Origin of the sequence: Oerskovia merdavium (genome assembly GCF_014836755.1) — a bacterium.
Taxonomy (GTDB): Bacteria; Actinomycetota; Actinomycetes; order Actinomycetales; family Cellulomonadaceae; genus Oerskovia; species Oerskovia merdavium.
The window spans coordinates 56,647-143,529 of the sequence record NZ_JACSQF010000007.1 but is presented as its reverse complement, the minus strand read 5'-3'; the positions used below and the strand labels follow the sequence as shown (position 1 = coordinate 143,529).

Genomic DNA, 86,883 nt, shown 5'->3' with positions numbered 1-86,883 from the left:
GCGGGGGCAGGATTTGAACCTGCGACCTCTGGGTTATGAGCCCAGCGAGCTACCGAGCTGCTCCACCCCGCGTCGGTGAACACCACTCTACGGGATCATCTGCCGGGACTCCTACTCGATTCCCTGTCGGCCACGTCACACCACGGAGGATGCCCTCCAGCCGCCGAGACGCCGGACCGGACAGCGGGACCGCGGTGAGGCGGATCCGTTCACGAGCCGGAACCCGGCCTGCCCAACGGTCCGTCGGAGCGGGCCCCTCACGGCCGAGGAAATGACGAAGGCCCGGTGCAGCATTTCTGCTGAACCGGGCCTTCCTTTGTAGCGGGGGCAGGATTTGAACCTGCGACCTCTGGGTTATGAGCCCAGCGAGCTACCGAGCTGCTCCACCCCGCGTCGGTAAACACAACCTTACGGGAGATGGGCCGAGGCGCCAAATCGGGCACCCCGGCCCCCCGTTTCAGCCCTCGCGCGGAGCGATCACACGGGCACCGAACCGGAACTCGCGCTCCTCGCCCGCAGCGAGCCGAACCTGCTGTGCACAGTCCGGTCGGTTGAAGGCGTTCGTCAGGCTCTCGACAGGCTCGAGCGCGATCGACGCCCGCGCCCGGCTGCCCAGCCCGTCGCCCGTGTAGACGTGCATGTTGCCCCGCTCCTGCCACACCTCGACCCCGGCGCCCGTCGCCGGGTCGAGGACCCGGGTGCGCGCCAGGCCGTCAGCGTCGGGCACGAGGCCGGTGAACGCGGTGTCGAGCGTGGTCCCGGCGAGCCCCAGCGGCCCGACGGCGGCACGCACCTCCCGGGCCGCCTCGCCGTCGAGCGGGATGAGGCCCGCGTCCGTCGCGACCGTCGCACGCGCCGGCACGTGCAGCTCGAGCGCGTCGATCGTGGCATGGCCCGGGACGCGGAAGTACGGGTGCCAACCCGCCGTGACCGGCGCGGCCAGCCGTCCCACGTTGCGGTAGGACCAGGTGACGTCGAGCGACTCCTCGGTCAGCTCGAAGCGGATCCTCGTCTCGAGGTCGAACGGGTAGCCCGCGACGTCGGTCGACCGGACGCACGTCGCGAGCTCCACCGAGACCGCCCCGTCGACGGAGTCCTCCGCGTCGACGCCCGGCACGAGCTCCCAGTCCTGGAGCCGGACGAAGCCGTGCAGGGTGCCGACCTCGCCCGGTGCGGGCGGGACGTGGTGCGTGACGCCGTCGAACGTGTAGGTGCCCGCAGCCACGCGGTTGGCGAACGGGAACATGAGCCCCGAGCGCGTCGCCTCCTGCGCGAGCAGCTCGGACTCGGCCACGTAGCCGTCGAGCAGGTCGCGGACCTCGCGCTCCTCGGAGCCTGCACCCCACGGCGCCCGCCAGGCCAGCACGGTCGCGCCACGCAGGGCGACGACGAGCTCGGCGCCGCTCGGATGGACGAGTGCGACCGTCGGCAGCGAGCCGAGCACCCCCTCGACGATGTAAGCGTTGCTGCAAACGGTTGCACTGGTCATGAGGCCCAATGTTTGCCTGCCGTACCAGAAATGACAAGCCGCGCCCTCTGGTACCGCGTGTCGTCACCCCGGCGGCGGTTCCGACACCCTCGGCAGGCGGTCCTGAGCCGTGGCGGGCCCAGACACGACGGAGCGCCGCTCCCGACCCTTGTGGATCTGGAGCGGCGCTCCGTCGTCGTGCCGGTCACCTCACCGGCCGACCACCGTCCGAGCACCCCGTGCCGGGGCGCCGTCTCACGGGGTCGTGGTTCCCCCCAGCTCCTGCTCGGCCGCGATGGCCGTCTCGAGGGCGGTCTGGAGGCGTTCCTGCGACTCGCCATAGGCCGCGAAGTCACCCTCGGCGAGGGCGGCCTGGCCGTCCTTGATCGCCTGGCTGGCTGCCTGGAGCGCCTGGTCCAGGCGGGCCCTGGCCTCGGGCGCCTCGGTCCCGGTGTCCGGCGTGGTGCCCGTCCCGGGATCGGTGCCCTCGGCCGGCGGGGTGGTCTCCCCGTCGGTCGGGATCTCCGGCAGGACCTCTCCCCCGGCGTCCCCGGCGTCGGCCCCCGACTCGCCGCCGAAGACCTGGTTGAGGGCCTCGTCGAGCGTGTCAGCGAACCCGACCTGGTCACCGAAGTTGACCAGCACCTTGCGCAGCAGCGGGAACTTGGTCCCCGTCGACGCCTGGACGTACACCGGCTGCACGTAGAGCAGACCGCCACCCACCGGGAGCGTCAGCAGGTTGCCGTGGATCACGGTCGAGTTGCCTCGGCTGAGGATGTTGAGCTCGTTGGAGACCGTCGGGTTCGAGTTGAACGTGTTCTGCACCTGACCGGGTCCAGGCACGGTCGCGTTGCGTGGCAGCTCGAGCAGCCTGAGCTTGCCGTAGCTGTCCGCCTTGACGCCCGCGGTGCTCCCGGCCTCCGCGTCGACCGCGAGGAAGCCCGTGAGGATCTCGCGGTCGGAGTTGCCGCCCGGGATGAACGTCGTCATGAGCGAGAACGCCGGAGCCTCCTGACCCGGCATCTGGAGCGTCAGGTAGTACGGCGGCTGGTACGGCTTGGAGTTGCCCGTGCCCTCGGCCGTGGGGTCCCGCGGCACGTTCCAGAAGTCCTGACCGGAGAAGAACTCGCGGGCGTCGTCCACGTGGTAGCTCGTGAGGAGCGAACGCTGGACCTTGAACATGTCCTCGGGGTAGCGCAGGTGGCTCATCAGGTCGCCGCTGATCTCGGAGATCGGCTTGAGCGACGTCGGGAACACGTTGTCCCACGCCTTGAGGATCGGGTCCTCGGTGTCCCACGCGTACAGGTCCACGGAACCGTCGTACGCGTCGACCGTGGCCTTGACCGAGTTGCGGATGTAGTTGACCTGCTGCGGCGCCAGCGCGGCCACCGACTGCGAGGTCGCCGTCAGCGTGTCCTGGGTCGCCTCGTCGAGGGGACGCGACGCCGAGTACGGGTAGGAGTTCGTCGTGGTGTAGCCGTCGACGATCCACTTGACGCGTCCGTCGACGACGGCCGGGTAGACCTTGCCGTCGAGCGTCAGGTACGGGGCAACCTTGGCGACGCGGTCGCGCGGCGACCGGTCGTACAGGATCTGCGACTCGTCGGTCACGCGCTCCGAGAACAGGATCTGCTCGGAGCCGAACTTGAGCGCGTAGAGCAGCTTGTTGCCGAACGAGCCCACGCTCGGGCCTGCGACGGCCCCGTCCTCGGCGCCGTAGGTGTTGGTCACCTGGCCGCCCGCGTCGTCGTCCGGGTAGTCGAACTCCCACGACTTGGTGCCCTCGGGGGCGCCGACGATCGAGTACTGGTCGGACTCCGGGCTGAAGTAGATGCGCGGCTCGTACTCGGGCAGCGAGCCCACCGAGGGGATGTCGCCCTCGTAGAAGGCCGGCTGTCCGCCCGGGCCGATCTGGTTGCCGTACGCGGCGACGACGCCGTAGCCGTGCGTGTACACGGTGTGGTCGTTGACCCAGTTGCGCTGGCTCGCGCCCAGACCGTCGAGGTCGAGCTCGCGGACCGCGATCACGGTGTCGCGGCTCTCGCCGTCGATCATGTACCGGTCGACCGAGAGGGTCTCCTGGAAGTTGTAGTACTGCTTGTTCTGCTGGAGCTGGCGGAACGTGGGGCTCACGATCTGCGGGTCGAGCAGACGGATCGACGCCGTCGTGTCGGCGTCCGCGCGCAGTGCGCCCGCCTCCGCCTCGGTCTTCGCGTCGTAGTTCGCGGCCTCGACGTCGTCGAGCCCGAACGCGGACTTGGTCGCGTCGATGTTGCGCTGGATGTACTCGGCCTCGAACTCCTGGGCGTTCGGCGCGACCTGGAAGCGCTGGACGACGGCAGGGTAGATGCCGCCGATCGCGATCGCGGAGACGACCATCAGGCCGACCCCGATCGCCGGCAGGCGCCAGTTCCCGCGGATCGCCGTGAGCACGAACAGCAGCGCCACGAGGATCGCGACACCGGTCAGGATCGCCTTCGAGGGGATCACCGCGTTGACGTCGGCGTACGAGGCGCCGTCGAACTTGTCACCCGACGAGGTCAGCAGCGAGTAGCGGTCGAGCCAGTAGTTCGCGCCGATGAGGAGCATGAGGACCGCAGCCGTCACCGAGAGCTGCACGCGCGCCGCCTTGGTGGTGCGCGGCCCGTTCCCGGCCCCCGCGCCGATGCGCAGGCCGCCGTACAGGTAGTGCGTCGCGAGCGCCCCGATGCCCGCGATGATCACCGCGGCCATGAGGAAACCGACCGCGAAGCGCAGCACGGGCAGCGTGAACACGAAGAACGAGATGTCCATCCCGTACTGCGGGTCCTTGGTGCCGAACGGCTCGGAGTTGAGCGCGAGGATCACCGTGCTCCACTGCGAGGAGGCCGCCGCGCCGGCGAAGAAGCCGATGATGGCCGGCCCCGCGACGGTCACGACCTTGCGCAGCGGCTCGACGGCCTCGCGGTACTGGTCCAGCGTCGCCTGCTCGGGCGTCGAGGGTGCGTAGATGGGGCGCGAGCGGTACGCGAGCGACAGGGACAGGAAGACGAGTCCTCCCATCACCAGGAAGCCGCCGACGAACAGCGCCGCGCGGGTCCCCCACTCGGTCCACAGGACGTCCTCGAACCCGAGCTGGGTGAACCAGAGGACCTCGGTCCAGAACTGGGCGAGCAGGAACAGCAGGAGGACGAGGGCGGCCACGACTGCGACGGCAATGCCGAGCGGGCTACGTCGTCGTTTGGAGCCGGCCTCGCGCCCTGCGGGGCGTCGTGGCGCTGCGGCGAATGACACGGTGGGCTTACCTCTTTGCGTTCGGTCGAGCGTCAGGTCGTCGGGCGTCTGCACCGGCCCCCGTCGCTCGCGCCGACCTCCTGTTCTCACAGGTGGTCCACAGCCCTGACAGGGTCCGGCCACAGGCCGTCCATTCCGTCAACGGCCCGCAGCGGTTCCAGGTTCCCACAGGACCTCGGACCGGACCCGCCGACTGCGCCGACGCCGTCGGGCCTGACATGCTGGTGCCATGCCCGACACGACCTCCCCGGCCCCCGACCAGCCCGACGACCTCACCGCGCCCGCCCCCACGGGCGTGCCCGACGACGCCCCCGCGCCGATCGTCCCCCTCGCCCAGCTCGCGCTCGCCGACGCCGTCCGCGACGTCGAGGCCCACGTCGCGGCCGACGGCTGGGACTCGCCGCCCCGTGTGTTCGCGCTCGTGCGTACCGCCGACGCGATCGCCGCCAACCCCGGCCTGGCCGACCAGCTCCCGCCCGAGGTCGTGACCGCGGCGCGCGGCATCCCCGACCACCTGGTCTCGGTCGAGCAGGAGGGTCTGCCCGACGCCGAGACGCTCGAGGAGCTGCTCGGCACGCTGTCGTGGCCGCCGACGGTCGACGGCGCCGCGATCGTCGCCGAGCGCGTCATCCTGCCGCCCTCGGCCGAGGAGGGCCTGCCGACCGATCCCGCGGCCGCGCTCGCCTACCTGTCCTCGCACCCGGACCGGCAGGACGTGCGCCTCGCGGTCGGCGTCCTGCGCGACGGCACCCCGTGGTGCGCGGTCCGCACGCGGGCCAACGACGACGGGACGGACGTGGCGTTCGGGCCGGACCTGGTCCCCGGTCTCATCGAGGCGCTGCGCGCCACGTTCGAGTAGGCGCAGAGCACGGCGGCGGGGCCGGGCGACCGTGGGCGTCCGGCCCCGTCGTCGTTCCGGCAGCCGGGTCGGCAGCCGAGTCCGTCGTCGTCTCGGTGCGGCCTCTCAGGTCCTCGCGGTCACGAGGTGCACGTCGGCAGGCTCGCGCCCTCGCCCTCGCCGATCGCCACCATCGCGTCACGCGCGTCCTCGAGCGTCGCGATCTTGACGACGTTCAGGCCCTCGGGCACGTTCCCGACGACCTCGTCGCAGTTCGACTCGGGGGCCAGGAACCAGGTCGCGCCGTCGCGCTTCGCACCGTAGAGCTTCTGCTGGATCCCACCGATGGGCCCGACGTTCCCCTCGACGCTCATGGTCCCGGTGCCCGCGATGACGTTGCCGTTGGCCTCGTCCTCGGGCGTGAGCTGGTCGATGATCCCGAGCGCGAACATGGTGCCCGCCGAGGGGCCGCCGATGTCGTCGATCTGGATCTTCACGTCGATCGGCAGCTCGAAGTCGGGGTCGATGAAGACGCCCAGGATCGCCTTGCCGTCGGCCTCCTGGGTCGTGATCGTGAGGTCCACGACCTCGCCGTCGCGGTCGACGCCCAGCACCACGTCCTCGCCCGGGGGCACGGTCGCGAGCTCGTCGATGAGGTCCTGGTAGGTCACGACCTCCTTGCCGTCGACGGACGTGATGACGTCGCCCTCCTCGACGACGCCGGCCGCGCCCGTGTCCTTCGCGGCGCCCTGGATCGTGAGCGTCGCGGGCACCTCGTAGCCGAGCTCGGTGAGCGCGGCCACGGTCGCTGTCTCCTGCGAGGACAGCATCTCGGCCTGGCTCTCCTCGGCCGTCTCCTCCTGGGTCACGTTGCGCGGGAACGTCTCCTCGACGGGGCGCACGGACCGCGACCGCTGGGCCCAGCCCTCGACCACCTGGAACAGGTTCGCGGGGTACCCGGGGCCGCCTGCGACCGACACCGTGGTCAGCAGGAGCTCGCCCGTCGAGTCGAACGTCTCAGCACCCTCGATCTGGATGAGCTCGCGGTCGTTCTGCTTGCCGAGCGTGTCCTGCGTGGGGCCGGGCGAGCGCACCACGTAGGGCGCGGGCATGACCGCGAGGCCCGCGACCAGGAGGGTCGTGGCCAGCAACGAGATCCCGAGCGTGAGCGAGCGGCGCGTCACGGGAGGAGGCGTGTAGTCGTCCTCGGGCGGAGGGCCGAACGGGTCGGCGCCGGGCGCGGGCTCGTGCGGGTCTCGGGGGGCGAGCGGTTCTGTCACGTCGCTATCATCCCCGAGAATCCTGAAGGTTCGCTGGCGGCGGGCCGTGAGGTTCCTGCCAGCCCCCGACGACGTCGCGCGCGCCGGGAGATCCCCTCACCTCACGGGGAGCACGCCCGACGAGAGGCCCGCCCTGGGCGAGGCCACCGCCCGAGGCGGCTCACCGCCGTCGGGCCTGCCGCCAGATCGCGGCCGTCCCCAGGAGCGCGACCGCCGCCCCCGCGGCCCCCAGCGCCGCGGCGTCCCGGCCACCCACACGACGGCCACCCACTGCGATCCGGCCGCGCACACCGTCCATGAGGACGTCGACGCACTCGGCGCTCGACCACGCAGGCACCCAGCCCGCCTCGTGCAGGCCGCGCGCGGAGACGGTCCACGGGTGCACGACGAACGCCATGTCGCTCGCGGGCGAGGGCAGCACGCCCACGCGGTGCAGCCGCTCGGCTGCACCGAACGCGGTCGCCGCGGGCAGGCTCACGGTCGCCAGCCCCGTGCGCTCGACCAGCTCGGCAGGAGTCACCACGTCGGGCTCGCCGAGCTCGTCGATCGCCCCGACCGTGAACGTCCCGGACAGCCCTCCGTCCGCGACGAGGCGGACCGCCGCGGCGAGGTCGTCGGTGTGCACGAGCTGCCAGGGGCGCTCGCTGCCCTTGACCACGAGCAGGCGAGGCGCCTCGAAGTGTCGCGTGAGGATCGTGTCGACCTCGGGGCCGACGACGACCGCGGGGCGAAGGACGGCGAGCCGCACGGGCTCGCCCGCCAGCCCCACCTCGTGGGCGAGCGCCTCCTCGAACGCGACGAGGTCCGCGACGAATCCTGCGGCGTCCGGAGAGACGGGGTCGGCGTCCTCGACGACGGGCCGGTCGGCGCTCGCGCCGTGCACCGTCGCGGACGTGACCGCCACGACCTGGCGCACGCCGTGCGCGGCGGCCGCACGGACGACACGGCGCGCCTGCTCGACGAGGAAGGCCCGGCGCGTCTCGCCCTTGAGCGCCCTGATCCCGAACTCCCCCGCGGGCGCGACCACGACCACGGTCCGCGCACCCGCGATCCACGGCGCGGCCAGGTCGTTGGCCTCGGTCGGCGCCCGCTCTTGGCCCCGCCCGCCGAGCGCCTCACGCACGAGCGCCGCGACGCGCCCCTCGCCCACGACCACGGTCGTGTCGTCGGCGCCAGGGCGCTCGCCCTGACCGTCCGAGGCGGCGTCCGTCGCCGCGCCGTCCCCCTGCCCGACGGCGCCGCTCGCCCGTCCGTCGTCCTCCCCGGGCGCGCTCGACGGACCGGGCGTCCCTGCCCCCGGCGCGCTGCGCCGTGAGCGAACCGAGCCCTCCGACATGCCTCGCGCCCCCTTGCTGGTCCCAGATTGTGGTTACGGTGATTCCTGACGCTATCCCGAGGAGACCCCGATGAGCAGCCAACCGCCCGACGAGTTCGCCTCCGGCGCGGGCGACCAGCCCGACGCGCAGTGGGAAGAACTCCTGCGATCCATGTTCGGCGCGGACGCCGACGAAGCGCTGCGCGAGCTGCGTGCACGCGGTCTCGACCCGGCGGCGCTCGCCGCCGGCAGCGGCCTGAGCAACGACCCGGCCGCGATGAAGCACGTGCTCGCCCAGGTCCAGAGGCTCCTCGCGAGCTCGGGCAACGGCCCGGTCAACACCGACGTCGCGCACGACATCGCGCGCCAGGTGGCTGTCGCAGAGGGAGACCCGTCGCTCACGCCCGCCCGGGTGCGGTCCGCGACGGAGGCCCTGTCGGTCGCCGAGCTGTGGCTCGACGCCGTGACCGACCTCCCGCCCGCGGGAGGCAAGCGGTACGCGTGGAGCCGGTCGGAGTGGGTCGAGAAGACGCTCCCCGCGTGGAACGCGCTCGCCGCCCCCGTCGCGTCGTCGGTCGCCGACGCGCTCTCCACGGTCCTGCGTGACCAGCTCCCCGGCGGCGGGGACGCGCTCGACGCCGGGTCGTTCGGCATCCCTGGGCTGCCTGCGGGCGCGCTCGGCGCCGACTTCGACCCCGCACAGATGATGCGCCGGCTCGGTTCCGCGGTGTTCGGCATGCAGATCGGGCAGGCGACGGGGACCATGTCGCGCGAGGTCTTCGGCGTGACGGACATCGGGCTGCCGCTGCTCCCCGAGCCCGCCACTGCGCTGCTCCCCACGAACGTCGCGGCCTTCGCCGAGGGGCTCGACGCACCGCTCGAGGAGGTCCGTCTCTTCCTCGCGCTGCGCGAGGCCGCGCACGCGCGCCTCTTCACGCACGTGAGCTGGCTCCGCGGGCACCTGCTCGGGCTGGTCGAGGCGTACGCGCGCGGCATCACGATCGACCTCGACGCGCTCGAGTCCCAGCTCTCCGACATCGACGTGACCGACACGGGCGCCCTCCAGAACGCGCTGTCGGGTGGGGTGTTCGGCCTCCAGAACACCCCCGAGCAGGAGGCCACGCTGCTCCGGCTCGAGACCGCGCTCGCGCTCGTCGAGGGCTGGGTCGACGAGGTCAGCGCACAGGCCGCGCTCCCCCACCTTCCCCACGCCGTACCGCTGCGCGAGATGCTGCGCCGCCGGCGGGCGGCCGGCGGCCCCGCCGAGCAGATCTTCTCGACCCTCGTGGGGCTCGAGCTGCGGCCGCGGCGCTCGCGCGACGCCGCGACGCTGTGGGCGCTCATCGCGGTCCAGGGCGGCGCCGACGCCCGCGACGCCGTGTGGGACCACCCGGACCTGCTACCCAGCCCGCTCGACCTCGACGACCCGTCCGGCTACCAGTCGCGGCGCGCCGAGGTCCAGGCCGAGCAGACCGACCTCGACAAGGCGCTCGCGGACATCTTCAACGAGGCCGACGGCTCGACCGACGACACCGAGGCCGACGGCTCCCCGCGCACCTAGCGCGCGGCCTGCCTCGCGGGGGTCTGCGCGCCGCGTCCGGCCGGCACGGCGTGCCGGTCGGGCGTCGCCCGTGGAGCGGGTTCCGGTGTGGCCCCGTCCTGCGCCGCCGCAGGGTGCGCCTCGACCTCGACGTGGGGCGGGGCACCCTTGTCGTCGTCCGGTGACTCGGGGGCACCGCCGTCACGGGTGAACGAGACCCCCTCGAGGAAGCCCTTGGCACGCTCCGTCCGCGGGTAGGACTCGAGCAGAGCCCAGAACCCCGGGCCGTGCCCGGCGTGCAGCAGGTGCGCGAGCTCGTGCAGCAGCACGTAGTCCAGGACCCACTCGGGCATGCCCTGGACGCGCGTCGAGATCCGGATGCTGCCGTCGATCAGGGTGCACGAGCCCCAGCGTCGGCCCTGGTTGCTGGACCAGCGCACGCTCGTGGGGTGCGCCCGTCCGTCGAGGTACTTGGTCGAGAGCTCCGTGGCGCGCGCGACGAGCTCGGCGTCGGAGGGCCTGCGCCGTCTCTCCTTGTCCGCGAGCCGGTCCAGCATCCGCTGCACCCACTCGCGTTCCTGGGCTCGCGTGAACCGCGCGGGGATCGACACGATGGTGCGCTCCCCGTCGCGGTATGCGCTGACCGTGCTCTTGCGACGACGGCTCCGGCGCACCTCGACGTACGTCTCGGCACCACCCTGGGTACCTCGCTCGGCTTCGTAGGCCACGGCACAGACCGTAGTGGTTCATCGTGACATATGCCATAGACCACGCCGACGATTCTGCGACGCGTGTGCGAGAAACCGTCGAGAAACGGTCAAGCGTTGGCCGCGCGCCGCGGGCGTGGCGGGCCTGTGCAAACGCGGCTGTGGACAACGTCCGCGAGGGGCGGGGCGCTGGCAGGCTGAACCGCGCAGGCTCCGACGGAGCATCTCCGAGAGCCCACAGCCGAGGAGACGCCCATGGTCGACACATCCCCGTTCCCCGTCCGGCTGCGCCCAGGGACCATCGTGCTGCGCCGCGGCCCCGGCGAGCTGCAGTACGGCACCGACGACCGGTGGAGCGTGCTCCTGAGCGGTCTGAGCGAGGACGAGGAGGCGTGGCTCCTCGACCACGACCGCTCGGCCCGACCTCTCCTGCTGGCCCCGGCCGAGGTCCGTGCCATCCCGCCCGAGCGGCAACGCGCGATCCTGCGCCATCTGCGCGAGGCGCTCCTCGTCGTCGGGCAGCCGGACGAGGTGCGCGAGGACGTGACCGCGCCCGCACGCGGCGCGGCCGACGCCGCGACGCTCTCGCTCCTGCGCCCCGACGCGGCGGGGCACGCGACGCTGTCCCGCCGCGCGAGCGCGGCCGTCGCGATCGACGGCCTGGGAAGGTTGGGCGTCGGGACCGCGGTCGTCCTCGCCACGGCGGGGGTCGGGACCCTCCTGCTCGACGACGCCGCGCCGGTCCAGGCGACCGACGTCGGGCTCGGCGGCTACCGGCCGCGAGACGTCGGGATGCCGCGCCGCGAGGCCGCCGCGCGGCTCCTCGCGGACCTCGCACCGCAGGTGCGGGCCCGGGTGGTCAACGCCTCGCGCTGGGTCTCGCCCCACGCGCAACGCCCGGACGTGGTCGTGGTGATCGAGCGCCGCGTGCTTCGCCCCGACAGGTACGGGCGGTTCACAGGCGACGGGACACCGCACCTACCTGTGGTGGTGCGGGAGGCTGACGTGGTGGTCGGACCGTTCGTCCGACCGGGGCGGACGCCGTGCGTCCGGTGCGTCGAGGGGCATCGTGCCGACCTCGACCCGCAGTGGCCGCAGCTCGCGGACCAGCTCCGGGATCCTCAGCGCGAGGTCCTCGACGTCGAGGAGACCACGCTGGCAGCAGTCGGCTCGGCGATCGCCGCGAGCCAGGTGCTCGTGCACCTCGACGGGCTGACGCCCCGCGCAGCCACGGCCTGCATCGAGATCGGTGTTCCCGATGCCGTGCCGAGGCTGCGCGAGGTGGTGAGCCACCCGCGGTGCGGGTGCTCGAGCCTGACGGGTGCGGCGGCCATGTCGTCAGGCCGCCGATGATGCCGAGACGGACCCGGCTGCCTCGCGGGCAGCCGCCTCCTCGGCCTGACGGGCGAGGACCTCGGCCTTGCTCGGCCGTCCACGCCCACGCTTGCGGGCGACGACGGCTCCGTCGACGAAGACCTCGCCGCCCCAGACGCCCCACGGCTCCTGGCGCTCGAGGGCGCCGGCCAGGCAGCCCGCGACGAGCGGGCACGCCTGGCACAGGGCCTTGGCCTGCTCGACCTGGGTCGACTGCTCGGCGAACCAGAGCTCGGGGTCATTCGTCCGGCACGGCAGGAGACCGGCGAGGAGCCGGTCGAACTCGGCCGCGTCGGACGAACCGAGGGGGGTGGAGAGGGGCTGATGGGGAGTCCAGGGGCCGGATCCGCCCTGGGCAGTGATGTTGTCGAGCAGCGCGGTGAGCCGCACGATGTCCTCCAGTGATGTCCTGTTTGCGTGTGAACTTCTTTGTCACAGGACCCGCAGATGGTCGTCGCGTCCGGGATGGTGGACGGCTGACCGGGAAGACGATCGCATTCGGAGAAACACGAAGGCCGCGGGTCCAGGTGGACTCCGCGGCCTGAGAAGGGTGGTGCCGGTGACTAGACCGGCGACGTCCTCAGTGCGGAGTCGGGCGCGGGGCGGATGACGAGGGATCCGCCGCGTCGTGCGCGGTTGCTCGGATCGGCCGACACATGTGTCGGGTTCGTCGTCAGGATCTGCTTCACCATGTTCACCCACCTCCAATCTCCGTCGAGCGCTCGCCTCTCGGCGCGCGCCTCTCCTACAAGGACTCCTGAACCATATGCCGCCCTCGGAAGGGGGCACAACTTATTTATCGAGATTCTTCTCGACGAGTTTTTCGGGTGGCCGCGAAGGGTCCGCCCGACCCCCAGGTCAGGCCCCGGATCGCGCCACGATGTCCAGCAGGGTCTCGCCGTACTTCTCGATCTTGGCCGGTCCGATCCCGTTGATCTTCGCGAGGTCCGGCACCGAGGAGGGACGCGTCTCGGCGATCGCCGCGAGCGTGGTGTCCACGAGGATCGTGAACGCCGGCTTGTCCGTCTCCTGCGCGACCGACAGCCGCCACTCGCGCAGCTGCTCGAACAGCGCGCGGTCGTACTCACCCGTGAGGTGCACCTTGTTCTGGTTGGCGCGACTGCGTCGAGGGGTGCGCGACTGCTCGTCGTCGGGCCACAGGCCGTCGAGGAACCGGGTGCGACGGCGCGTGGCCCGCCCACCAGGGTTGCGGGACCGGCCGAACGAGACCTGCAGGTGCTCACGGGCACGCGTGATCCCCACGTAGAGCAGGCGTCGCTCCTCGGCCACGGCCTCGTCCGTCTCCGCGAGCGAGATGGGCATGAGCCCCTCGCTCATCCCGGCGAGGAACACCGCGTCCCACTCGAGCCCCTTGGCCGCGTGCAGCGAGGCGAGCGTCACGCCCTCGACCGTGGGCGCGTGCTGGGCCGACGCACGCTCGTCGAGCTCCGCGACGAACGAGGCCACCGTGGGAGGCGCGTCCTCGGGCGCGACGCGCGCGACGTCGTCGGCCAGGGCCACCAGTGCCTGCATGGACTCCCAGCGCTCGCGGGCCGCGCCCCGCGCGGACGGCGGCTCGGAGGCCCACCCGGCCGACATGAGCACGTCGCGGACCGTCTCCGGCATGGGGACCGCCGGGTCCGCGGACCGGGCCGCGCCGCGCAGCAGCACGATCGCGTCACGCACCTCCTTGCGCTGGAAGAAACGCTCCCCGCCACGGACCAGGTAGGCGATGCCCGCGTCCGCGAGCGCCTGCTCGAACCCCTCCGACTGGGCGTTGGTGCGGTAGAGGATCGCGATCTCGCTCGCTCGCGTCCCCGCGGCCAGGAGCCGCCCGATCTGCGCGGCGACGCCCTTGGCCTCGGCCTCGTCGTCGTCGTAGGCGACGTACGCGACGGGCGGGCCCGAGGGCCGCTGGGCGATGAGCTCGAGAGCCTGGTGTGCTCCCCCGCGGCGCCCCGCACGCGCCAGGAGCTGGTTCGCGAGCGTCACGACCTGGGGCGTGGAGCGGTAGTCGCGGACGAGCTTGACGACCTGCGCGCCCGGGTACTTCGTGGGGAAGGTGAGGAGGTGGTGGGGAGTGGCTCCCGTGAAGGAGTAGATGGTCTGCGACGGGTCACCCACGACGCACAGCTCCTTGCGTCCACCGAGCCACTGGTCGAGGACGAACTGCTGGAGCGGGGAGACGTCCTGGTACTCGTCGACCACGAAGTGGCGGTACTGGCGCCGGACCTCGTCGGCCATGGCGCCCTGCGACGAGAGCATGTCGCCGAGCATGAGCAGGACGTCCTCGAAGTCGATGACCGAGCGCTCGGTCTTGACCTCCTCGTACGAGGCGATGAGACGAGCCACCGTCTGGTGGTCGTACCCCGCGGGCGCCGGGCGGTCGATCGCCGCGCACGCCTTCACGTAGTCGTCCGCCGTGACGAGCGAGACCTTGGCCCACTCGACCTCCGAGGACAGGTCACGGACCGCGATGCGGTCCACGCCGAGGCCCAGCCGCCGCGCGGACTCGCCGACCACGGCCGCCTTGTACTCGAGGATGCGCGGCGGGGCGCCGCCCACGACCTTGGGCCAGAAGTAGCTGAGCTGGCGCAGCGCCGCGGCGTGGAACGTCCGGGCCTGGACCCCGGTGGCGCCGAGCTCGCGCAGTCGCGTGCGCATCTCGCCCGCGGCGCGGGCCGTGAACGTCACGGCGAGCACGCTCGTGGGCGTGTACACGCCCGTCCGCACGCCGTAGGCGATGCGGTGCGTGATGGCTCGTGTCTTTCCCGTGCCCGCACCCGCGAGCACGCAGACGGGCCCGTGCAGCGCGAGGGCGACATCACGCTGGTCGGGGTCGAGGGCTTCGAGGATCTGGTCCGCTGACTCGTTCGGCATCACGTCGATTCTCTCAGCCGCCGCCCACACCGGACGCCACTCTCCACAGGGTGGGGTCGTCGTCGGGCGCGGTCGCCGTCGAGCGCGACCGGGAACGCGCGACCGGGACGAGGCGTGCCAGCGCTGCCACAATCGACCGATGCGCATCTTCCGCCTTCCCCAGCACACGATCGACCGGTTCGGGAGCTCGGGAGTCGACATGACGCTCCTCCCGTTGGTCGAGCACTCCGAGCGGACGCACGTGAACGTCGCCCGCGTCCGTGCGGGTGGCACGCTGGGTGAGCATCCCGCCACGGCGCCGCAGGTCTTCGCAGTCGTCTCGGGCGAGGCCGTCGTGTCCTCGGGCACAGGCCCCGAGCAGACGAGACTCGCCCTGACGAGCGGCGAGGCAGTCGTCTGGGAGCGGGGCGAGGTCCACCAGACCTGGGCGACCACCGACGTCGTCGCGGTCGTGATCGAGGCCGGGGTCACCGGAGGAGATGCCGTGGTCGGCCTGGGGACACCGTTCGAGGAGGTCACCGACCTCGCCGAACGGCGCTGACGCCGGCACGGTCGCGCACGGGAGCTCGCCGAGCCGAGCACCCCCGACGAAGACCGCCCTCGCCCGACGGGGAACAACCGCACCCCCGCGGACGTTGCCCACGACGGCAGCACCCGGGTCCCGCACCCGGCGCGGCTGCCGGCCCGTGCGCACGCCCGGGCCCCGCGAACGAAGGAGCACCGATGGCCACGGCCCCGACCACCCCCGACGCCGGATCGATCGTCATGTACTCGACGAGCTGGTGCGGATACTGCCGTCGCCTGAAGACCCAGCTCGACTCCGCGGGCATCGGGTACACCGAGGTCAACATCGAGGAGCACCCGGAGAGCGCGGCCTACGTCGAGCAGGTCAACGGTGGCAACCAGACCGTGCCGACCGTCGTCTTCCCGGACGGGACCGCGGCGACCAACCCGTCGCTCGCCCAGGTCAAGGAGCGCCTCGCGGCCTGACCTCCCCGCCTCCGGACGAGGTGCTGTCGCGCACCACGCGGCGCGTCGTCGTCGCAGACGGCCCCGGACCGGAGTCCGGGGCCTTCTGCCGTGCTCGGATCGTGCTCCGCAGCCCGCGGTCGCGCGCACGCGCAGCCCGCACGTGCCCGGCTGACCGGCTACTTCGAGGTTCCCGCCTCGAGGATCGACACGATCGAGAAGAGCGTGAAGCAGACCGCGCCGAGCCCGACCAGGACGTGCGCGCCGACGAAGAAGCCTGGCTCGGTCATGGTCGCCTCGAAGAGGAACGCCGCGAAGAACAGGGGCATCGAGGATCGGCCCGTCGAGCACTCTGGACGACCCCGTGGTACGTCACTCCCCCGCGAGCGGACCCCCGAACCACTCCTCGACGAGCGCCCGCGCGATCGAGGAACGGCTCGGCAGCTTCACCTCCCCGCTCTCCGTGGCCTCGGTGAGCTCCGCCCGGGTGAACCAGCGCGCGTCGGTGACCTCCTCGCCGTCGGGCCGGACGTCCGTCGTGAGCGCCGTCGCCGTGAAGCCCAGCATGAGCGAGGCAGGGAACGGCCACGGCTGGCTCGCACGGTAGACGACCTCGCCGATCCGGACGCCGACCTCCTCGCCGACCTCGCGCCGCACGGCCTGCTCGAGCCCCTCGCCCGGCTCGACGTAGCCGGCGAGCGTCGAGAAGCGCCCCTCGGGCCAGTGCGCGGCGTGCCCCAGCAGGAGCCGGTCGTCGCCGGTTCCCGTGCCCGGGTCGACGACCGCCATGATGACCGCCGGGTCCGTGCGCGGGTAGTGCTCGATGTCCTGCGCCACGCAGCGCCGGACCCAGCCCGCCGCGACCGGGACGGTCGGCTCGCCGCAGCGCGGGCAGCGCTCGTTGGCCGCGTGCCAGGCCGCGAGAGCGACCGTCTCGGTGGCGAGCCCCGTGTCGAGCGGACCGAGGCGCGAGGCCAGCTCGCGCAGGCCCGCCCACTCGTGCGCGCGCACCAGGACCGACAGCGGGCCGGAGGGATCCACTCCCTCGATGTCGAGATCGAGGTCGTCGGCGTCGTCGGGCAGGAGGAGGGCCAGGAAGGACGTGCCCGACGGCCCGTCCTCGCCCAGGAAGATCCAGCGCGGCGTGTTGCTGTGGTCGCCCGTGGCCGCGTGGGGCTCGGGAACGGCAGCGACGTCCTGAGGGGTGGCCAGCGCGAGGCCGTCCGGCACGGCCGCGAGACGCCCCCGGTGCAGCAGGACCACGCGGGTCGAGGGGTCCGCGCGCAGCGTCGCGAACAGGCCCTCCTCGGTGCGACGGTGCGCGGCACGGTCGAGCGCGGAGTCGGCGAGCGGCAGGTGCGCGGCGAACGCGCTGGGACGTGCAAGGGGGCCCGCCGGGGGCTGCGGGGCCTGGACGGGTGCTGCGGGCGAGGTCTGGTCGGTCACCTGTCGACCGTAGGTCACGCCGGGCGCGCGGCGCTCGCCGTGCTCATCGTGCACCCGGCGCGGCTCGCTTCGCGGACACACCTGCCACCGGGACGGCCTGCCGCCGCGCACCGACTACCGTGGACGCGTGCCACGCTCACCTCTCACCCTCGCCGCGCTCGCGACCGCAGCCGTCCCCGGCCTCGACGTCCGGTCGGTCCGACCGTCCGAGGCGACAGGGGACGACGACGTCGCGATCGTCACCGACGGCGACGGGCAGGAATGGGTCGTCCGCGCTCCTCGCACGCTCGCGGCCGGTGCCGCCCTCGAGGCCGAGACGGCCCTCCTGGACTCGCTGCGCCACTACGTGACGACGGGCGTCCTGTCCTTCACCGTGCCCGACGTGCTGGGTTACGCCCTCCTGCCCGAGGGCGGGCGCGCCGTGGTGCACCACCGGTACGGCGGCGTCCCGCTCGACCTCGACACCCTGCGCCCCGGCCCGGGGCTCGCCGCGGACCTGGGGCGCGTGCTCGCCGCGGTGCACGAGCTGCCGCAGTCCGTCGTCGAGAACGCGGGCCTGCCCGTCTACACGGCCGCCGAGTACCGCGACCGGCGCCTGGCCGAGGTCGACGAGGCCGCGAAGACCGGCAAGGTGCCCGCCCGGCTCCTGCGCCGCTGGGAGGCCGCGCTCGAGGACGTGTCGCTGTGGAAGTACCAGCCGGTCGTGGTCCACGGGGACCTCGGCGCAGGTCAGGTGCTCGTCGCGCGCGGGCGCGTCGTCGCCGTGACCGACTGGGCCGAGGCACGGGTGGCCGACCCCGCCGACGACCTCGCGTGGCTGCTCGTCGCGGCCCCGCCCGAGGCGATCGACTCGATCATGGAGGCGTACCAGCTGCGCCGCACCGAGCTCACCGACCCGCACCTGACGGACCGGGCCCTGCTCGCGGGCGAGCTGGCCCTGGCCCGCTGGCTGCTGCACGGCGTGCGGCACGGTCTCGACGACGTGGTCGCCGACGCCGTCGACATGCTCCTGGACCTGGACGAGGTGACGAGCGGGGACGACGAGCGGTAGCCGGAGGTCGGAGCGATCACGTGCCGCGCCCCGCCACGAGCGCCTCGAGCTCGGCCGCGTCGAGCAGCCGTTCCGGACGCACCGTCTCGTCCGAGCCCAGGTAGTAGAACGCCGCGTTGACCTTCTCGACCGGCAGCCCGGACCAGCGAGACCACGCGAGCCGGTAGACCGCGAGCTGGACCTCACGCGTGCGCCGGGCCTCGGCGTCGCGCGGAGCCTTGCCCGTCTTCCAGTCCACGACGACGACGGCATCCCGCGCACCGCCGGCGTGCTCGGGGCTCTCGGGGAAGACGGCGTCGATGCGCGAGCGGAACATGATGCCGCCCACGGGGGTCTCGACGTCGACCTCCACGGCGATCGGCGTGCGCCCCGCCCACTCCGAGGCGAGGAACGTCTGCTGGAGCGCGTCGAGGTCCAGGTCCGGGGAGATGTCCTCGTCGTCAGCCCCTGGCAGGTCGTCGACGTCGAGCAGCGACGACGACGTGAAGTACTGCTCGGCCCACAGGTGGAACTGCGTGCCGCGGCGCGCGTGCACCGTGGGCTGCGCGGGCACCGGACGCCGCAGGTGCAGCGCGTACTCGTCCCGGTCGGCGGCGAGCCGCACGAGCCCCGACGCCGAGATGTGCGCGGGGAACGTGATCTCGCTGCTCCGGGCGTCACGGCGGTCGCGCTCCTCGAGCAGGATGCGCGCGAGCTCGCGCAGGTCCGTGCCCGAGGGGTCGAGCAGCGGCGAACGCCCCTCCTGCAGCGCGCTCGGCCCAGCACCTGGCCCCTCGTCCGCCACGATCGACGCCCGGGCGTCGATCCGCTCCCGGACCCTGCTCGCGGCCGCCCGCACGACCGCGCGGGCACGCGGCTCGGTCGACGGAAGGACCGCCTCGGTCGAGTCTCCGGCCGCGGCGCCGGCGGCCTCGCTCCGACCGGCAGCCGGCTCCCCGCGCGGCCAGTCGGCCTCGTGGACCAGCTCGTCGCGCGGGTTGGTCTCGTCCTTCGCGGGCATGGTGGCCCAGTCGGCGTCGCTGACGATGCCGGCCTCGGCGAGCTCCACGAGGAACGGTGAGGGTGTGCGCGGCCTGGTCGCGTCACGCCACCACGACCCGGCCAGCAGCAGCTCGGCGCGAGCGCGCGTGAACGCCACGTACGCGAGACGGCGCTCCTCGTCGACCTGGTGCTCGCCGCTCGCCGCGAGGAACTCCTTGCGTCGACCGTCGAGGTCCTTGGCGTCCTCCGCGACCTCGTGGTGGAAGACGGGCAGGTCCTCGGCGTCACCGCGCAACGGGTACGGCAGGTTGCCCAGCCCCGTGAACCAGCCGCTGTCCGTCGGGCCCTTGTCCCCCACCGCGGTGTTGGGGAAGATCCCGTCGACCATTCCCGGAACCGCGACGACGTCCCACTCCAGGCCCTTCGAGGCGTGCACCGTGATGATCTGCACCGCGTCGGGGTCAGGCTCGCGCACTGGCAGGTCGAGGCCACGTTCCTGCGAGCCGGCCGTGCCGAGCCATGCGAGGAAGGCGCCGAGCGTCGGCAGGTCCGCCGACTGCGAGAACGTCGCGGCGACGTCACGGAACGCGTCGAGGTGCGCTCGCCCTCGGTCACCGACCTCCTCGCCGAACCCTCCCGCCGCGAGCGTGGCGGCGGTGGTGACCTCGATGTCGAGGCCGAGGGCTCGCTCGGCCTGCGTCACGAGCTCCGGCAAGGACAGGTACGTCTGCCCGCGCAGGTCACGCAAGACCTTGGCCAGCGCAGCCAGCCGCGCGTGCCCCTCCTCGGTGAGCTCACGACCGTCACGCGCAGCGCGTCCGGGCGCGGGCAGGTCGTCGAGCGCGTCGACGATCGACCGGTGGTCGACCACGTCGCCCTCGACCACGGTGAGCGTCCCGTCCTCGGCGACGCCGGGCAGCTCGACCGCCCCCTCACCGCCCGACGGGCCGGCCGGAGAGGAGTCCGCCGACGGGCGGCGCGCCGCGTCCCGGCGTGCCAGGTCCGCCGCCCAGCTGCTCAGCGCGTGCAGGTCCGCTGCACCCAGGTTGAGGCGCGGACCCGTGAGGATGCGCATGAGCGAGTCGCCGCGCGACGGGTCGTGCGCGACCTCCAGGAGTGCGACGAGGTCCACGACCTCCGGTGTCGAGAGCAGGCCCCCCAGGCCCACGACCTCGACCGGCAGCCCCTTGGCGCGCAGCGCGACCTCCATCGCGAGGAACTGCGAGCGTGCACGGCACAGCACGGCCGCGGTCACACGTTCCTGACGGCGCGTGCGCGGGCGCCAGCGTTCCGCGACGAAGTCCGCGACCGCCGCAGCCTCCTCCTCGAGCGTCGCCGCGTAGACCCCGGTCACGACGCCACGTCCGGCCCCGGGACGTTCGTCGAGCTGCGGCACGGGCACGCGCGTGGCCCCCTCGCGCAGCGGCGCGGCCGTGACGTTGGCCGCGGCCAGGACGGCCCGGTCGTTGCGCCACGACGTGCTGAGGTATCGCACGTCCGCAGGTGCCCCCGTACTGCCGGGCCCCGTCGTGCGGAACCGTTCGGGGAAGCGTGCGAGGCCCGACGCGCTCGCGCCACGCCAGCCGTAGATCGACTGGTTCGGGTCGCCCACGGCCGTGACCGGGTGCCCGCCGAACAACGCGCACAGGAGCTCGACCTGCGCGTACGACGTGTCCTGGTACTCGTCGAGCAGCACGACCCCGTACCGCGCCCGCTCCCCTGCCCCGACGGCAGGGACGTCCCGCGCGAGGCGGGCAGCGATCGCGACCTGGTCCCCGAAGTCGAGCGAGTCCGAGGTCCGCTTGCGCTCCTGGTAGGTCTCGACGACGTCGAGCAGCCGGTGCCGCTCCCCGAGCGAGCCGAGGAGCCTCTTGACCTCGGCGTAGTGCTCGGTGCGCTTGCCGCCGAGCGGCGTCGCGAGGATCGAGTCGACGATGCCCGCGATGCCCGCGCGGGCCTCGTCGGGGCTCAGCAGGTGCTCGCTGAGCGCCCCGGACAGCGACAGCACCGCGCCGACGACCGTGGAGAACGCGGCGTCGGTCTGGAGGTCACCCGCCCAGCTCTCGACGACCTCTGCCGCGAGCTGCCACTGGCTGGCCTCCGAGAGCAGCCGCGCGCCGGGCTCGATCCCGATGCGCAGCGCGTGGTCCCCCACGAGCGAGGCGGCGTACGAGTTGTAGGTCGAGATCGCGGGCCGGTCCAGCATCGACAGCGCCGCGCCGTCGTTGCCCAGCGCGCGGTCGAGCTGCAGGAGACGCGACTGGACCCGCTCGGCGAGCTCGCCCGCAGCCTTGCGGGTGAACGTCAGCCCGAGCACGGCCTCCTTGGCGACCCACTCGTTCGCGATGAGCCACACGACACGCGCGGCCATGGTCTCGGTCTTGCCCGACCCTGCCCCGGCCACGACCAGCAGCGGCGCGAGCGGCGCCTCGATCACGGCGACCTGTTCGTCGGTGGGCCGGGGACGACCCAGCATCTCCGCGATCCGCACGGCCGAGAAACGGGGCTCGGGCAGCTCGCGCGTGCCCTCCCCGACGGCCCCGGCCGGTTGTCCGACGGGCCCGAGGTCCAGCTCCTCGAACAGCGACTCGGCGCTCATGCGATCACCTGGCGGCCTTCCGTCATCAGGGGGCAGGACCTGCGCACGGGGCACACCGAGCACAGCTTGTTCTCGCGGGCCGTGAACACCGAGTCGGCCATGGTGTCCGCGACGTCCTCGACGAGCTCGCGTGCCCAGCTCGACCCGTCGGGCTCGGGCTCCAGCGCGGACTGTGTCCGCAGCCCGGCGTCCTTGCCGTCTCCCACGAACACGAGCTGCGCGCCGGCGCTCCGCGTGCCCTCGGGCAGGTCGAGCGCGCCGCCCTCGACCGCGAGCTGGTACGTACCGAGCTGGGGGTTGGTCACGGCTTCCGCGACGGACGGCTTGGTCTTGCCCGTCTTGAGGTCCGCGACGCGCACCGCGCCGTCCCCGGCGTCCTCGACCCGGTCGATGACCCCGCGCAGCACGGCGCGGCCGATCTCCAGCTCGAACGGCGCCTCGACCAGGAGCGGCTCGCCCGAGGCCTGGAGGTATCCCGCGAGGCGGCCGACCATGTCCTCGGCCTTGTGGCGTGTCTGGGTCGTGGGCCAGCCCGGCGTGAGCGCGAGCTCGGGCCAGCGACGGTCCAGCTCGGCGGCGAGCTCGGAGTGCGTGCCGCGCGGGGCCTCCTGCGCGATCGAGTGGACCAGGTTGCCGAGCGACTGGGCCGTCGCGTCGGGGGCCGTGCCGCCCGCGCTCTCCACGGCCCAGCGCAGCGCGCACCTGCTCACCGACTCGACCTTGGACGGCGAGATCATGACGGTGTCCTCCGGCCCCCACAGGGGCTCGGTGCTCGAGACGGGGTTGACGCCGTACCAGGACTCGGGGCGGGCCTCGCCCACCCCTGCGAGCGCCAGGTCGGCGAGCAGCTCCGCGAGCGCCTCGGGACGCTCGGGGTCGGCAGGGCCCCGCTCGTCTCGCGTGGCACCGTCCCCGCGCACGACCTCTTCCACGAGCAGGCTGCGCGCCGCGGCCACGAGACCGCGCAGGTCGAGGGGTGGCCCGACCTGGACACGGCGAGGGTCGCGCTCCTCGTCGGATCCCACCGGGTCGTCCCCGTCGCCACCGTCCTGGGGCCCGCCGTCCGCACCCTCGGGGTCGCCCGGTCCTGCCGGTGGGCACACGAGGTCGACGAAGGGCGAGGGCACCTCGTCGACGTCGCTCACGGCGGTGACGAGCAGGCGGCGCGACGCGCGGGACGTCGCGACCGCGAACGAGCGCAGCTCGTCGGTCAGGACGGCGCGCCGTGCGTCCGGGCCCAGGCCGTGCGCGTCCTGCGAGCGCCCCGCGAGGAGCTCGGCGAGCGCCTCCGAGCCGAGCAGGGAGTCGCGCAGGCGCAGGTCCGGCCACACGCCGTCCTGGACCCCGGCCACGACCACCACGTCCCACTCGCGCCCCGCGGCGCCCGCGGGCGTGAGCGCCGCGACCGAGTCCGTCCCGGCAGCCCTGGCCGCGAGCGAGTCCGCGGGGAGGTCCTGGGACTCGAGGTACTCCACGAACGCCGACGGCGGGGCTCCCGGCATGCGGTCGACGAACGTCTCGGCGGCTCGGAAGAGGGCGAGGACCGCGTCGAGGTCGCGGTCGGCGCGCGCACCGACCGCTCCCCCGCCCAGCGCGGCGTCGCGCCAGCGGTCCGAGAGCCCGGTCGCGCTCCAGATCGCCCAGAGGACGGTCTGCGCGGTCGCGTCGGGGGCCAGCGTGGACTCGCGTCCGGCCGCGATCACCCGGGCCACGGCCAAGGCTCCACGGCGCACGCTCGCGGGCAGCGTCGCGGCGCGCGACGGGTCGAGCAGGACCTCGACCAGGAGCGCGTCCGACGTGCGCCCGCCGCCCGACCCGAGCTCCTCGGCGCGCAGCGCCCGGCGCAGGCGTCGCAGCGCGACCACGTCCAGCCCGCCCACGGGAGAGGTCACGAGCGCAGCAGCCGTCACGGGGTCCAGCTCGTCGAAGGCCGCGCCGGAAACCTGCGGCTCCCGCTCGATCAGGGTCTCGGCGGGGTCTCCCACGTCACGGGTCACGGCGTCGTCGATCCCTGCTGTGCCGCGCACGCCGTCCAGGCCCCGGGAGTACCCGGCCGGGGGCAGGCCCACCGCGACGCGCATGATCGCGAGCAGCGGCGTGACCGCGGGCTCCTCGCGCAGCGGGACGTCCGAGCCGAGGATCCCGACGGGCACCGAGGCCGCGATGAGGGCGCGCCGGAGCGTCGCGAGCTGGGCCCCTGCGCGGCAGACCACGGCCATACGTCCCCACGGCGTGCCGTGCAGCAGGTGCTCGGCGCGCAGCTCACGGGCGACGTACGCGGCCTCCTCGGCGCCGCTGCCGAGCAGCGCGACCGACGCCCCGCGAGGAGCCCCGTCCTCGGAGACGGGAACGGGTGAGGCCGCAGCACCACGGTGGACCGCCCCCGCGACCGTACCGATCTGGGTCGTCACGGTCCGGGTGACGTCGCGCAGCGCGTCCTCCTGTCGCCAGGCGGTCCCGAGGACCTCGACGCGCGCGTCGAACTCGCCCGTCGCAGCACGACGGCGCACGGGTGCCGCAGCCCGACCGACCAGTCCCGGGCTCGCGCCACGGAAGGTCTGGACCGCGGTGTCCGGGTCCGCCAGGAGCACGAGGCGTGCGCCCGCGTCGTGCACGACGCGCAAGAAGCGCGCGGTGGCGATCGTCGCCTCCTGGTAGTCGTCCACGACGACCAGGTCCCACGTGGGCTTCACCGCACCCGTGACCTCGTCCTCCCAGGCGAGCAGCGCCTCGGCGGCCTCGTCCACCACGACGGCGGGGTCGTAGCGCGCGCCCAGGTCCGGGGTGCCGACGCGCAGCGCGGTCACGTCGAGGTACTCCTGGTAGACCTGCGCGGCGGTCCGCCACTCGGGCCGCTCGTGCGCCGCGCCCAGGTCGTCGAGGTCCGCGGGCGTCAGGCCACGCTCGGCCGCGCGCATCAGCAGGTCGCGCAGCTCCTGGCGCAGCCCGCGCAGGGCCAGTACCTCCTCCGGCAGCCCGTCCGGCAGGCGCAGCGGCACGCCGTCCCCGTCGAGGTGCCCCGCGAGGAGCTCGGCCAGGAGGAGGTCCTGCTCGGGGCCGGAGATGAGCGTGGGGGGCGGCTCGCCGATCGCGGCCGCGCGAGCACGCAGCACCGCGAACGCCGCCGCCGCAGCCGTGCGCACCATGGGGGCGCTGACCGTCCGGTCCGCGCGGGCCGACAACCGGTCCCGGACCTCTGCCGCCGAGCGCCGCGAGGCCGCGATCACCAGGACGCGTGCCGGGTCGACCCCCTCGTTCAACGCCTGTGCGGCGACCTCGATGGCCACGGTCGTCTTGCCCGTCCCGGGCGCCCCGACCACCAGGGTCGCCGGTTCCGAGCGCGCCGCGTCGAGCGCGGCCCGCTGGGTCGCGTCGAGCCGGACGGGCGCCGCGGAAGCGGTGTCCGGCAGGACGAGGCGGAGGTCCGGGAGGTGCAGCACGGGAAGATCTCATCACGAGCCACCCACAGCCCGGCGCACCCGGGCGACGGGCACGCCCCGGGTCTCGTCGGGTCCCGGGCGGCACAGCAGGCCGGGTTCGCGGACGACGCCCGGATCCCCTACCCGAGCGTCGGCCACCCGTTGGGCAGGCAGCCCTCGGTCGACATGGACTGCTGCACCATGACGGGGGCGAGGGTCCCCGGCGCGGGGCAGCTCACGTGCCGGTGGCCCAGCACGTGCCCCACCTCGTGGTTCACCAGGTAGTGCCGGTACAGCCCCATGTCGCCGTCGAAGTCCGAGGCCCCCTCGACCCAGCGCGAGAAGTTGAGGATCGCCGCACCGGTGACACCGCACGAGTACGTCCCCCCGGTCCTGAGCGGGGCGCACAGCCTGTCGGTCGTGGCCGGGCTCGCCAGGACCACACGGATGCTCGCGTCTCCCCCCGTCCGGGCGAACGTCACACCGTCGACCGGTCCCCAGCCCCGGGGGTCGTTGAGCGTCGCCAGGACGGCCGCGGCGAACGTCTCGCCGTCCACGGGCAGCCCCTCCTCGACCTCGACGCGCACGGTCTTGACCGTCCCGGTCCCCGGCGCCGCGACCTCCGCGGGCACGACGACGAGCGCACCCCCGAGGTCCGGCACCACCTCGGTCCCGACCAGGCCGGACCCCGCCTCGACCTCACGTTCGAGCACGAGCGGGAGCGACCCGGGCCCGTCGAGCCCCAGCTGGGGGTCCCGGACGGACCGGCTCGCGGCGTCCTCGCCCCGCGTCTCGGACGCTCCGGCGGTCGCGTCGGTCCCCGGGGTGGTCGCGTCGACCTCGGCAGGCGTCCCGTCGACAACCTGCCCGACGGCGCCGCTCACCGAGCCGTCCGGCGCACCGCCCGCCACCGCGGCGTCGGCCGCCCCAGGAGCTCCCGGCACGAGCGACCCCGCACCGAGCCCCCCGGCCCCGAGCCCGGCCAGGAGACCGACCGACGCGAGGACGAGCGCAGGACCGCGACGCATCCCGCGCCGGCGGACCCGTCCCAGGCCGGCCCTGGCGCGCGCCCTGCGCGAGGTGCGCGGCGCCGTCGGGCGGGCGGACGACGCCTGACCTGCGCGTTCGTGCCACTGCGGGGCGCCCTCCGGACGTCCCCTCGATCCGTCGTGGGGGGCTTCCGGGGGCATCACGTGTCCATGATCGCACCGCCCGTCACGGCCCGTCGCCGCGGCCCGTACTATCGCCGCATGTCGGGGGTCGCAGAGAAGCCGAGAACCACCAGGTCCATACCCGTGCGCATGCCACGGGACGAGCGGCGCGCCCAGCTGCTCGCGGTCGCCGAGCGCCTGTTCTCCGACCACGGCTACCACCACATCACCATGGACGACATCGCGGACGGCGCCGGGGTCAGCAAGCCCGTGCTGTACCGGCACTTCCCGTCGAAGCTCGACCTCTACATGGCCCTGGTCGACGAGCAGGGTGCAGCCCTGGTCCGTTCGGTGCGCGCCGTCCTCGCGCCCTTCCGCTCGGCGGCCCCCGGCACGTCGTCCGAGGACCTCGACGCCCTCGCGGTCGACGGGCTCGCCGTGATCGAGGGGATCGTACGGGCCTACGTCGACTACGCCCGGTCTGCCGGCCCGTCGGCCGGGCTCCTGTTCGAGTCCGACGTCATGCGCGACCCCGGCGTCCGGGCTCGCGTGCTCGAGCCCGACGAGATCAACTCGCGCGAGTTCGCCGAGGTGCTCGGACGGCTCACGTCGCTCACCGAGCAGGAGGCGCTCGTGGTCGCCCGGACCTGCACCGCGATCGCCCGGACGGCGGCGACCGAGGCCGTGCGCGCCGGGAGCGACGTGACGACCGCCGAGCTGACCCGCCTGCTGCCCGCGCTCGCCTGGCGCGGCGTCCACGGGATGCTCCGCCGCGACGCCTGACGGTTCGGAGCCCCTCGGTACCCCCACCAGCGCGCGCCCCCACCCCTCACCAGCGCGGGAGCACCGGAGGTCACCGGGAATCTCGTTAGTATCGGAGGAGTTGTCGACCAGTGGCCGGCGGGATCACCCGCGGGCGACGCTCGCGAAGGAGAATCACGTGGAAGTCACCATCGGTGTGCAGAACTTGGCCCGCGAGCTCGTGATCGAGACGGAGGAGACCACGGAGGCCGTCGCCGCCGCCGTCTCGGCCGCCCTGGCGGGCGGACCGGCACTCGAGCTGCTCGACTCACGCGGTCGCCGCGTCATCGTCCCGACGTCGTCGATCGGCTACGTCGAGATCGGCACCGAGGAGCAGCGTCGGGTGGGCTTCGGCTCCCTCTGAGGGCTCACGAAGAACGAGGGCGGTGCCCCGGCTCGACGGCCGGGCACCGCCCTCGTCGTGCGTCACGACGACCTGAGGCGCTCAGGCCGCGAGGCTGTACCGGACCGCTCAGGCCGCGAGGCCCAACCGCCCCATCCTGCGCGTGTGCTCCGCCGTGAGCTGCGAGAAGACCCACGCCTGACGGTCCGCGGCCGTCCCCGTCGCGTCCGCCGCGCCGGGGGTCCCGGCCTCGGTGCGGTGGCCCGCACCGTCCGCGAGGAGCCGGCTCAGTCCCTCGCGCTCGGCGAGCAGCGTCTGCACCAGCCCGAGCGCCTCGCCCACGAGCCGCCGTCCCCACAGCGCGAGGCGTGACGCAAGCACGGGGTCCGCCGCCGCGGCGTCCGCGATGACGGTCGCCGAACGCTCGGAGTCGACGCCGTCCGACAGGATCTCGAGGACCAGGTCGCGCGACTCGTCGTCGAGCCCGTCCGCGGCGAGGCGGCAGAAGTCGTCGGCGACGCCGTGGCCGACGTACCCCTTGAGCACGCCCTCCCACCAGGTGCTCGACGGCGTCCGCGCCTCGAAGTCGTCGAAGATGCCGTCGAACGCGCCCATCTCGGCCTCGGGGTCGCCCCCCAGGTCGGCGATGCGCTCGAGGACGCGCTCGTGGCGCGCGAGCATCTTGCCCGCGTGGCGCGAGAGCTGGTGGCGCTGCGCGAGGGTCGGGGCGTTCGCCGCGTCGGCCGCGAGGCGGCCGAAGGTCGCGAGCTCGGTGTACGCGATGAGGCCCAGCAGACCGATCGCGTCACGGTCCGTGGCGAGCTTCTCGGTACCGACGGACGGGTCGTGGTGCTGCGGCTCGCTCATCGGGTCAGGATAGTCGAGTCCCGCAGCACGTCCCCTGTCGGGGGACGCGACATGACGAGCCTTGACCGGCTTGACGGGTGCCGTCCGATAGTATGGAGGGGTACATCGGTTGCCCGGTCGTCCGAATCCCCGGTGCCCGGTGGGTGCTCGTGAGCCCCACCCCGTGCCGAAAGACTTGCGAACGACACTGCACGACGCCGACCTCGGTCGGTGCGCGCGGGCGGAACCGGGGTTCGCGCCTCACGGCCGACGACCCCCGACGACGTCTTCGCGGCGAATACCCACGATCGGCTGCCGGCCACTAGGCGCGAGAGACCGTACCTGCCTGGGATCTTCCCGGAGCATCGTGGACCCGCCAACCGTCGGGTCGATCACGCACGTGCGGGGCCTCGCGCCAGACATCAGAACCACGAGGCACCAGTGACCACCACCGAAACACCTGTCGAGCCCACCGAGCTCGACCTCACCCCTGCCGAGTCCCCTGTCGACGACGCACAGGGCACGCTCTCGTCGAGCGTCCAGGCCAAGGACGTCTCCTTCGCGGACTTCGGTGTCCGCCCGGAGATCGTCGAGGCGCTGGCCGACGCCGGCATCACCCACCCGTTCCCCATCCAGGCCATGACCCTGCCCGTCGCGATGTCGGGGCACGACATCATCGGCCAGGCCAAGACCGGTACCGGCAAGACGCTCGGCTTCGGCGTGCCGCTGCTGCACCGCGTCGTCGCCCCGGGCGAGGAGGGCTTCGACCAGCTCCCCGCGCCGGGCAAGCCGCAGGCTCTCGTCATCGTCCCGACCCGTGAGCTCGCCGTCCAGGTCGCCGGCGACCTCGAGGCCGCCTCGGCCAAGCGCAGCGTCCGCATCATCCAGCTCTACGGCGGTCGTGCGTACGAGCCGCAGATCGCGACGCTCAACGCGGGCGTCGAGGTCGTCGTGGGCACCCCGGGTCGCATGATCGACCTCATGAACCAGGGGCACCTCAACCTCACGCGCGCTCGCTGCGTCGTGCTCGACGAGGCCGACGAGATGCTCGACCTGGGCTTCCTGCCCGACGTCGAGAAGCTCCTCTCGCGCACGCCCGCGGCCCGCCACACCATGCTGTTCTCGGCGACCATGCCGGGCGCGGTCGTCTCGATGGCCCGCCGCTACATGACGCAGCCGACGCACATCCGGGCCAACGACCCGGACGACGGCGGCCAGACCGTCAAGAACATCAAGCAGGTCGTCTACCGCGCGCACGCGCTCGACAAGGTCGAGGTCCTCGCGCGCATCCTCCAGTCCGAGGGCCGCGGTCTGACGATCGTGTTCGCGCGCACCAAGCGCACGGCCGCCAAGGTGGCCGACGAGCTCGCGGACCGCGGCTTCGCCTCGGGCGCGATCCACGGCGACCTGGGCCAGGGCGCCCGCGAGCAGGCGCTGCGCGCCTTCCGCTCCGGGAAGATCGACGTGCTCGTCGCGACCGACGTCGCGGCCCGCGGCATCGACGTCGACGACGTCACGCACGTCGTGAACTACCAGTGCCCCGAGGACGAGAAGACCTACCTGCACCGCACGGGCCGTACGGGCCGCGCGGGCAACAAGGGCACGGCTGTCACGTTCGTCGACTGGGACGACGTGCCCCGCTGGTCGCTCATCAACAAGGCCCTGGACCTGAACATCCCGGAGCCCGTCGAGACGTACTCGACGTCCCCGCACCTGTACTCGGACCTCAACATCCCCGAGGGCACCAAGGGCCGCCTGCCCAAGTCCGCGCAGACCCGCGCGGGCCTGGACGCCGAGAAGCTCGAGGACCTGGGCGAGACCGGCAAGCGCGGCGGCTCGCCGTCGTCCGCGCGCGGTGGTCGGGACGCGGGCCGCGACGCGGGCCGATCGGGCTCGCGCGACGCCGGACGTTCGGGTGGCCGTGACGGCGGGCGCAGCGGCTCGCGCGACGCCGGCCGGTCCGGTGGACGCGAGGGTGTCCGCAGCACCGAGGGCGCGCAGCGTTCCTCGGGTGCGACGGCCTCCGCAGGTTCGGAGCAGGCTCCGCGCGCCGAGGCTCCGGCCGCCGGGGCGTCCGCGGACGGCGCTCCGTCGCGTCCGCGCCGCCAGCGCAACCGTCGCCGCACGCACGGCGGCGGCTCGGGCGCTGGGACCGCAGGGGCCTCCGCTCCGGCCGAGTGATCCTCGACGCACGACCCTGACGGCGGGCCGTCGCTCCTCGGAGCGGCGGCCCGCCGTCGTCGTCCCGGGACCTTTCCCGCGCGGGGCGCAGCGGCGGCGTGCCCGACGCGTCGGGGCTAGCGTGGATCCATGGAACCTCGCGTCAGCCTGATCACCCTGGGGGTGCGCGACGTCGCCCGGGCACGCGCCTTCTACGTCGACGGGCTGGGATGGGAGCCTGTCGACGAGGTCGCGGGCGAGGTCGTCTTCCTCCAGGTCGGTCACGGCCTCCTGCTCTCGTTGTGGCGCCGGGCCGACCTCCTCGAAGAGGCCGGTCCCGGCATCCACGAGGCGCACCACGGCCCGGTGCCCGTGGTGCCCGTCGCGCTCGCGCACAACGTCGGCTCGCCCGCCGAGGTGGACGACGTCCTGGCGAGCGCGCTCGCCGCAGGAGGCTCCGTCGTCGTGCCTGCTCAGGTGCGCGCCTGGGGCGGCTACTCGGGGTACTTCGCGGACCCGGACGGGTTCCGGTGGGAGGTCGCGCACAACCCGGGCCTCGTGGTGTCCGACGACGGACGGGTCACCTTCGTCGCGGCCGAACCCGACCCCGGGGCCTGGTAGGTCCCGGCGGGACGACCTCAGCCGAGGCGGGTGCGGTGCCTCACGCCGTCACGGGACCCAGTCGACGTCGGCCACCTGGTTCCACCCGATGCCCGCCGCGGTCCAGCGCGGGGACACCTGGACGACCCGGTCACGGAAGTCCGCGTAGCTGCGGTCGGCCTGCTCCGACCACGCGACCTCGGCCGTCGCCGGCAGTCGCGGGAAGAGCATGAAGTCGGCGTACGTGTCGACGGGCACGAACACGTCGGTGCTCGTCGGCAGGCCCGCGAGGCTGTCGGGGTAGGAGCGGTCGGACCACAGCAGCACCTCGACGCCCGCCATGTCGGACTCGTCCGCCAGGGTGCTCTTTCCGTCGGGCGAGGTGAGCTCGGTCGCGGGGTCCCAGTCGTACGCCTCCTCGAGCGTGATGCGCGAGGCCCACTCGAGGCCGTACGGGGTGTCCTCGTCGTACTTCATGTCGAGGTACGTGCGGTCGGCGGGCGACATGATGAGCCGGGCGCCCTTGTCGAGCGCGGCCTGGACGTCGACCAGGTCCGCGTTCTTCGCCTCCCCGCCGATGACCCCGCGCAGCCGCTCCCCCACACCCCAGTACTGGATCAGCGCGCCGGGAGGCAGCTCTTCGGACGCTCCCCACTGGTGCCAGCCGATCACGGTCTTGCCGTGGCCTGTCGCGATCTCGTTCGCGGCCTCGGCGTAGCTCTGGTACCAACCGGGCGGGCTGGGCGCCTCGTCGCCGCCCAGGTGCAGGTACGGGCCGGGGTTCTGCCCCGCGACCGAGGCGAGGACCGTCTGGAGGTAGGCCCGGACGTCACCCATGTTCTCGTCGCTCGCGCAGACGATCGGGTTGTTGACCTCGGGTCCCCAGTAGAGAGGGGTCGCGACGCCGTCGCAGGTGAGCGAGCCGAGCGATGCCTGGGCCGCGAGCGTGTGCCCCGGCCCGTCGATCTCCGGGACGACCGTCATGTACTTGTCGCGCGCGTACGCGACGATCTCCGCGTACTCGTCCGCGGTGTAGTACCAGCGCTCGCCGTCCCCCGTCCCGGGCTCCCACCCCTCCTGCGTCGTGGAGCCGACCTCGGTGAGCCCGGGCAGGGCGTCGACCGCGATGCGCCATCCCTGGTCGTCGGTCAGGTGGAGGTGGAGCGCGTTGAGCTTGTACGTCGACGCGTGGTCGATGAACCGCTTGACGGACTCGACCGGGTAGAAGCGGCGCGCGACGTCGAGCATCGCGCCGCGGTAGGCGAACCGGGGCTCGTCGGAGATGGTGACCGCCGGGGCGGTCCACCCGCCCGCAGGCGCCTCCTGGACCGTGGTCGCCTCGAGCTCCGGCGGGAAGAGCTGGCGCAACGTCTGCACGCCACGGAACAGACCGGGGGGCGACGTGGCGGTCAGGACGATCTGCTCGTCGTCGACCGTGAGCTCGTAGGCGTCGACACCCGTGTCGTCGAGCAGGCCGTCCCGCTCCCAGACGACCTCGGTGTCCGGCACGAGCTCGAGGCGGATCTCGCCCACGGCGCCGTCGACCGCCGGGCCGAGCGGCAGGTCGAAACCGGTCGCGGTCCCGAGGTGCTCGGCGAGCTCCTCACCGACGTGGTGGACGTCCGGGGCCATGACCTCGGGCGTGACCAGCGCGATCGTGGAGTCCGCGTCGAGCACGAACGCGCCTCCCCCGCCGACCCTCACGTCCGTGGGCACCGGCACGAGCCCGAGGCCGGCCGAGGCGTCCTTCTCCTCGGGAGTGCATCCCGCGACGAGCGAGGCGGTCAGGACGGCGAGGGCGATCCCGGTCGTGAGGGCGACGGGTCGACGGCGACGCGGTGAGTTCATCAGCACTCCTTCGATACTCATGACGGAAGGATGCGGCGCCCCTCCGGGGCTCACCCTAGGACGTGGGTGCGATACCAGGACGGGGACGTCCGTACCGATCGGGTAACGCCCGTCGGGCTCGCGGATCGTCGCGCGTCGACGCGCGCCGCCGCGCCGGGACGCGCCCGGCCAGCCCGCCGCCCCCACCAGGGCGCGCGGGCGTCGGGGCGCTACGGTCGGCCGGGCGTCAGCTGGCCGCCTGGACGAACGCCGTGACGGCGTCCGCGACGAGCTGCACCGCGATGGCCGCGAGCAGCAGACCTGCGATGCGGGTCACGAGGATCGTGCCCGAGTCGCCCAGGACCCGGTGGATGACGTTCGCGAAGCGCATCGCCAGGAAGAGCGTGATGTGGACCGCGACGACGCCCGCCGCGATCGCGACCCAGTCCGCAGCGGACCCGTCGGCACGCTGGACGAACACCATGGTCGCGACGATCGCACCGGGGCCCGCGAGGAGCGGCGTGCCGAGCGGGACCAGGGCGACGTTGACGCCCTTGTTGCCCGACGGCGTCGGCTCCTCCATCTTTCCCGTCAGCAGCTCCATCGCGACCAGCAGGAGCAGGAGCCCACCCGACGCCTTGAGCGCCGGGAGCGAGATGCCCATGTAGTTGAGGATCTGCTGGCCGAACACCGCGAACGACACGATCACGCCGAACGCGACGAGGATCGCCGTCCTGGCGGCCTGGTTGCGCTGCTTGGCGCCCATGGCGCTCGTCAGGCCCAGGAAGATCGGTACCGTCCCGGGAGGGTCCATGATCACGAACAGCGTGATGAACACCTCGGTGAAGAGGCGGAGGTCCATGATGTCGTTCACGACATCACCGCCCGCGCCGTCATCGGATCACGTCCAACGTGCCTAGCTCCTCGATCGTCTCCAGCACTCGTGGTGCTGTCGTGTTCTCGCCGAGCCGGTTCGGTTTGCCGGCTCCGTGGTAGTCGCTCGAACCCGTCACGAAGAGGCCCAGGGTGTGGGCGATGTCCTCGAGACGGGCAACTTGCTGTGCGCTGTGGTCGCGGTGGTGCACCTCGAGCCCCAGCAGTCCTGCGTCGGCCATCTGCTCGATGACCGCGTCCGGCACCACGCGCCCTCGCCCGTCGGCGCCCGGGTGGGCGAAGACGGGCACCCCACCGGCCGCGCGCACCGCGCGCACGGCGTCCAGGACGTCAGGGGCGTAGTGCGGCACGTAGTAGCCCGTGCCGGGGTGCAGGATCGTGGCGAATGCCGCCGAACGGTCGCTGACGTGGCCGGTGGCCACCAGGGCGTCCGCGATGTGCGGCCGCCCGATCGTGGTCCCCTCCTCGGTCTGCGACAGGACATCTTCCCACGTCAGCGGGTAGTCCTCGCCGATCCGCTCGACCATGCGCCGGGCCCGCGAGACCCGGTCGACGCGCGTGCGCTCGGTCTCGGCCAGCAGGTCGGGGTGCGTGGGGTCGTGCAGGTAGCTCAGGAGGTGGACCGAGACGTGCCCCGAGCGGGCCGAGATCTCCGCACCGCGCACCAGGGCGATACCGCTGCGGGTGGCGGCGTCCGCGGCGTCGGCCCAGCCGGCCGTCGTGTCGTGGTCGGTGAGAGCCACGACGTCGAGGCCTGCGGCGGCTGCGTCCTCGACGACCTGCGCCGGGGCGTCGGTCCCGTCGGACGCCGTGGAGTGGGTGTGGAGGTCGATGAGCACCCCCTCAGGATAGTGAGCGCGCGCGGCGGGGGCCCGCGGGGGGGGGGTCGCAGCCGGGCGGCACGCGGGCGGAGCCGACGCCGCCTGGCCCGGGCTCGCCGGCATCCTGCTGCATCTGGACGGGGACACGCTCCGGCTCGTCGGGTGCGACCGCTTCCGCCTCGCCATCGCGACGATCCCCGTGCAGCAGGTCTCGGGCCCGCCGTTCCGCGTCGTCGCGCCGCTCGCCTTCCTGGACGGGCTCGCTCACGCCAGACTGCCCGACGTCGGGCTGGTCGCCCTGGGCAGGGACGTCCTGGAGGTCCTCGGGGCGCAGGGCGCTCCGCTCGACGCGGCGTACCCCGACTACGAGCGGCTCCTGTGCTCGGGCACGTCCCCGATGACGACGGTCACGTCCGACGAGCTGCTCCGGGCAGTCATGGACGCGGAGGACGTCGTCGCCGTTCGCCTGGACGGCGACCGGGTGGACATCACCCCTCCGGGGCCGCCGGGGACGCTCGGGTTCTCGCGGAGCTTCCTGCTCGACAGCGTCCGCGCGGCCCGTGCCGAGCACGTCGCACTGGCCCTCGACGACCGGTCGGCCCTCAGCGTCGCCGCAGCGGACCGACCGGACGACGTGCACGTGCTGATGCCGATCCACCTGCACCACTGACGGGCTCGTGGACCGGTCGCGCCTCGGCGGTCTGGCAGCTCACCCTCGGCATGCCACCTCCGCGACAACCCGCGTGAGCTCGGGCCAGAGCGGAGCGAAGCTCCCGACCCAGGGCGCAGGCATCCCTCCTGCGGCGCGTTGCGCCTCGACCTCGGCCCAGCTGACCCACGCTGCGTCGTCGACCTCGGCCGGGTCGAGGACCAGCCGCGGGCGACCGGGAACGGCCGCGACGTAGACGTCGAGGAACGCTGTGGGCAGCGGCCCCCTGCCCACCCGCGTGAGGGCCTCGCCGTCGATCACGAGCCCGGTCTCCTCGCGCACCTCGCGCACGGCCGCCTGAGCTCCGGTCTCGCCCGCGAGCACGCTGCCGCCGGGGATCTCCCACGCGAACGGAAAGGTCTTGGTCGCGGCGCGACGTGTCAGCAGGACCAGGCCGTCGGACCGGACGACGCACGTCGCCACCATGAGGTGGAAGCGGCCCAGGGGCCATCCCGGGTCGCTTCGGCGGTGCACCTCCCCGGTGGGACTGCCCTGGTCGTCGAGCAGGTCCCACGTCTCTGCGTCAGCCATTCACGCATCCTCGCAGCGGCGCGGGCCGCACTCCAGACCTGCCCGACGGCGGATCTCGCTGTTGCGCTACGGTTTCCCGCAGCTGCCGGTTCGAGCGAGGAGAAGACGACATGGCTCCAGGTCTGCGACGGGGCGTCCTCGTCCTGTGCTGGCTCGCGATCGTCGGGGGAGCGCTGTTGTTCGCCGCGGGTGCCTACACCGGCTACGTCGAGGGCGTCGCCGCGGACGAGGGGCACACCGTCGGCCGCCTGATGCCTGCGGAGGTAGCGGCGTTCGTGCTCGGGCCAGTCCTGACGATCGCGGGCGTCGCTGTCGTGGCGGCCCTGCACCGCTCGGGTGCGGAAGCCACCGGCCCGCCCTGACGGCCAGCCGCACCGAGGGTGCGGCTACCGCCCCTGCGACGCCAGGTCGAGCACCCGCTCCACGGTCGCCGCGTACACCTCGTCGGTGTCCGTCAGGAGTCCGTTGAACCAGTCCGTCGCGATCCGGAACACCAGTGCGCGCACGAGGTGCTGGGCGAAGCCCTCCCCCGGGTCGATCGTCTCGAGGAGCGACAGCGGCGCTCCCTCGAAGCAGACAGCGTCGACGGCGACGATCGCCACCGAGTACCGCACGGGCCGCCAGTAGAGCGTCAGGTCGATCACGGCGGGCGGCAGGCCGTCGGCGAACAGCACGTTGCCCGTGAGGTCGCCGTGGACGATCGTCGAGGGCTCGTCGACGCCACGTCGGGCCGCGAGCAGTGCTGGGAGGTGCGGGACGTCGTCGGGCACCTCCACCGAGTCCTCGCCCCAGGCGAGGCGGTCAGCACGAGCCCAGGCGTGCGTCCGCTCGTCGAGGAACGGGGGCCGCTCCGCGCCGTCGAACGACTGTGCGAAGCAGTGCGCCACCCCCGCGATCTGCGCCCATCGCCCCGCGACGTGCTCGCCCTGCAGGACAGGGAACGCCGTCCAGCCGCCGACGACGAGCTCGCCAGTCCGGCTCCGCGCGGGCAGGCTCAGCCGGAGGTCGTCGCTGCCCGCCGGCGCGTGGCGCTGCAGCCAGGCGAGCTCGGCCGGGAGCACGTCGATCGGCTTGAGCACCAGGTCGCCGGCGCGCCACGCGGCGCCCCGCCCGCCGTCGAGCTTCACTGCGGGGCCGACGGCGCCGAACGCGGCCAGGACCTCTCTCGGTGGCTGCACCGGACGACCCTACCCAGGAGCCGGCCGGGGGACGAGCATGCGGTTGGCGTGGGTCGAGCATGCGGTTGTCGTCCCGAATCAGCCGTCTGGCGACGACAACCGCATGCTCGGCGACGAACGCTGCCCACCACCCACCGCGGCGTCGGCCGCCGCGGTCGCTCCCCCGCGCGAGTCGCCCGGTCTGCACGTAATGTCCGGTGACGCCCACGCGTCGACCCAGGTCGTCGCGTGCCGACCACCGCTGGAGGCCCTGTGCACCCGTTCGTCCACCGCTACGAGCTCGACCCTTCTCGGCCGACCGGCCGTGAGGTCGCCCGCGACCTGGCCCTCCGGGCGTTCCTCCCGGGCGCCGTGCTGTGGCTCGCCGTCGTGGGGCTGGGGTTCCTCATCAAGGGTCCGCTCGAGAACCTGCCCGGCGAGGCCGGGGTCAACCGGGCCCTCGTCGACCTGCGGACCCCGTTCCTCGACACGGTCACCGAGCTCCTGTCCGCGATCGGGACGACCGAGTTCATCATCGGCGCCTGCGTGCTCGCGGTCGCCCTGATCTGGTGGCGCACACGGCAGTGGTGGTTCGCCCTGGTCCCCGCGCTCGCGGTGTCGCTGCAGGCCCTGGTCTTCCTGACGTCCTCGCTCGTCGTGGGACGCTCGCGCCCCGAGGTCGAGATGCTCGACCACGCCCCGCCCACCTCGAGCTTCCCGAGCGGTCACACGGGCGCCTCCACAGCCTTCTACCTCACGCTCGCACTGCTCGCGCAGCGCGTGCAGAACCCGGTGCTCCGGGTCGTGCTCACGGTCCTCGCGGTGCTCGTCCCGTTCGCGGTCGGCTTCGCGCGCCTGTACCGCGGCATGCACTCGCCGACCGACGTCCTCGCCGGGTTCGTCAACGGCATCGTGTGCGCGGTCCTGGCATGGGGCTACCTGCGCCGGGACACGTCGCGGGTCCGGGTCTGACGACCGGGGACGGCGCGCGGCGTCGACGGCCGTCGGTCACCGTCGACGACGCCCAGCGCCACCCCGGCGGTCCGGCCGGTCGCCCTCGGCGGCGAGCCCGCCGCCCCACGACCCGACCGTCAGCCGACGACCTGCTCCACGCGCACGATCTCGGTCCGGGCGACCGACCGGTCCCGCACGTCCGCGAGCGCCGCGCGGTCCGGGTCGGCCATGTACGCGGCGAGCGCGGCGTCGTCGGGCATCTCGATGACCTGCACCTCGGTGGGCCGGGACGCGTCCTCGCCGGGCACGCTCCGGACCCGCGTCAGGACCCGCCCACCGTGGCGCGGGACGAGCGCGAGGACCTCGTCCTCGTAGCGCGCGAGGGACTCGACCTGACCGTCGACGGCCCAGAGCAGGACGCACAGCGTGAGTGGCACGGCGTCACGCTAGCGCGCTGGACGCCTGATCGTCAGTCCCGCCCGTCGGACCGTCCCGGGTCCTCCGGCACCGGGCTCGCACCCACCCTGTGAGGTCGCACCCCGAACAACCGCGTCAGCGGGCCGGAGAGGAAGAGCAGGAACAGCCAGTACAGCCCGACGACGGGCGTGACGACGCTCAGCACGAGCGCGACGAGCAGCAGGCCGATCGCCACGAACGCCCCGCGGGCGTCGAGCTGCCCGCGGACCTCGGCCCGCTGGAGCGAGGGGTCCCGGATCGCGAGGACCTCGATCAGGGCCAGGCTCGCGGTCGTCACGACCATGGTCCCGATGTACAGCGCGTTCACGGGCGCGGTGTCGGTGCCCTGGTCGGCGAGCAGCTGGGTCGTGAACGGGATGAACACGATGCTCGCGAGCCACAGGAAGTTGACCCAGAGCACGGCCGACGAGTAGTCCTGCAGGTGCTCGAACACCCTGTGGTGCCCGGACCAGAAGCTCGCGATCACGACGAAGCTGATCGCGAACGCGAGGAACGTCCCGCGCTCGTCCTCGAAGATCGTCCGGAGCTCGTGCTCCTTGCCGTCGGTCACCAGGTCCACGAGCGGCAGGACGAGGAGCGTGATGGCGATGGCCACCGCGGCGTCCGTGAAGTTGACGAGCCGGTCGAGGCCTCGGGGCGTGCGGGACGTGAGCATGTCGCCTCCCGGGTCGACCTCCAGGCTAGGGCGACGGGACGACCACCGCCTGGCGAGGTGCGCGTCGGCCGTCACGTGGACGGGACCTCCCGGCCCCGGGGGCGCACCCCGCCGAGGGGGGATCGGCGCCCCCTCCGGCTCGCTGCGACGAGCACGACCGATGTCACGCCCAGGTCACGACCTGGGCGTCACCGAGCCGTGCCGCACCGCCGGACGTACAGTCGGCAGATGGGCCAGTCCACACGACCCCGCCAGCAGCCCCACGCCGTCAAGGCGCTCGCGCTCCTCCTGGCCTTCCTGCTCGTGTCGGCTGTGGGGGGAGTCCTCGCGGCCGGCCTGCTGCTGCCGCTCGCCGCCGGGGCGAGCGCGGTCAGCAAGGACGTCACGCAGATGTTCGAGGATCTGCCCGACGACCTCAAGCCCGGTCCGCTGTCCGAGAAGTCGCGTGTCTTCGCGAACGACGGGACCACGCTCCTCGCGACGTTCTACACCGAGAACCGCATCGTGGTGCCGCTCGACCAGGTCTCGCAGCACATGAAGAACGCCGTGGTCGCGATCGAGGACAAGCGCTTCTACGAGCACGGCGGCCTCGACCCCGAGGGCGTGAGCCGTGCCGCGATCAACAACTTCACGGGCGGTGACACCCAGGGCGGGTCGAGCCTCACCCAGCAGTACGTGAAGAACGTCCTGATCGAGCAGGCCATGCGCGACGAGGACCCCATCGCGGTCCGCGCGGCCCGCGACGACACCCTGGGCCGCAAGGCACGCGAGGCCAAGCTCGCGATCTCCCTCGAGACGGTCATGAGCAAGGACGAGATCCTGCAGGGCTATCTCAACATCGCGCAGTTCGGCATCCGGGTCTACGGCGTGGAGACCGCCTCGCTCCACTACTTCGGCAAGCACGCCTCCGAGCTGAGCATCGTCGAAGCCGCGACCATCGCCGGGGTGACGAACGCGCCGACCAGGTACGACCCCGTGACGAACCCGGCCACCTCGGAGACGCGTCGCAACAGGGTCCTCGACAGGATGCTCGAGCAGGAGTACATCACCCAGCAGGAGCACGACGAGGCCGTCGCGACCCCCCTGCCTGCCACGCTCAACGTCCAGCCAATCTCCGCCGGGTGCCAGACGGCCGCCGGGGCCGCGTTCTTCTGCGACTACGTCACCAAGGTCATCACGTCGGACCCGACGTTCGGCGAGACCAAGAAGGACCGCCAGGCCCTGCTCTACCGCGGCGGTCTCGACATCACCACGACGCTCGACCCCCGCCTGCAGGCCGCTGCCGAGGCGAACATCACGGCCGCCGTCCCCGCCCTGGACCCGAGCGGGCTCGAGGACGCGCTCGTGACGGTCGAGCCCGGGACCGGGAAGATCCTCGCGATGGCCCAGAACCGGCCCTACGACGTCGCCCGCGAACCTGCCCCCGGGACCACGGCCATCAACTACTCCGCGGACCAGCTGCACGGTTCGTCCCGAGGCTTCTCTCCCGGTTCGACCTGGAAGGTCTTCACGCTCGCCGAGTGGCTGCGCTCGGGCCACACCCTCAACGACACGGTCAACGCGAACAAGCGGACGTTCGTGCCCAACAGGGACTTCCGCGCGTCGTGCGCCCGCCTGGACCGCATCCCGTGGTCGCCCGGGAACTCCGACGGGTCGACCGACCAGGGCTCGATCCCCGTCCTGCGCGCGACCTTCAACTCGGTCAACACGGCGTACGCGTCGATGGAGTCCCAGCTCGACCTGTGCGCGGTCCGGGACACCGCGTGGAACGCCGGGCTGCGGCCCTCGATCACGTCCGAGCTGACGGGCGACGCGTCCTCGATCCACGTCATGCCGACCATGACGATCGGCACCCAGAACTCGTCCCCGCTGCAGATGGCCGCGGCCTACGCGACGTTCGCGAGCGGCGGCACCTACTGCGCACCGATCGCGATCACGCGTGTCGTCGGTGCCGACGGTGCGGACCTCCCGGTCCCGTCGGCGAACTGCACCCCGAACGCGATCGACCCACGGATCGCGAACACCGTGACGTTCGCGCTCGAGAACGTCATGACCCAGGGGACGGCCAAGAAGTCCCAGCTCTCCCGCCCGAGCGCGGGCAAGTCGGGGACCGCGAACAACAACAACCACACCTGGTTCATCGGGTACACGCCCCAGCTCGTCACGGCCGTGTGGATCGGCAACGCCGAGAACGACGTCTCCATGAGCTACATGCGCATCAACGGCCGCTACGAGAAGCGGTGGTACGGCTCGACGCTCGCGGCACCGACGTGGCGGTCCTTCATGGAGACCGCGCTCGAGGGCACGCCGGTGATCGGCTTCCCGGGACCCGACCCCGCGATGGTGGGACAGGCGCCGGCCCCTCAGCCTCCCAAGAAGACCCCCAGGGACGACGCTCCGGACCCCGCTCCGGCCGACCCTGCTCCCCCGGCCGACCCCGCCCCTCCCGCGGACCCGGCTCCTCCGGCCACCCCCTAGCCCTCGGCCGAACCTCGGCCGCCGGGCCTCGACCGGACCCGGGTTCAGGCAACTCTCAGGGTCCTTCTCAGGGGCATCCCCGATGCCCGGCCCGGGCCGTGCGCGCCACCATGGTGCCAGCGGCCCGGAGGGGCGAGCGTGAGCAGGGCTCGGTGCCCCGTCGACCCGCTCCGTCAGGGGCGCTGCACAGCCCAGCGCACCCTCCCAGAGACGAGTCCGCCATGTCCTCCCCGTCCCGCACGACGACGTCCCCCACGCTCCCTTCCGGTGCGGTCGGCACCTTCGAGCACGGCGCCACGACCACGCAGGCCATCGCGTCGGCCCGCGGCCTGGTCAAGACCTACGGCAAGGGCCCGACGGCCGTCCACGCGCTCGCGGGCGTCGACGTCGACTTCGGGCGTGGTCGGTTCACCGCGATCATGGGCCCCTCGGGCTCGGGCAAGTCGACGCTCATGCACTGCATGGCGGGCCTCGACTCCCCGACGGCCGGCACGGTCGTGGTCGACGACCTCGTGGTCTCGGGCATGAACCAGCGTCAGCTCACGAAGCTGCGCCGCACCCGGCTCGGCTTCGTCTTCCAGTCGTTCAACCTGGTCCCGACGCTCACGGCCGAGGAGAACATCACGCTGCCGCTCGACATCGCGCGCCGGCCCGTGGACCGGGCGTACCTCGCGAAGGTGGTCGACGCCGTCGGGCTCACGGACCGTCTCACGCACCGCCCGAGCGAGCTGTCCGGCGGCCAGCAGCAGCGTGTCGCGTGCGCGCGCGCCCTGGTCTCCCGTCCTGCGGTCGTGTTCGCGGACGAGCCCACGGGCAACCTGGACTCGACGTCCTCGCGCGAGGTCCTGACGTTCCTGCGCGAGTCGGTCGACGACCTGGGCCAGTCGGTCGTCATGGTCACGCACGACCCCGTCGCCGCGAGCTACGCGCACCGCGTCCTGTTCCTCGCGGACGGCCGGATCGTCGACGAGATCACCGACCCCACGCCCGACTCGGTCCTCGAGGTCCTGGGCTCCCTCACGCGCAAGAAGGCGGCCGCCTGATGCTGCGCGTCGCCCTGCGCAACGTCCGCGCGCACCTCGTGCGCCTCGGGCTGTCCATCCTCGCGGTCGTGCTCGGCGTCTCGTTCGTCGCGGGCACCTTCTCGCTGCGCGAGATGCTCTCCTCGACGTTCGACGGGATCGTCGACGCCGGGTCCTCGTTCGACGTGTACCTGCGCGGTGCCGAGGACTCCGCGGCGCTCACGCAGGAGAACGCGAGCGCGGGCGAGGTCCGCACCACGATCCCGGCAGACCTGACGGACACGGTCCAGGGGGTCGACGGCGTCGCGCACGCCTTCGCCGACTACACCGGTCCGTTGGTGCTCGTCGGGGCGGACGGCACCCCGCCGCCCACCACGGGCGCGCCGACGTTCGGCCTCGCGTGGCGAGCCGCCGACCCCTCGACGCCGATCGCGGAGGGCGCGGCGCCGTCGGGCCCCGGGGAGTTCCTGCTCGAGGCCGGCACGGCCGAGGCCAGCGGCCTCACGGTCGGGGACTCGACCACGCTCGTCGTCGCAGGACAGGTCACCGAGGCGACCCTGACCGGGATCGTCGACATGGGTGCCTCGATGGCCGGCGCGAGCATCGTGTTCTTCGACGAGCCGACGGCCGCGGCGGCCTTCGCGCCCGACGGCACGGTCTCGACGATCTCGGTCCTGGCCGAGGAGGGCGTGGGCGAGCAGGAGCTCGCCGACCGGATCACGGTCGCGCTCGACAGCTCCGCGTCCGCCGCCACCGGCACCTCCCCCGTCGAGGCCGTCACGGGCGAGACGGCCCGCGACGAGGCCCGCGAGGACATCGCGTCGCAGCTCGGGTTCATCGAGACGTTCCTGCTGGTCTTCGCGGGGATCTCGTTGTTCGTCGGCGGGTTCATCATCGCCAACACGTTCGCGATGACGGTGCGGCAGCGGCAGCGCGAGCTCGCGCTGCTGCGCGCCGTGGGGGCATCCCCGCTCCAGGTGTTCGCCTCGATCCTGGTCCAGGCCGCGGTCATCGGGGCGCTCGGCGGCGCGCTCGGGGTGCTCGGCGGCCTGGGGCTCGTCACGGCGCTCAAGGCGATGTTCGGGTCGATGGGCATGGAGCTCGCGGGCGACATCCCGCTCGACGCGACGACCGTCGTGGTCTCGCTCGTGCTGGGCGTGGTCGTCTCGGTCGCGTCGGCGGCGCTCCCTGCCCGACGCGCGGCGCTCGTCCCCCCGGTCGAGGCCATGCGCGACGACTCCCCCGCCCAGGCCGGGTCGCTCCGCGCCCGGGGGATCGCGGGCGCGGTCATCGCCGGGGCGGGCGTCGGAGCGGTGGTCGTCGCGGTCGTCCAGGCCGCGGCCGACGAGAACGCGGGCACGGGGACGCTCCTCGGCCTCGGGGCCGTCGGGGTGGTCGTGGGGACGCTCCTGCTGGCCCCGGTCGTCGCGCGCGGCGTCCTGCACGTCATGTCGGCGCCGTTCGTCACGTTCGCCAAGCCCCTCGGGACGCTCGCGCGCGGCAACGTGACGCGCAACCCCCGCCGCACCGCGAGCACGGCGAGCGCCCTCATGATCGGCATGTCGCTCGTCGGTGCGGCCTCGGTCCTGGCCGTGTCGATGCAGGCGTCGATGAAGTCCATCGTGGCCGACGAGTCGTTGGCCGACCTGGTCGTCGAGTCCGCGACGGGCACGGTCCCCTCGGGGGCGGTGAGCGACATCGCGGCGCTGCCCGAGGTCGGCGCGGCCGACTCGTTGACGGCCGACCAGTACTTCGTCGGGCGCTCCTCGGGGGACGAGGCCGACGCGTCTCCCCTGTTCGTCCTCGGGGTGGACCCTGGCGTGTTCGGCCGGACGTGGCAGACGGAGACGGTCGAGGGCAGCCTCGACACGCTCGCCGACGGACAGGTCAGCGTCCTCCAGGCGACCGCGACGGACGAGGGCTGGGCCCTGGGCGACGAGCTCACGCTCCGCACCCAGCGAGGCAGCGTGGACGTCACGATCGGGTCGATCTTCGACTCGCCCGCCCTGGGCGTCCCGGTCGTCGTGCCCGACACGGTGTTCGCGGAGCTCTCTGTGGCTCCTGCGGAGATGTCGACCATGGTGCTCGTCAAGGCGGCCGACGGCGTGACCCAGGCCGAGCTCGACGCCGCGGTCACCGCGGCCGCCGAGCCGTACATGATCGTGTCGGTCATGGACGACGAGGAGTACGTCTCGGCGCTCGCGAGCCAGATCGACCAGATGCTCACGATCCTCTACGCCCTGCTGGGGCTGTCGATCGTCATCGCGGTGCTCGGCATCGTCAACACGTTGGCGCTGTCGGTGATCGAGCGGACGCGTGAGATCGGGCTCTTGCGGGCCGTGGGTCTGGGGCGGTCGCAGCTCGCCGGGACGATCGTCATCGAGTCGGTCCTCACGGCCGTGTTCGGGACGCTGCTGGGGCTCGCGGTCGGGGTGGGGCTCGCCGCGGCGATGCCGACCGTGTTCGCGAGCACGGGCTTCACCGCCCTCGCGATCCCGTGGGCCGGGCTCGGGACCATGGTGGGCGTCGCGGTGCTCGTCGGCGTCCTGGCCGCGGGATGGCCCGCGCTGCGCGCGGCGCGGCTCCCGGTGCTCGACGCCGTGACGGTCGACTGACGGACCGGCGGCGGTCGGCTGCGTCCGGTGCCGACCGGTTGCCGACCGGTTGCCGGCCGGCGCCTGTCGGTTGGCGCCTGTCGGTCGATCGGCAGCCAGCGGTTGGCGGCTGGTTGGCCGGCGCACCAGTCACCGGTGATCGAAGTCCGCCCCCTCCCGGAGGCGGGTGTCTTTCTGCGTAGCCACCACAATTGTGGTGGCTACGCAGAAAGACAACTGTCCCCCAGGCCCCACGAGGCAGGGGGCAGGCGGCAGGGAGCCGGACGCCCGTGGTCTCTCGCGAGGCGCACGGGCGGAACGTCGCCGCATCACCGTCGCGGTCACTATCACCGTCGCCTTCTCGGCGCCCTCCGCCGACTAACGCAGAGCCCGTCGCCTTCTCGGCGCCCTCCGCCGACGCGCGCAGCGTCCGACGCCTTCTCGGCGCCCTCCGCCGACGCGCGCAGCGTCCGACGCACCCTTCCCGGTGACGTAGCCCGCATCACCCGCTAGTGTCCCGCTGAGGGGCACCCCGACCCCCGCCGTGCCGTGGACAGAGCCCTCCGGCGGGGCTCGAGGGATGTGGTGCGTGGCCGTCGTACCGGACGACGTGACCCTGCTGGGCCGCGAGCGTGAGAAGCAGGTCCTCGACGACCTGCTGGCCGCGGTGCGTCAAGGATCGAGCCGGGTGCTGGTCCTGCGCGGAGAGCCCGGCTCTGGCCGCACGGCCCTGCTCGACCACCTGGGCGCCGGCGCGCACGGCCTCGACGTCCTGCGCCTCACGGGGACCGAGACCGAGACGGACCTGCCCTTCGCCGCGGTCCAGCGCGCGCTCCTCCCCCTGGCCCCGCGCATCGCGGCCCTCCCCGCTCCCCAGGCGGACGCGCTCCGCACAGCTCTCGGGACGTCGTCGGGCCCCGCACCCGACCGGTTCCTCGTGAGCCTCGCCGTGCTGTCGCTCCTCGCCGCGCTGTCCGACGACGCCCCCGTCCTCGTCCTCGCCGACGACGCGCAGTGGCTCGACCGCGAGTCGCTCGACCTCCTCGCGTTCGTGGGCCGCAGGCTGCGCGCCGAGCGGGTGGCCCTGGTCCTCTCGGTCCGGACCGGCACCCCGGGGGCCGCAGCCGTGTCGGACCTGCCCACCGTCGACCTCGCCGGGCTCCCGCGGGACGCGGCGCTCTCGCTCCTGCGCTCCCAGGTGGGCACGGCCCTCGACCCCCAGGTCGCCGACTCGATCGTCGCCGCGACCGGTGGCAACCCGCTCGCGCTGCTCGACCTGAGCGGCGAGCTGAGCGCGTCGCAGCTCGCCGGAGGCGCGGTGCTCTCCGCCCCCCTCCCGGTCGGCAGCCACCTCGAGGAGCACTACCAGCGCCAGACACGCTCGTACGCCCCCGCGACCCAGCGCTGGCTCCTCCTCGCAGCGGCCGAACCCGGAGGCGACGCAGCGTACGTCCGGGCAGCCGCCGAGGCCCTCGGACTACCCGCCGACGCCTCCGACCCACCCGAGCACGACCGGCTCGTGACGGTCGAGGACCACGTCGCCTTCCGTCACCCGCTCGTGCGGTCGGCCGTCTACCGCGGCGCGACCGGCAGCGAGCGCCGCGCCGCCCATGCCGCGCTCGCGGCCGTGACGAACAGGCCCGCCGACGTCGACCAGCGAGCCTGGCACCTCTCGGCGGCCGCCCTCGGCCCGGACGAGGGCGTCGCCGCAGCACTGGGGCAGGGCGCCGAGCGCGCCCACGCCCGCGGTGGCTACGCGGCCCGGGCCGCCTTCCTCGCACGCGCGGTCGAGCTCACCCCACCCGGTCCTGGGCGGGACGAACGCTCGGTGTCCGCCGCAGAGGCCGCGTCGCACGCGGGGTCGCCCGTCCGTGCGCTGGCCCTCCTGGACGGGGTGGACGAGCACTCGCTCGCCCCGGCGGTCCTCGCGAGATGCCTCACCGCTCGGGCCGTCGCCCGCAAGTACTCCAGCGCGCCGTACGCCGCGGCCGAGAGCCCGGGCCTCTTCCTGCGCGCCGCACGCACGCTGCGCACCACGGACCCGGCCGCCGCCCAGGACGCGCTGCTCACCGCGTTCGGCGAGATCCTCGGCGCCGAGCGGGCAGCGGGCGACGACACCCTCGCGGACCTCGCGCGGGAGGTCCGCGCCCAGCAGGTCACCGGTCTCGGCCGCCCGGCCGACGTGGCCTCGACCCTGCTGGACGCGCTCGCAGCCCTCGCGACGACCCCCGACGCGCGGTGCGTCCCGGCGCTGCGGACGGCCGTCGAGGCGATGCGAGCGCCCGGCGCGGCATCGTCCGAGACGTTCGCGCGGCACGGCCTCCTGGCCGTCGCCGTGACCACGGCGCTGTGGGACGACGCCGCCCGCGACGAGCTCGTGCGCCAGGCCGGCGCCCAGACCCGGGCCGCCGGGGCGATCCCGGCCCTCGACTCGGCGCTGTGGGTGCTCGCGCTGTGCGAGACCGTCATGGGACGGCTCGACGCCGCCGACCATCTCCTCGCCGAGGTCCACGAGCTCCGCGAGGCCGTGGGGCTCAGCCCCGAGCAGGCCCGGATCTTCGTCAACGTCGAGCTGCTCGCGTGGCAGGGCCCCGACTCGCCCGCGCTGCGCGACCGGATCGACCAGGCGCAGCGGGCAGCGGACCGCCTGGGTCTGGGCGGGGCCGTGAGCCTGGCGCGGACCGCCCGCATGCTGCTCGACCTCGCTGCGGGCGACCACGCCACCGCGTTCGACGCCGCGTCGACGATCGCCCGCGAGGGGTTCCTGCAGGTCGGGCTCCGGGTCCTGCCGGACCTCGTGGAGTCCGCACGACGCAGCAGTCACGACGACGCGGCCCACGCGGCGCTCGCCCGTCTCGCCGACGTGACCTCGGCGAGCGGGGCGCCGTGGGGCCTGGGCGTGCTCGCCCGCTCGCGAGCCCTCCTCACGCAGGACGGCGAGGCGGACGCCCACTTCCGCGACGCCGTCGGGCACCTGTCGCGGACGCGGGCGGTCGCCGACCTGGCGCGGGCCCACCTCCTGCACGGCGAGTGGCTGCGGCGACGGCGTCGCCGGCGCGAGGCCGCGGACGCCCTGGGCACCGCGCTCGACCTGTTCGAGCGCATGGGGGCCGAGCCGTTCGCGGCGCGCGCCCGCCGTGAGCTCGCGGCGGTCACGGGGCGTGCCCAGGCACCGCTCGACCGGCCCACGACGGGACTGACCGCGCAGGAGCAGTGCGTGGTCGAGCTCGCGGCCTCGGGCGCGACCAACGCCGAGATCGCAGCGCACCTGTTCATCAGCCCGCACACCGTGCACTACCACCTGCGCAAGGCGTTCCGGAAGCTCGGGGTCTCGTCCCGCCGGCAGCTCGCGCACGCGCTGCGCCCGCCCGACGCCGGAGCGACGGTCGGGCGGTAGACGTCGCCCCGTGCGGACGGGCGCCGCACGCGGAGGCCAGTGCTCAGGCGGGCTCCCCTGCCTCCTGGGGTGCGCGTGCGTGCGCGACGGCCCACTCGATGGCGGCGTCCGCGACGGCCTCCCAGCCGGGCTCGGCGCACGTCCAGTGCGACCGGCCCTCGAGGTCCAGCACCTCGGTCACGGCGGGCGAACGGTGGTACTTGTGGGCGTTCGACCGGTTCACCGACGCCGGCATGATGTGGTCCTCGCTGCCCGTGATGAACAGGAGCGGCGCGCGGTCCGCGTCGTAGTCGACCCACGTCTCCTGCTTGCCCGGCTTGTAGTTGGCGATGAGCCCGTAGGCCCACACCCAGCTCCCGGGGGCAGGGATGTGGTACCGGTCGTAGACCTCGCGGGATTCCTCGGCCGTGAGCGTGTTGGTGAACGCGTAGTGGAACTGCTCGGGCGTGAACCCCGCGGCGCGGTGCGCCTTGGCGGGGTTGTTGAGGATGGGGAAGAGCGACTTGATCTGCGACGGCGGGTTGACCCGCACGCCCTCGGTCGGCGCCGCGTCGATCACGACGGCCGACGCGCCCAGGCCGCGGGCCAGCAGGAGCTGGGTCAGGGTGCCGCCGAACGAGTGGCCCATGATGATGGGCGGCCTGTCGAGGCCCTCGACGATCCCGGCGAGGTGGTCGACGGTCTCGGGGACCGTGAGCCTCGCGATGACCTCGGGGTTCTCGCGCAGCGCCTCGACCTCGATCTCGAACCCCGGGTAGCCGGGCGTGAGCACGCGGAACCCCTTGGCCTCGTAGTACGGGACCCAGTGCTCCCAGCTGCGAGGCGTCATCCACAGGCCGTGGACGAGGACCACGGTGTCGGGGGCGGTCGGAGGGGCGGTGTCGCTCATGGTGGTCTCCTGTGGCCGAGGGATCGTCCTCCCCACCGTCTGGGGCGTCGGGTGGTCGCGGCATCACCCGTCGCGGGTAGTCACCACTCGGCGCACGCAAGAAATTGACAGAACTGCGAAAAGTTCTCACAGAACTCTTGCGTGGGTGAACGCCCGGCCATAGATTCGGCTCACCGTCAGGGCGATGACGCCCTGTACCGCGAAGGCACCGCCTTCCCGAGAGAAGTCGAGTCGACGATGACACGAACACCCCTCCGGCCCACCCCTCCCCACGGCGCACGAGGGCGGGCCCTGACCTCGCTCACCGCACTCGCGGTCGCGCTCGGCCTGGTCGTCGGCGCCGCGGCCGGCGCATCGGCCCACGGTCGCGACCCCCGACCGTCGAGCCCCGCCGCGACCCGCGCAGCGCTGGCCCCGTACCTCGTCGCGGGGCGCGGCGCGGACCTCGGCATCGTCGAGCAGGAGGCGGAGTCGGCCGTCACGAACGGCACCGTCCTCGCCCCCGACCGGACCGCCTACACGCTCGCGTCCGAGGCCTCGGGGCGCTCGGGCGTCCGGCTCACGCCGGGCCAGCACGTCGAGTTCACGCTGCCGAAGGCCGCCAACGCGCTGACCGTGCGCTACGCGATCCCGGACGCGCCGGGCGGCGGCGGGATCACCGCGCCGCTCGCGGTGTCGATCGACCGGGGTCCGAGCCGGACCATGACACTCACGTCGCAGTACTCGTGGCTCTACAACCAGTACCCGTTCACGAACGACCCGGGCGCCGACCTGCTGCACCCCGACTGGTGGATCACCGAGTGCGCGTGCGTCCCGGCCGCCACCACACCAGCCCCCGAGATCGCCAAGCCGTTCCGCCCCACGCACTTCTACGACGAGCAGCGCCTGCTCCTGACGAGGACCTACCCGGCCGGATCGACCGTCCGCCTCACCGTCCCCGCCGGGAGCCAGGCCGCCTGGACCGTGATCGACCTGCTCGACTCGCAGGTCGTGGCACCTCCGAAGGTCACGCTGCGCGCCGCGAACGTGCTCGCGTTCGGCGCCGACCCGTTCGGTCGCCGCGACTCGGCCCCCGCGTTCGACAAGGCCATCGCGTTCGCGAAGAAGGCCGGAGTCCCCGTCTACGTCCCGCCGGGCACGTTCCAGGTCAACCGCCACATCATGGTCGACGACGTGACGATCCAGGGGGCAGGCAGCTGGTACACGATCGTCAAGGGTCGCGAGACGGCCCTGAGCACCCCCGCTCCCGACGGCTCGGTGCACACGGGCGTGGGGTTCTACGGCAAGGACGCGGCCGACGGCGGGAGCCGCGACGTCCACCTGTCCGGGTTCACGATCGAGGGCGACGTCCGCGAGCGCATCGACACCGACCAGGTGAACGGCGTGGGAGGGGCCCTGAGCGACTCGACGATCGACGGGCTCTACATCCACCGGACCAAGGTGGGGCTGTGGTTCGACGGCCCCATGGACAACCTGCGCGTGACGAACAACGTCATCACCGACCAGATCGCCGACGGTCTCAACTTCCACGGCGGTGTGACCGGTTCGGTCGTCTCGAACAACCTGGTCCGCAACACGGGCGACGACGGCCTGGCCATGTGGTCGGAGAAGCTCGCCAACGCGAACAACACGTTCGACCGGAACACGATCCAGTCCCCCACGCTCGCGAACGGGATCGCGGTCTACGGCGGCACCGACAACACCGTGTCGAGGAACCTGGTCGCCGACCCCGTCCGCGAGGGCAGCGCGCTCCACGTCGGGTCACGGTTCGGCGCCGAGCCCTTCACGGGCAGCCTCCGGATCACGGACAACACGACCGTGCGGTCCGGGACGTACGAGCTCAACTGGAACATCGGGCTCGGTGCGATCTGGTTCTACGCGCTCGACCGCGACATCGACGCCGACGTCCAGGTCGTCGGCAACCACTTCCTCGACAGCACCTACAACGCGATCATGCTGGTGTCCGACTGGCCCGTGAAGGACCAGGTCGCGATCCGAGGCGTCCACTTCAAGGACACCCGGATCGACGGGACCGGCACCTCGGTCCTGAGCGCACGCGTCGCGGGCTCGGCGACGTTCGAGAACGTCGACGCCCGGAACGTCGGGGCGGTCGGCATCAACAACTGCGGCTCGTTCAACTTCCCCGCGACGGGCTCCGAGTTCACGGTGACCGACCTCGGCGGGAACGACGGGGGCGGGACCACCGGCCCCTGGCTCGCACCGTGGGAGCTGCCGAACACCATCACGTGCGACGACCGGCCCCAGGTCGTCGCTCCCCCGGCACCCTCGACCTGGTGACGCTCGCGGGGTGCGCCGAGCCACGGGGCGAGGCGCACCCCGCGACGGCGAGGAGCGGGCTGGACACCCGGGCACCAATGAGTCAATACTATGATTCATTGGTCCATCCGGAGGAGTGCCCATGTTCGGTCCGCCCGTCGCCGCCCTGGCTGCGCTCTGCGCCGTCTCGGCCGCGGTGCTGATCCTGGCCGGTTCGGTCCGCTCCCGTCGGCACCCGACCCGCAAGGTCCTCGACGCCGCCCTGACCCACGAGCGGACGACCTCGGCCGTCGCGGGCCTGCTCGCGCTGCTCGTGCTCGCCTACGCCCTCTCTCCTGCCGGCGCCGCGGACCTCACGAGCAGCACGCACACCCCCGGTCTGCTGCTCGCCGTCGCGCCGCCCGCCACGGCCGTACTGCTCCTCGCCGTCCGCGCCGTGGGCGAGCTGACCTGGCCCCGCACCCAGGGTGCGGTGCGGACCGCGGCGCTCGCCCGACGGAGCGTCCGCTCCCTGGGCGAGTGGCGCCTGACCCTCTTCCTCGTGACCGTGGCGATCTCCGCCGTCGGGCTCGTGGTGTTCGGCCTGACCGCAGGCGAGGGCGGGCGCGCCGTCGACGCCCCGATCCAGGTCTCCCCCGACGGCTGGTCGACCGGGAGCTCGGGCCCCTACCCGGGCTGGCCCTACGGGGTTCCGCTCCTCGTCGCCCTGGCCGTCGTGACCCTCGCGACCCTGGGAGTCCTCAAGCTCGTCTCTCGCCGTGCGGTCGTGAGCGGCGCGACCCCCGCCGAGGACGACGCACTGCGCCGCCTCAGCGCAGCGCACGTGCTCGCGGGCGTGCAGCTGCTCATCGGGCTGGGCACGGCCGCGGTCATGCTCCTCGCGTCGCTCGCACTCTTCTCCGCGGACCGCAGCCCGGCCGCGTTCGTCGCGTTCGCGGTCGCGACCGCGATCGGGATCACGTCGGTCGTCGCAGGGCTCTCGGTGCTCGCCCGCCACCCTGCACCTGCCGCCCCCGCGGCGCCCCTGCCGTCCGCCGCATGAAGACCCTCACGGTCGACCTCGAAGGCCCTGTCCCCGTCTACGAGCAGATCCGCAGCCAGGTCACCGCGCTGGTGTCCCTGGGGGCGCTGAGCCCGGGCGACCGCCTGCCCTCGTCCCGCGACCTCGCGCGCGACCTGGGGATCTCGGTCGGGACGGTCCAGCGGGCCTACCGCGAGCTCGAGGCGGCCGGCGCCGTCGTCTCCCGGCGGCGCACGGGAACCGTGGTCGCCGTGCCCGAGCACCGCACCTCGGAGGCCGACCAGCAGTCCTTCGCCGCGCTCGCGACCGAGCTGGTCGCCCGCGGCCGCGCGCTCGGCATGGAGGACTCCGTGATCCTCGACGTCGTCACGGGCCTGCTCCAGCAGCACGACGGCCCCACCAGCGGCTGAGCCCGTCTTCCCCGGCCGGGCTCGGCTGCTGGTGGGGCCGTCCTGCACCCACGGTCTCAGACCGTGAGCGGCGCCTTCGCGCGCAACGCCGCGGCGATCGACTCGCCCCAGACGTAGGCCTGCTCCATGTGCCCGTCGACCAGCGGCCCCGCGGCGTCCTCGACGAGGAACGAGCGGAGCGGGACGAGCATCTCGTACCCCTTGCGCGTGATGATCCGGGCCGCGGCGCGTGACGCCGAGCTCGGGATCGCACGCCCCAGGGCCGTGCGGGTGTCGAACGTCGTGACCCAGCGCGGGCCGGCCCCCTCGGAGTGCTCGGGCAGCGCGACGCACCACTCGCGCAGCCCGACGTTGCGGGCGGGCACCGTGCCGCCCGAGCGCTGGACGGCCTCCGCCCGGGTCCCCGGACGGCTCATCGACATGGAGTGCGTCGGACCGCCCGCGACCACGAGGTCGACGTCGTCGAGGAGCGAGGGGTCCGCCACGGCGTCCGCGACGTCGACGACCTTGACGGGAACGCCCGTGGCCATGCCGGCGGCGATCTGGCGGGCGACCTTCTCACAGTTCCCGAACATCGACTCGTACACGACGGCAGCAGTCAGGTTCTCTCCACGGTTCGGCATGCTCCCAGCCTCCCGGCTGCGCGCCTCCCGGGCCACGGACGACGGTCCCTGGGGGCAGGGACTTTCGTCCCCCGCCCGACGGCGGCGCTCGCCCGAGGCGGCCGGCGGACCTCTCCCGCGGCCGTGACGTCACGCCGGAGACCCGGTCCCGCCGACCTGCCGACGCGGCGCTTGTCCAAGATCGGACGTTCCGGTCATCTAGGTGTTCTCCACACGATTGATCGTCGAAACGATCTCACGGGCATCGCACGCCCCTGGAATCCTCGCTCCCGATCCGCACCAGGTAGCCGTTCCACGCACCACGACGGCGCGACTACGTGATTTCCCCTACCCCTGTCGACCATTTGAAGACGCGACGACCGCTGACCTACCGTCGCAGCGTTCTGGTCGAGGTGGACCGAGGCCCTGCGTCTCGCCGTCCACCACAATGAAAGCGAGATGCACATGAGACGACTTCGCGCGGCGTTCATCACCGCCGTTCTCGGCGCGACCGCCATCGTCGCCCCCGTGGTGCTGGCGCCCGCCGCCTCCGCCCACGGCTGGGTCACGTCCCCGCCGAGCCGTCAGGACAACTGCGCGACCGGCGCCGTGTCCTTCGACTGCGGCACCCTGAAGTACGAGCCGCAGAGCGTCGAGGCCCCGCACGGCGGCACGACCTGCAGCGGCGGCAGCAGCTACACGATCCTCGACGACAACAGCAAGCCCTGGCCGCGCACGACGGTCGGCTCGTCGGTCAAGATCCAGTGGAAGCTCACCGCGAACCACGCGACGAGCACGTGGGAGTACTTCGTCGACGGCAAGCTGCACCAGACGTACGACCAGGGTGGCGCGCAGCCGCCCAAGGACATCTCGCACACCCTGACGAACCTGCCTGCCGGCAACCACACGATCCTCGCGCGCTGGAACGTGGCCGACACGGTCAACTCGTTCTACAACTGCATCGACATCACGGTCGAGGGTGGCGGGACCACGGGGGGCACGACGGGCGGCGAGACCGGCACCACCGGCGGCGAGACCGGCACGACCGGCGGCGAGACCGGCACGACCGGCGGGACGACCGGCGGCACCACGGGCGGCACGCCCGGCCAGTGCGCCGACGCGGCCTGGGACACCAACGCCGTCTACACGGGCGGCACCAAGGTGTCGCTCGACGGCCAGGTCTACGAGGCCAAGTGGTGGACCAAGGGCGAGGCTCCCAGCGCGGGCGCGCAGTGGGGCCCCTGGAAGAGCCTCGGCGCCTGCTGACGCTCGATGCGCCCGTGAGGGCGTGAGGTACCGTGCACGAAGCGCGCGGAAATGGCGCCCGGGCGGGAATTCTCCTGGCACGGCGCCATTTCTGTGCGCGCCCGATACGTAGGACCCCCTACGTGCTTTACCGGATTGTGCCTGCCTGTTTCTTTCCTTAGCGTCGAAGATGTCCGATTCGACATGAGTAGGTCGCCCGGCAATGGGGCCTACCGACTTCCATGGAGAGCGAGAAGAGAAACATGAGACGACTACGCGCGGCGATGATCGCCGCCGTCCTCGGGGTGGCCGCGATCGCGGCCCCGATCGTCGTGGCACCGAGCGCCTCGGCGCACGGGTGGATCACGTCCCCGCCCAGCCGGCAGGACAACTGCGCGACGGGCGCGGTGTCCTTCAGCTGCGGAGGGGTGCAGTACGAGCCGCAGAGCGTCGAGGCACCCAAGGGGTCGATGCAGTGCTCGGGCGGCAGCGGGTTCACCGTCCTCGACGACAACAGCAAGGCCTGGCCCCGCAAGAGCGTCGGCTCGACGGTGACGTTCCAGTGGAAGCTCACGGCGGCCCACAACACGAGCACGTGGGAGTACTTCGTCGACGGCAAGCTCCACCAGACGTTCAGCCAGGGCGGCGCGCAGCCTCCGAGCAACATCTCGCACACCCTGACGAACCTGCCTGCGGGCAACCACACGGTGCTCGCCCGGTGGAACGTGTCCAACACCGTCAACGCGTTCTACAACTGCGTCGACATCACCGTCGGCGGCGACCCCACGGGCAACCCGACCGGCGGCGACCCGACCGGCGGCAACCCCACGGGCGGCGACCCGACCGGAAGCACCGGCGGCACGACCGGCAACGGCACGTGCACGGACCCGGCCTGGTCGGCGGGGTCGGTCTACACGGGCGGCGCCCGGGTCTCGTACGACAACACGAGGTACGAGGCCAAGTGGTGGACCACGGGCGAGAACCCGGGCACGAGCGGCCAGTGGGGCGTGTGGAAGAACCTCGGCGCCTGCTGAGGTGACGATCGTCCCGTCGACGCGCTGGAGAACGTGGCGGCGGGAGCATCACGAGGGCCCGTCCGGAGCCCGCCTGGATCAGCAGGCGGCCTCGGACGGGCCTTCTCGCCGTTCCGATTGCATGAATATGCAATCGTCTGCATATACTTGAGTCGTGTCCAAGGTACTCACTTCACTTCCGGCCGGCGAGCGCGTCGGCATCGCCTTCTCCGGGGGGCTCGACACCTCCGTCGCCGTCGCGTGGATGCGCGACAAGGGTGCGGTGCCCTGCACCTACACCGCTGACATCGGGCAGTACGACGAGCCGGACATCGACTCCGTGCCGGGCCGCGCCATGGCCTACGGTGCCGAGCTGGCCCGCCTCGTCGACTGCCGCGCAGCACTCGTGGAGGAGGGGCTGGCCGCGATCACGTGCGGCGCGTTCCACATCCGCTCGGGCGGGCGCTCCTACTTCAACACGACCCCGCTCGGCCGCGCCGTGACCGGCACCATGCTCGTGCGGGCCATGCTCGAGGACGACGTCCAGATCTGGGGCGACGGCTCCACGTTCAAGGGCAACGACATTGAGCGGTTCTACCGCTACGGCCTGCTCGCCAACCCGAACCTGCGCATCTACAAGCCGTGGCTCGACGCCGACTTCGTCACCGAGCTCGGTGGGCGCAAGGAGATGTCGGAGTGGCTGCTCGCCCACGACCTCCCGTACCGCGACAGCACCGAGAAGGCCTACTCGACCGACGCCAACATCTGGGGCGCGACGCACGAGGCCAAGACCCTCGAGCACCTCGACACGGGCCTCGAGGACGTCGAGCCCATCATGGGCGTGCGCTTCTGGGACCCCGCGGTCGAGATCGCGACCGAGGACGTCACGATCCGCTTCGAGAAGGGGCGCCCGGTCGCGATCAACGGCCAGGAGTTCGAGGACGCCGTCGCCCTGGTCATGGAGGCCAACGCGATCGGCGGCCGCCACGGGCTCGGCATGTCCGACCAGATCGAGAACCGGATCATCGAGGCCAAGAGCCGCGGCATCTACGAGGCCCCGGGCATGGCGCTGCTGTTCATCGCCTACGAGCGCCTCGTCAACGCGATCCACAACGAGGACACGGTCGCGAGCTACCACAACGACGGCCGCCGCCTGGGCCGCCTCATGTACGAGGGCCGCTGGCTCGACCCGCAGGCCCTCATGATCCGCGAGTCGCTGCAGCGCTGGGTCGGTGCCGCGATCACGGGCGAGGTGAAGCTGCGCCTGCGTCGCGGCGAGGACTACTCGATCCTCGACACCACGGGCCCCAACTTCTCGTACCACCCCGACAAGCTGTCGATGGAGCGCACGACGGACTCGGCGTTCGGTCCCACGGACCGGATCGGCCAGCTCACCATGCGCAACCTCGACATCGCCGACTCGCGCGCCAAGCTCGAGCAGTACGCGGGTCTCGGCATGGTCGGCGCGCAGCACGCGGCACTGATCGGGACGGGCCAGACCGAGCTCATCGGCCAGATGCCCGAGGGCGGCGCCGAGGCCATCGCGTCACGCGGCACCTCCTCGTCCGAGCTCGACGAGGCGCTGGACCGCGCCGCGATGGAGTTCGGGGTCGACTAGTCGTCCTCGTCGACCCAGCCCACCGGGGGCAGGTCGCGCCCGCGCAGCTTGTCGATCTCGCGTCGTTCACGCTTCGTCGGGCGCCCTGCCCCGCGGTCGCGCACCGGCACGAACGGCACCGCCTCGCGCGGCAGCACCGGTGGGCTGTGGTCGACGTACGCCTTCGCGGCCTCGGGCGCGCCGACGCGCTTGGTGAGCAGCTGGACGACCTCGACGATCCGTTCGCGCTCGCCGCGGTAGGTCACGGTGTCGCCGACCTTGAGGTTCGCCGCGGGCTTGACCCGCGTCCCGTTCACCTTGACGTGACCGGCGCGGCACGCGGCCGTGGACACCGATCGGCTCTTGGTCAGGCGGACCGCCCAGAGCCAGCTGTCGACCCGCATGGTCACTTCCCTTCCCGACGTCGGACCACCCCAGCGTAGGCGGCTCCCGACCCGCGCGGGACCGGTCGTCACGGCCCGACGGCGCAGAGCGCCTCTGCGGCGAATGTCGCCTTTGGGCGTGCGAGCACCGCCCAACCGTGCCACGGTGAGCAGGAACCGACGCTCCCGGCCGGACTCGCACCGTCCGGGTCGTCGCCCGGACGAACGGAGTGACTATGTGGTTTCTGTCCTGGATCGTCATCGGTCTGATCATGGGAGCCATCGCTCGTGCGATCATGCCCGGCAAGGCCAGCGGAGGCTGGGTGGTGACACTGGTCGTCGGTGTCGTCGGGGCGTTCGTCGGCGGGTTCATCGGCCGGGCGTTCGGTTCCGACCCCAACCAGGAGTTCTGGTCCTTCTCGACGTGGTTCTGGGCCTTCATCGGATCGCTCGTCGTGCTGCTCGTCTGGGGTCTGATCTCGGGCCGCAGGTCGAGGGCCTGACCCTCGCTCCGCCGTCGGGCACCTGACGGCTCCCCGCAGCATCCCGGAAGGCCCGGCACCCTCGGAGGGCCGGGCCTTCCGGCGTCCGACGACGCGGGCGCACCCAGAAAAACCATGGACCGCTCGCTCTCCGCGGAGCACGCTGGGACCATGAGCCCACCGACCGAGTCGACGACGACCTGGCGGGTCCTCGAGGCACCGCACCCCCCGAGCCTCGACTCCCCCGACGCCTGGGCGTACCAGGGCATCGCCCAGGTCGAGGCCGAGGTCACGACAGAGATCCACGGCTACGACGACCTCGCCGACGAGGCACGCGACATCCTTGCCGGGATGGACAGCCAGCAGTACACGACCAAGCAGCGCTTCGTCGCCGTCCGCGCGGACGCACCCGAGACCCCGCGACCGCAGGACGTGCTCGGCCACCTGGCACTCGCACTGCCGACCAGCAGCAACACCCACTTGGGCGAGCTGTCCGTGCAGGTCCGGCCGGCAGCCCGTCGGCAGGGGCTGGGGACAGCCCTGTGGGAGACGGGCGAGAAGATCCTCGTCGACGCGGGCCGGACCGTCCTGTTCACGGACACCCAGCACGGCGCCGAGCCGCCGCCCGGACCAGGGGCCCTCGAGGCGCGCACGGGCGCCGGGCGCGTCCCTGCCGACGCCCCCGGGCCGCGCTTCGTCGCACGCAAGGGCTACGCGCTCGAGCAGGTCGAGCGCCACTCGATCCTGGCGCTGCCGGTCGACCCCACCCTGCTGGACGGCCTGCGCACGCGGGCCGTCCAGGCCGCCGGGCCCGACTACCGCACGCTCGTGTGGGAGGACGACGTCCCCCCGGACCGGCGCGAGCAGGTCGGGACGCTGTTCACGCGCATGAGCACCGACGCCCCGGTGGGCGACATCGACTTCCGCGAGGACCCGTGGGACGCGCAGCGCGTGGGCGTCTGGGTCGACGAGCTGCTCGGCAAGGGGCACGGGCTGCTCATGACGGTCGCCGAGCACGTCCCGACCGGCACGCTCGCCGCGTTCTCGGTCTTCGCCTACCCCAAGGACCGCCCCGCCTTCGCGTTCCAGGAGGACACCCTGGTGCTGCGCGAACACCGCGGCTACCGCCTCGGGATGCTCGTCAAGGTCGTGAACCTCGACGAGCTCGCCGTGCGCCGGCCCGCGACCGAACGTATCCACACCTGGAACGCCGAGGAGAACGACCACATGCTCGCGATCAACATCGACCTGGGCTTCACACCTGCCGGCGGTTACGCGGGCTGGCAGAAGCGGGTGGGCGCGTGAGCGGCCCGTCGCAGACCGCGGCCCCTGCGGAGGACCAGGTCTCCGGCCCGACGGCGTGGCGCGTCCTGCGCGTGCCGGTCCCGGACTCGCTCGACGCACCCGAGGCGTGGGGCGTGCACGGCACCGTCCGTGTGGGAGAGGCCGTCGACCGGGAGATCCACGGGCACACCGACCTCGCGCTGGACGCCGCGACCACGCTCGTCAGCATGACGGCCCAGCAGGAGTACAAGAAGACCGTCCGGCTCGTCGCGGTAGCCCACGGCGCCCGTGGCGGCGAACCGGACCGGACCCCGGCGGCGAGCGACGTCGTCGGGCGCGGCATGGTGGGCCTTCCCCAGAAGGGGAACACGCACGTCGCGATCGTGTACGCCGGGGTCGACCCCGACCACCGTGGCCAAGGCGTGGGTACAGCGCTCTGGGAGGAGGGCCTGCGCATCGCGCGCGAGGCCGGACGCACCGTGATCCTGTCGGACTCGTCGCACTCGCCCGAACCCCCTGCGGGGCCCGGCGCGCTCGAGTCGCCGACCGGGAGCGGACGCGTCCCGCTCGACGACCCGGGCACCCGCTTCGCGCTCTCTCGCGGGTTCTCGCTCGAGCAGGTCATGCGGCACTCGGCGATCTCGCTGCCTCCTCGCCAGGACGTCGTGGCCCGGTTGCGCGAGGCTGCCCGTGCTGCCGCCGCCGACCGGTACCGGGTCCGCCTCTGGCAGGACACGGTCCCGGAGGACTGGATCGACGAGTTCGCCGTGCTCGAGACCCGCATGAGCACCGACGCCCCCTCGGGCGGGCTCGACCTCGAGGAGGACCCGTGGGACGCGGACCGCGTCCGCGCGGCCTCCCGGTCGTTCGCCGACCGAGGGCAGGGGTATCTCATCGCGGTCGCCGAGCACGTCGCGACCGGACGGCTCGCCGGGTTCTCGATGGTCTCCTACCCGCACGACCGGCCCCAGGTCGTCATGCAGGAGGACACCCTGGTGCTGCGCGAGCACCGCGGCCACCGGCTCGGGACGCTCGTCAAGATCGCGGTGCTCGACGAGCTCGCGCGCGTGCGGCCCTCGTCGCGGCGCATCCACACATGGAACGCGCAGGAGAACCGGCACATGCTCGCGATCAACGAGGCGCTCGGGTTCGAGGTCGCGAGCGTCGACGCGGAGTGGCAGCTGCGGCTCGCGTGAGGCGGTGAGCGGAGCCGGCGCGGCGTGCTGCTGCGGCGCGGCGTGCTGACTCCGGCCGCTCGCCCGTCCCGCCCGACGGAGAGCGATGTGTCGTTATTGTCTGGCCCGAGCGGGCCCCCGGGCGCGAGAGTGGAGCGCATGACGAGCACCGAGACCTCTCCCGGGGCCGCGGCCCCCGCAGGCACGACCTGGCGCGCGGTCGACGCCCCTCCCGTCCCGCCCACGCTCGAGCACCCCGACATCTGGGCGTACCAGGCGTACAGCGAGATCGAGCACGACGTGCAGCTCGCGACCTGGGGCTGGACCGACTGGTGGGCTCCCCTGCCCGTGATCCACGGGGCGCTCCAGCAGCAGGGGTACCACCGCAAGATCCTGGTCGTCGCGCTCCCTGGAGAGGCTCCTGGCGGCGCTCCGGGGACGGCAGCCGACGCCTCCCCTGGTGCCGACGTCCCGCTCACCGAGGGCACCGCCCCGGCCCCCCGCGACGTGGGCGGTGCCGCGATCGTCAACCTCGCGACCGTGAGCAACACGCACCTCGCGTACGTCACGCTCATGGTGCGCCCCGGGCTCGAGGGCCAGGGCATCGGCGACACCCTCCTGGCACGGGTCGAGGAGATCGCGCGCGCCGCGGACCGGACCACGGTCATCACCTTCAGCAACCACTCTCCCGAGCCCTCCCCCGGTCCCGACGCCCTCGACGCACCGACGGGCGCGGGCCGCGTGCCCGTCGCGTCACGCCCGGCACGTTTCGCGCTCGGGCGGGGCTTCACGCTCGAGCAGGTCGAGCGCGCCTCGGTCCTCCGGCTCCCGGTCGACCCCACCCTGCTCGACGCCCTCGACGCGCGGTCCACCGAGGCGGCCGACGACGACTACCGGCTGCACACCTGGTGGGACGAGGTGCCCACCGTGTGGGAGGACCAGGTCGCGGTCCTGTGGACGCGCATGAGCACCGACATCCCCAACGCGGGCCTCGACGTCGCGGAGAGCCCCTGGGACGCCGCACGCGTCCGCAGCCACCTGCGCGACCTCGCCGGCCGGCACCAGCACGTGCTGATCACGGTCGCCGAGCACGCACACACGGGCACGCTCGCAGCCTTCTCGGTGGTGCAGATGCCCGTCCCCGACGTGCCCTTCGCGTTCCAGGAGGACACGCTCGTGCTCCGCGAGCACCGCGGCCACCGGCTCGGGATGCTCGTCAAGATCGCCAACCTGCGCGCCTACGAGGATCGACGACCCGGCGAACGCCGGATCAACACGTGGAACGCCCAGGAGAACGAGCACATGCTCGCGATCAACGTCGCGCTCGGCTTCGAGCCCGTCGGGGTCGCGGCCGTCTGGCAGAAGCGCCTCGACTGACGATCCTGCGGCCGTCGCAGGCCCTGCCGCCGGCGCGCGGCGACGGGCGCACCCGGCGGACGATCCGCCGTCGGGCGCGCCCGACTGTCCGGCACCGCACCTCACAACCGCTCGCACCGTGAGCCATCAGGACAACCCCGCAGGTCGCGGCCTACGGTTGTCGGGTCCGGCCAAGACCCGGGCGACCCCCGAAGACCCCCACCGACCAGGGAGCAGCGAGACCATCGTGAGCACTGCGAGCACACCGCCGATCGACGCCACCACCACTCCCTCCTGGGCCGACCTCACGGCCCACCAGGCCGCACTGAACCCAGACCTGCGCGCATGGTTCGCCCAGGACCCGGGCCGCGCCGCGCGCCTCACGTTCGACGCCGCCGACCTCCATGTCGACCTGTCGAAGAACCTCGTGACCGACGAGACGATCGCGCTCCTCGTGCGCCTCGCACAGGACGTCGACCTCGCCGGACGCCGCGACGCCATGTTCCGCGGCGACCACATCAACGTGACCGAGGACCGCGCCGTGCTGCACACCGCGCTGCGGCGGCCGTCCGGAGCCTCGCCGGAGCTGACGGTCGACGGCCAGGACGTCGACGCCGACGTGCACACCGAGCTCGCCAAGGTCTACGCGTTCGCGGAGAAGGTCCGCTCGGGCGAGTGGACCGGCGTCACGGGCGAGCGCGTGCGCACGGTCGTGAACATCGGCATCGGCGGCTCGGACCTGGGCCCCGTCATGGCCTACGAGGCCCTCCTGCCCTACAAGGCCGAGGACCTCGACGTCCGGTTCGTGTCCAACATCGACCCGACCGACGTCGCCGAGAAGACCGCGGGCCTCGACCCGCGCACCACCCTGTTCATCGTCGCGTCCAAGACGTTCGGGACGCTCGAGACCCTGACGAACGCGCGCCTCGCGCGCGACTGGCTGTGGACCGAGCTCGCGGCCGTCGGCGCCCTCGAGGACTCGGACGAGGCCCGGACCGCCGCGGTCGGCAAGCACTTCGTCGCGGTCTCCACGGCCCTCGACAAGGTCGCCGCGTTCGGGATCGACCCCGCCAACGCGTTCGGGTTCTGGGACTGGGTCGGTGGCCGCTACTCGGTCGACTCGGCGATCGGGACGTCGCTCGCGATCGCGATCGGCCCGGCACGCTTCGAGGAGTTCCTCACGGGCTTCCACGCGATCGACGAGCACTTCCGCACCACCCCGATCGAGCAGAACGTGCCCGCGCTCATGGGCCTGCTCAACGTGTGGAACGTCAACTTCCTCGGGGCCCACACGCACGCGGTGCTCCCCTACGCGCAGTACCTGCACCGCTTCCCGGCGTACCTGCAGCAGCTGACCATGGAGTCCAACGGCAAGTCCGTGCGCTGGGACGGGTCGCCGGTCACGACCGAGACCGGCGAGGTCTTCTGGGGCGAGCCGGGCACCAACGGGCAGCACGCGTTCTACCAGCTCATCCACCAGGGCACGCGCCTGGTCCCCGCCGACTTCATCGCCGTGGCCAACCCCGCGCACCCGCTGGCCGACACCGCGGCGGGCGACGAGCCCGTCGACGTCCACTCGCTGTTCCTCGCGAACTTCTTCGCGCAGACCAAGGCGCTCGCGTTCGGCAAGACCGCCGACGAGGTCCGGGCCGAGGGCACCGCGGAGGACCTCGTGAGCGCTCGCGTGTTCTCGGGCAACCGCCCCACGACGTCGATCCTCGCGCCCGCGCTCACGCCCTCGGTGCTGGGCCAGCTCATCGCGCTCTACGAGCACATCACGTTCGTCCAGGGCGTCGTGTGGGGCATCGACTCGTTCGACCAGTGGGGCGTCGAGCTCGGCAAGAAGCTCGCGAACGAGATCGCCCCGGCGGTCACGGGCGACGCCGCCGCGCTGGCCGCGCAGGACCCGTCGACGCAGGCGCTCATCGGGTGGTACCTCGAGCAGCGGAGCTGACGCTCGGACTGCTGGTGCCGAGCACGAGGTTGCGTTCGTCCTGACGCCCAGAACGACCGCAACCTCGTGCTCGGCACCCCTCCAGCAGGCTCAGGCCTCGCCCGGCACGTGCTCCTTGGCCTCGTCGTACCCCTCGCTCCCGGGCAGCTCGCTCGGCCCGTAGACCAGGTGCACCACACCCGTGGGGAAGACCTCGGAGCGCAGCAGCCGCAAGGGGTAGATCGTGTCCCCCTCGTCGAAGAGCCGCTCCCCCTTGCGCGCCGCGACCGGGTGGACCAGGAGGCTCAGCTCGTCCACGAGCCCGGCCGCGAGGAGCTGACGGACGACCGAGATCGACCCCGCGACCAGGACCTTGGCGATGCCCGGGGTCTCCTTGAGCGTGGTCACGGCCTCGACCAGGTCGCCGTCGACCTTCTCGACGTTGCGCCACCCGAGGTCCGCGTCGCCCCGGGTCGCGACGAGCTTGCGCAGGTCGCCGAGCCGCTTGGCGAACACCGCGTCCTCCTCGCCCGCCTCCTCGCGACCGGGCCAGGCACCCGCGAAGCTGTCGTACGTGACGCGCCCCAGGAGCAACGCGTCGACGCCCGTGTAGTCCTCGTCGACCGCGGCGCCCATGTGCTCGTCGAAGTACGGGAAGTGCCACGTCGGGTCGATCTCGACGACGCCGTCGAGCGAGCTGAACAGCGTGGAGACGAGCTTGGCCATGATGAGGTCCCTTCAGGGTCTGCGGGTACGTCTGGTGAGACCGGGCGCCGCTGCCGAACTCATCGGTCCCGGCCTCCCACCGTGGCACGCACCCCGGCGCGTTGCGCGCGCGGGGTGCGTGCCGCCGTCGGGCCGCGTGGCTCAGCGCCGCAGGCCATGGGGGCTCAGCGCCGCAGGCCCAGCGCGACCACGGCCCCGACCGTGAGGTGGAGCGCGGCCAGGAGCACGGTCGCGGACGTGCTCGCCGCACCCAGCGGACCGAGCAGGGACACCAGGAGCACGACGGCGCAGGTCACCAGCCAGGTCCGCTCACCTGGGGTCCTTCCGGCCCGCGGCGAGCCGAGCCGGCGAAGGAGCGACCGGACGCCCCAACCCGCGAGACCGACGAGCAGCGCGGTGACGATCACGGCGACCGGTCCGACCACCGTGTCACCGGCCCCGCCCCGCACGACGGCCTCGACCCCGAGCGCCGTCCCGGCGCCCCACACGAGCAGCCCTGCCGCAGCGGCGAGCAACGGCACGCTCCACCCGGGCACCCTCCTCGTCCTCGTCTCGGGGCGCACGGCCCCTCGCCCCGCGGCCGGGTCGAGCCCGTCCGCGCCCGCGTCCTTCGTGCCTGCTTCGGTCCTGCCCGCATCGTCCGTGCCCATGACGCCTCCCTCGGTCAGCCGACCGAGCGGTGCTCGGGCCGGTCGCCGGCCCCTCGGCCGACGTCCCCACCGTGGCCCGCGGACCTCGGCGCCGGACCCTGCCGACGTCTTCGCCCACCACGACCGACGGCCCGCTCCCCCCTCCGAAAGTCGGTGGTGGTGGCATCGCGCCGGTTCCTACGGTGGCGGCATGAACATCCACCCGAACGATCCGTGCTCACCGCCGCGGGCCCCTTCCCGGACCGTGCTGACCGGGGCCGTGCTCGCGGTCGGCGCCCTCACCGCCCTGATGCTGTGGGGTGCCCTGCCGGACGAGCCCGGGCCGCGCGTCGTGCTCGACGTCGTCGTCGGTCTGGTCGCCGTGGCCCTCAGCCCGTTCCTGTGGTGGTCACCGCGCCGTACAGGACCGGGCCCCAGGGACGGCGCGGCGGCGCTCAGCGACCCCGTGGTGCCGGCCCTCGTGCTGGCGGCGCTCGCAGCACTGTCCCCCGCGGCGACGCCCGCATCCACGGTCGCGACGCTCGAGGTGGCCCGTCGTCGGCCCCTGCGCGTCGCGGTGCTCGTCGCCGCGGCAGGCTTCGCGGGGCACGCCGTCCAGGCGCTGTGGCGCCCCACGGGCCTCCCGCTCGGGTGGTGGCTGCTGTGCGACGCCGCGGTGCACGCCGCCCTCGTCGGCTGGGGGGCGTTCGCGCAGGCCAGGGCCCAGGTCGTCGCGGACCTGCGCGAGCGGGCGCTGCGGGCCGAGCGCGAGCAGGAGCTGCGCGTGCGGGAGGCCCGCACGGCCGAGCGCACGCGGATCGCCCGGGAGATGCACGACACGCTCGCCCACCGGCTGTCGCTGCTCGCAACCGTCGCGGGGGCGCTCGAGTTCCGGCCCGACTCCCCGCCCGAGGAGGTCGCCCGCGCCGCAGGCCTGGTCCGGGAGGGCGTGAGCGCCGCGCTCGAGGACCTGCGGGACGTGGTGGGCGTGCTGCGCGCCGAGCCCGACGCGCTGCGCCCGCCGCCCGGCCCGGCCGACGTGGCACAGCTCGTCGACGAGTCCCGGCTCGCTGGTGTCGAGGTCGACTGGGAGCTGGACGGCGACCTCGGCAGGGTTCCGGCCACCGTGCAGGCCGCGGCCTTCCGCGCCGTGCAGGAAGGGCTGACCAACGCCCGGCGGCACGCTCCCGGCAGTGCGGTCCGCGTCGCGGTCGTCGTCGCTCCGGGAGAGGTCCGGGTCGACGTGTCCGACGACGGCCCCTCGCCCGGGCACGTCCCCACGCTCCAGGGCACGGGGACCGGGCTCGTGGGGCTCCGCGAACGAGCCGGGCTGCTGCGCGGCGAGGTGCGCGCCGGGCCGGCCCCGGAGGGTGCCGGGTTCCGGCTCACGGTGTCGCTACCGTGGGACTCATGACCCGACCCGTGCGGATCGCGATCGTCGACGACGACGCCCTGGTGCGGTCCGGCCTGCGCATGATGCTGCACGGCACGCTGGGCATCGAGGTCGTCGGCGAGGCCGCCGACGGCGCGGAGGTCCCCGGCCTCCTCGACGCCCACCCCCTCGACGTGGTCCTCATGGACCTGCGGATGCCTCGGGTCGACGGGATCACCGCGACCGCCAGGGTGCGCGCACGGACCGACCCGCCCGCCGTCGTCGTGCTCACGACGTTCGACACCGAGGACGAGGTGCTCGGCGCGCTCCGCGCCGGCGCGGTCGGCTACCTCCTCAAGGACATGCCCCCGGCCCGGATCGCGGCTGCGGTCCTCGCTGCCGCTGCCGGCGAGCCCGTGCTGTCGCCCGACGTCGCGCGACGTCTCATGGCCTCGGCCGCCTCGGTCGGTGAGGCGCGGGCACGGGCGCGGGCGTCGCTCGACCTGCTGACCGGCAGAGAGCGCGACGTCGCGCTCGCCGTCGGGCGCGGTGCGAGCAACGCCGAGGTCGGGCGCGAGCTCTACCTCAGCGTCCCGACCGTCAAGGCGCACGTGTCGAGCGTCCTCGACAAGCTGGGCCTGGAGAACCGGACACAGCTCGCCGTGCTGGTGCGGGACGCCGGAGGCGACTGACGGCTCGGGGTCACGCTGCTCAGTCCCCCGGCCACTCCCCCGTCCACCTCTGGAAGGCTCGCGCCCCGCCGCGGTCGATCAGGGCCTTGACCCCGGAGAACACCGCGCCCTGGATCAGTGCGGCGACCAGGATCTCGCGCAGCGGGTACTCCGACTGCAGCGGCGTGGGTGCGTCCTTGCGGTGGCCCGGAGACACGCGTTTGTAGACCTGCTTGAAGACCTGGCCCGCGACCAGGCCCCCGATGATCGAGCTGATCAGCCCGAACGGCCGGTACAGGATCTTCGCGGCCTTGCCGTCGTGCTCCTCGGTACGGTCGGTCACGTGGTCGATCGTGGCGTCGCTCATGCTCCGACGCTAACGCCGGGGACGGGCGGTCGCAGGGTGGGTGGTGCTTCTGCCGGTCCCCGTGCCGAGCATGCGGTTGTCGTTCGAGGCGACGCGGGATCGGACGCCCACCGCATGCTCGGCCGACGACAACCGCATGGTCGGCGGCACCGGCGCCCAGCGGATCACGAGTCCGCCGGGACCACCGCACAGCCTGCGAGGTCGAGCGCGACCCGGACCCGCTCCCCCGGTGCGGGAGCGAACGGGTGGTGCGTGGCGCCGTCGGGCACGGAGCCCGCCGACGGCGTGCCCAGCGCGACCACGCGCTGCGGACCCGACCCCAGGTCCACCTCGACCGTGACCTCGGTGCGACCGCGCCGGAAGGCGCTGCGGACGACGGTGCCGATCGCAGTCCACGCCACCACTCCGTCGGGACCGTCCGGCGCCGCGCCCGGGCCGTGGTCGGACGACTCGCCCGGACCACGGTCGGCGGGCACCAGCACGAGCCCCGTCGGACCGATCGCGAGCAGCTCGCCACCGGCTCCGGCACCGCCCGAAGCCTCCTGCGCGACGAACGCCTGGTACCCCAGGAACTCCGCGACCCGGCGCGACGCCGGCGCACGCCACAGGTCCTCGGGCGCCGCGACCTGGAGCAACCGGCCGGCGTCCATGACGGCCACGCGGTCGGCCACGGTGAAGGCCTCGTCGTGGTCGTGCGTCACGAACAGGGCGGTGGTCCCGGTCGCGACGAGGGCCGCGCGCAGGTCCGCCGCGAGCCGGTCGCGCAGCCCCCGGTCGAGAGCGGACAACGGCTCGTCGAGCAGCAGGAGCTGCGGCTCGGGCGCCAGCGCGCGAGCGAGCGCGACGCGCTGCCGCTCGCCACCGCTCAGGGTCGCGACGGGCCGCTGCGCGTACCCGGAGAGCCCGACGACGTCGAGCAGCTCGGCCACCCTGCCCGCCGCCGCGGACCGCTTGACGCCTGCCATCTGGAGCCCGAACGCGACGTTGCCCGCGACGTCCCGGTGCGGGAAGAGCTGCCCCTCCTGGAACATGAGCCCGAACCCACGCCGGTGCACGGGCACGCCCGCGAGGTCGCGCCCGTCCCACGCGATGCTCCCGCCCGCGACCGGCTCGAGCCCCGCGACCGCGCGCAGGAGGCTCGACTTGCCGCAGCCGCTCGGCCCCAGCAGCGCGAGCACCTCGCCCGGTGCGAGGTCGAGGCTCACGCCGCGCACGGCCGTCGTCCCGGGCCCCCGGGGGGAGGCCGGGTCGGGGTAGTGCACGACGACGTCGCGCACCGTGAGCCCTCGGCCCGCCGGGCTCCTGGTCGGGTCGTGCGGCTCGTGCGGCAGGTGCGGCACGCGCGGCACAGCCGAGCCGTCGAGGCCTTCGCTCCGATCCACCACCGTGGCTCCGTCCATCAGAACTCTCCTGCCGAGCGGTCGCCGCGCAGGCGCTCCGCCACCATCATCACCGTTGCCGTGAGGACCGCGAGCACGACGCTCGCGGCCAGTGCCATGCCGTAGTTCTCCGCCCCGGGCCGCCCGATGAGCCGGAAGATGACCACGGGGAGCGTGGCCGCGTCGGGCCGGGCCAGGAACGACGTCGCCCCGAACTCGCCGAGCGACACCGCGAACGCGAACCCGATCGCGAGGCCCAGCGACCGGGCCGCGATGGGCCCGTCGACCGCGGCGAACACGCGGGCGGGCGACGCCCCGAGCGTCGCGGCGGCCTCGCGCAGGCGCGGGTCGATCGCGCGCAGCACGGGCAGCACGGTCCTGACCACGAGCGGGATCGCGACGACCGCCTGCGCGATGGGCACGAGCAGCCCCGAGGTCCGCAGGTCCACGTCGATGCCGAGCGGCTTGTCGAGCGTGATGAGGAACCCGAACCCGACCGTCACCGCCGAGACGCCGAGCGGGAGCATGAAGACCGAGTCGAGCGCGCTGATCGCCCGCCGCCCCGTGCGCGACCGCGGACGCCGCGAGACGACGAGCGCGACGAGCCCGCCGATCACGACCGCGAGCAGGGTCGCGATCGCGGCGGTCCGGAGCGAGTTGGCCGTGGCCTCCCACACGGTCACGCTCAGGGCGTTGCGGCCGCCGGTCGTGCCGAGGTTCGCGTAGTTCGCGAGGCTCCAGCCGTCGGGGGTCTGGAACGAGCGCACGAGGAGGTTGACGAGCGGCAGGGCGATCAGGCCCAGCACGACGACGGCGGTCACCGCGAGCGGGGCCGCGTCGGCCCGCAGGCGCAGCGGCCGGGCGGCGGACGTCGCCGCGGACAGGTGGAGCGCGCGCTCGCGGCGGGTGCGGGTCCGGTTGGCGACGCTCAGCGCGACCACGACCACGACGAGCTGCACGACCGAGAGCACCGCGGCCGCGCGCAGGTCGAGGAACTGCGTGGTCTGGATCCAGATCTCGGTCTCGATGGTCCCGTACTGGACCCCGCCCAGGACGAGCACGACCCCGAATGCCGTGGCGCAGAACAGGAACACGATCGACGCGGCCGACGCGATGGCCGGGGCCAGCGACGGCAGCGTCACGGACCGGAACGCACGCCAGGGCGAGGCGCCCAGGGCGCGAGCCGCTTCCTCGGCGCGCGGGTCGAGGTGCTCCCAGAGCCCGCCGACGGTCCGCACCACGACCGAGTAGTTGAAGAACACGAGGGCCAGGACGATCGCCCCGAACGTCCCGTCGAGCCGCAGGAACCCGAGCAGCCCGCCCTCGACCAGCAGGGAGCGGAAGGCCACCCCGACCACGACGGTCGGCAGCACGAACGGCACGGTCACGAACGCGCGCAGGAACGTGCGCCCCCGGAACCGGCACCGGTACAGCACGTACGCGCCGGGCACGCCGAGCAGCACCGAGATCACGGTCCCGAGCACGCCCTGCCACAGCGTCAGCCCGATGATCCGCCAGGTCCGCGGCTCGGAGAACACCTCGGCGAAGCCGGAGAGGTCAAGGGAGCCGTTGCTGACGAACCCGCGGGCGATCAGCGTCACGACGGGCCACGCGAAGAACACCCCGAGGAACAGCAGCGGCAACCCGGCGGCGAGCCCCCACAGGAGGACCCGCCCGCCGCGCTGCACCGCCGCGGGCACGCCGCGGCTCACGGGCAACGTGCTCAGCCGATCACCGTCGACGTCCACGCCTTGATCCACTCGTCGCGGTGGGCGGTGATGTCGGCCGGTGCGACCTCGAAGGGCGACGGGGACAGGGGCGCGAACTCGGCCCAGCCCTCGGGCAGCTCGGTGTCCGCGTCCGCCGGGTACATGTACATGTTGTCGGCGATGTCGGCCTGGAACGCGTCGCTCACGAGGAAGTCGACGAGCTTCTTGGCGCCCTCGGGGTTCTTGGCCCCGGCCAGCACGCCCGTGTACTCGACCTGGCGGAAGCAGGTGTCGAGCAGCGCACCCGTCGTGGTCTCGGTGCCGTCCTCGGTGACCGTGAACGCGGGCGACGTCGAGTAGGACAGCACGAGGGGGCGCGGGCCCTTGCCCTCGGAGCCGGAGAAGTCGACGTAGTAGGCGTCGGACCATCCGTCGGCGACCTTGACACCGTTGTCCTTGAGCTTGCTCCAGTAGCCCTCCCAGCCGTCCTCGCCGTAGGCGCCGACGGTCGCGAGCAGGAACGACAGCCCGGGCGACGACGTCGCGGGGTTGGTCACGACGAGCAGGTCCTTGTACTCGGGCTCGGTCAGGTCGTCGAGGGTCACGGGCTCGGGGATGCCCGCTGCCGTGAACCAGGCGTGGTCGACGTTGACGCAGACGTCGCCGAGGTCCACGGGGGTCAGCTCGCCGTCCCCGACGGCGTACTGGGCCGCCGTGTCGGCGAGGCCCGCGGGCGTGTAGGGCTCGAGCACGCCCTCGTCGATCGCGCGGGTCGCGAACGAGTTGTCGATGCCGAACACGACGTCGCCGAGCGGCGCGTCCTTGGTCAGGATCAGCTGGTTGACGAGCGCTCCGCCGTCGCCGGGAGCGACCTGCTTGACGGTCAGCCCGGACTCCTTCTCGAACGCGGCGAGGACGTCCTCGCTCACGTTGAAGGAGTCGTGCGTGACGAGCGTGACGGTGCTCGCCTCCGCGCTCGAGGTGTCGCCCGCGCCCGTGTCGGTCGACCCGGCACAGGCGGTGAGAGCCAGCGCGCTGAGCCCGCCGACGAGGCCGAGGCCGATCTTGTGAGCGGGGCCGCGGCGGGTACTGATGGTGTTCACGTGTCCTCCTTGGACGTCACAGGAGGGGGACCTCGCGCACGGAAGGTCCGTGAGCGAGGCTGGAGAAGCCCGACTTCCTCCACCGGTGCTAACCGGATCAGGTTCGAGGGTCTGCGGTGGTCCGCACTCTCAGCGCCTGTTGCCCGTTGTCTCCGGGCGGTCGGCGCTCCCCTGTCGTTCACCTGCGACTTTACACCGCGGCCCGACGGCGCGGGCAGGGGTCCGGCGTGTGGTCTCGCCCGAGGCGCGCCCCGCCCGGGGCGACGGCTACGGTGGGACCTGAGCTCCGCCGTCGGGCACGTGCACGACGCGCGGCGCGCCCCGCCCGCCGCACCCTCACCAGGAGGTCCACATGGCCGAGAACGAGCAGACCCTCACCGAGAAGGTCGCGACCGTCGCCCTGACGCTGGCCGCGGGCTGGGTCGCGCAGAAGGTCGTGAGCTTCGCGTGGGCCAAGGCGACGGGGCACGATGCCCCCAAGGACCTGGACGACCCCGAGGTCGGCATCATCAGCGCTGTCACGTTCGCCGCGGCCGCTGCGGCCGCGAGCGTGTTCGCCCGCCGTTTCGCGGGGCGCGAGGCCAAGCGCGTCGTGACGCGGCTCGCGGCCCGCGCGTCCTGAGACCGGGGTCGGGCGGCACCGGCGGGTCCGCACCCGCCGCGCGAGGGTCGTTCCGTAGGGTGTCTCGATGCCCTCCCTCTCTGCTGCCCGACGCCGTCGCTCACCCCTCGTCGGAGGCCTCCTCGTCGTGGGGCTCGCACTGACCGGGTGCTCGTCGTCCGGGAACGGCTCCGAGGTGCCGCCCACGCCGAGCGCGGCCCCGACCGCGGTCGCGCTGCCCGACGGCACGGTCGGCAAGGCGGCCGGCTGGGTGCTCGAGGTGCTCAACGCGGACGCCTCCCCCGACGCCGCGACGCTCGAGCGGCGGTTCGCCCGGTCGTTCCTGGACCAGGTGCCCGCCGCGCAGCTCGTGCCCGTCCTGGACCAGCTCCGCGCAGACCGTGAGTGGGTGCCGGTCTCGGCCGACGTGGTCGACGCGGACGAGAAGCAGGCCGCGCTGACGATCGTCGGGGCGAGCGGGCAGTACTTCACGATGCAGATCGGTGTCGATGCGGACAGCCGCATCGAGACCCTGTTCTTCGGCCCGGGCGACGACCCGCACCGCGAGCCCGCGGCGAGCTGGGACGAGCTGGGCGAACGCCTCGACGCCGTGGACGCGCAGAGCTCGCTGCTCGTGGCCCAGGTCCTGGACAACGGGACGTGCCAGGCGGTCGAGGAGGCCCCTGGCGGCACGGACCCGGACGAGGTGCTGCCGCTCGGCTCGATCTTCAAGCTCTACGTGCTGGGCGCGGTGTCGCAGGCCGTCGAGGCAGGGACGCTGACCTGGGACGACGAGCTGACCGTGACCGACGACGTGCGGTCGCTGCCCTCGGGCCAGCTCCAGGACGCGCCCACGGGCACCGTGGTCACGGTGCGCGAGGCGGCCGGGCTCATGATCTCGATCAGCGACAACACCGCGACCGACCTGCTGGTCCAGGCCGTGGGGCGTGACGTCGTCGAACGCGCGCAGGCCGAGCTGGGGCACGCCGACCCGTCCCTGAACACCCCGTTCCTGACGACCCGCGACGCGTTCACGATCGCGTGGGGCTCACCGTCGCAGGCCACCGGGTGGGCCGCGGCCGGCACCGCGGAACGGCGCGCGCTGCTCGACGCGCTGCCCGGCGGGCCCCTCGACGTCGACCCCGCGGGAGTGACCACGCCCGTGTGGCAGGACGACGTCGACTGGTTCGCGACGTCGTCGGACCTGTGCGCCGCGCACGTCTGGTTGCACGACCGCGGCGAGCAGGACCCCGTGGTCCGTGAGGTGCTCTCGGTCAACCCCGGCATCGAGGTCGACGCGACGGCCTGGCCCTACGTCGCGTTCAAGGGCGGCAGCGCGCCGGGCGTCCTGGCGGGCTCGTGGCTCGCGGAGGACGCCGAGGGCGACACGTACGTCGTGACGGTGCAGCTCGCCGCCACGGACCCGGCCGTGCTCGCGGACCCGATGGTGCTGGTCGACACCGCGGAGAGCGCGTTCGCGCTGCTGGGAGGGCCTGCGGGCTCGGAGTAGGGACGTGCTGCCCCCGGGGACCGGGGCCGACCGTCGTCCTGCCGAGGATCTCCGTCGTGGGACCTACGCGCCGGGAGCCAGCTCCGCGACGGCCTTGTCGATCCGCCGCTGCCGGGTCTCGGGGGTCTTCGCGGCCTCGATCGGCTCGACCAGCGCGCGCCGGCGGCTGAACGACAGCCCGTCGAACGCCGCACGCGCCTCGGCCGTGAGCGCTGCCGCGAGGTCGTCGGGCACCGTGACCTCGCGCGGTGCGTCGTCGACCTCGATCTCGACGTCCACCTCGTCGCCGCCCGACACCCCGGCGGCCTCCCTGTTCTCCGCGCTGAGCGCGATCATGAACCGTCCCTGGTGCGGCGCGACCGAGCTGCGGTAGGTGTGCCCGCCGAGCGTGACGCGCACCGGGACGCGCTTGCCCGCGCCGAGCGCGGTGACCACGTCGTCGGGCACGGGGAGGCCGGTGGCCGTCTTGCCGCTCTGGAGGATCGTCGTCCGGAATCGCATGGGCCGAGTTTTCCACCGGCCCGACGACGTCGCGCGCCGACCGCCCGACGCTCGCCCCGCCGGCGGCCGGGTGGGGCCCCCGGGCCGAGGTAGAACGTGCTGCGCGAGATAGAACGCACCGCGCACTACCTCGCGCAGCACGTTCTACCTCGCGGTCAGCCGGTCACCCGGTCAGCCGGTCACCCGGTCACCCGGTCACCCGGTCACCCGGTCACGCCGTCAGCATCGCCGCCGGGTTGTCGTGCGTCAGCCGGCGCAGCACCTCGCGCTCGACACCACGCTCGGCGAGCATCTCGGTGAAGACCGTCGGCACGTACGCGAAGCCGTTGCCACCGTTCTGCACCCACATCTGCTTGAGGAACACGTCGTGGCTCAGGAGCACCTGCCCAGCGAACCCCAGGTCGACGAGCCGCTGGACCGCGCCCGCGGTCGTGTGCGGGTCGGGCGACACCCCCTCCTTGGGGTAGGTGATGTCCATCCCGACCATGTCGAACTCGAGCCAGACCCCGCGCTCGGCGACCGACCGCTGGTACTCGGGGTCCTCGGCAGAGGGGTCCATGTGGCACAGCACGACCTTCTCGGGCCGCACGCCCACCTCGTCGAGCACGAGGTCGAGGAGCGCGTGCGCGCGCCGCTGCCAGCCCGGCAGGTGGATCTGCATCGCGACCTGCGGGTGCTCGAGCTGAGCCATCGCCGAGGCGCGGAGCGAGGCGCGCTCGCCCGCCGTGAAGTCGAGCGAGACGCCGATCTCGCCGATGACGCCCGGGCGGATGCCCGTGTCACGGACGCCGTCGGACAGCTCGCGCGAGATCGCCGCGGCCTGCGCGTCGACCGACTGGGCCGTGATGCGCTCGCCCTCGAACTTCTCGAGGTAGGCGCCCGCCCCCATGACCACGTTGAGGCCCGTGCGGCTCGCGACGGCGAGCAGGCGCTCGGGGTTGCGCCCGATCGCCTCGCTCGACGTCGCGTCCACGACCGTCCGCCCACCGAGGGCCGCGAAGCTGCGGATCTCGGCCTCGACGGCCGCGACCGGCTTGTCGGCGATGTTGTCGGCGCAGCAGTACGGGTCCTGGCGCAGCGCCCAGGCGACCGAGGCGGAGACCGGCTCGCGGACCACGGCCTGGGAGAACTCGTAGCTCGGCGCGTCGAGCACACCGGAGAGGTCGTTGAACAGGTGCTCGTGGGGCAGGGTCAGCCCCAGGTCCTGTGCGGCGACGGGTCCGGTGACCGTCTGGACGAACCCTGCCGGCGTGACGTTCATCGCGGGCTCACCTCTCCTGCTTCACCACCGCCGACGGCGGCGGCCACTGCGGTGTCGGCTGTCGCCTCCGGCGACTTCCCCGACGGGATCATGCCGATCACCGCGGCGATCAGCGCGATCACGGTGCCGATGATCGTGGCGGCGTAGATCGTGTGGCCGAGCGACGGGATCGCCGCGTCGATGAGGAGCGAGCCGACGAGCTGACCCGCGGTGGACGCGAGCCCCAGGAGCAGCAGCCCCAGCCCGCGGACCAGGAGGGCCATGAGGGCGATCGAGAGGAGGCCGAGCGGGCCGCCCAGGTACATCCACCACGAGCCGGGGAGCTGGAAGTCGACGCCCGAGGTCATGGCGCGGATCGCGTAGGCGATGCCGAGGGCCGTGAAGCCGACCAGGAAGTTCCAGCCGATCGAGACGAGCATCGAGCCCGTGGCGTCGGCGACGGCCGCGTTGCCCGCGGGCTGCCAGCCGGCGAGGAGACCGCCGACGAACGGCATGATCGCGAGGGCGATGGTGTGCGGGGCCGAGAAGTTCGGCGAGATGACGATGACCGTCGCGACGATCGCGAGGACCGCGCCGGCGAGGCGGAAGAACGTGAGCGGCTGCTTGACCGAGGCCGTGACGCCCAGACGGTCGCAGATCACGCCCGAGATCACGAGACCCGAGATGAGCGAGATCTGGAACGTCGCGACGCCCAGGACGCCGACCGTCACGCCCTCGGACAGGACGATGACCGCGCCGCACAGGCCCGCGAGGAAGTTCCACCACGGGATCGTGCGGCCCTTGATGAGGCGCGGGATCGCGAGCGCCTCGCGACGCGTCACGGGACGCGCGAACACGATGACGAACATCAGGACCAGGCCCGTGCCGAACGAGATGAGGGCGGCCGCGTGGCCGTCTCCGATCGTCTTGCCGAGCTGACCGTTGACCGCCGCCTGCATGGGGCCCAGGGCTCCGGCCAGGACGGTCGCGAGGACGAGGAGCGCGGTCGCGGTGCTCTTGACCTTGCTGCGCTGGGACGACGGGGCGACCGTCTGGGCGCCTCCCGAGCGGGGGGCGGTCTCCGGCGTGGTGTGCTTCATTGCTTGGCCGTGCCTTTCATCTTTCGACGGTACGTCGGATCGGTGGACCGATCGAACGGCCAGCCCTGGGTCGACGCTGAGTGGTCGGGCTGGGTGGGGGTCGTGCGGTCGTGCGGGTCGTGCTGTGCCGGGCGGGTCACTGCCCCGGTGCGACGTCCTCCGGGAGGGCTGCAGGGACCTCGTGGGCGAGCGGCAGGGACTCGATCGCCCCGTCGCGAGTGGTCGTGACGGCCGCGACGCGGGCCGCCCAGCGGGCTGCCCCGACGAGGTCCTCGCCGCGCAGCAGGCCGTCGGCGAGGGCAGCGCAGAAGCTGTCGCCCGCGGCCGTGGTGTCGATCGCGTCGACGCGTACCGCGGGCACGGGCGTCGGGAGCCCGTCGCGGGGGACGACGACCGAGCCGTCGGCCCCGAGGGTCACGACGACGTCACCCGGGAACGCGAGCCCGCGCACCATGGCCACGACGTCCGCGAGCGACGCCGGGGCCTCGCCGGCTCCTGCGAGGGTCGCGAGCTCGAACCGGTTGGGGACCAGGACGTCGAACCAGTCGCGGATCTCGGCCGGGACCGGGACCGCGGGGGCCGGGTTGAGGATGGTCGTCCCGGTCGCGAGGCGCGTGACCGCTGCGAGCGAGCCGAGCGGCGTCTCGCACTGGCACAGCACGACCTGCGCGTCGGTGACGGCGCGCACCGCGGAGTCCCGTGAGTCGACGAACGACTCGTCGACGTCGCCGTTGGCACCCGCCTCGATGACGATGGTCGACTCGGGCTGCTCCCAGAGGATCACGGCCGTGCCGGTGGGCTGCTCGGACGAGGCGACCGACGTGACGTCGAGCCCCTCGGCCACGAGCCGGGCCGTGATCTCACGGCCCGCGTCGTCGTCCCCGACGGCCCCGACCATCGCGACGCGGCGGCCGAGCCGCGCGGCGGCGACGGCCTGGTTGGCCCCCTTGCCGCCCGGCGAGCGCTTGAGGCCGGTCGCGCTGATGGTCTCGCCCGAGCGCGGGATCCGGTCGACGGTCAGCCGGACGTCCATGTTGAGGCTGCCGACGACCGTGATCTCGGGGGCATGGGCGGGGGCGCCCCCGCTCCCGTGGTCGGCGCTCATCAGCCCGCGAGCCAGGTCACGGCCTGGCCGAAGAGCTTCGCGTAGCCGGACCACTCCATGAACTCGCGCGGGGCCCAGTGCGGGGAGATGTCGGACGCGAAGGCCAGCGTGCGGCCCTCGCCCTCGGTGCGCACGGCGACGAGGGGGCGCCCCTCGATCGTGGCGAGGACGGTCGCGTCGGCCTTGGCGGTGAGCTTCTGGTAGCCGAGCAGGATGGGCCACTCGGCGTCGAGGCCCGCGGTCACGGGGTGCTCGACGTCGGTCAGGACGCCGCCGATGCCCTCGGGGGTCTCCTCGCGGTCGTCGTACGGGAGGATCTCGACGGGCAGCACGGCCTCGACCGCGGTGCCGTGGTAGTTGGCCTTGGCCTGGAAGCCCTGGAAGCTGAGGTAGCCACCGGCCATCATGAGGCCGCCGCCGCGACGCACCCACTCGGCGAGGAGCTTGATGCGGTTCGGGAAGGGACGCCCCTCGGAGAACACGACGGGGGGAAGCAGAAGGGTGTTGGCGCCGATGTCCGAGAGCAGGACGACGTCGTAGGCGTCGAGCTCCTCGAGGGTCGACGGGAAGTCGGTCGCGACGAGGTGCGAGGGCAGGTGGGTGACCTCGTGGCCCTCGGCGGCGAGCGCCTCGAGGAGCTTGGCGCAGCCGATCTCCAGCTGGGCGTGCGGGAAGGCGTCGTAGCCCTTGTAGTCCGTCGCGGCATTGATCCACGACTCTCCGGCAAGCAGCACGCGGCTCATGCGGTTCTCCTCAAAGACGGTTCGGGCCACGTCGCACATCGGCGACGTTGCGCAATGTTGTGTTGCTGTTGCGCAACAACCTAGGTGTGCGTCAGGCTGGTGTCAACCGAGGCCGTGGGCCGGGCGGTGCCACGTACGGCACGCGCCTGCAGGATCGGCACGATCCCGGGGTTCCGGCGGACACAGGACGTGCCTGCCACCAGCGCAGCGATAGGCTCTGGGGGCATCCGACGGCCGGGCGCACGAGCAGAGGGGCAGCAGCCATGACGTTGACGCAAGTTGCGCAACACGCGGGGGTCTCGACCTCGACCGCCTCGCGCTACCTGCGCGGCCAGCTCAACGTCCAGCCCGAGACCGCAGCACGTATCGATGCCGCGGTGGCGGCGCTCGACTACCGCACGGGCTCGACGGGACGTGTCGCGCGCGGCTCGCGCGCGGGGACGTCCGCGCCGGGTTCGTCCGCGCGCGGGACGGGCGTCGTCGCCCTGGTCGTCCCCGACTTCACCAACCCGTTCTTCACGACGCTCGCCGAGGAGTGCGCGGACCTCGCGGCATCGCGGCAGATCCCCCTGGTCGTCGCGGTCTCGGGCAAGCACGGCGAGCGCAACGGCGGCCTCAGCCCGCTCATCGGCGGGACCGACGTCCTGGGTGGCCTCATCTACGTCGGGATGAGCCGCACCGACGAGCGCCTGGCCCGCGCGGTCGCGGACGGCCTGCCCGTGGTCGTGATCGACGAGGAGATCGACCTGGACCTCGCGGTCGACACCGTCACGGTCGACAACTACGGCGGCGCGTACCAGGCCACGAGCTACCTCATCCAGCAGGGGCACCGCCGCATCGCGCACGTCGCGGGCCCGTCCGAGCTCTCGACGACCCAGGAACGCAAGCGCGGCTACCTCGATGCCCTGGCCGACGCCGGGCTGACGGCCGACCCCGACCTGATCCGGCACGGCCCGTACACCGAGCAGTTCGGCGCCTCGACGTTCCCCTACCTCACCCGACCGGGCAGCGCGCCCACCGCGGTGTTCGTCGGCAGCGACATCGTGGCCGTCGGCATGCTCGGCGCGGCCGAGCTCCACGGCATCCGCATCCCCGAGGACCTGTCGGTCGTGGGCTGCGACGGCATCCGCATCGGTCAGTGGCTGCGCCCCCAGCTCACGACCCTCGAGCAGCCCGTCGCGGCGCTCGCGCTCTCCGCGGTCGACGCGCTCGAACGGGCCATGGCCCGCCGGGAGGCGCAGGAGTCGGCCGGGAACGGTGGGGCCGCCACGGGCTTCGAGCCCGCTCGGACGGTCCTGCCGCTCCACCTGGTCATCCGCGGTTCGGTCGCGCCGCCGTCGGCCTGACGCCCCTCCCCCGCCGCGCGGGCTTCACGCCCGTCGGTGACGCGGAGGACCGCCCCACGGCGACGCGCGGGCCACGCCCGTCCGCGAGGCACCTCGTCCGATAGTGTCCACGGACCGGTGACCCGCCTCGGTGTCGAGGCGTCCCCGGACCCGTCCTGGCGATGCCGCCGGGGCCAGCCCGTCGAGAGGACCGCCCATGCCCCCGAAGCTCAGCGCCACCGCACTCCTCTGGTGGGGTGCGGGAATGATCGTCGCAGGCGCCGTGGGGAACGTCGCGCTGCCGCGGCTCGCCTCCGAGCTCTACTACTCGTCGGGCGCCGCGATCTTCCAGACGATCCTCCTGCCGGTCTCGTCCCTCGTGTCGGTGCTCCCCTACCTGGGCGCGGGCTTCGTCGCGGCCGCCTTCACCGTGCGCGCGCTGACCCGGAGCCCGGGCGAGCGCTACACGGGTCCGGCGCCGTACTCACCGCCCAAGCCCGGCAACGAGCCGCCGCGCTGAGCCGGCCGCCGCACAGGCACGCGGCGCGGCCCCACGACGGCGCAGCGACGCGAGCCAGGATCCTCGGACCGTCAGACGGGCGCCTGGATCTGCGCGTCGAGCGTGCGCCGCAGGAAGCCGTTGAGCGCCGCGCCGATGAACCGGCGCCCCCGGAACGTGTGGATCTCGCGCGCCGAGAGGTCCACGAGGACGGGCTGGACGATCACGGCGAACTCGAGGCGCGGCTTCACCGTCGCGGCGGCGACGAGCTCGGGCGTGACGCCGTCGGCGACGATCACCGCGAACGCACCGACCCCTGACTGCATGCCGCGCAGCGAGCTGCTGCGCCGCTTGGCGAACGTCGAGACGTCCCGTGTGTAGAGGTCGACGTCCAGCGCGGACGGCGTGAAGTGAGCGACTGCGGTGACGACGTGGGTGCGGGACATCGCGGCAGGGACGAACTTCGCCCGGTAGCCGACCATGGCCTGCACAGGACCCACCTGGTCCCATCCCACCTCGCATCCGTCCTCGACCATGCGTCGGCGGGTGATCTCGATGTACTCGGGGGCTGTCACAGCACGTGAGCATAGGGTCTATCGGGAGGAAAGCACCAGACCGCCACAGGACGGACCTTCCGTCACCCCGTCACAGCCGTGATCGTCTCGAGCAGCGACCCGATCACGACCAGGTAGATGAGCGCGAAGAACACCGTGTAGAGACCGCTGAACAGCAGCGCGTCGCGCACCTTGCCCGGGGCGCGGAAGTAGCGGACGAACTTCTGGAGGAACCCGACCGGGTGCATCAGGTCCCAGCTGTTGAAGCGGATGTACCTGCCCAGGTAGATGCCGAACGAGACCAGCACGAGGATCACGGCGACCACGAGCCAGGACGCCGTCCGCTGGAACGGCTTGAGGTCGTCGGGGTAGCGCAGCACGGCGTAGAACATCTGCACCAGGAAGATGTTGACCACGGTGTTGAGGACCCCGGACATGGCGAGGGTCAGGACCGCGACGATGTCGTACCAGAGCGGCACGTCCTCGCCGTCCTTGCGGTGACTGAAGTTGAGCTCGGTCACCAGGTACCCGGCGTTGGGCAGGAGCAGCAGCCAGACCACGAGCCCGGCCGCCGCGACGGTCGTGACGAGCCACAGCGGCGCCCCGGCCGCGCTGAGCGTCAGGTCACCGATGATCCAGAACGTCAGCACGAACACCGGCAGCACCGACAGCCCGATGTTGAGCAGCATGGGCCGGTAGACCTCGGTGCGGAACAGCGGGGCGCGCACCAGGACGAGCGTGAACGCGAAGACGTTGATGAGGATCACACCGAGGAACAGCAGCGTCATGGGGGGCTCTCGTGGGTCCGGGTCGGGTGGGTGCCATGGGTGCGGCGCGCCGGGAGCAGGCTCCCCGGGAGGCGCCGCGTCACGGCTCGGAAGACCACCGTAGGGCCCGACGGCGCCTCCGCCAGCCCGCGCGACACGTCACCCTCGCGGCTAGCGTGGGTCGCGCGGGAATCTCGAGCTCCACCGATTCGTCCAAGGACGGGCGACCGAACCCCGGGAGTCACAGTGACGCACCACGACGAAGCAGCCACACCCCCGGCGTCACCAGGAGCCGGGCAGGGCGAGAGTCCCGCACCGGCCGGAGCCGGGCAGGCTTCGACGCCCTCGCCGACGGCGTCCGGGTCGGGCAGCTCGGCGACCTTGATGCTCGTCCTCGCGACGATCGGCTTCGCGGTGAACTTCTGGGCGTGGGCGCTCATCAGCCCGCTCGGTGGTGCGTACAGCAAGGCGCTCGGCCTGTCGGCCGTGCAGCAGTCGGTGCTCGTCGCGGTACCGGTGGTCGTGGGGTCTCTCGGCCGTATCCCGGTCGGGGCCCTCACCGACCGGTTCGGGGCCAGGATCATGTTCCCGCTGGTCAGCGCGGCGACGATCGTCCCGGTGCTGTTCATCGGGTTCGTCGCGGACACCTATCCCCTGCTCATCCTGGGTGGGTTCTTCCTGGGGCTGGGCGGTACCGCGTTCGCGGTCGGGGTGCCGTTCGTCAACGCGTGGTACCCGCCCGCGCGGCGGGGGACCGCGCTCGGGATCTTCGGGATCGGGATGGGCGGGACGGCGATCTCGGCGTTCACGACCGTGCGGATCACGGACACGTACGGCGAGGAGGCGCCGTTCGTCCTCGTGGCGTGCGTCCTGGCGGTGTACGCGGTCGTGTCGTGGTTGCTCGTGCGTGACTCCCCGAACCGCAAGCCCGCCGCGCACGGGAACTTCCTGGCACGCACGTGGGCCACGTTCAAGCTGCCTGCGACGCTCCAGCTCTCGTGGCTGTACGCCGTGGGCTTCGGTGGGTTCGTGGCGTTCAGCGTCTACCTGCCGACGTTCCTGGTCAACGCGTACGACCTCACGGCTGCCGACGCCGCGGCGCGCACGGCCGGGTTCGTCGTCCTCGCGGTCGCGTGCCGGCCGATCGGCGGGACCCTCTCCGACAGGTTCGGCGGCATCCCCGTGTCGGTCGTGTGCTTCGCGATCGTCACGGTCCTGGCGGCGGTGGTCGCGTTCCAGCCGGACCTCGTGCCCCTCGGGACCATCGCGTTCCTGGGCCTCGCCGTGGGTCTCGGCGCGTCGTCGGGCGCGACGTTCGAGCTCGTGGCCAAGGTCGCGCCGCAGGACAAGGTCGGTGCGGTGACAGGGCTCGTGGGGGCCGCAGGTGGCCTGGGAGGGTTCATCCCGCCGCTCATCATGGGCGCGGTCTACCAGGCGAACGGGACGTACGGCCTGGGCTTCGCGGCGCTCGCCGTGACCGCGCTCCTGACGCTGCTCTTCACGCTGGGCCCCGTGCGGCGCGGCACGCGCGGCTGACGAGGGGTCGGGCTCACGGCCCGGCACGCCTCTCCCCGGACGACCGGGGCTCCTCTGCGCTCCGGGCGGCCCGCTCCGCGGACGGTCCACGTCCGCCGCGCTGCACCGACCAGCCCCTCGCCCGCCCCGTCGGCCTACGGTGTCCCCATGGACCCGCGCGCCTCCGACGATCTGACCGAAGCCCACGGGGCTCGGGACCGGGCACGTCCCGACGACGGACCGGGTGGGGCGGGCGTGTCGGCGGCCCGGACCGCGCACACGGTCGAGCAGTACCGTGACCACGTCCTGACCCTGGTCTCGCCGCTGGCCGCCGAGCAGGTCGGTCTCGACGAGCTCGCGACCGGGGCGCCGGCGCTGCGCGTGCTCGCCCAGGACGTCCGGTCCCTCCTCGACGTCCCCCGCTTCGACGCGTCCGCGATGGACGGGTACGCGGTCCGGAGCACGGACCTCACGACCGCGAGCGCCGCGTCCCCCGTGACCCTGCGGGTCGTGGGCGACATCGCCGCGGCCCCGACCTCTCCCGGCTCCCCCGACGCTCTCCCGGCGGGCTCGACCCACGGCCCCGGGGAGGCGACCCGCATCATGACGGGTGCGCCCGTGCCGGAGTGGTGCGACGCCGTCGTGCCCGTGGAGCGGACCTCGACGCGACGGTTCGTCGCCGGAGCGCCCCTCGACGCGACGATCCAGGTCGACGCGCCCTCGCGCCCCAACATCCGGTACCGGGCCGAGGACGTCGCGGTGGGCGACCTCGTCGCCGCTGCGGGCGCCCCGACGACCGCGCGGCTCGTCTCCGCGGCCGCCTCGGCGGGCCACGCGACGCTGCCCGTGCACCGCGTCCCGCGCGTCGCGGTGCTGTCGACGGGCAGCGAGCTGGTCCCGGTCGGGACGGCTCCCGGGCCCGGCCAGATCCCCGACTCGAACTCGCTCCTGCTCGCGGCGTGCGTGCGCGACGCGGGGGGCGTCCCGGTGCGCGTGGGCGCGGTCCCCGACACGGCCGAGGCGCTGCGCGCGGTGCTCGACGACGTCGCTCCCCATGTCGACCTGATCGTCACCTCGGGCGGGGTCAGCGCGGGCGCGTTCGACGTGGTCAAGGACGTCCTGAGCGGCCCGCAGGACGCGGCGCTGCCCGCGGCGGGCCCCTCCGACGTCCTGCTGGTCACGGTCGGCATGCAGCCCGGCAAGCCGCAGGCCGCGGCACGCTGGCGCGGGACCCCGCTGCTCGGGCTGCCCGGCAACCCCGTGAGCGCGTACGTGTCGTTCCAGGCGTTCGTGCGGCCCGCGGTGCGGCGCCTCGCGGGCCACCCCGGCCCCGCCGAGCCGCTCGTCGAGCGCGTCGCCGCGGAGGGCTGGCGCTCGCCCGCGGGGCGCCAGCAGTTCCTGCCGGTCCGGTTCGTCGGTGCGCGCGGCGTCGCCCCGCTCGGCCCGGGCGGGCACCACGTCTCGGCGCTCACCCGGGCCGACGCGATCGCGGTCGTGCCGTCCGAGGTCGAGGCGGTTGGGCCCGGTGACACCGTGCATGTCATGGTGATCGCATGAGCGAGTTCACCCACCTCGACGAGCGCGGCCACGCCCGCATGGTCGACGTCACCCTCAAGCAGCCCACCGTCCGCTCGGCGACCGCGACCGGCGTGGTCCGGTGCGGCCCGCACATCGTCGCGGCCCTGCGCTCGGGCGAGGTCCCCAAGGGCGACGTGCTCGCGGTCGCGCGCATCGCGGGCATCCAGGGGGCCAAGAAGACGGCCGAGCTGCTGCCGCTCGCGCACATCATCGGGGTGCACGGCGCGTCCGTGGACCTGGACGTCCAGGACCACGGGGTCGAGATCAGCGCCACCGTGCGCACCGCGGACCGCACGGGGGTCGAGATGGAGGCCCTCACGGCCGTCGCGGTCGCGGGGCTCGCGGTCGTGGACATGGTCAAGGGGCTCGACAAGTCGGTCGAGCTGAGCGACATCCGCCTCCAGGCCAAGACGGGCGGCAAGTCGGGCGACTGGGTGCGCTCGGTGTGAGCACTCCCCCGCCGTCCGAGGCCTTCGCGTTCGACGCCGTCGTGCTCGCGGGAGGCCGGGCCAGCCGTCTGGGCACGTCCAAGCCACGGCTCGTGCTCGACGGGGCCCGCCTGCTCGACCACGTGCTCGCCGCGACGCGCGACGCCCGGGCGACCGTCGTCGTCGGGCCCGACGACCTGGCCTCCGACGCGTACGTCCTCACGCGCGAGGACCCGCCGTTCGGCGGTCCCGTCGCGGGCGCCGCGGCGGGCCTCGCCGCGCTGCCCGACGGCGCAGCCCCCTGGGTCCTTCTCCTCGCCTGCGACGTCCCGCGCGCCGCGGAGGCCGTGCCGCTGCTCGTGGCGGGGGCGGCCACCGCCTCCCGGACCAGCACGAGCGACGACGACGGGATCGACGGCCTGCACCTCGCGGCCGAGGGGCGTGCCCAGTGGCTCGTGGGGCTGTACCGGCGCGAGGCGCTCGACGCCGCGGTCGTCCGGGTCGCGCGGGGTGTCCCGGTCGGCGAACCGTCCGCCGGGGACCTGTCCGACGGCGATCGCGCGGGGGCGGCGGACGGGCCCCCGCCGTCGGGCCTACACGGCGCCCCCGTGCGTCGGCTCGTCTCAGGTCTGCGACTCCTCGAGGTCGAGGACGTGGACGGCCTGAGCACCGACGTCGACACGTGGCAGGATGCGGAGTCATACGCGCACCGTCGCGCGCAGCGCAGTACTCCGAGTCACGACCTGCACGGATCATCGGGAGGCATGGCATGAGCAACCTCGAGCGTTGGGTGGACGCCCTCGTCGACGAGTTCGACCTCGACCGCGAGGCGGTGGACATCGGAGCGATCCTCGACCTGGCCCGCGATGCCGCGCACCGCGTGGAGAGGCCCGCGGCCCCGCTGACGACCTTCATCGCGGGGTACGTCGCCGGGCTCTCGGCGGGCGAGGGGGCGGACCACCCCGGCCTGGACGCCATGGAGCGGGCCACCGAGCTCGCGCTCGCGTGGGACGTCGAGGCGACGCTCGACGAGGTCGTCGGCGAACCCGCCGAGCCCACCGACACGACCGGCCCCGCCGACGCGACGGGCCCCGCCGACCCCTCGCTCGAGAGGGCGTGACGTGCCGCAGGTCCGCTACTTCGCGGGGGCGGCCGAGGCGGCCGGCCTCGAGGCCGAGTCGCTCCCGGGTGCCTCGGTCGGTGAGCTCTTCGCGGCGATGACCGCGCGCCACCCCGC

At 73.1% G+C, this 86,883-nt stretch carries 76 protein-coding genes, 2 tRNA genes and 1 riboswitch (1 of these 79 only partly in view); of the genes, 40 read left to right on the top strand and 38 right to left on the bottom strand.

The window, feature by feature from the left end; translation table 11 throughout:
- From H9641_RS08665 to H9641_RS08650, 4 genes are all read right to left on the bottom strand, one after another.
- Positions 1 to 72, bottom strand: a tRNA-Met gene (locus tag H9641_RS08665).
- Positions 73 to 319: 247 nt separating this feature from the next.
- Positions 320 to 393 (bottom strand) — tRNA-Met (locus H9641_RS08660).
- Between the two features lie 64 nt (positions 394 to 457).
- On the bottom strand, positions 458 to 1,489 hold the full coding sequence (locus H9641_RS08655) for an aldose 1-epimerase (protein ID WP_191802851.1): 1,032 nt from the start codon (positions 1,487 to 1,489) through the stop codon (positions 458 to 460).
- 234 nt (positions 1,490 to 1,723) lie between these two features.
- On the bottom strand, positions 1,724 to 4,741 hold the full coding sequence (locus H9641_RS08650) for a UPF0182 family membrane protein (RefSeq protein ID WP_191802849.1): 3,018 nt from the start codon (positions 4,739 to 4,741) through the stop codon (positions 1,724 to 1,726).
- Positions 4,742 to 4,970: 229 nt separating this feature from the next.
- On the opposite strand from H9641_RS08650, the gene H9641_RS08645 reads away from it, so the two are divergent.
- Positions 4,971 to 5,600 (top strand): PPA1309 family protein, encoded by a 630-nt coding sequence (locus H9641_RS08645; protein ID WP_225220194.1) that lies wholly within the window; start codon positions 4,971 to 4,973, stop codon positions 5,598 to 5,600.
- Between the two features lie 119 nt (positions 5,601 to 5,719).
- On the opposite strand, the gene H9641_RS08640 is transcribed toward H9641_RS08645, so the two are convergent.
- Positions 5,720 to 6,859 (bottom strand): YlbL family protein, encoded by a 1,140-nt coding sequence (locus H9641_RS08640; RefSeq protein ID WP_318244470.1) that lies wholly within the window; start codon positions 6,857 to 6,859, stop codon positions 5,720 to 5,722.
- 160 nt (positions 6,860 to 7,019) lie between these two features.
- Positions 7,020 to 8,195 (bottom strand): NAD-dependent epimerase/dehydratase family protein, encoded by a 1,176-nt coding sequence (locus H9641_RS08635; protein ID WP_191802847.1) that lies wholly within the window; start codon positions 8,193 to 8,195, stop codon positions 7,020 to 7,022.
- 70 nt (positions 8,196 to 8,265) lie between these two features.
- Here H9641_RS08635 and H9641_RS08630 point away from each other — a divergent pair, with 70 nt between their 5' ends.
- Positions 8,266 to 9,735 carry a zinc-dependent metalloprotease gene (locus H9641_RS08630; RefSeq protein WP_191802845.1) on the top strand — a complete coding sequence of 490 codons (1,470 nt, stop codon included), beginning with the start codon at positions 8,266 to 8,268 and terminating at the stop codon, positions 9,733 to 9,735.
- On the opposite strand, the gene H9641_RS08625 is transcribed toward H9641_RS08630, so the two are convergent.
- The gene (locus H9641_RS08625) at positions 9,732 to 10,442 is read right to left on the bottom strand and encodes a SprT-like domain-containing protein (protein ID WP_318244469.1); all 711 of its coding nucleotides are present in this window, start codon (positions 10,440 to 10,442) and stop codon (positions 9,732 to 9,734) included. The genes H9641_RS08630 and H9641_RS08625 overlap by 4 nt on opposite strands.
- 234 nt (positions 10,443 to 10,676) lie before the next feature.
- Here H9641_RS08625 and H9641_RS08620 point away from each other — a divergent pair, with 234 nt between their 5' ends.
- Positions 10,677 to 11,774 carry a ThiF family adenylyltransferase gene (locus H9641_RS08620; RefSeq protein ID WP_191802843.1) on the top strand — a complete coding sequence of 366 codons (1,098 nt, stop codon included), beginning with the start codon at positions 10,677 to 10,679 and terminating at the stop codon, positions 11,772 to 11,774.
- Here the strand turns inward: H9641_RS08620 and H9641_RS08615 are convergent.
- A complete protein-coding gene (locus H9641_RS08615; RefSeq protein ID WP_191802841.1) occupies positions 11,760 to 12,185 on the bottom strand; it encodes a WhiB family transcriptional regulator in 426 nt (141 codons plus the stop codon). The two genes, H9641_RS08620 and H9641_RS08615, sit on opposite strands and share 15 nt — an antisense overlap.
- Before the next feature lie 468 nt (positions 12,186 to 12,653).
- Entirely contained in the window at positions 12,654 to 14,675 is a 2,022-nt protein-coding gene (locus H9641_RS08610; RefSeq protein ID WP_191802840.1) for an ATP-dependent DNA helicase UvrD2, read from the bottom strand.
- 139 nt (positions 14,676 to 14,814) lie between these two features.
- On the opposite strand from H9641_RS08610, the gene H9641_RS08605 reads away from it, so the two are divergent.
- Positions 14,815 to 15,216: a cupin domain-containing protein gene (locus H9641_RS08605; RefSeq protein WP_191802838.1), complete on the top strand. Its 402-nt coding sequence runs from the start codon at positions 14,815 to 14,817 to the stop codon at positions 15,214 to 15,216.
- A gap of 182 nt (positions 15,217 to 15,398) precedes the next feature.
- Positions 15,399 to 15,665 (top strand): mycoredoxin, encoded by a 267-nt coding sequence (locus H9641_RS08600; RefSeq protein WP_068625587.1) that lies wholly within the window; start codon positions 15,399 to 15,401, stop codon positions 15,663 to 15,665.
- A 158-nt stretch (positions 15,666 to 15,823) separates the two neighbouring features.
- On the opposite strand, the gene H9641_RS08595 is transcribed toward H9641_RS08600, so the two are convergent.
- Together H9641_RS08595 and nudC are read right to left on the bottom strand one after the other, a co-directional pair.
- Complete coding sequence (locus H9641_RS08595) at positions 15,824 to 15,973, bottom strand: DUF2776 family protein (RefSeq protein ID WP_191802836.1); 150 nt, start codon at positions 15,971 to 15,973, stop codon at positions 15,824 to 15,826.
- Between the two features lie 43 nt (positions 15,974 to 16,016).
- On the bottom strand, positions 16,017 to 17,090 hold the full coding sequence (gene nudC / locus H9641_RS08590) for an NAD(+) diphosphatase (protein WP_318244468.1): 1,074 nt from the start codon (positions 17,088 to 17,090) through the stop codon (positions 16,017 to 16,019).
- A gap of 127 nt (positions 17,091 to 17,217) precedes the next feature.
- Between nudC and H9641_RS08585 the strand changes: the two genes are divergently transcribed.
- Complete coding sequence (locus H9641_RS08585) at positions 17,218 to 18,141, top strand: phosphotransferase (RefSeq protein WP_191802834.1); 924 nt, start codon at positions 17,218 to 17,220, stop codon at positions 18,139 to 18,141.
- Positions 18,142 to 18,157: 16 nt separating this feature from the next.
- Here H9641_RS08585 and H9641_RS08580 read toward each other — a convergent pair whose 3' ends face one another.
- From H9641_RS08580 to H9641_RS08570, 3 genes are all read right to left on the bottom strand, one after another.
- On the bottom strand, positions 18,158 to 21,721 hold the full coding sequence (locus tag H9641_RS08580; RefSeq protein ID WP_191802832.1) for a UvrD-helicase domain-containing protein: 3,564 nt from the start codon (positions 21,719 to 21,721) through the stop codon (positions 18,158 to 18,160).
- Positions 21,718 to 25,158 carry a UrvD/REP family ATP-dependent DNA helicase gene (locus H9641_RS08575; protein ID WP_225220220.1) on the bottom strand — a complete coding sequence of 1,147 codons (3,441 nt, stop codon included), beginning with the start codon at positions 25,156 to 25,158 and terminating at the stop codon, positions 21,718 to 21,720. The genes H9641_RS08580 and H9641_RS08575 overlap by 4 nt, the downstream gene beginning before the upstream one ends.
- 122 nt (positions 25,159 to 25,280) lie before the next feature.
- A complete protein-coding gene (locus tag H9641_RS08570) occupies positions 25,281 to 26,168 on the bottom strand; it encodes a DUF3152 domain-containing protein (protein ID WP_191802830.1) in 888 nt (295 codons plus the stop codon).
- Between the two features lie 273 nt (positions 26,169 to 26,441).
- On the opposite strand from H9641_RS08570, the gene H9641_RS08565 reads away from it, so the two are divergent.
- Positions 26,442 to 27,074 (top strand): TetR/AcrR family transcriptional regulator, encoded by a 633-nt coding sequence (locus tag H9641_RS08565; RefSeq protein ID WP_225220193.1) that lies wholly within the window; start codon positions 26,442 to 26,444, stop codon positions 27,072 to 27,074.
- Between the two features lie 157 nt (positions 27,075 to 27,231).
- On the top strand, positions 27,232 to 27,456 hold the full coding sequence (locus tag H9641_RS08560) for a DUF3107 domain-containing protein (protein WP_056647744.1): 225 nt from the start codon (positions 27,232 to 27,234) through the stop codon (positions 27,454 to 27,456).
- Between the two features lie 108 nt (positions 27,457 to 27,564).
- Here H9641_RS08560 and H9641_RS08555 read toward each other — a convergent pair whose 3' ends face one another.
- Entirely contained in the window at positions 27,565 to 28,302 is a 738-nt protein-coding gene (locus H9641_RS08555) for a ferritin-like fold-containing protein (RefSeq protein ID WP_191802825.1), read from the bottom strand.
- 420 nt (positions 28,303 to 28,722) lie between these two features.
- Here H9641_RS08555 and H9641_RS08550 point away from each other — a divergent pair, with 420 nt between their 5' ends.
- Both H9641_RS08550 and H9641_RS08545 read left to right on the top strand, forming a co-directional pair.
- A complete protein-coding gene (locus H9641_RS08550; RefSeq protein WP_191802823.1) occupies positions 28,723 to 30,462 on the top strand; it encodes a DEAD/DEAH box helicase in 1,740 nt (579 codons plus the stop codon).
- Between the two features lie 129 nt (positions 30,463 to 30,591).
- Positions 30,592 to 31,062 carry a VOC family protein gene (locus tag H9641_RS08545; protein WP_191802821.1) on the top strand — a complete coding sequence of 157 codons (471 nt, stop codon included), beginning with the start codon at positions 30,592 to 30,594 and terminating at the stop codon, positions 31,060 to 31,062.
- Between the two features lie 48 nt (positions 31,063 to 31,110).
- Here the strand turns inward: H9641_RS08545 and H9641_RS08540 are convergent, their stop codons facing one another.
- The 3 genes from H9641_RS08540 to H9641_RS08530 form a co-directional block, all read right to left on the bottom strand.
- Positions 31,111 to 32,910: a beta-N-acetylhexosaminidase gene (locus tag H9641_RS08540; RefSeq protein WP_191802819.1), complete on the bottom strand. Its 1,800-nt coding sequence runs from the start codon at positions 32,908 to 32,910 to the stop codon at positions 31,111 to 31,113.
- 205 nt (positions 32,911 to 33,115) lie between these two features.
- Positions 33,116 to 33,742 (bottom strand): MarC family protein, encoded by a 627-nt coding sequence (locus H9641_RS08535; protein WP_056647728.1) that lies wholly within the window; start codon positions 33,740 to 33,742, stop codon positions 33,116 to 33,118.
- 19 nt (positions 33,743 to 33,761) lie between these two features.
- Complete coding sequence (locus H9641_RS08530; RefSeq protein ID WP_191802817.1) at positions 33,762 to 34,601, bottom strand: PHP domain-containing protein; 840 nt, start codon at positions 34,599 to 34,601, stop codon at positions 33,762 to 33,764.
- Positions 34,602 to 34,782: 181 nt separating this feature from the next.
- Here H9641_RS08530 and H9641_RS08525 point away from each other — a divergent pair, with 181 nt between their 5' ends.
- Positions 34,783 to 35,253, top strand: a complete 471-nt coding sequence (locus H9641_RS08525) for a hypothetical protein (RefSeq protein WP_318244466.1) — start codon at positions 34,783 to 34,785, stop codon at positions 35,251 to 35,253.
- Positions 35,254 to 35,292: 39 nt separating this feature from the next.
- Here the strand turns inward: H9641_RS08525 and H9641_RS08520 are convergent, their stop codons facing one another.
- Positions 35,293 to 35,823 (bottom strand): NUDIX domain-containing protein, encoded by a 531-nt coding sequence (locus H9641_RS08520; protein WP_225220192.1) that lies wholly within the window; start codon positions 35,821 to 35,823, stop codon positions 35,293 to 35,295.
- 110 nt (positions 35,824 to 35,933) lie between these two features.
- On the opposite strand from H9641_RS08520, the gene H9641_RS08515 reads away from it, so the two are divergent.
- Positions 35,934 to 36,185, top strand: a complete 252-nt coding sequence (locus H9641_RS08515; RefSeq protein ID WP_191802815.1) for a hypothetical protein — start codon at positions 35,934 to 35,936, stop codon at positions 36,183 to 36,185.
- Between the two features lie 24 nt (positions 36,186 to 36,209).
- Here H9641_RS08515 and H9641_RS08510 read toward each other — a convergent pair whose 3' ends face one another.
- Entirely contained in the window at positions 36,210 to 37,001 is a 792-nt protein-coding gene (locus H9641_RS08510) for a phosphotransferase (RefSeq protein ID WP_191802813.1), read from the bottom strand.
- A 228-nt stretch (positions 37,002 to 37,229) separates the two neighbouring features.
- Here H9641_RS08510 and H9641_RS08505 point away from each other — a divergent pair, with 228 nt between their 5' ends.
- Positions 37,230 to 37,952, top strand: coding sequence for a phosphatase PAP2 family protein (locus tag H9641_RS08505; RefSeq protein ID WP_318244465.1), 723 nt, complete (start codon positions 37,230 to 37,232; stop codon positions 37,950 to 37,952).
- Between the two features lie 119 nt (positions 37,953 to 38,071).
- Here the strand turns inward: H9641_RS08505 and H9641_RS08500 are convergent, their stop codons facing one another.
- On the bottom strand, positions 38,072 to 38,371 hold the full coding sequence (locus H9641_RS08500) for a DUF1330 domain-containing protein (protein ID WP_191802811.1): 300 nt from the start codon (positions 38,369 to 38,371) through the stop codon (positions 38,072 to 38,074).
- Between the two features lie 32 nt (positions 38,372 to 38,403).
- Entirely contained in the window at positions 38,404 to 39,066 is a 663-nt protein-coding gene (locus tag H9641_RS08495; RefSeq protein WP_191802809.1) for a TMEM175 family protein, read from the bottom strand.
- 228 nt (positions 39,067 to 39,294) lie between these two features.
- Here H9641_RS08495 and H9641_RS08490 point away from each other — a divergent pair, with 228 nt between their 5' ends.
- From H9641_RS08490 to H9641_RS08475, 4 genes are all read left to right on the top strand, one after another.
- Positions 39,295 to 41,544 (top strand): transglycosylase domain-containing protein, encoded by a 2,250-nt coding sequence (locus tag H9641_RS08490; protein WP_191802807.1) that lies wholly within the window; start codon positions 39,295 to 39,297, stop codon positions 41,542 to 41,544.
- Between the two features lie 221 nt (positions 41,545 to 41,765).
- Positions 41,766 to 42,587 (top strand): ABC transporter ATP-binding protein, encoded by an 822-nt coding sequence (locus H9641_RS08485; RefSeq protein ID WP_191802805.1) that lies wholly within the window; start codon positions 41,766 to 41,768, stop codon positions 42,585 to 42,587.
- A complete protein-coding gene (locus H9641_RS08480; RefSeq protein ID WP_191802803.1) occupies positions 42,587 to 45,181 on the top strand; it encodes an ABC transporter permease in 2,595 nt (864 codons plus the stop codon). The genes H9641_RS08485 and H9641_RS08480 overlap by 1 nt, the downstream gene beginning before the upstream one ends.
- Before the next feature lie 568 nt (positions 45,182 to 45,749).
- Complete coding sequence (locus H9641_RS08475) at positions 45,750 to 48,557, top strand: helix-turn-helix transcriptional regulator (protein WP_191802801.1); 2,808 nt, start codon at positions 45,750 to 45,752, stop codon at positions 48,555 to 48,557.
- Between the two features lie 43 nt (positions 48,558 to 48,600).
- Here H9641_RS08475 and H9641_RS08470 read toward each other — a convergent pair whose 3' ends face one another.
- Positions 48,601 to 49,446, bottom strand: coding sequence for an alpha/beta hydrolase (locus tag H9641_RS08470; RefSeq protein WP_191802799.1), 846 nt, complete (start codon positions 49,444 to 49,446; stop codon positions 48,601 to 48,603).
- A 237-nt stretch (positions 49,447 to 49,683) separates the two neighbouring features.
- Between H9641_RS08470 and H9641_RS08465 the strand changes: the two genes are divergently transcribed.
- From H9641_RS08465 to H9641_RS08455, 3 genes are all read left to right on the top strand, one after another.
- Positions 49,684 to 51,744: a glycosyl hydrolase family 28-related protein gene (locus tag H9641_RS08465; protein WP_191802797.1), complete on the top strand. Its 2,061-nt coding sequence runs from the start codon at positions 49,684 to 49,686 to the stop codon at positions 51,742 to 51,744.
- 121 nt (positions 51,745 to 51,865) lie between these two features.
- Entirely contained in the window at positions 51,866 to 52,765 is a 900-nt protein-coding gene (locus H9641_RS08460; protein WP_191802795.1) for a hypothetical protein, read from the top strand.
- Entirely contained in the window at positions 52,762 to 53,154 is a 393-nt protein-coding gene (locus tag H9641_RS08455) for a GntR family transcriptional regulator (protein ID WP_191802793.1), read from the top strand. Before H9641_RS08460 ends, H9641_RS08455 begins: the two co-directional genes overlap by 4 nt.
- Before the next feature lie 56 nt (positions 53,155 to 53,210).
- Here the strand turns inward: H9641_RS08455 and H9641_RS08450 are convergent, their stop codons facing one another.
- On the bottom strand, positions 53,211 to 53,777 hold the full coding sequence (locus H9641_RS08450) for a flavodoxin family protein (RefSeq protein ID WP_191802791.1): 567 nt from the start codon (positions 53,775 to 53,777) through the stop codon (positions 53,211 to 53,213).
- A gap of 444 nt (positions 53,778 to 54,221) precedes the next feature.
- Between H9641_RS08450 and H9641_RS08445 the strand changes: the two genes are divergently transcribed.
- The 3 genes from H9641_RS08445 (at position 54,222) to argG (ending at position 57,632) form a co-directional block, all read left to right on the top strand.
- Positions 54,222 to 55,022, top strand: a complete 801-nt coding sequence (locus H9641_RS08445; RefSeq protein ID WP_225220190.1) for a lytic polysaccharide monooxygenase — start codon at positions 54,222 to 54,224, stop codon at positions 55,020 to 55,022.
- A gap of 242 nt (positions 55,023 to 55,264) precedes the next feature.
- Complete coding sequence (locus tag H9641_RS08440; protein ID WP_225220189.1) at positions 55,265 to 56,035, top strand: lytic polysaccharide monooxygenase; 771 nt, start codon at positions 55,265 to 55,267, stop codon at positions 56,033 to 56,035.
- A 154-nt stretch (positions 56,036 to 56,189) separates the two neighbouring features.
- Positions 56,190 to 57,632 (top strand): argininosuccinate synthase, encoded by a 1,443-nt coding sequence (gene argG, locus H9641_RS08435; RefSeq protein WP_068626930.1) that lies wholly within the window; start codon positions 56,190 to 56,192, stop codon positions 57,630 to 57,632.
- On the opposite strand, the gene H9641_RS08430 is transcribed toward argG, so the two are convergent.
- On the bottom strand, positions 57,629 to 58,015 hold the full coding sequence (locus H9641_RS08430) for an RNA-binding S4 domain-containing protein (RefSeq protein WP_068626931.1): 387 nt from the start codon (positions 58,013 to 58,015) through the stop codon (positions 57,629 to 57,631). The two genes, argG and H9641_RS08430, sit on opposite strands and share 4 nt — an antisense overlap.
- A 215-nt stretch (positions 58,016 to 58,230) precedes the next feature.
- Here H9641_RS08430 and H9641_RS08425 point away from each other — a divergent pair, with 215 nt between their 5' ends.
- The 5 genes from H9641_RS08425 (at position 58,231) to pgi (ending at position 64,245) form a co-directional block, all read left to right on the top strand.
- On the top strand, positions 58,231 to 58,497 hold the full coding sequence (locus H9641_RS08425; protein ID WP_191802785.1) for a GlsB/YeaQ/YmgE family stress response membrane protein: 267 nt from the start codon (positions 58,231 to 58,233) through the stop codon (positions 58,495 to 58,497).
- Positions 58,498 to 58,647: 150 nt separating this feature from the next.
- Positions 58,648 to 59,781, top strand: a complete 1,134-nt coding sequence (locus H9641_RS08420) for a GNAT family N-acetyltransferase (protein WP_191802783.1) — start codon at positions 58,648 to 58,650, stop codon at positions 59,779 to 59,781.
- On the top strand, positions 59,778 to 60,956 hold the full coding sequence (locus tag H9641_RS08415) for a GNAT family N-acetyltransferase (RefSeq protein WP_191802781.1): 1,179 nt from the start codon (positions 59,778 to 59,780) through the stop codon (positions 60,954 to 60,956). Before H9641_RS08420 ends, H9641_RS08415 begins: the two co-directional genes overlap by 4 nt.
- A 138-nt stretch (positions 60,957 to 61,094) precedes the next feature.
- The gene (locus H9641_RS08410) at positions 61,095 to 62,312 is read left to right on the top strand and encodes an N-acetyltransferase (RefSeq protein ID WP_191802779.1); all 1,218 of its coding nucleotides are present in this window, start codon (positions 61,095 to 61,097) and stop codon (positions 62,310 to 62,312) included.
- 226 nt (positions 62,313 to 62,538) lie between these two features.
- Positions 62,539 to 64,245, top strand: coding sequence for a glucose-6-phosphate isomerase (gene pgi / locus H9641_RS08405; RefSeq protein ID WP_191802777.1), 1,707 nt, complete (start codon positions 62,539 to 62,541; stop codon positions 64,243 to 64,245).
- Positions 64,246 to 64,335: 90 nt separating this feature from the next.
- Here the strand turns inward: pgi and H9641_RS08400 are convergent, their stop codons facing one another.
- Both H9641_RS08400 and H9641_RS08395 read right to left on the bottom strand, forming a co-directional pair.
- Entirely contained in the window at positions 64,336 to 64,950 is a 615-nt protein-coding gene (locus tag H9641_RS08400) for a dihydrofolate reductase family protein (RefSeq protein WP_191802774.1), read from the bottom strand.
- Between the two features lie 164 nt (positions 64,951 to 65,114).
- Complete coding sequence (locus tag H9641_RS08395; protein ID WP_225220188.1) at positions 65,115 to 65,600, bottom strand: DUF6069 family protein; 486 nt, start codon at positions 65,598 to 65,600, stop codon at positions 65,115 to 65,117.
- Positions 65,601 to 65,790: 190 nt separating this feature from the next.
- Between H9641_RS08395 and H9641_RS08390 the strand changes: the two genes are divergently transcribed.
- Positions 65,791 to 66,993, top strand: coding sequence for a sensor histidine kinase (locus tag H9641_RS08390; protein ID WP_225220187.1), 1,203 nt, complete (start codon positions 65,791 to 65,793; stop codon positions 66,991 to 66,993).
- Positions 66,990 to 67,643: a response regulator gene (locus H9641_RS08385; RefSeq protein ID WP_191802772.1), complete on the top strand. Its 654-nt coding sequence runs from the start codon at positions 66,990 to 66,992 to the stop codon at positions 67,641 to 67,643. Before H9641_RS08390 ends, H9641_RS08385 begins: the two co-directional genes overlap by 4 nt.
- Before the next feature lie 19 nt (positions 67,644 to 67,662).
- Here H9641_RS08385 and H9641_RS08380 read toward each other — a convergent pair whose 3' ends face one another.
- The 4 genes from H9641_RS08380 to H9641_RS08365 form a co-directional block, all read right to left on the bottom strand.
- On the bottom strand, positions 67,663 to 67,989 hold the full coding sequence (locus H9641_RS08380) for a DUF4235 domain-containing protein (protein ID WP_191802770.1): 327 nt from the start codon (positions 67,987 to 67,989) through the stop codon (positions 67,663 to 67,665).
- A 164-nt stretch (positions 67,990 to 68,153) separates the two neighbouring features.
- Positions 68,154 to 69,389, bottom strand: a complete 1,236-nt coding sequence (locus H9641_RS08375) for an ABC transporter ATP-binding protein (RefSeq protein WP_191802768.1) — start codon at positions 69,387 to 69,389, stop codon at positions 68,154 to 68,156.
- On the bottom strand, positions 69,389 to 71,080 hold the full coding sequence (locus H9641_RS08370; protein WP_404821932.1) for an ABC transporter permease: 1,692 nt from the start codon (positions 71,078 to 71,080) through the stop codon (positions 69,389 to 69,391). The genes H9641_RS08375 and H9641_RS08370 overlap by 1 nt, the downstream gene beginning before the upstream one ends.
- A gap of 11 nt (positions 71,081 to 71,091) precedes the next feature.
- The gene (locus tag H9641_RS08365; protein WP_191802766.1) at positions 71,092 to 72,180 is read right to left on the bottom strand and encodes a thiamine ABC transporter substrate-binding protein; all 1,089 of its coding nucleotides are present in this window, start codon (positions 72,178 to 72,180) and stop codon (positions 71,092 to 71,094) included.
- Between the two features lie 57 nt (positions 72,181 to 72,237).
- Positions 72,238 to 72,363, bottom strand: a riboswitch (TPP riboswitch).
- 169 nt (positions 72,364 to 72,532) lie between these two features.
- Here H9641_RS08365 and H9641_RS08360 point away from each other — a divergent pair.
- A complete protein-coding gene (locus tag H9641_RS08360) occupies positions 72,533 to 72,802 on the top strand; it encodes a DUF4235 domain-containing protein (RefSeq protein WP_191802764.1) in 270 nt (89 codons plus the stop codon).
- 67 nt (positions 72,803 to 72,869) lie between these two features.
- Positions 72,870 to 74,291: a serine hydrolase gene (locus H9641_RS08355; protein WP_191802762.1), complete on the top strand. Its 1,422-nt coding sequence runs from the start codon at positions 72,870 to 72,872 to the stop codon at positions 74,289 to 74,291.
- A 63-nt stretch (positions 74,292 to 74,354) separates the two neighbouring features.
- Here the strand turns inward: H9641_RS08355 and H9641_RS08350 are convergent, their stop codons facing one another.
- From H9641_RS08350 to H9641_RS08330, 5 genes are all read right to left on the bottom strand, one after another.
- A complete protein-coding gene (locus H9641_RS08350) occupies positions 74,355 to 74,792 on the bottom strand; it encodes a YdeI/OmpD-associated family protein (protein WP_191802760.1) in 438 nt (145 codons plus the stop codon).
- A gap of 211 nt (positions 74,793 to 75,003) precedes the next feature.
- Positions 75,004 to 76,053: a phosphotriesterase family protein gene (locus tag H9641_RS08345; RefSeq protein ID WP_191802757.1), complete on the bottom strand. Its 1,050-nt coding sequence runs from the start codon at positions 76,051 to 76,053 to the stop codon at positions 75,004 to 75,006.
- Positions 76,050 to 77,132, bottom strand: coding sequence for a DMT family transporter (locus H9641_RS08340; RefSeq protein WP_191802755.1), 1,083 nt, complete (start codon positions 77,130 to 77,132; stop codon positions 76,050 to 76,052). The genes H9641_RS08345 and H9641_RS08340 overlap by 4 nt, the downstream gene beginning before the upstream one ends.
- 136 nt (positions 77,133 to 77,268) lie before the next feature.
- Entirely contained in the window at positions 77,269 to 78,237 is a 969-nt protein-coding gene (locus H9641_RS08335) for a ribokinase (RefSeq protein ID WP_191802753.1), read from the bottom strand.
- Positions 78,237 to 78,980: a glutamine amidotransferase gene (locus H9641_RS08330; protein WP_191802751.1), complete on the bottom strand. Its 744-nt coding sequence runs from the start codon at positions 78,978 to 78,980 to the stop codon at positions 78,237 to 78,239. Before H9641_RS08330 ends, H9641_RS08335 begins: the two co-directional genes overlap by 1 nt.
- Positions 78,981 to 79,039: 59 nt before the next feature.
- On the opposite strand from H9641_RS08330, the gene H9641_RS08325 reads away from it, so the two are divergent.
- Together H9641_RS08325 and H9641_RS08320 are read left to right on the top strand one after the other, a co-directional pair.
- On the top strand, positions 79,040 to 80,326 hold the full coding sequence (locus tag H9641_RS08325) for a LacI family DNA-binding transcriptional regulator (protein WP_318244464.1): 1,287 nt from the start codon (positions 79,040 to 79,042) through the stop codon (positions 80,324 to 80,326).
- 196 nt (positions 80,327 to 80,522) lie between these two features.
- A complete protein-coding gene (locus tag H9641_RS08320; protein ID WP_191802746.1) occupies positions 80,523 to 80,825 on the top strand; it encodes a hypothetical protein in 303 nt (100 codons plus the stop codon).
- Positions 80,826 to 80,896: 71 nt separating this feature from the next.
- On the opposite strand, the gene H9641_RS08315 is transcribed toward H9641_RS08320, so the two are convergent.
- Together H9641_RS08315 and H9641_RS08310 are read right to left on the bottom strand one after the other, a co-directional pair.
- A complete protein-coding gene (locus H9641_RS08315; RefSeq protein WP_191802744.1) occupies positions 80,897 to 81,379 on the bottom strand; it encodes a hypothetical protein in 483 nt (160 codons plus the stop codon).
- 62 nt (positions 81,380 to 81,441) lie between these two features.
- Complete coding sequence (locus H9641_RS08310; RefSeq protein ID WP_191802742.1) at positions 81,442 to 82,146, bottom strand: DUF1361 domain-containing protein; 705 nt, start codon at positions 82,144 to 82,146, stop codon at positions 81,442 to 81,444.
- Between the two features lie 363 nt (positions 82,147 to 82,509).
- Between H9641_RS08310 and H9641_RS08305 the strand changes: the two genes are divergently transcribed.
- From H9641_RS08305 to H9641_RS08280, 6 genes are all read left to right on the top strand, one after another.
- Entirely contained in the window at positions 82,510 to 83,661 is a 1,152-nt protein-coding gene (locus H9641_RS08305) for an MFS transporter (protein ID WP_191802740.1), read from the top strand.
- Positions 83,662 to 83,808: 147 nt separating this feature from the next.
- Positions 83,809 to 85,197, top strand: a complete 1,389-nt coding sequence (locus H9641_RS08300) for a molybdopterin molybdotransferase MoeA (RefSeq protein ID WP_191802738.1) — start codon at positions 83,809 to 83,811, stop codon at positions 85,195 to 85,197.
- On the top strand, positions 85,194 to 85,667 hold the full coding sequence (moaC, locus tag H9641_RS08295; protein ID WP_191802736.1) for a cyclic pyranopterin monophosphate synthase MoaC: 474 nt from the start codon (positions 85,194 to 85,196) through the stop codon (positions 85,665 to 85,667). Before H9641_RS08300 ends, moaC begins: the two co-directional genes overlap by 4 nt.
- Positions 85,664 to 86,419, top strand: a complete 756-nt coding sequence (gene mobA / locus H9641_RS08290) for a molybdenum cofactor guanylyltransferase (protein ID WP_318244463.1) — start codon at positions 85,664 to 85,666, stop codon at positions 86,417 to 86,419. Before moaC ends, mobA begins: the two co-directional genes overlap by 4 nt.
- Positions 86,416 to 86,766 carry a DUF6457 domain-containing protein gene (locus tag H9641_RS08285; RefSeq protein WP_191802734.1) on the top strand — a complete coding sequence of 117 codons (351 nt, stop codon included), beginning with the start codon at positions 86,416 to 86,418 and terminating at the stop codon, positions 86,764 to 86,766. The genes mobA and H9641_RS08285 overlap by 4 nt, the downstream gene beginning before the upstream one ends.
- 1 nt (position 86,767) lies before the next feature.
- Positions 86,768 to 86,883 carry the 5' portion of a MoaD/ThiS family protein gene (locus tag H9641_RS08280; RefSeq protein WP_191802732.1) on the top strand. Its footprint extends 121 nt past the window's final position, so only the first 116 of its 237 coding nucleotides appear in the window; its start codon is at positions 86,768 to 86,770; the stop codon falls past the right edge of the window.

Excerpts from the sequence above, each read along its gene's own strand:
- H9641_RS08655 (WP_191802851.1), bottom strand. The coding sequence starts at position 1,489 with ATGACCAGTGCAACCGTTTGCAGCAACGCTTACATCGTCGAGGGGGTG.
- H9641_RS08645 (WP_225220194.1), top strand. The coding sequence starts at position 4,971 with ATGCCCGACACGACCTCCCCGGCCCCCGACCAGCCCGACGACCTCACC.
- H9641_RS08635 (WP_191802847.1), bottom strand. The coding sequence starts at position 8,195 with ATGTCGGAGGGCTCGGTTCGCTCACGGCGCAGCGCGCCGGGGGCAGGG.
- H9641_RS08630 (WP_191802845.1), top strand. The coding sequence starts at position 8,266 with ATGAGCAGCCAACCGCCCGACGAGTTCGCCTCCGGCGCGGGCGACCAG.
- H9641_RS08620 (WP_191802843.1), top strand. The coding sequence starts at position 10,677 with ATGGTCGACACATCCCCGTTCCCCGTCCGGCTGCGCCCAGGGACCATC.
- H9641_RS08610 (WP_191802840.1), bottom strand. The coding sequence starts at position 14,675 with ATGCCGAACGAGTCAGCGGACCAGATCCTCGAAGCCCTCGACCCCGAC.
- H9641_RS08605 (WP_191802838.1), top strand. The coding sequence starts at position 14,815 with ATGCGCATCTTCCGCCTTCCCCAGCACACGATCGACCGGTTCGGGAGC.
- H9641_RS08600 (WP_068625587.1), top strand. The coding sequence starts at position 15,399 with ATGGCCACGGCCCCGACCACCCCCGACGCCGGATCGATCGTCATGTAC.
- H9641_RS08595 (WP_191802836.1), bottom strand. The coding sequence starts at position 15,973 with ATGCCCCTGTTCTTCGCGGCGTTCCTCTTCGAGGCGACCATGACCGAG.
- H9641_RS08580 (WP_191802832.1), bottom strand. The coding sequence starts at position 21,721 with ATGAGCGCCGAGTCGCTGTTCGAGGAGCTGGACCTCGGGCCCGTCGGA.
- H9641_RS08570 (WP_191802830.1), bottom strand. The coding sequence starts at position 26,168 with ATGCGTCGCGGTCCTGCGCTCGTCCTCGCGTCGGTCGGTCTCCTGGCC.
- H9641_RS08565 (WP_225220193.1), top strand. The coding sequence starts at position 26,442 with ATGCCACGGGACGAGCGGCGCGCCCAGCTGCTCGCGGTCGCCGAGCGC.
- H9641_RS08555 (WP_191802825.1), bottom strand. The coding sequence starts at position 28,302 with ATGAGCGAGCCGCAGCACCACGACCCGTCCGTCGGTACCGAGAAGCTC.
- H9641_RS08545 (WP_191802821.1), top strand. The coding sequence starts at position 30,592 with ATGGAACCTCGCGTCAGCCTGATCACCCTGGGGGTGCGCGACGTCGCC.
- H9641_RS08540 (WP_191802819.1), bottom strand. The coding sequence starts at position 32,910 with ATGAGTATCGAAGGAGTGCTGATGAACTCACCGCGTCGCCGTCGACCC.
- H9641_RS08520 (WP_225220192.1), bottom strand. The coding sequence starts at position 35,823 with ATGGCTGACGCAGAGACGTGGGACCTGCTCGACGACCAGGGCAGTCCC.
- H9641_RS08515 (WP_191802815.1), top strand. The coding sequence starts at position 35,934 with ATGGCTCCAGGTCTGCGACGGGGCGTCCTCGTCCTGTGCTGGCTCGCG.
- H9641_RS08495 (WP_191802809.1), bottom strand. The coding sequence starts at position 39,066 with ATGCTCACGTCCCGCACGCCCCGAGGCCTCGACCGGCTCGTCAACTTC.
- H9641_RS08490 (WP_191802807.1), top strand. The coding sequence starts at position 39,295 with ATGGGCCAGTCCACACGACCCCGCCAGCAGCCCCACGCCGTCAAGGCG.
- H9641_RS08485 (WP_191802805.1), top strand. The coding sequence starts at position 41,766 with ATGTCCTCCCCGTCCCGCACGACGACGTCCCCCACGCTCCCTTCCGGT.
- H9641_RS08480 (WP_191802803.1), top strand. The coding sequence starts at position 42,587 with ATGCTGCGCGTCGCCCTGCGCAACGTCCGCGCGCACCTCGTGCGCCTC.
- H9641_RS08470 (WP_191802799.1), bottom strand. The coding sequence starts at position 49,446 with ATGAGCGACACCGCCCCTCCGACCGCCCCCGACACCGTGGTCCTCGTC.
- H9641_RS08465 (WP_191802797.1), top strand. The coding sequence starts at position 49,684 with ATGACACGAACACCCCTCCGGCCCACCCCTCCCCACGGCGCACGAGGG.
- H9641_RS08460 (WP_191802795.1), top strand. The coding sequence starts at position 51,866 with ATGTTCGGTCCGCCCGTCGCCGCCCTGGCTGCGCTCTGCGCCGTCTCG.
- H9641_RS08455 (WP_191802793.1), top strand. The coding sequence starts at position 52,762 with ATGAAGACCCTCACGGTCGACCTCGAAGGCCCTGTCCCCGTCTACGAG.
- H9641_RS08450 (WP_191802791.1), bottom strand. The coding sequence starts at position 53,777 with ATGCCGAACCGTGGAGAGAACCTGACTGCTGCCGTCGTGTACGAGTCG.
- H9641_RS08445 (WP_225220190.1), top strand. The coding sequence starts at position 54,222 with ATGAGACGACTTCGCGCGGCGTTCATCACCGCCGTTCTCGGCGCGACC.
- H9641_RS08440 (WP_225220189.1), top strand. The coding sequence starts at position 55,265 with ATGAGACGACTACGCGCGGCGATGATCGCCGCCGTCCTCGGGGTGGCC.
- H9641_RS08430 (WP_068626931.1), bottom strand. The coding sequence starts at position 58,015 with ATGCGGGTCGACAGCTGGCTCTGGGCGGTCCGCCTGACCAAGAGCCGA.
- H9641_RS08425 (WP_191802785.1), top strand. The coding sequence starts at position 58,231 with ATGTGGTTTCTGTCCTGGATCGTCATCGGTCTGATCATGGGAGCCATC.
- H9641_RS08420 (WP_191802783.1), top strand. The coding sequence starts at position 58,648 with ATGAGCCCACCGACCGAGTCGACGACGACCTGGCGGGTCCTCGAGGCA.
- H9641_RS08410 (WP_191802779.1), top strand. The coding sequence starts at position 61,095 with ATGACGAGCACCGAGACCTCTCCCGGGGCCGCGGCCCCCGCAGGCACG.
- H9641_RS08400 (WP_191802774.1), bottom strand. The coding sequence starts at position 64,950 with ATGGCCAAGCTCGTCTCCACGCTGTTCAGCTCGCTCGACGGCGTCGTC.
- H9641_RS08395 (WP_225220188.1), bottom strand. The coding sequence starts at position 65,600 with ATGGGCACGGACGATGCGGGCAGGACCGAAGCAGGCACGAAGGACGCG.
- H9641_RS08390 (WP_225220187.1), top strand. The coding sequence starts at position 65,791 with ATGAACATCCACCCGAACGATCCGTGCTCACCGCCGCGGGCCCCTTCC.
- H9641_RS08385 (WP_191802772.1), top strand. The coding sequence starts at position 66,990 with ATGACCCGACCCGTGCGGATCGCGATCGTCGACGACGACGCCCTGGTG.
- H9641_RS08380 (WP_191802770.1), bottom strand. The coding sequence starts at position 67,989 with ATGAGCGACGCCACGATCGACCACGTGACCGACCGTACCGAGGAGCAC.
- H9641_RS08375 (WP_191802768.1), bottom strand. The coding sequence starts at position 69,389 with ATGGACGGAGCCACGGTGGTGGATCGGAGCGAAGGCCTCGACGGCTCG.
- H9641_RS08360 (WP_191802764.1), top strand. The coding sequence starts at position 72,533 with ATGGCCGAGAACGAGCAGACCCTCACCGAGAAGGTCGCGACCGTCGCC.
- H9641_RS08355 (WP_191802762.1), top strand. The coding sequence starts at position 72,870 with ATGCCCTCCCTCTCTGCTGCCCGACGCCGTCGCTCACCCCTCGTCGGA.
- H9641_RS08350 (WP_191802760.1), bottom strand. The coding sequence starts at position 74,792 with ATGCGATTCCGGACGACGATCCTCCAGAGCGGCAAGACGGCCACCGGC.
- H9641_RS08345 (WP_191802757.1), bottom strand. The coding sequence starts at position 76,053 with ATGAACGTCACGCCGGCAGGGTTCGTCCAGACGGTCACCGGACCCGTC.
- H9641_RS08340 (WP_191802755.1), bottom strand. The coding sequence starts at position 77,132 with ATGAAGCACACCACGCCGGAGACCGCCCCCCGCTCGGGAGGCGCCCAG.
- H9641_RS08335 (WP_191802753.1), bottom strand. The coding sequence starts at position 78,237 with ATGAGCGCCGACCACGGGAGCGGGGGCGCCCCCGCCCATGCCCCCGAG.
- H9641_RS08330 (WP_191802751.1), bottom strand. The coding sequence starts at position 78,980 with ATGAGCCGCGTGCTGCTTGCCGGAGAGTCGTGGATCAATGCCGCGACG.
- H9641_RS08320 (WP_191802746.1), top strand. The coding sequence starts at position 80,523 with ATGCCCCCGAAGCTCAGCGCCACCGCACTCCTCTGGTGGGGTGCGGGA.
- H9641_RS08310 (WP_191802742.1), bottom strand. The coding sequence starts at position 82,146 with ATGACGCTGCTGTTCCTCGGTGTGATCCTCATCAACGTCTTCGCGTTC.
- H9641_RS08305 (WP_191802740.1), top strand. The coding sequence starts at position 82,510 with ATGCTCGTCCTCGCGACGATCGGCTTCGCGGTGAACTTCTGGGCGTGG.
- H9641_RS08300 (WP_191802738.1), top strand. The coding sequence starts at position 83,809 with ATGGACCCGCGCGCCTCCGACGATCTGACCGAAGCCCACGGGGCTCGG.
- moaC (WP_191802736.1), top strand. The coding sequence starts at position 85,194 with ATGAGCGAGTTCACCCACCTCGACGAGCGCGGCCACGCCCGCATGGTC.
- H9641_RS08285 (WP_191802734.1), top strand. The coding sequence starts at position 86,416 with ATGAGCAACCTCGAGCGTTGGGTGGACGCCCTCGTCGACGAGTTCGAC.